The following is a 115,343-nucleotide window of genomic DNA, read 5'->3' as shown; positions in this document are numbered from 1 at the left end:
ATCTAGCAATACGATGACGGCATCTCTGCCGATGTCAGAATCATCCTCCAAGAACGCTGTCGCCTTGCCATCCAAGGTGGTCTCGGGAGCTTGCCGATCCGCAAGTAAAGAACTTCCAGCATCAGATTGTCTGGTGCGCACGTCTACTCGGCATTTCTCGCAGTCGCCAGTAATCTGCACCCTGCATCTCGCCCCCGTCCATTTGGCTTCAACTATCTTCGCTGCTTCCGCGTTGTCGGACGATGCAACAACCCGAATCACTGGCGTCACCATTTCCTGAAGCGAGACGCCGCCGTGCGAGTACTCCGTGGAAGCGCGGAAGCATCCGGCACCTGGTGGCGTTGCGATTGCGACGTTTGGATTCCAATGCCACTGGTACGTAGGCAGCTCCGTCTGGGCGTCGGACTTCATCGATGCGCATCGACCCCAACGATTCTCCGCCAGGAAGGACTTCAACTCCACCTTGGGCAGCCCAAATGGGAGCAAGAGCCAGCCGTGGTCGGTTACAACGATAATTTCCTTCCAACCAATCTTGATGAGTGACCGAATCCGACTCGCGAGATCGCGGACTTCGGTTTCGATGCTCCGCGAAAGCTTCCATCCTTCAGTGTGCCCGCGTTTATCGATCGTACCGGCCTCGGTCCAGGCCGAGCCGGTTGGATCGCCGCTCTCGCCTGGCTTCAGGCATTGCCAACCTCGTCCCGCGAGCGCAGTTATGAATCGGTCCTGTGTGAGCATCTGTCCAGTCGAGGTCAAGCGCGCAGTGAACTGATCCCCCCCTTCCCCACCCTGCACGTCACCCGTTATAGGGGATGCTGCCGGTTTCGCCGTCGCAGTGACAGATGGAATGGTCGACCACTCCCAGTCGATCGCGCATTCAACTCCGCCAGAAGTCAGCATGGCCGCAACCTGCTGAGCGACGTCCATCCGCAAGCCATCTGCAAACAGGACGAGCTTGCCAGGTGTCGGTGATATTGGCTTCGCGCGCTTGGACACCGAACTTCCATTTGAACTGAAAAGTATCTGCAGGTGGCGAGAAGTCGCTTCCAGCCATGGCAGGTAGACAGCGCGCAACGTTCCTAAGAGCGCTGCATGCTGTTCCGGAGTCTCAGATAGTGCCATCGTAGCGAGCGCAGCGGCATCCACACGCCAGCCATCTTTGGCATAGTAAGCCGCGAAAGCGTCCGGCGTGGGAGCGCCAGGTGTGGTTGCACACAACTCGGCCACTTTCGCCAGAGGTTTGAGGGCGGTCGCCAAGGGGCTCAGCCCAAGCTTCTGCCATGCGTAGGCGAGCCGCTCTGAATGATGTGCTTCCAGTTCCATGACCGTACGGATGGCCTCGTCCTGGGATCGATCCTTCAGCGCTTCCAGGGTCTGTCGCAACGACTGTTCTTCGCGTTCGTTCAGAGTCGGCCACACCTCTGGGGAATCGAACATCGTTGGCTTCTTAGGGGTGGCACGCTTCAGCCATTCAACAACTCCCGGGTGATTTGCCGGTGCCTCCGCGAAGCGCTTCCATGCCACATTCCATGTCGTGTCGCGCCCAGCAAGTTGCTTGGCGGCCTCTAGCGGACCTTCGGTTTGAGGATCGAAACGATACTCAGCCTTACAGTTTTCCCGGAAGGCCTTCCATTCAGCCTCAGAGTGTCGCTGCCGAAACGCGTCGGAGTTCCCAAGCCATTGCAGCAACGAACCAGTCGCGTCTGGTGCCACGAGCCCGTTGAAGAACTCTGAATCAAGTCGACGATTGCGAAGATGGCTAACCTGTTCGCTCATCAACGACGGGAGCGCACCGATTAGCGCATCGCGTGTTGCCTGTCCTGTAGCCAATTCGAGGGCTAAGCCGTGCTGTCCGGAGACCAGAAGCGAGTACGGTGTCCACTCACGGGTGGCTGACTGCGCATAGGTGACTCCGCGATATTGCGTCTCAACCAAAGGGTTCAGACTTTGGGGGCAGTCTTCCGCAGCTCGCAGCCTTTCTTGGCTCACCCCCGGCAGGTAGAAGATCGGCGTCGTCCCCTTTTGCGGCGCACCATCAACCACCCCCGCTTCAATACACCGCAGCCACAAAGCTGGGCCGGTGAGCTTTTCAGGGGCGTACTCGCCGAGAATATATATCTCTGGTGCCATCACCTGTAATTCAGGTATCACCGACTCCCATAATCTGTCAGGGTCCGGCCAGAGCACCGCGCAAGGTGCGACCTCATCGCCGGCAGCGAACGCATGGGCCGTATTGCGAAGCAAAGCGACGATGTATTCTGCGAGTGTTGTCATTTCGTCTCACGCGCCTTGCGCTTCGCTTCGTTGGTGTAGTGGCAGTCGTTCCAACGATTGCCATCCGATTCTGTCCCTACACCGGCGAAATCCTGCTCCTTGCCGTCCCAGCCCCAGAACCAGGGATATTCCTTCTGCTCGCGGACGGGTTCCTTGCCGCGATCTTTGTCCCACTTGATCTTCACGCGCTTGCGAAAGATGTCTGCGGTGGCGAAGGGCCGGATATTTATCCGGACGCCGTCATTCAGGTCGGGGTGCCAGCCGATAGCTTGTTTTGAGAGCGGCTTCCAGCGGACGAAGAGGTCGTAGGGTGGCTCGCCTTCGAGAATCAGCTTGAGCTTGGTCTGGAGTTGCTTCGCTGCTTCCAGCCGAGCGTCGCTACCAGGCTCGCCAACATCTACGGCTGCTTGCTGGCGGCGAATCCAGTCGCCGAGATAGGCGTAGGTGAGGGATTCGAGGGTGGCGTAGTTGAGTCGGTGATAGTTAACCAGCGCGCTGAAGCCATTCCTGTTGCCGTCCCAGATGTGCCAGATGAAGGGGCGATGCTGGAAGAGCGCGCAGTGCTGCTCGAAAAAATTGTCGCGCAGCCAGTCGTCAAGCGTCTTGCCGGCATACCCCACCTGTGCGAGCAGATCCTGTTGGAGAGATGCGCTCCAGCCCTCGCCATAGACTTGCGCCAGCAGCCCGCGAAGGCGCTCGGCGGCGGCCGGTTCACCCTTCGTGGCCGAGAGACAGACGACCCCGTCCAAGTCGGACAGCATCTCCAGACCGTCATGTTCGAGCGCTGGGCAATCGGGAAAACTCGAACCTGTCTGACGCGGCCACTGGTAACCGAGCAACCGTGCCACGGCCACATGTAACGTCTGGTCGGAACCTTTGGGATGCCCGTTGAACAACCACTGCGTCGGATCGCTGGAAAACGGCTTCGGCAATCCGTGAGGATATTTCTCCGCCGCCACCTTCTCCCAGTGCGCCATGTCGAAGGGGATTTTGCCCAAGGTGGCGTTGGTGACTTTTAATGCCTGATCAACCTCGCGAACAGCTTCATGAAAATCAGTGGAGGAGCAGAAGCACCAAAGTGCAGGGAGGTGTGCGGGGTCGCGAGGAATAAGGACGGCTGTGTTGTTGTCGAAATGACAGCCATCATAGATTGCTGAGGCGAGCAATCCCATACTGCTGACAGCCACACCCTTCATGCCCCAGACATCTTGTCCTCTACGCCAATTCTGGACCGCATGGTTGGTTCCCTTCATCTCTTCCGCAAAGTGAAACAACTCACCAGAAGCTTTTTGCCAAAAAATCACTGAGCTTATTCCACCATACAATATGGTTTCATTCACCGTGGATTGGAGAAATTCCCAGTCCTCCGAAAGTTCTTGCTGCCAAAAAGTTCGATAAAACCGTTCACCATCGCCTGTCAAGCAGCCGGAAGAATCCAAAGCGAACTCACTCAAAAGACTTGTGCCCTCGCGTTTTCCAAACGCCACTCGCGCGTCCGGATTCTTCAACTGCTCCGCTTGTCGGATGGCTCTTATGTCGTTGGCCCGCAAGGTTTCGGCTTTCTGGAGGGGGATCGTGTCTGCCGAAGCGTCGATTGCGATGAATGAACTCTCCTTCATTGGGATATCACCGCTCAAGATCAGTAGGGATGTGTTCACAACTTCGCCTGTGATGGTTTCGAACGCTCCCGATCCGAGACGTGCGACTAACTCCCATGTAACATTCGTGAGCAAGCGTTGTCGGTGTTTCTTGTAGCTACCCAGAAAAAGCCAGTTTTGAGGAGTAACCAATGACGTGGATCCTGAATCTTTTTCGCAAAAGTCCAAGCACCGTTCCAAAAGACAATTGGCTAGATCCGCTTTTGCCTCAGAGTGAAAGCGTTCACAGTAATCCTTGAGCACGTCATCTTGCTTCCGTAGACCCAGGTAAGGCACGTTTGTCGCGACGAGCGTGAACTCGAGGGCGAGAATCTCCGCCGCCTTGGCCAGGCCGCGCGCGGTCACGACCATTTCATGCGCGGTGTCGTCCTTCGTTTCCTGCTCCAGCGCCTTGTCCAGTAGGGGCTGAAGTTCATGGAATGCGGCGATGAGTAGATCACCCTCGGCTGCGCGCGGGTTGATGAGGCTGCCCAGCACGGGGGCGTCTTTGAACAATCGGTAGAGCCGTGCCATCCCGTTCTTGAGCTTCTCGCTGTCCCCGGCTAGCGCCACCCAGTCGGCTTCGCGGGCGTTTGGCGCCAGTCCCGAGCACGCAAGATTCATCGCGGGCAACGAGCAGTGCCCGACCGATCGCCATGCCGTCAGTGCCAAATTGAAGGCCGCAATCTGGGTGCAGCGCGGGTCGATCTCAAGCCCGAACACGTTTTCGCGAATGACTGCTGTCACAGCTTCCGGTGCATCCAGCGTCTCTTCCGCCATCCGCAGGGCGACTATGCGCTCGAAGATCGCGACGACAAAGTGCCCGCTACCCATGCAAGGATCGAGGCACGTCACTTCCTTCGCGGTCTTCGGCCAACCCGCGAATGTTCCGGCTGCGGGCGCCCACTTGCCGTCGTCACCCTTGATGAATCGCAGATAGCTCCACGGGCATCCGGGTAACGCCACGGCGGCGCGAAGCTCACTTTCACTCTGTGCCGTCTCCGCAAGTGCTGGATTCGCAGCCAGCGATTTACCGGCGTGCCATGCGCCCAGAGTGTTATCGAGAAGAAAGTCCACCATGTAATCTTCGGTGAACAACTGCGTGACCGCCGGCAGCTCATCCGCGCCAATCTTGTTGCCCGCAGCGTTGACCTCGTCCTTACGCTCAGCCTGCCAGAACTGATAGCACCAGCCGATGGAGTCACCAACGGTGAAGACCTCCGCCGGCAACCCGGTGACGAGTTGAATGAGCGGTTTGCGATTCTCAGCGGGCAACTCAACGGCACCGGCGGGGTCATCGGCTCGAAAGATCTCCGGCAGTTCATTCGCGGCAAAGCGAGCCGCCACAGCCCACGAATCCTTCAGCCCCAGCGCAGGCGCAAGCTCCTCACAGTCGTCCAGCGAGACGGAAACGCCGTGTTGGGGGGAGATGAGGAGATTGTTCTCCACCAGATAGCGAGCGAAGAGCAGCCGATGCCACTGGTCATAGGCCAGCTTCTCAACCAGATGCTTGATCTCACAGGAACCGGGCTCACCCAGTACCTCTTTGTCGCCAAGCTGAGCCGCCTGCGCACGGAGTCTACGCCGCAGCTCAATCTGCGAGGCATTCATGTAGGCGTATGGTTCGGACTCGTGTACCGCAAGGGCTTCAAGGGCTTTGCGAGCACCCGCCGCCGCAACTTTACGAGCTTGCTTTACGGCAGATTCCAGTTGACGACGTAGCGGGGTAGGCAGACTGCTCATAGGATGACCGTGCCCTCTTTCAGCTTCTCTTCAATCTTCTGCCGTGCATCGTTGAGCCACCGGTCGAGATCTCCCTCGTTGCGAATCGTCGCGCCGGCGAGAACGACCTTTTGCGCTTTCGGCTCAAGTAGTCGACTCGCCTCTTCCAGCGCTCGGGAAAATCTCTGCGGAACGGCATCCAGCATATTGCGCCGATCAGAAAGTGTCCGCGAAAAAAGCGCAGACAGAACCTCATCGTCGCTCCCAACAGCCTCCTTGGGAGGAGCCTTAAGCTGGAAGGTTGAATGGAGCTGGTTACGCTGCTCCTCAGAAATCCCGGTCCATGCCGATGACGCTGCGAGCATGGCTTCACCGGTGCTGAATGCCGTCACAAGATCGTCTTGCAGCTTTCCGACCGCTGTCCGTAGTGCACTGACAAGCTGCTTGGAAAGTTCAGGACCCGGATCAGGATCGGCCAGCAGTGACCGGTCAGAGATAATCCCGTTCATTGATGCAGTGCAGGCGTCGGCTCCTGGGAGGCCCTTAGCAAACTCACGGAGCTGGACCAGCCGCTCCCACACGGGCCAACGCTTCGTAATGGCTTCCGAATGTTTCTTCCAAGTGACGAGGGCGGCAGCAAGAGCATCCTTCTGTTCATGAATCTTTAGGAGTTGCGCATTGCCACTCAGGGTCTGGAGAGACTTCACGTCTTTCGTATCGGGTGATTCTGGACGCGGTGCGGTGCCACCGGCCGCCGCTGCCAGCTCAGTCAGCTTCTGCAGGAATTGACCGGCAGCCTCTGACTCTTTGCCGTTTTGTGTGGTGATGCCGGCCTTCTGGAAAAGCGCCTTCAAATTAAGCCGCTGTTGAACATCCAGCGGCGGGACGTCCACATAGAAGTGGGCGACGCCGATCTGGTTCTGCGGAAGCGACACATTCGCAGGCAGGCCATTGTAGGTAGCTCGTAGATTGCCCGCTACCATCAAGGCAAAGAGTGCACCATTGATCGCCTGGTCGGGCCAACCAAAGGGTGCGGAGCCAAAGTACTCTCGGATGTCTTTCCCTTTCTTGCCAGAACCAATGAAGTCTTGTACCCGCCGACAGACGGGATTCTTGGTAGTCTCTCCAACGTATCCGACCTGAGAGAGTGCGCCTGGATCACCCGCACGGGCGCGACTAACCACTTGACCCCAGTTCGCGTGGTCGGCTTCGGAGAACTGCGGAAAGAGCCTGTCTAACGCGTTGTTCGCAGCCAACTGAGCTCTGTCAGCTAACTCGATGCCGTCGGCCTCTTGACCACCTCCGAGATACACCTTCGCGCTTCCCGCGATGCGACCCAGCATGTCCTTAATTCGATGGGTCGCAACAGCTAAGTGTGTCTCGACTGCCTTGCGGGCCTCCGTCGCTTCGGGAGTGCTGGCCGGTCCATGGGCGTCCAGAGTCTCCTGGGCGGCAAGCTGAGCGGCAATAGCCTGGCGAAGTTCCTCATGATGCAGACGCGGCAGAAAGCCAAAGAGCAGCGCACTGTCTACGCCAGCAGCACGGGCATCGTTCAATACCGACGCGGGCTCGTCGCTCCATCCGTCACGCAGCCATAGCGTAACGTCGTCGTTATTTGAAGCCGGGCGACTGGATGAAAGCTCGCTTGTGAGTTTGCGAGGCTGGCGGGATGTCCCTTGCTGGAGCGACACAGGCTTGAGAGCCTGTTTGACGCCCTCCCGGAGTAACTCAACCCGCCTGGAGTTGATGCGTTGCTCATCGCCCAGGACAGCTGTACGGCGACGGTTGAAATCCTGAGTCCAGAGCACGCCTTCACGGGTTTGTAGGCGGTATTCGGATTCGACGTCCATCAGATTGCCAGAATCCACCAGCTGCTCGAGCAAGACAGGAATTTGCTGCTCCAGCTTTGGGCGATCAGTCTTCAGATCACTCACAAGCAGATCAACCAGCGTCTCCGCACTGGCCCGAACTCCATCATCGGCACCTGGGGTACGCGGAAGCTTGCCGATCAGGAAAATCAATGCGCAGAGGCTGGAGCGAAGCTCTCCTTCAGCGGTTCCATTCCGCTGCTTGCGAATGATCTCATCGTATTCACGCTCCAATTCACCCGAATTGAGCAAGTCAGTGGAGATTTGATCATAGATAAAGTCTGCTGGGACCACGGTTCCAACCTTAGCCGCTGCCGTCTGCTTGGTTGCCTCGAAAACGATTTGCAGTTGGGAACGAAGCTGGGCCTTCGTGCCCGAATGATCCGTGTTGCGAAGCACCTTTTCCCAGAACCGGCGCCGTGTCGGCAACAGTGGATAATCAGCGACTAGAAATTGGTCGTCATCTCGATTCGCAGCAAACCGAGTGTTCTGAAGATGCCGAGCGAGTTCGCCCGCACTAGCCTCAAAGGTCTCCCTGATTAATGGATCGAGCTCCGGCTTCTTGCGCAATACTGTTTTGCGTATGACGCTCTCAACGTCAGTATCTGACAATTGAACACGCACAGCGAATCGAGCTTGAAGTCGCTGTAGGCTGGGCGTCGTATTCAGAGCAGACTGTCCCGTGCCAATCAGAAGAAGCCGCTGATTCAATTCAGTGCAGCAATGCTCAGCGATCTCCTGCACATCCATCGCTCGTTGAATATTTTCACCAATAAATTGCTGAATTTCATCGACGACCAAGAGCGTACAAGGAAGACCGTTCTTATCGCTGAATACCTGCTTGATGAAGTCAAGTGCTTGGGCAATCGTAGGTGATGAAATCTCTGGAAATCCGTTTGGTAACCATTGCTGAACATTGGCGACCGTTTCATATTTCGGTTCAGCAGACAGGATTGCTTGCGCGAGAGGCAAGGAGTAATTAAGGTTTACAACCTCTTCCATCAAATCAAGTCCGTGCTCTTTGAGCGCCTGCGCCACCCGCAACTCTAGGCCCGACGATCGCAACCAGAGTACAAACTTCGCCTGGGCAAGATCTTCGGGAAGTCCAACCGATCTAAGTATTAGCTGAACGAATGCGAGTCGCACATTGTTCATGGAGCCAGCTCCAAGAGTGCCGGCAGCCGCTCGCAAACCTCCAAAAGGTTTGCTACGAGTAGAGAGCTCCTTGAGTAGATCACTGATCTCGGGGGGAACCCTAACTAGCGAACGGGCAGTAGCGCCGTCCGGAAACGAATAGTCTGTCCACAGGTAACGGAGCATCTTAACTAGGTGTGATTTGCCACTGCCGAAGAAGCCGCTGACCCACACAGCTTTTTGCTCTGAGCGCCCAAGTCCGTCGAGATAGGCTCTGAGAATTCTCTCCATCCCCTTGGCGTATTCCCCGTCACAGACGAACGACTCCAATTCAAAACGCAAGGTCCTGAGCTGTCGCTGGTCATCGCCGAACTCGGAAACTTTCGAGACGCCGTTGTTAAGAAGCTCAATTGTTGTCGGGTCACGGAAGTAAAGTTCACGATTGATCATGGATTGATGAAACTCTCCGTCGAGGTAATGGGTACAGCCATGTAGTTGAAGCCGTCACGTGCATCCATGAATCGGTAAACGTTGCCAGCGTACTCTCCCGGGAAGAAGACGAGGAGCCGCCCCGGAACAATGTCTTCTACGGCTTCGATCAAGCTAGATACGCGCATCAAGTCAAACAAAGAGGCTAGACCTGTGAGGGCGATAACGCTGCTAGCCGGGGCTTCAGCAATCGAACATGCGTCCTTTATCAGAGCGCAGGCGCGCTTTTCAATGACATTCCCAATCCGCAGATGCTGGGGTTGCTTAAAGATCTCATCTCGGTATCGGTGCGAAGCGAGAAACTTTGGCATCAGCTGTGTGAAGTCAACTGGATTCCATGTGTGGTCTGCTTCAAGCGTAGTCGTTTCGAATTGTGGCAAGCGTGCTCGCAGACGGCGCTCTTCGGCAGGCGGGTACACGGCAAACCAAACACGTTGCGCTCCTGCCATGTTCGCCGACCAAGGCAGCCGAACGTGACGCGCGTAGTTTGCGAATAGATAATCTACAGCACTCATGAAAGTTTCCCCACACAGTCAGCTAGTAACGGAAAGCTCAATTCCACGACCTCACCAACTGCTCTTAGGTTAAGAAGACCCGCTCGATGAGCTTCCAAGCCGAATCTCTTGGCCCGTTCGGAGCTAAGATCAAGGAGGCGGCACCATGGATTCGAGAAAACCTCAGCACCGTGGTAGCCAGCTATATCGCCGAGGAATAGGGCCATTGCGGCGGATACTGCCGTGGGTTGAATCAGCTGTCGAATCTTGACTGTCCGCCCTCTCAAGTGACCGGATTGGGTCCATGACGATGAGGCGTTACGGGCAATCTTGTTCCGATTGAGAAGCGAGTATTGATTCGGGTAGCTCATTTCGACCGCATCTGCCAAGAATCTTGTCTCGACTCGTTCTCCGTCCGGAGTTCCAAGCACAGGTGATGTTGTAGCTCTTAGAAGCGGGTCTCTAGCCCAAGCAACCTGAACTGCAAGCAGGGGCAGACTCGTCGCATCAATTCCGTGAAGCTTACGCAATAGCCGAAACAGAGGAGTTGATTCTTCAAGTCCGTAGAGTTCGCGCAAATGTCTTAGCGACTTGTGGCGAGTGCTATCGGTGGCCTTCCCGAGAATATTGCGTTGGAGAACCGCGGCACGATAGATCGAACTTACTGTGCCAAAAGGAATAGCATCTAGAACTGCTACAAGCTCCTTGAGCATCAGAGTTCTACTTATGTGTGCTCCGCCTGCCGTGAACTTGAACCCAAATTTGACCAAAGCCGATGAGTCGATCGGGAAGCCAAAGCGTTCGCTCTCTCGTGATCGCGTCCTACCATTGTTCGCTGAAGCGGCTTCGGGCACTGTGCCGCGGTTCTCTATGCCATCTACTTCCGTCACGTCCCCCTCCCTTCCGCTTTGGTAAACCACTATCCTACCCGCCCTGGCCTCGACCTAAGCAGAAGGTGCTTTGAGTGGAAGACTGACAGCCGTGAACACTGATAAGGCTTACTAATCACCCGATCAGATCGCGACTGAAGAATGGTTAATTTGAACCCATTTTTCGACGACTGAGCGAAACTCGTTTGCCCTTTCCACAATCTCCTCCGCTTCGGTATCGGTTGCTACCGATGAAGTCATATAGTCGATAACATTGCGCTTTCGGCGACATGTCTCGAAGTAATCAGCGAGCGAAGTGGCTTCGCTGCCGACGGCAACTGCGACAGCTTCAAACGTCACTTTGTGATGCCCAGATCTCGCACTGACTCTGTAACCGGAACAGGCGATCACTATTGTTGCTGCCTGCAGGGCTGCGTTATAGGCCGTCGCAAATCGCCGATCTGCCGACAGCGCGACCACAGAGGCGTCAGCAAGATCACGTGCGATCAAAGCACGAAGATTGTCGATTTCCTGTTTGCTGGTCTGGTGCGTCTTGACGTCACCCTTAGCCAGCCACTGCTGCCAACTCGTCATCATTGCCTTTCACAAACTCTTTTGCGCCGCGCAGCACTGCTGTTAAGAAGTGATCGTGGTTCCGTGCTTTCGTCTTGAACTCCTTGGACGAATACACGGTAGGGTTGACTGGCCTTCCTAATCGTCGTTCCGCTCGTCTCAGCGACGGGACCAAATCCGACAAGCCCACATCCCCTACAATCATGAGGTCCACGTCGCTCTCTGACGATTCTTCGGACCGCGCCGTCGAGCCATAAAGGAAGGCCAGTTGGATACGCTCGCCGAAGGCTTCCACCTCTTCACGAAGAATGGGGACTAGCCCTGCGGTCTTTTCAAGGAGACCTTTGAGGTCAGAGAAGACGGGTGAATTTGTATCCGCCTGGAAGTACACCCGACGCCCGTCTTTGGTCTGTTCTAAGAGTCCTGCTCTGCTCAAGGCCTCAACCTCCCTCTGAAGACTTGAGGGCTGCGTCCCCAAATGCTGAGCCAACTCCGTGAGGAACCAGCGCTTCTCAGGCTGGAGCAGCAAGGCCGCGAGGATCTTCGCCCGGATCTCCGGGAAGAGAGCGTCGAGAATGGGAGAGGTACGCATACTGCGTAAATAATTACGCGATTAGCGTATTATGTCAAGGAGCGGGAGAGCTGCACTCTACTAAAGGGTCTGAGTCGTCGGTCTCTCAAAGTCACCAAACTCGTCCGATAGTTTGAAACATCTGTCATGTAAAAAAATATTGACCACCAACTTGTCCACGTAATCCGTACTTCCTCTAATTCCCCCAAAGTGTCCTTGATAATCTCACTTCTCTACCTTCTGCATCGGCAAGTGATTCCATTTCAGTCAGACCAGGCGACTTACAGATACGAAGCATCCTCATGGGACAGAAACGCATCCGTTCACGAGAAGAGTTGTGCACCCGAGGAGAACAGCATGCCGATTCCTGAGACTGGTCAGGTCGTCCGCCTTGAAAACATCGAAGGCCAACTTATTGTAAAAGCGGTCAATGAGAAGGCGCAGACGGTTGAGCTTGTCTCAGCGTACGGTAATTCGCATTCGCTCGAAAGCGTTCCGGTAGCTGATCTGTTGCCCGGAGAAGATCTCTCAGCCGGTTGACGTTAGTTCGATCTCGTAAAAATCAGGAAACTGGACGTCCGTGCGCAGATCGTAGGCGCTCAGCTTCGTCTAGGATTCGTGCTGCCATCTTTGTCTTCGAACTGAGGACGAGTTCGGTCGTGCTCTCTGGAGTGAGGAACCATCCTGCATTGCGATCCGAGTCAAAGCCCGTCTGTGTCCCTGAGACGTCGTTCAGAACCAGTGCGTCTACGCCCTTTCGTGCAAGTTTGGCACGCCCGTTGGCAAGCACGTCCTCGGTTTCTGCCGCAAAGCCGATCACGAGGGTCTGTGGATTTCGCCTCTTGACGATCTCCTGGAGAATGTCTGTTGTTGGTTCCAGCTGCAGGGTGCGTGGGCCATTCCGCTTAAGCTTCTCAGTCGCAGTTTCCGCCATACGATAGTCGCTGACCGCAGCCGCCATGATGACAATGCTGGCCTCGGCGAGGTGATCCATTACAGCGGAAAGCATCTCTTCGGAGGTGGTAACCGGAATGAGCTCGCATCCTTCCGGCAGAGGCAACGATGCAGGTGCACTAATCAGCACAACGCGCGCGCCGCGACATCGAGCCTTTGCCGCGAGAGCGTAACCCATCTTGCCGCTGGAACGATTTCCAATGTAGCGGACGGGATCGATCGGCTCGCGGGTTCCGCCCGCTGTCACAAGAACAGTTTCACCGGCGAGCTCATCGGTCTTCTCCGATGCTGTTGTATTCGAGAGAGCGTCTGCAACCGCAGCCACGATGGTGTTCTCTTCCGCGAGTCTTCCTCCTCCTACCATCCCGCAGGCAAGATAACCGCTGGCGGGTTCAACGATGCGCACGCCGCGCTTCTGCAGCGCAAGCAGATTTGCCTGAGTAGCAGGGTGCTGCCACATGTTCACGTTCATTGCCGGGGCGACGATCACAGGGGCCGTGGTGGCTAGGTACATCGTCGTAAGAAAATCATCCGCGATGCCATGTGCAAATTTTGCAAGGACATCGGCGGTTGCCGGAACGACAATGAGGGCTGCTGTCGTCTGAGCCTCATCGATATGCTCGATTCCGGAGACCTCTCCTCCTGAAGCACCGGCATCTTCGCTCCAGAGACTGGAGATCACCTTATGGCCGGTGATGGCGGCGAAGGTCAGGGGTTGCACGAATCGCTCCGCAGCCTGTGTCATCACGACGTGGGGATCGAAACCTGCATCCTGCAGTTGGCGAACGACTTCGACGGCCTTGTAGGCAGCGATTCCGCCCGCAACTCCCACTGTCACCTTTATTCGTTCGACAGCCATTCGGACGCCTCCCCTCTATATATACGCCTCTGTCAGGGCCAGGTGGTACCTCCGGCAGCCTAGCGAATAGCAGCCATCGCGGCGCGGAAGAGGGTTTCGAAGTCTTCGGCTGCTGCCGGGTTCTTCTCGATGGAGGTCTCGATCGCCTTCTGCGCGACAGGCCGGGGATAGCCCAGATTGACCAGGGCGGAGAGAGCGTCGTCTCCGACCGGCCCATGGTGCGGTCCGGTCGAAGCAGTCATAGGAACAGCCATGTCATCGAGCTTGTCTTTCAGCTCCAGCACGACGCGCTCGGCGGTCTTTTTCCCGATGCCGGGAATCTTGGTCAATGTGGCATGATCGCCCCCGCGGATTGCGGCAACGAGTCTTTCGGAGGAGATCCCACTGAGAACAGTAATTGCGAGCTTTGGACCGATGCCACTTATGGTCAACAGCCTCTCGAAGAGGCGCTTCTCCTGGATCTCGGCGAAGCCGAAGAGAGCAATCTGGTCCTCACGGACATGAGTGTGGATGAAAAGTTTGGCTTCAGCGCCTTCCGCCGGAAGATCGGAGAAGGTCGCGACTGAGATGCTGACGTCGTAGCCCACGCCGTTGCAATCGACAACAGCTTGGTTGGGAGTCTTCGAGAGCAGGCGTCCACGCAGATGAGCGATCATGCTTGAGAGATTGTAACTGTTAAGCAGCTACCCTCTGCCGCTTCAACTTTCGTTCTTCGATCTCCGGCAGCAGACCCGTGAGCAGGCCGAGAGCGGGAAGATACGCGCAGAGGTGATAGACGAAGAAGATTCCTTTCGCATCTGCGAGTTTGCCCAGGACCGCCGCCCCGATTCCGCCCATACCGAAGGCTACTCCAAAGAAGAGGCCGGAGATCATACCGACGCGGCCGGGCAGGAGCTCCTGCGCGTAGACCAGAATGGCCGAGAAGGCCGAGGCGATGACGAAGCCGATGACGAAGCTCAGAACGCCGGTCCAGAAGAGATTGGCATAAGGAAGGATGAGCGTGAACGGAAGCACGCCGAGGATGGAGATCCAGATGACGAGCTTGCGTCCGTAACGGTCGCCTGCGGAGCCTCCGATTAGGGTTCCTGCAGCCACTGCGGCGAGGAAGAGGAAGAGGAGGATCTGCGAGGTCTGTACAGAGACGTGGAAGCGCTGGATGAGGTAGAAGGTGTAGTAGCTTGTGAGGCTGGCGAGATAGAAGTACTTCGAAAAGATGAGCGCGATCAGGACGGCGATGGAAAGGGTGATTCGGCCGCGTGAGAGATGAAGCGTGGAATAGTGTTCTTCCGTCTTTTTACCGGCGGATTCAGCCTGCCTCGCCTTGTACCAGCGGCCAACACGCAGAAGCACCGCGATTCCGACGATGGCCGGAAGTGCGAACCATACCATTCCCTTTTGCCCTTGCGGAAGAACAATGAAGGCGGCGAGCAAAGGCCCGATGGCGGAACCGGTGTTCCCGCCGACCTGGAAGAAGGACTGGGCGAAGCCGTGCTTCCCTCCCGACGCCATGCGGGCGATGCGCGAGGATTCGGGATGGAAGATCGCCGAACCGACGCCGACCAGCGACGAAGCAATCAACAGCCAGGTGAAGGTGGGAGCCACGGCCAGAAGGATGAGGCCGATGAGGGTAAAGGTCATGCCGATGGAAAGGGCGTAAGGCTTGGGGCGAGCATCGGTGAACTGACCGATCATGGGCTGGAGCAGCGAGGCGACCACCTGATAGGTGAGGGTGAGCAGGCCCAGATGAGTGAAATCCAGATGGAACGAGCTCTTGAGGATGGGATAGATCGCGGGCAACAGCGACTGCACCATGTCATTGAGCAGGTGGCAGAAACTAATGGCGGCAAGCACTCGAAAGAGCGTCCGCGAAGGTCCGTTCAGCGGTGGAGCCTCGCTTTGGGGCACAGGCTCGGTCACATCGGCTGCGGGAAAAGTAGCTGAGATGGAGGTCTCGCTCATAGAAGTCGTCTTTCAGTGTAACTTTCAGATGCAAAGAAGGGTTTAGAAGACGCGAAATCAACTTGATTCAAGAGGTTGATTCCATGTGGCATATCCATTTGCAAAAATAATATTGCATGTGTAAAACTTCGCAATCGACTAGTCAGGCTAATAAGTATGCCTCAACCAAGGCCGCAAAGCCGAATCAACCACTCGCCGGAGACAGAATGAAGACTGAAGTTAATCGCCGCAGCTTCTGCGCCGGGCTCGGTGCCGCCTCGCTGATGGCGTTTACAGGATCTGTATCCGGCGCAGTTCGCAACGGAAAGAAGCCGAATATCGTTTACATCCTGGCAGACGATATGGGGTGGGGTGATATCGATGTTTACAACAGCCATTCCGCGATCCCCACTCCGGTGTCGAATCAGTTTGCGCACGAGGGAATGCGATTTACCGACATGCATTCCTCCTCGGCGGTATGCACGCCTAGCCGTTACAGCATTCTGACGGGGCGCTATTGCTGGCGTTCCCGGCTGAAGAATGGCGTTCTTAACGGCGACTCTCCAAACCTGATCGAAGAGGGCCGAATGACGGTTCCTACCATGCTCAAGCAGGCCGGATACTATACGGCGGGTGTCGGCAAGTGGCACCTCGGGTTGGGCAACGAGGAGAAGACCGATTTCTCCAAGCCGCTGGTTCCCGGCCCTGTCTCACATGGCTTCGATTATTACTTTGGGATTCCGGCTTCGCTGGATATGGCCCCTTATGTCTACTTTGAGAACGATCATGTTGTGGAAGCCCCAACCATCAAAGATCCGGGCAGCAAGGAGCCGCGCGGAGTCTTCTGGCGGGCAGGTCTGCGGTCGAGTCACTTCGAGATCCCGCAGGTGCTTCCTACCCTGACCAGGAAGGCGGTTGAAGTGATTCACGAACGCGCCGCCAAGCCTGACCAGCCTTTCTTTCTCTACTTCGCCCTTCCTTCTCCGCACACGCCTTGGGTTCCACTCCCCGAATATCACGGCAAGTCAAAGGCGGGAGACTATGGTGACTATGTCGTCGAGGTCGATACCATGATCGGCCGCGTGCTCGATGCTTTGAAATCGGCGGGCTTGTATGAAAATACGCTGGTCGTCATAACCAGCGATAACGGTGCTGACTGGAAGCCTGAAGACATCGAACAATATCCCCATCGCGCCAATGCTGCCTGGCGCGGCGAGAAGGCCGACATCTGGGAGGCGGGACATCGCATCCCGTTCATCGCCCGTTGGCCCGGACATATCCCAGCGAATACGGTCAGCAACGAGACCGGGTCGCTGACCGACTTGATGGCGACTCTGGCAGCGATGTTAGCCGTCACCCTGCCTCCCGATGCCGGAGAGGACAGTTACAACCTTATGCCTGCTCTGCTGAGACAGAAGCATGCTCCCATTCGGAAGACCATCATCGACCACTCCATCGACGGCATGTTCACGATCCGCGAGGGCGACTGGAAGCTGGAGCTTGGAATCGGCAGCGGGGGCTTCTCCGCCCCGCGCAAGATCACACCGGTGGAAGGCGGAGTGAAGGGACAGCTTTATAACCTGGCCGATGATCCGCACGAGCTGTACAACCTCTACGACCAGCATCCTGAGATCGTGGAGCGACTGACGAAGTATCTCGATGGATACAAAGAGTCAGGACACACACGCTATTGAGCTCAGTGGCATGGCGTAGCCGATTTTCGTTAAAATTGGGGACGTAATGGCATTCCCAATCAAAATCTGCGTGATCTGCAAAGAGGAGTTCGAACTGAAGCCGGACAAGCCCGGCTTCGCCAACCGCTGTCCGGAGTGCAGCGTCGAGGAAGAAGCTTCCGACTCGACTGCAAAACCGTCGATGAATGCCGATGAGCGCAAGGCTGAGCGTGAGGCAAACGCGGAGCGGCGGAAGGCGATCCGGGACCTGCTTTACCGTAAGGATCGCTGACAGACGCTTGTGAGTCTCCGCGCATAATGCGTGGGAGGGTGAAAGCCTTGTGTCAGAGCGTATCCATGTACTTGATGAGCAGAACCTCGTTGCCGATCTCACTGTAGATCAGCTCGTCTACGGTGCCGCCTGCGAGGAGAAGGCCGTACCCACCAGGACGCATCCCTTCCTCTTCACGTCTCGCAATGTGGAGCAGGGGATCCTGATCAGGACTCACCATAGCCACCTCGCTTAATGATTCGCGACGAAATCCTGATCCAGGATCGCGGACGTAAAACACGAAGGCTCTTCCGGTGCGAACCGCTGTGACCTCGATGACCTGTTCGGGGTTGAAGGCGGCGCCATGCTCCATGGCATTCAGCAGAATCTCATGCAATGCCTGCATCATCTCTTGTCGAGTATTTGGGGGGACCTGTGCGCTGAGCTCTTTGGCAAAGGTCATAAGACGCTCGGCCGTGAGGAGCTGGCAGTTTGCACGGACGGAGACCCAGCCGGGCCGGGCGCTTATGACCTCTATGCCGTCTCTCCACTGAGAGTCTGAGGCTGCGTCGCGAGCAAGGTTTGCGATCTCCCAGAGATCGAATGGAGGGGTAAAGCAGGCGAAGACGCGGGCCCGCAGGGCCGCGATGACTTCATCAGGGGTGCTATGCCGGGCGAGGACGATGCACTTTACCGCAGGCCGAATGAGGCGCATCTCCTCGAGCAGAGCGAGATCCTCCTCGACAGCCGTATTGGGACTTGTGATCACAACACCGAATGAGCGCAGGCGTAACAGCTGCAGAGCGCCGACCGGGCCGGCGGCATATTCGATAGGGACGGCAGCGGCGGAAAGGGCATCCCCGATCTCGTGGGTTACGGCGTTATCCGTTCCAACAACAAGAACCCGGCTCATGATCTCCTCCGAGGAGAGATGGAATCACTCTTTTGAAATGTGGCAGGCCCTGTACCCAGAATGATATCGAAATCGCATCTCGCCGTGATCCTGTGTCCGAAGATGCATTGCGATATTGTTGGAAGATCAACTTCCCTTTGAGGTTTCGATCGCATGTTGCGTCCCCTGGCTGCAGTATTTTTTGCGCTTCTCTCATTAATCGCCGCAGCGCAAAGTCAGGACGCGCAGGACAGAGTAGTTCACCTGAACCAGATTCAAGTGATCGGCACGCATAACAGCTACAACATGGGCTTCGCGCCGAGTGAGGCGAAATACTTCCAGGAGCATTACGCAAAGGCTTATCACGGCCTGGAATATCACCATCAGAACCTCACCCGGCAACTCGATGCCGGAGTGCGGCAGCTGGAACTGGACATCGTTCAGGACCCGCAGGGTGGGCGGTTTGCGCATCCGAAGATCGTCGAGCTGACGAAACAGGAGGGCTTGCCTGCCGATCCTGACTTTGATCCGAATCATGACATGCGAAAGCCCGGATTCAAGACATTGCACCTGGGCGATCTGAACGAGCGCAGCAGTTGCCCTTTATTTGTCGATTGCCTGCGGGCGATACGCGCATGGTCGAAGGCACACAGGCGCCACGTGCCCATATTCATCCTGGTCGAAGACAAGCAGGGCAAGGTGAGTCAGCTCCCCGATGCGGTGACGGCAGAGCCGTGGACCGCTGCTACCTGGGATGCGATGGATGCAGAGATTCGGTCGGTGTTCAAAGAGCGCGAGATCATCACGCCGGATAGGGTCCAAGGGAGCTATGCGAGTCTCGAGGCAGCGGTGTTGGCGGGTAAGTGGCCGAATCTGCTGGAGGCGCGGGGCAAGGTGGTCTTTCTGCTCTATAACCGCACGTCTGCGCCGGCTTATCTTGCAGGACACGCGATGATGAAGGGCCGGGTGCTGTTTGTGAATGGACGTCCGGGTGAGCCCGAGGCTGGGTTCGTCGAACAGGATAGCGGTAAAGCGGCCGAGATCGATGCGCTGGTGAAGAAAGGGTATCTGGTGCGCTCGCGCTCCGACTACAACACGGATCAGGGCAGGACGAACGACACGACTCGCCGGGACGAGCTGCTCGGCAGTGGGGCACAGATGATCAGCACGGATTTTCCGGTGAGCGAACCTGCTCCGTGGACAGGTTACACAGTGGGGCTACCGAATGGGCTGCCGGCGAGATGCAATCCGATAAACGCTCCGAGCGGATGCAAAGACGCGCTAATCGAACAGAACGTGAAGGCAAACAGGCCTTAGCCGCATTTAGTATTAAGGATAGAAGGTGGGAGAGGAGGAATTTAGAGATGAGCTCATCGCATGAACCTGCATGGATTGATCGGTGGTGGCCGCTGCTGGTGATCACTTTCGGGTTGATCTTCGTGGCGTTCCTTGTTTCGTTCAAACCGACTATTTAAGAGAACTCACGAAAAAGGTGCGAGTGGCGCGGCTGAAGCCGTGCCTTTCTCTTTAAGAGAGAAGCATTCGAGTCCCGCCAACTTATTTTCTTCGTTTCTCTTTGGTAAAGATCTCCAGTGGTCTTAATACGTGTCAGCCGCAGTCCTCGGCTTACCCCAGGTGCTGTCCAAGAAGAGGTATCGGGCGCGATTTGCATCTGGCTTAGCAGCGGAGACCTTATCCAGGTGCATGGTCTGCCACTCGGCTGGGCCATAGATTGGCCATTTGGGGACGCCGGGCCCGTTGGGATCGCCGGTCCGCGCGAAGTTAGTCCAGTACGTCTGGAACTCATTGGAGAGTTTGCGATCCTCAGGACGCCAAAGGGCTTCGGGGCGAAAGTCGAGAGTGCCGAAGACGTATTCGATGTCATCGGAGTGAAAAGCTCCGGCTGCGGGAGTATGGTACCGGTCTCCGGGATTGCCAAGGGCAAACAGGTATCGGTAGACAGGCGCCTTGCCGGTAGCTACCTGCGCTTCAAGCCAGCGCCAGGTGGAGTAGGCGATAAATTTGTCGCCTGCATAGTCAGCGGCTGAGTTGAGAGCTTCCGTTGCGGTGGTGTTGGGGTAGAGTTTCAGAAATTCAGCGGTGCTGGTGGGGAAGTCTTTAGCGGCTTGCTCGGCGAAGCCCGCAGCGGTGAATTTATTGAGACTGCCGGCGATGCCTCCGCGGCCTTCGTCTGCGTTCCATCCGGCAAGAAGAGGAATGTGCGCCTGCTCTCCGGCTGCATAGATCTCGGAGACGGACTTGGGGAAGAAATAGCCGTCGACATCAGGTCCGAACCTGGGAGCCGGACGGGCGGCGAGGACGGGACGAATGATGTCTTCCGTAGAGATGCGTCGAAGCTCGGCAAGTTTGCTGGTGCCATAGGTGGCGAGGGCAAAGTCAGAGTCAGTCTTCTCCCGCTGCTCGCGGGTTGCGTCGGGTGGACGGGAAGAGGCGAGCGCACCTCCGCTTTCACCGATGGCTTTCTGAAAGAGATCGCGGGAAAGGGGCGATGCCATCTGTGAGCTGACGGAGAAGGAGCCAGCGGACTCGCCAAAGATCGTGATGTTGGAAGGATCGCCACCAAACGCTGCAATGTTGTCCTTGACCCAGCGAATGGCTGCGGCCTGGTCCAGGAGTCCGTAGTTGCCGGAGGCGTGGTGTGGCGATTCAGCCGTGAGTTCGGGATGAACAAAAAAGCCAAAGACGCCGAGGCGATAGTTCATGGAGACGACCACCACATTGCGATGCGCAAGGAACTGGCCGTCCTGACGACGCTCGGAGGTACCGCCGCCACTGTAGCCGCCACCGTAGATCCAGACCATAACCGGCAGTTTGCCAGGCGCGGCGTCGGCAGGCGTCCAGACATTCAGGGTGAGGCAGTCTTCCGACGGGCCCGGATCATGGAAGGCCATGTCGTTGTAGATGGCGGACTGAACGCAGTGATAGCCGAAGTCGTGTGCGGAGCGAACGCCATTCCAGGGTTCCGGCGGTGCAGGCGGGGCCCAGCGGAGATTGCCGATGGGGGGCGCGGCATAGGGGATGCCTTTGAAAGCCATTACCTTGCCATCAGACGTGGTTTCGCCCTCAACGGCTCCCTTATCGGTTTTAACCTGCTGGGGAATGGCGCCGAAGGCGACGGATGAGGCGAAAAGGAGCGCGAGGGGGAGAGCTAGGCGGAAGTGAAAGGGCATGTTTAGGTCTCGGAAAGAACGGTAGCACAGTCGGTTGCGGCTTGCTGCGTCGCCTTTCCCTTGTCGGCGAATCTGCCCCATTCCAGGATGGCTTTCGAATGCTAGAGTGATCTGCCATGAAAATTGCCTTCGCTTTGATGACGGCACTATTCTCGCCTATCTCGCTTCCGGTTGCCGCGCAGCTAAATCCCTCGACGATGCCCAGGACAGGCAGCGTCGATCCTCGTTTTCAGTCCTACAACGTGGAAATGGTTGAGATCATTGGCGGACGCTTCTGGAAGCCCTACGGCAGCAAGAGCACAGCGGCTGAGACCAGGACAGCCACTCCCGATGGCATCGATCCCTCTCTCTTTGAGCAGAGAACGCCAATTGATCTCTCGAACCCGCGATTGCGCAAACTGGCAGCGGCGCTTGGTCCCGCCTATATCCGGGTCTCCGGAACTTGGGCCAATACGGTTTACTTTCAAGATACCGATGCTCCTGCACCAGCCACGCCGCCGGAGGGCTTCACGGGTGTCTTGACGCGGGCGGAGTGGAAGGGAGTCGTCGACTTCGCGAAGGCTGTCGATGCGAAGATCGTGACCTCTTTTGCGACCAGTGGAGGCACCCGCGATGCTTCAGGCACGTGGACACCCGTCGAAGGTGAGAAGTTTGTCCGATATACCCACTCCATCGGGGGATCGATCGCTGCCGCTGAATTTATGAACGAACCCACCTTCGTGAGCGTTGCAGGGGTTCCAAAAGACTATGACGGCGCTGCCTACGGACGCGACTTCGCGGTTTTTCAACCTTTCTTGCGAAAGGCGGCGCCAGAGGCACTCGTGCTCGGTCCGGGCTCGGTGGGAGAAGGGATCGACTTCGTTCCGGTAAAGTTACTGCCGTCGAAAGAGCTTCTGGAGGGGATGGGACCTCAGGCTGTAGATGCTTTCTCGTATCACTTTTACGGCGCTATTTCGGAACGATGCGGCACCGGCATGGGAGCCAAGAGCACTACAAGCCCGGATGCTGCGCTTACGGAAGACTGGCTGACACGCACCGGCAGAGTCGAGGAGTTCTATGCCGGCCTGCGTGACGCCTACGTGCCGGGAAAACCGATGTGGCTTACCGAGACGGGCCAGACTGCGTGCGGAGGCGACCGCTGGGCTTCAACCTATCTTGACAGCTTCCGCTACCTTGATCAGTTGGGCCGTCTCGCACGGAACAATGTGAAGGTCGTGATGCACAACACTCTCGCAGCCAGCGACTATGCCTTGATCGATGAAAAGACTCTCGATCCACGTCCCAACTATTGGGCCGCGTTGCTGTGGCACAACATGATGGGTACCACGGTCCTGGACGCAGGTCCCGCGCCCTCGACGTCTATTCATGTTTATGCTCAATGCCTGAAAGATCAGCCCGGAGGCATCGCGCTGCTGGCGCTGAGTCTGAGCCGCACGGAAGCACAGACCCTGCATGTTCCGGGGAAAGGGACGCGCTTTACTCTTACGGCTCCAGATCTGATGAGCCACTCTGTAAAGCTCAATGGAAAAGACCTGAAGCTCTCGGCCAGTGGAGAGATCCCAAAACTTACAGGGATTCCTCTTGCAAAGGGAATACTCGATCTTCCTGCTGCCAGCATCACGTTTGTTGCCTTTCCTGAAGCGAAGAATCCATCCTGTCAGTAAGAATCCGGAACAGCGGATCTGAAGATCAAAAATTCCGCGGGCATTTGCCGGGAGCCGAGGCATTCGGTGTATCGTCGCTAGTAATTATGCGTATCGAAAAATTTTCATTCTTCGCCTTCGCCGCCACGATGACACTTGCTGCTCCCCTGCTGGCACAACAGGCAGCTTCGCCTGGAGCAGCCGCACCTCGACACCAGGACACGGAAGTCTATGAGCCGGTTCCTCCGGTCGTGACACCGGGTGCCACAGACTCGGCACCGCCTTCCGATGCGATCGTATTGTTTGACGGTAAGAACCTGGATGAATGGGTATCGGCCAAGGACCAATCGCCAGCCAAATGGGATGTCGCCAATGGCATCGTGACCGTGAGCAAAGCTCCCGGCGTTGGCAACATCGAGACGAAGAAGAAGTTCAAGGACTACCAGCTTCACGTCGAATGGAGAATCCCGGAGAACATTACCGGGAGCGACCAGGCGCGCGGCAACAGCGGCGTGTTTCTGGCTTCAACCGGGCCGGGGGATGCAGGGTATGAGCTGCAGGTTCTCGACAATTACAACAACAAGACCTATGTGAACGGTCAGGCAGGAAGCATCTACAAGCAGGCCATTCCGCTGGCGAACCCGAATCGTAAGCCTGGAGAATGGCAGACCTACAACGTTGTATGGACCGCGCCAAGATTCAACGAAGATGGCTCGGTGAAGACTCCCGCCTACGTGACGGTCTTCTTCAACGGCGTGCTGGTCGAGAATCACTTCGAGCTGAAGGGCGAGACGTTATATGTCGGCAAGCCCTTCTACAAGAAGTACGATACTGCGCCGATCAAGTTGCAGGCGCATGGCGACAAGAGCGAGCCGATCAGCTTCAGAAACATCTGGGTGCGAGAGCTCAAGTAGCAGCGCCTACCTGAAAGGCAGGCATCGTTACTTTACGGGCCAGGCGGTCTTGCCTCCGTGGTGGTAGGCAAGATTGCCGATATGCCCGGCCCTCGCGCAGGCGATGCCTGCCTCTACGGGAGCGTTCGGCTCGTTGCGGGTCTTGATGCATTCGAAGAAGTTCCGCATGTGTTGAATCGTGCCGTCCTCGAAACTCGCTTCCTTGAGGATGGGATTGCGGTCGCCCTTCGCATTCTCGTGAAAGATGCTCATGCCGGAACGGTTGATCTTGAGCGTGGCGTCGGTGCCGCGGAACTCCAATCCTCCATCGTCGATGGAGGATGCCATCATGCCTTCGTAGACGACATCGAAGCCGGGATAACGGAAGGCTGCCTGGATGGTGTCCGGGCAGTCCCAATCCTTGTAGACGTACTTGTCGCCGAGCATGAACGCCATGGAAGGTTCGTCGGCCTTCATGGCCCACTGCGCGACGTCGATCCAGTGAGCGAAGAGATCGGTCATCGCGCCGCCGCCAAAGTTCCAATACCAGCGCCAGCGGAAGAACTTGTCGAGAGTGAAGGGCTGTTCGGGCGCTCCGCCGAGCCACTGTTTCCAGTCGAGCTGAGCTAAGTCGATGGGTTTGGGAACCCAGCTGGAGCCGTAGTTCTGCCACCAGTAGGTGCGTATCTGCCTTACCTCTCCGAGCGAGCCTCCCTGGATGAGGTCGACCGCGTTGCGAAAGTGATTCCAGCTCCTCTGCTGCATCCCGCACTGCAGGACCTGCTTGCTTGAACGGACGGCCTTCCGGAGCGTGGCGCCTTCTTCCAGCGTGTGAGTTACGGGCTTTTCGAGATAGACGTCCTTGCCTGCGGCAAGGGCCGCTGTGGCGATGCGCACGTGCCAGTGATCGGGGGTCGCGATCAAGACCGCATCGAGGGTCTTGTCGTCGAGGACCTCGTGAAAGTCCATGTGCGTCGTCGCATCCACCGCATTGGCGCGCGCCTTCACCTCATCGCGCCGCGGGGTGTAGACGTCGCTGATCGAAGCGATCTCGAAGGGCATTCCCGTGCCGTCTGCAGCGCCAAGCAGCTGGCGCATGCGGCCGCCGGCGCCTATGACGCCGACGCGAAGTCTGTCGTTTGCTCCGAAGGCTCTTGTGGAACCCAGCGCTGTAAGTCCGCTGGCGATAAGGAAATGGCGACGGTCTGGCGTAAACGTCATGGCTCTCCTGGATCTGATAGTCCCGAGGATGGTATCAAAGCCGTCTACCCTGCGAAGGGAGGAGAGAGTACACCCCCCCTGTTTTTGTGCAAAGTCTTCATGGTATGAGACTTAGCCTCGGACCTCTATTGCAAGTTCTTCAAAACACAGGCCATCTTTTGTAAAGTCTTGAAAAGATTGAACAAAAAAGAAAACCCCAGCAAAGAGGCTGGGGTTTCTTTTCGATTCTGTGATCTATTTTACCAGAATGAGTGAGGCAAATCGGCAACGACTAAATGACTTATATTCAACCACTTTACCTCGGCAAATCCATTGACTAACCCAAGTTCTAGATTTCCGGGCTAAAGATTGCCTTGAGGATGTAAATCCAACCCTCATGAGCAATGCCATACACGAAAGCAGCTAGCCCTAGGACCATCAGAATCATTTGCGCCCATGTGGGCGCTTTTTCTATGGCTCTAGAGAGTACTCCCATACTTAGCCATGCTCTCAGGGGATCCGGCGAGGTGCAAGAAAAACCAGAGCGCCTTAACTCAAACCAAGGCTTGACAGTCCAAAGCTGCGACTGCCATGCGACCGAAAGACAGCAAAATGTGTGATGGCCCCGGGACCGTTTTGCGGTCTCCGGGGCCATTTGATGTTTCTTGCAGACGGCCCGTAAGCCGAATTCTGTTCTAGATGATCATTCCTCTACGCGACGCATTACTACGGCGCTTTAGCAACCTACCCGCAGGTTTCGGCTCCCTTTCGGGTCTCTCCGCCTGGGCGCACCGGGCCGATACGCCATCGCCGCCTGGAGAGGAGCGGCGAAGTCCCTGCCTATTTGGTCTTGCTCCGTGTGGGGTTTACCATGCCGCGTCTGTTACCAGCCGCGCGGTGCGCTCTTACCGCACCTTTTCACCCTTACCTTCGCTCGCTTTCGCTCGCGGAGGCGGTATGTTCTCTGTTGCACTGGCCGTCCGGAGGTCTTGAAACCTCCGTCCCGGACGTTATCCGGCACACTGCCCTGCGGAGTTCGGACTTTCCTCCCCCGAGCCCTGCTTGCGCATGGTCCGGCAGCGATCATCCGGCCGCCTGCAGGCTTTAGTTTAGCGCATGGGAAAGTGTTCTTCTTCCCCGTTGTTTCCTGCGAACTTACATCTCAAAAATCGAGATGTGGGGCACCCCTGCCGACATGTTTGAAAGCAGATTCCTCCGCTTCGCTACGGAATGACAAATTTGCTAACGGAACGACAAGCTTCGCTAACGGATGACAAATTTGCTTTGAAGTTCAGAGGCAGGAGGCTAGTCATGGAAGATGAACGGCTTGAGAGGTGAAAAATGCTCGCCGCAACTCATGAGCGTATTGCGGCGAGCGTGGAGAAGCCTGCTATTCGGTCCTCAGCGCGTCGATGGGGTTGATGGAAGCGGCGCGACGCGCGGGAATGATTCCGGCGATGAGGGCCGCTACCGCGAGGGTGCCGATGGCGAGAGCCAGCACGCCTGCTCCTGCTGTGGCGATCTCGTAGAGCTGCGACTTGACGAAGCGCACCGAGAGGTAGGCGACGGGGATACCGATAGCCAGCCCGATGGAGGTTTCGACGACGGCTCCGCGCAGGATCATGGCGACAACGTTTGTGCGCTCGGCACCGAGCGCCATGCGGATGCCGATCTCGTTGGTGCGCCGCACGACGCCGTAGGACGTCACGCCATAGAGTCCGATGGCGGCGAGGAGAAGGGCGAGTGCGCCGAAGAGCGAGGTGAGCCGGGCGACCAGGCGCTCCTCGGTGAAGCGGTCGGCGATCTGGTTCGAGAAGGTCTGGAACCTGACGACGGCGAGGTTGGGATTGATGGCGGCCAGCGTGCGGCGGGAGAGCGATTCGATGTCGTTCATCGGCCGGTCGGTCTGGAGCACGAGGGTGCCGGCGTAGAGGCTGATGTCTTTCTCGACTGGCTCCTTGTCGCTGGGTTCGCGTTGCACCATGGGAAAGAAGAACATGTTGTGGTCCTTCCAGCGCACGTTATTGTAGGCGGTGTCTTCGACGACGCCAATGATCTCGAAGTCGCCAGAGGAGACGGGGCCGGCCTCGCCAAGGCGGCGGCCGAGGGGGTTGGCACCTTGGAAGAAGGTCTTGACGAAGCTCTGGTTGACGACGGCGACGGCGGGTGAGGTAGAGGTGTCCTGCGGACCGAAGCCTCGGCCCATGGCGACATGGGTTCCGACGGAGTCGAAGTACTCGGAATTGACTTTCACGACGGAGGAGCTCTTGTGCGAATCGGGCTGGCCCTGCACCTGGACGCCGGTGCTCCAGTTGTCGTTCTCCATGGGAGTGTAGGTAGAGATTCCGACCTTCACGATGCCGGGTATGGTATGGAAGTTCTCTTCGATGGTGCGGTAGAGCGCTTCGACCTGTGTGGGGGCGTAGCCGGCGGCCTGAGGGTTGATGTGGACGATGTAGCGGTTGGTGGAGTCGAGCTTCATATCGGTGTTTTCAAGCTTGCCGAGGCTCTGCGCGAAAAGCCCGGCGCCTACCAGCAGCACCACCGAGAGTGCGGCCTGCAGGATGACGAGCGAGCGCTGAAGCATCGAGGCGCCACCGGAGGTGGTTCGCGAGCCAGAGCGCAGAGCGTCGGCGGGTTCGGCCCGTGCGGCGATCCATGCAGGGGCAACACCGAAGAGGATGCCGGTCACAAGCGACAGAGCGAAGGCGAAGCCGATGACGGGCAGAGAGGGCGAGGCGTCGAGGGTAACGCTCGTAGCGCCGGGGAAGGCGAGCGCGATCAACATGCGCGTTCCGAGGTAGGCGAGGGCGAGCCCCGCTACTCCGCCCAAGACCGCCAGAACGATACTTTCGGTCAGCAACTGGCGGATGATCCTCAACCGCTGCGCTCCAAGCGCGGTGCGCACAGACATCTCCATGCGGCGGTTCATGCCTCGGACCAGCAGAAGATTGGCGATGTTGGCGCAGGCGATCAGAAGCACCAGCCCGGCGACCCACATCAGCAGGCGCAGGTGCGAGGCGTAGTTCTCCTGCATGGCCTGAATGCCCGCTCCGCCGGGGGTGAGCGTGGCGTGCACCTTCGGCAGCAGCTTTTCGCCATCAGGGCCTTTGTAGTCCCGGAGCGTCGAGAATTCCTGTTTCAGCAGGGAGTTCACCTTCTGCTGTAGAGGGGTTATGCCGGTGCCGGGCCTGATGCGGCCGATGAAATAAAGCCATCTTTTCCTGGGGTCGTGGACGAAGGGTGCGTTTGCCAGCGCGTCCATCGTCTGGATGGGCAGATAGAACTCCGGTGACGCGCTGGTGACACGGTCGCCGAAGAAGCCCTTGGGAGCGACGCCGACGACGACGACCGGTTTGGTGTTGACCCAGAAGGTGCTGCCGACGACGGAGGGGTCGCCGTGCCAAGCGTTCTGCCAGGTGCTGTAGCTCATGACAGCGGCTATGGGCGCTCCCTGGGCGTCGTCCGTGTCAGTAAAGAGACGTCCTGCGGCGGGGCGGAGACCGAAGGTGCGAAAGTAGTTGCCGGAGACGAACTCGCCCACGACGGACTGGGCCAGGTTGCCTGTCCCCTCGCGTCGCACGGTGACGGGACGGTAGCCGAAGCCGGCCTGCATGGCGCCCAGCTCTTCGAATTCGGGATGTTCTTCTTCAAATACTGGTAGGTTTCGGTGGAGAAGAGAGAGTAGTTGCCATCCTCCATGGCTCCCCCGTTGATGCAGCAGTCGGTACCTTCGCCTATATGGAGGAGCGTGGCCGGATCGGCGACGGGAAGGTTCTGGAGCAGGATGGAGTTGACCAGAGTGAAGATGGCGGCGTTGGCCCCGATGCCGAGCGCGATGGTGAGCAGGATGGTAGCGGTGAAGGCAGGGGTCTTCCGCAGCTGCCGAAGCGCATAGCGCACATCCTGAAGAAGAGAGGTCATCGCGATTCTCCGGATCGATAGAAAGAACTCGTGGCATGAAAGTGGGAGCACGCGATCCTCCAAAGCAAAGGGTGAAGAAGCGCCGTGTTTGCAGGTAGTTATGAAGAAGGCCTACGAGCGGGCGTGTCCGGTATCGATTTTTACTGTTCGTGCACGGACAGTGGAACCGGAGAGGGCTAGAACACGTAATCTTGTGGGACGAACAACCTCGCTTTGCCAACGACGGGCTGATAATCTCGGCTTGTCGCGACAGAACAGCTATGGAATTCAAGGAAGCCGTTAAGATTGCCCTGCAGTCTCTCTGGGCGAATAAGCTGCGATCGATTCTCACGCTGCTCGGCGTCGTCATTGGCGTCGCCAGCGTGATCGCTGTTGTGACGCTCGTCAACGGCGCGAATGTTTATGTGGCCAGCAAGGTGAACAAGTATGGCGCCGATACCTTCACCATGAGCAAACAGCCGCAGATCATTACCAGCTACGAACAGTACCGCGCATTCCAGAAGCGTAAAAACATTCTGTTGGAGGACTATCTCTACATCGCCGAGAACTGCAGGCACTGCGATCAGGTTGGAGCTCAGCAGACCTCGACTGGCAAGATCGTCTTCGGCACACAATCGTCAACGGACACGGTCATTCGCGGCCAGACCTATGCCATGCCCGAGATGCAGAACATGAACATCGTGCAGGGCCGGGGATTTACTCCTACAGATGACGAGCATGCCGCACATGTGGCGCTGGTCGGGTCGGACATCCAGGAGAATTTGCTGAAAGGCGACGACCCCATCGGCAAGGAGATTCGTGTCGATGGTGTTCCTTATACGATCATCGGTCTCGGGGAGAAGCAGGGCAAGACTCTGGGCCAGAGCCAGGATAACTGGGTTTCGGTTCCGCTCTCTGCGTTTCAGAAGACCTACGGAACGGCGAAGACGCTGACGATCTATGCCAAGGCAGGAGCGGGCTCAGATGCTCTCGAAGTCGCTACCGACGAGGCCCGGCAGCTGATGCGTTCGCATCGGCATGACAGGCCGGGAGTCGACGACAGCTTCACGCTGGAGACCAGCGATACCTTTGTTGGTCTGTGGAAGAGTATCAGCCAGGGATTTGAGGCGGTGGCCGTTGCCATTGCGGGAATATCGCTGGTGGTGGGCGGAATCGTGATCATGAACATCATGCTGGTCTCGGTGACGGAACGCACGCGCGAGATTGGGGTCCGCAAGGCTCTGGGAGCGAGGCGAGGCGACATTCTGATCCAGTTCCTGATTGAATCGGCGACGATGGCGCTGGCGGGAGGAGCCATCGGCGTGATGGGAGGTATGGGCGTGGCGCAGGTGGTTACGGTGCTGCTCGGCTTTCCGTCTTCGATTGCGGTCTGGAGCATCTTTGCCGGGCTGATCGTCGCGGCGAGTGTAGGAATTTTCTTTGGCGTGTATCCGGCTCGAAAGGCAGCGGATCTGGACCCGATTGTGGCGCTTCGGTCGGAGATTTAGTGAGGCTTAGAGGATATCTATGAACGTTGGAGACCAGAAAGAAGCAGTCAAAATGGCGTTCGACCAGCTGCGCGCCAACAAGCTGCGGTCGGGCCTGACGATCCTCGGCATCGTGATCGGCGTGGTGACGGTGATTGCCATCTCTTCGGTCATCAATGGCCTGAACTCCCGCGTCTCCGGCATGGTGGAGGCGATGGGAACCAATGTGATCTGGGTCTTCCGCTTTCCCGTTATCGGTGTGCGCCCAACCACAGAGATGCTGACGCGCAAACAGCTCACCATGGAAGACGCAGAGGCCATTGCGGAGTTGCCACACGTGGTGGCGGTCTCGCCCTCCCTGCGCTACCAGAACTTCCAGTTCAACGCGGGATCAGTAACGGCGAAGTACGGTACGCATAAGGTTGAGAGCGTTTCGCTGGAAGGCGACACGACCTCGTCGAAAGATGTGTACGACTGGGACATCCACGAAGGCCGGTACTTCAATGAAACCGACCAGGAGCGCGCGACCAACGTCACCGTGCTGGGCCACGATACCGCTGAGGATCTCTTCGGAGAGGAGAGCCCTCTCGGCAAAGAGGTTCAGATTGAAGGCATAACCTTCACCGTTGTCGGCACGCTGGAGAAGCAGAAAGCGGCCTTCGGGGGAGGGAAAAACCCCGAGGACAACTTCGCCTACTTTCCGATTACGACCTTCCACAAGCTGCACCCCGAGGTCCTGGATTACTGGGTCAGCGTGAAGTTCGACGACCAGAAGAACAAGCCCGCGGTCATCGACTCCATCACCGACCTGCTGCGCCGGCGTCGCAAGGTTCACAATGAGGCGGAGGACAACTTCGCCATCTTCGGGTCGGATTCGATCACGCGCCTGTGGACGCAGATTACGGGTTCCCTGTTCCTGCTGATGTTCGGACTTTCGGCCGTTGGATTGATGGTCGGGGGCGTCGGTGTCATGAACATCATGCTGGTCTCTGTGACCGAGCGAACACGGGAGATCGGCGTGAGGAAAGCCATCGGTGCGACCAAGAAGATCATCCTGATGCAATTCACGCTGGAAGCCATTACGCTGTGTGCGCTGGGAGGAATCATCGGCATCCTCGTGGGCAGTGGACTGGCCATGGGACTGCGCTTCATCCTCTCATCGCAGGTCTCTCTCTTGTGGGTGACGGCAGCGTTCCTGTCCTCGTGTGCGATCGGGCTGGTGTTTGGGATCTATCCGGCGTGGAAGGCGGCCAATCTGAATCCCATCGACGCGCTGCGATACGAATAATGAACGAGATAACTCTACAGCCGAGCTGCCACGGCTATTAAGAATAGCAGCGGGGCTGAACTTCGCTATCCCCCGAAGGGGGCCATTCCTCGTCTTTGCCGTACCCGGTAGACTAGAGGCATGCTGGCAATTTGCATCGAGGGCCTCACTGCACTGCTGGCTTTAGCTGGCATCGTTTACATGGTGCTGGTGCTGTGGGGCGCGCGTGATTTTCATCTTGCCTGCCGCAGGCGCGGTTTGACGTCTGGCTTTACCCCTGATGTGTCGATCCTGAAGCCAGTTAAGGGGATCGACCAGCGGATGTACGCTGGATTCGTAAGCCACTGCAGCCAGCAGTATGCGGGACGGTTCGAGCTTCTCTTTGGCGTCAGCAGCCTCTCCGATCCTGCGGTTGCCGAGATCGAGCGCCTGAAGGCGGAGTTTCCAGCGATCGCCATCCGGTTGATCGAGTGCACGCAACGGCTCGGGACCAGCGGCAAAGTAAGCAATCTGGTTCAGATGCTTCAGGAAGCCCGGTACGAGCATGTCGTCATCAACGACAGCGACATCCTCGTCTCCCCTCATTACCTCACTCATATCATGAGCTGCTTTGAAGACCCTTCACGGCCCGCCGGCCCGCGCGTGGGTCTCGTAACTGCACCCTATGTCGGTCATACGCCAGCCAGGAACGCGGGTCTATGGTCTCGGCTGGAGGCGTTGGGAATCTCGACCGATTTTTTCGCCGGCGTCCTTACCGCCCGCAAACTCGAAGGAGGCATCCGCTTCGGCCTGGGATCAACGCTCGCAACGACCAGGGCCGTGCTGGCGGAGACCGGAGGCCTCGAGTCGCTGGTCGAATATCTCGCGGACGATTATGAGATGGGAGTGCGGATTGCCGACGCTGGTTATCGCGTCGAGCTCTCGGAAGAGGTTGTGGAGACATCGGTTCCCGATTACACCCTGCAAGGCTTTGTCGATCATCAGTTGCGGTGGGCGCGTTCGACGCGTGATTCCCGCAAGCTGGGCTACGTCGGCCTTGGAATCACCTTCTGCCTTCCCTGGGCGATCTTCGCGTGTATTGCCAGTGGCTTCGCTCTCTGGAGCTTCACTTTGCTGAGCCTTGCGCTGCTTGCTCGGGTGGCGGTTGCGCTCTCGGTCGGAGTGGGCGTACTGCGTGACCAGCAAGTGCTGCGCGATCTATGGCTTCTGCCGCTGCGCGATTTCCTGGCTTTTGGTTTCTGGTTGTGGAGCTTCGCAGGGGACACCGTGGTGTGGCGTGGCGAGCAGTTCCACCTTCATGAGGGACGCATCAGCAAGTCGACGACGCTGGCCCATGTCAAAGTCGTTCGTTGAGACAGTTTTCGCATTTCATCAAGTCTTTCTGCGGGTTCGTCACATTCGCTGAACTTCCCGCTATGCCTTGCGTAAATTAAGATCATAGGCGTCCCTCTGTTCTTCGACGAGGTGATCTATGGCCCTTCCCAGCGGTCTTCGACTTTCTGGATGGAAGCGGCCCCGGGCCTGGGCGTGGCTTCTCGTATTTCCCCTTCTTCTCAACCTGGATACAGGCGCGCTCTGTCAACAGGAGGATGCCGCGACAGTAGAAAAGCGAATTGAACGCGATCGCAAGACCATCTCCGAAGCTGAACGCCTTCAGCTCAATAGCGGTGAAGTCGGGCGTCTGTGGGCGGAGATTGCCTCCGGCGAAGAGGACCTCGGTCACTTTAACCAGGCAGAGAATGCGTATGCACGCGCACTGGAAATCTTCGGTCGTGATCCATCCACGCAGATAGCCTATGCGGTTACGCTGGATAATCTAGGCACTTTGTACGCGCTGACACAGCGTGGGGATGCGTCCCTGAACTGCCGGAAGCGGGTACTCGAAATCTTTCAAAGATCGGGTAATTTACTTCGGGCCGCTCGCGCCGAATCTCATCTGGCCGATGCCTACCTTGCTCTTGGCAAGAATAAGGATGCGGAGCAACACGCATTGCTTGCAGCTCGCGAGCTGTCGGCGCTGCCCGATGCAACCAGGGAAGATCGGGCATCGGCGCTGGTAGGGTATGCCTTTGCCAGCTGCCTATCAGGCCATTGCGGAGAGGGAATCATTGCCGCGCGGAAGGCCATGTCGCTGACTCGTGAGGCGCTTCCTCCAGAGTCCTTTGCGATTGGACAGGTGCACGTAGCGCTTGGATACACCGAGTGGAGAACGGGCGACATCGCAAGGGCTGAGGGAGATCTGCGCGAGGGCATCCGCATCCTCCGGCTCCGGCTTCCTCCATCGCATCCGCTCGTGGTGCAGGGGCTCGAGATCTATCGGTGGTATCTTTCTGACCTCGACAGGAGATGCGAAAACAAGAAAAGTTGCTGAAGAAGAGCAAGAGGCTCAATCCCGGCAACCCGCCTGCAACAACTTGTGTCGTAAGCGTGTATGGTCTGCGCCGGAGGTGACATGGATGTTCGATATCCGCTCTTCAGGTAGCTTGAAGCCTGCAAGGGAGATTCGGCGATGGTTCCAGCGAAACGTAATCATGCAGAAAAACATGGCGAAAAAAATCAGCCAGCCGAGCTGGGCGAGCTTGCCGAAGACTCGCGTATTACGGTGCGGCGACCGGGTGCGCCTGCTCGCGACGGAAGATGTGTCGTTTACTGGATGCAACGCGCACAACGGGGTGTCGACAATCATGCTGTCGACATCGCGGTGAAGCTGGCGAATGCGCTTGCGTTGCCGCTGGTGGTGTACTTCGCGGCTATCTCCAACTTTCCTCACGCCAATCTGCGGCATTATGCGTTCCTGAACCAGGGCCTGCGAGATGTCGAAGAGGATTTGGCCGAGCGGGGCATTGCATTTGTAATGCGCCGCGCCCCGAACGAATCGCATCCACAGTTTTTTGCGGACGTGGGTGCCGCGATGGTGATCGGCGATGAGAACCCGATGCGGGAGCCGGAGCGATGGCGGCAGAAGCTGGCAGCGCAGTTGAAGATTCCCTTCTGGACGGTGGACACTGACGTTGTTGTGCCGTCGAAACTGATCGAGCGCGCCCAATACGGTGCTTACACGATCCGGCCGCGCCTTTATCGGCTGTTGGCGGATTACATGCATCCGTACGAAAACCTGAAGGTCGATCGGGAGTGGAAGAGGCCGAAGGGTTTTTATGCAGACTCCGTTCGGGACGACATTACGCGCGGATGGAAAGATCTCGACCGCAGCGTGTTGCCTGTCGAGGCCTGGACCGGAGGCACTCACGCGGCGCAGAAGCGCCTTCAGCATTTCGTGAAGTCGATGCTTGCAGACTACGAGACGAAGCGTAGCCGACCCGAGGTCGATGGCAGCTCATGCCTGTCGCCCTATCTGCACTTCGGTCACATAGGCCCGCTGACGATCGCACTCGCGGTCGAAGCAGCTGTGAGGAAAAATGCGCGACTGCGCCCGGCACGGGACGCCTTCTTCAACGAGCTGATCGTGTGGCGGGAGCTTGCCGTGAACTTCGTCCGCTACACGAAGAACTACGATTCGCACGAGTGTGCCGAGCCGTGGGCGAAGCAGACCGTCTCCGAACATGAGCGCGATGAGCGTGAATACCTGTACAAGCTAAGCGAGCTTGAGGGCGCCAGAACGCACGATGACCTATGGAACGCCGCGCAGCTTCAGATGCTGCATCACGGCTGGATGCATAATGTCATGCGAATGTACTGGGCCAAGAAGATTCTGGAGTGGACTCCGGACATCGCTACCGCGATGCGGTATGCCATCCATCTCAACGATAAGTACTTCCTGGATGGACGCGACCCCAACGGATACGCCGGTGTCGCATGGGCCATCCTGGGAAAATTCGACCGGGCATGGAACGAGCGACCCATCTTCGGCAAGATTCGCTATATGTCGGGCGCTTCGACGGGACGAAAGTTCGATTCGAAGCGCTACATGCAACAGATGCAGGTTTTGCCCACCCAGGGCGGTTTCGACTTCCTAAGCTGATATCCTTAAAACTTGGCAAACTATCTCATTACCGGCGGCGCTGGCTTCATCGGTTCGCACCTGGCGTTTGCGCTGATCGAACGTGGCAACCAGGTCAGAGTGCTCGATAACTTCGAGACGGGCCTCGAGAAGAATTTAGCTCCCATCCGCGATCGAATTGATCTGCGCGAGGTGGACCTGGCGGATGCCGAGGCGGTTCGCAGCGCCTGCGAGGGCATCGATACCATCTTCCATGAGGGGGCGCTTCCGAGCGTTCCGCGCAGCGTGAAGGAGCCGCGTCCAAGCCACGAGACGAATATCGGCGGTACCTTCAACGTGCTGGAAGGTGCGCGACTGGCCAAGGTTAAGCGTGTTGTCTACGCGGCCTCCTCTTCGGCGTATGGCAACCAGCCGGGATTCCCGCGCGTGGAGACCATGGCTCCGCAGCCGCTATCGCCCTATGCCGTGCAGAAGCTGACGGGCGAGCTCTACATGCAGGCTTATTGGAGAGTCTACGGACTTGAGACGGTGTGCCTTCGCTACTTCAACATCTTCGGTGCGCGGCAGGTTCCGGACTCGCCCTATTCGGGCGTGATGGCCCGCTTCATCCTGATGATGATGCGCGGAGAGACGCCAACCATCTTTGGCGACGGCGAGCAGGGCAGGGACTTCACCCATGTTGAGAATGTGGTCAGCGCAAACCTGCTGGCGGCCGAGGCTCCGGCAGATCAGGCCGCCGGGCGCGTGTTCAACATCGCATGCGGCGAGCGTCATACGCTTAACGAAACGTATGCGGTTCTAGCAACCTTACTCGGCTTCAAGCATCCACCTATATACGGGCCGGAGCGCGAAGGGGATGTCCGTGATTCACTGGCCGATATCTCCGCTGCTTCCGCAGCGCTGGGCTATGTCCCGCGGATTGGTTTTGAAGAGGGCTTGCGCCGCACCGTCGCATGGTATCGCGACGAATTTGCTGGTTAGGACGATAAAGAAAGTGACACCGACAAACATTGCTGTATCTGCGGGAACGGGACTAGAAGAGTGGTTGGCAGGAATCGACCGGCGGACAACGCGGGTTGGAATCATCGGGCTGGGTTATGTTGGTCTTCCCCTGACGCTACTTTTTAGCGAAGAGCGTTTTCAAGTCACCGGCTTCGACATCGACGCGACTAAGGTCGCAAGTCTCAACTCGGGCCAGTCCTATATTCATCGCATCGAGCCGGATCACATCCAGGCCGCACAGCGAAGCGGCTTTCGCGCTACCTCAGAGTTCTCGGAGATTACCGCGATGGATGCGGTGCTCATCTGCGTTCCCACGCCGCTCAATGAAGACCACACGCCCGACATGAGCTATGTCGTCTCCACCATTGAGGCGATCGCACCGCATCTGCGCGCCGGGCAGCTGGTGGTGCTTGAAAGCACCACCTATCCTGGGACCACCGAAGAGATCATCGTCGAAACCATCAACCGGCATGGCGCCGGTAAAGGCCTGAAGGTGCTGCGCAACGATGCTTCCGGCACGGAGCTCGATGGCGTGATGGTCGCATTCTCGCCGGAACGCGAAGATCCGGGCAACATCATCACTCCTCGCCGCGATATCCCCAAGGTGATCGGAGGAGTCGATGCTCGGGCGACTGCAGCTGCATCGGCTCTCTACGGGAGCGTCTTCCGCAAGACTGTGCCTATGTCCACTCCGGCAGCGGCGGAGATGACCAAGCTGCTCGAAAATATCTACCGCTGCGTCAACATCGCTCTGGTCAACGAGCTTAAGCAGCTCTGCGGTCCCATGGGGATCGACATCTGGGAGGTGATCGAGGCGGCCGCCACAAAGCCTTTCGGTTTTCATGCCTTCTATCCCGGCCCCGGTGTGGGAGGCCATTGCATCCCTGTCGATCCGTTTTATCTGAACTGGAAGGCGCAGCAATTTGGAATCCAGGCCAAGTTCATCGAGCTCGCAGGCGAGGTGAACGAAGCCATGCCCGAGTATGTCGTCCAGTCGACGGCACGCGCTCTCGAACGCGACGGCGCCACCCTGCGTGGGGCGAAGGTGCTGGTGCTGGGTGTCGCCTACAAGCGCGACGTCGACGACCTTCGGGAGTCACCCTCGCTGATCGTCATCGAGAAGCTTCGCCATGCCGGAGCGCAGGTGGAGTATAACGACCCCTTCTTCCCTGAGGTGGGACGCGGCCGCCACTACGACCTGCATATGCGCTCGACTCCGCTTGAGAACCTGGAACGGTTCGACTGCGTGCTCATCCTCACCGATCACTCGCTCTACAACTATGGTGAAATTGTCAGCCAGGCACGGCTGGTCGTAGATTCCAGGAATGCCACGCGATCGATCCAGTCACCCAAGATCGTGCGCTGCTAGAAATGCGGCCACGCGAAGCCGCGCCCGCGTTCAGCAACAGTTGAGATCAAAGGGAATCATTAGAGTTTTTTTATCCCTTTCTGAAACGCCTCTTCACTTTTCTTTACCCTTCTGCGTTGACTCCACGAGTGCAGCCTTGCAGCATCAGGAACAGGTGTCTGCACTGAGCAGCTAGCAGCCATGGGGTCCAAAAAGTCGACAAAACTCGAAGTGTGCCTGCAGCGGCCAGGGCGATTTGCACGTGCGGCTGTACGGGCGACTTTGTTCTTTACTCTGGGTATAGCTCAGGCAAATTCACAGGTCTCCCCACAGACGAATGGCCTGGACGCAACATGGCAACCGCTCGGACCGGAGCAGGTGATGACTGCTGCGTACGGCAAAGTGACCGGTCGAGTGACTGCCATCGCAATGGATTCCACGGATTTGACGGGCAATACCGTGTATGTCGGTACGACAGGAGGCGGCGTATGGAAGTCGGGCAACGCGGCAGGTCCAGCCTCGGCCGTTACCTTTGCTCCCCTTACCGATACCCTGCCGGTCTTCAGCGGCAACGCGGGGAGCGCCGCGATTCCATCCTTGAGCATCGGAGCTCTCAGTGTTCAAGGCTCGCTGGTGCTAGCAGGCACTGGTGACCCGAATAACGATCTTACCGATTCGTTCTACGGCGGGGGTCTACTGCGCTCAGCAGACGGCGGTCTGACGTGGACTCTCATCAATACCTCAAAGGACTCCCCGAATCAGAATTATCTGTTCACCGGTCTGAGCTTCGCTGGTTTTGCGTGGAGTACAGCCACCCCGGGCACGATAGTGGCAGCGCTCTCTCAGGCGGCAGAGGGGACTCTTACAGGCGCTGCCGATCCAGCTGAAAGCGTAATGGGCCTTTACTACTCGACCGACGAGGGCGTCACCTGGCACATGAGCACCGTGATGGACGGAGCCCAGATCGTGCAGCGGCCTCTGGCCACAGGTGCAAATTCCAGCGGAGGCAATGCGGCAACCGCGGTGGTCTGGAACCCCGTGCGCAGGCGCTTCTATGCCGCTCTGCGCTTCCACGGCTACTACGAGTCTGTCGATGGCATCACGTGGACGCGCCTGGCGCAACAGCCCGGCGCTGGCCTGACGACCGCAGCATGTCCCACCAATCCCAACCAGGTCGGTAATGCCAGCTGCCCTCTCTTTCGCGGCGCACTTACAGTAGAGCCATCCAGCGGCGATATGTATGCCCTCACCGTAGGCTCCGACAAACACGATCAGGGCCTGTGGCGCGATGTATGTGCACGCACGGGCACAGTCTGCGCGAACCCTGTTTCCTTTTCGCAGCAGGTTGGCGGGAGCTCACTTGAATTGAGTGACGGAAGCACCGTGGTTCTGCAGGGTGACTACAATCTTTCGCTCGCTGCTGTTGCCTCCGGCGCAGACACGTTGCTCTTTGCCGGTACGGTAGACCTCTACCGTTGTTCGCTCTCATCCGGTTGCGCGACCATGCGCAACACTACCAACGCGCTGAACGCATGCGGTGCTCCCGCGAAGGTCGCACCCGCGCAGCATGCGCTGTCGGTCCGTGCCACCACTGGCTCCCCCGTCCTGTTCCTTGGCAACGATGGAGGCTTGTGGCGATCGACCGACGGTGTAAACCAGCAGGGCGCCCCGTGTTCGCCTGATGACGCGGTGCACTTTGAAAATCTCAACGGCGGTCTCGGCTCGCTGGCCCAGGTAGTGAGCGTGGCCCAGCACCCCACCGATCCGGCAACGCTGATCGCCGGGATGGGGGCAAGCGGCACTGCAGCCACAACAGCGGCTACGTCGACCGGAACAGGTGCGTGGAACCAGCTTGCTGCAGGCGAAGGCGGCACTGTTGCGATCGATCCGGCTAATCCCGATCTCTGGTACATCTCGACTGCAGCGGGAGTCAGTATTCGCAGTTGTGCCAAAGGCGGAAGTTGTGCCTCGTCGGATTTCAGCGGACCGCCGACGATCGGTCCCTTGCAGACCGCAAACGACCCTTCGCTCATCCATACTCCATGGCTTCTTGATCCCGCTCTTTCGTCAAATATCATCCTCGGCACGTGCCGGGCGTGGCGCGGCACAGCAGCGGACGGATCGCTGTGGTCGGGGAACAACGTGATCAGCAGGATGCTGGCCGGTCCACAAAGCAGCACCTGTGCTACCACCAACGCGATGGTGCGTTCGCTTGCAGCGGGAGGCCCGGTGTTAAGTACTCCCGACGCGCAACACTCGGGCTCGCAGGTTATCTACGCCGGAATTGCCGGAACTCTCGGCGGCGCTAACGCAAAGGGACATCTCTTCGTCACCCAGGCGTCGCAGACCGGAACCAACGTCAGCGCGTGGAGCGATGTAAGCGCTTCGCCGGTCACGAATGCGAATACAACTCCGTTCAACCCCAATGGCTATGACATCTCTTCGATCGCAGTGGATCCCCATGATCCTACCGGGAGCACTGTCTATGCGACGATCATGGGTTTTCACGTAGCGCATGTATATCGCTCGACCGATGCCGGAGCCCACTGGACCAATATCACGCGCAACCTTCCTGACATGCCGGCCAACAGCGTCGTCGTCGATCCGAACGATGCCAACACCGTCTACGTTGCGATGGATGGCGGTGTCTATGCGACCACCCAGGTGACCACATGCCCAACGGCCAACTGCTGGAGCCTCTACGGAGAGGGCCTGCCGAACGCTCCAATCACACAGCTTGCCGTGGCCCAGGGGATGACTATGGGAGATGGTCGTACGGGAGAGCTGCGTGCAGCGACCTACGGGCGCGGGATATGGCAGATTCCGCTGTTGACTGCATCCCTTCCGGCGCAGCCGGCGATTTCGTTGAATCCCACGGTATTGGCCTTCACCGATCAGGCCGTGGGAACGCCAAGCGTCTCCAAACCTATCGCGGTGACGAACACCGGTAATGCTCCCCTGACCATCAGCAGAGTGGATATCAGCCTGGCGCAGCTTCCTCTGGGACCACAAGCAGAGTTCTTCGAGACGGATGATTGCGTCGGCGTCCCCATCGCCGCGGGCCAAAGTTGTGCGCTCCAAGTCAGCTTCGCTCCTGCGGCAATCGGAAGTCGCAGCGCAACGATGACCCTCTTTGGCAATGTTGCGGGAGGGCAGGCGACAGTTTCGTTGACCGGCTCGGCCACGCCTGGAGGCGCGGTTGTTCTCACACCACTGTTTGCCAACTTTGGCGCAATCGATGTAAACACGACCAGCGCTGCGCAGAACATCACCGTCTCGAATACTGGCGGCGCGCAGGTCGCACTTGAGGCTCCCGCCATCAACGGCGACTTCCATATCTCCGCGAACACCTGCGGAGCGGCCTTGAAGGCTAACACCGGATGCACCCTTGGTATTGCCTTTACTCCCACAGCATCCGGCGCGCGAACCGGTAGCCTCACCATCTCCCACGATGGAGATCCGTTGACAGCTTCGCTAAGCGGACGAGGAGTTCTTCCCGCTACCGACTCGATGGCGCCCGCGAGCCTGTCGTTCGCAACGCAGCCGCTTGGCACGTCAAGCCCACTTCAGCGCGTGCTGCTGACCAATGCAGGCGATGCCGCGCTTACGCTGATTTCGGCGCAGACAAGTGGGGATTTCATCGCGGTGAACTCCTGTGGCAATTCGCTCGCAGGCCACTCCACCTGCACGATCGGGGTGATCTTTCAGCCAACCATCCTTGGCTCGGCCACAGGTTCCCTGACCATCTCAGATCAGTATCGATCGCAGAGTGTGCCCCTGACCGGCATGGGGGTAGCTCCGCCTGGAGTTTCTCTGTCGCCGCTGTTCGGGATGAGCTTTCCCGCGACCGGCGTCGGGCTTAGCTCCGTGCCGCAGGCGGTGACTCTCACGAACAATGGCGGCCTTCCGCTTTCTATCGCGACCATCGCTCTGAACGGCGACTTCGCCATCGTGCCCGGCAGCAACACCTGCACGGATACGCTGGCTGTAGGCGCAGCGTGCACGATGCAGGTGGTCTTCAAGCCTTTAGCCGGAGGAACGCGGCGGGGTAGTCTGACCATTGCCGACAGCGCAATCAATTCGCCGCAGACCTTGCCTTTGACCGGTCCAGGCGTCGAGTTTGCATTGACGCCGAACGGTCCCGCGTCGGTCACGACTTCCAGCGGCCAGAATGCCGTCTTTCCACTGCTCTTTACCTCAGGGCCCGCGGTGTCGGGCGCAAAGGTGAGTCTCACCTGCTCGGGCGCCCCGGTCAATTCGACCTGCAACATCACCCCATCCAACCTTTCGCTGGACGGCAATGCGGCTACGGTGTCGGTCACCGTATTGACCGGTGTTCCCAATCTCTCCACCCTCGCTCGGCCGAATCGATATCTCTGGGCTGTTCTATTACTTCCTGCAGGGTTGTTCACGATTCGTCGTCGACGTCTTGCCGCTGTGGCCCTTCTGTGCGTTTTGATTGTCGCGGGTGGGTGCGGTTCGGGCAGGCTGATTCCGTCGAATGGAGGGCCGGGTTCAGGTGGCGGTACCCCGGGTGCCGTGACTCCCACAGGAAGCTACAACATTGTGGTCACGGCTGCCAGCGCAGGGCTTGTACGAAGCGTGAACCTTACGCTGGTCGTTCAGTAACTGCTCCCGCTCTTGAAATTACGCCGCTCTTCCCGCGCTCGCACCGGATGCCCAGGCCCATTGGAAGTTATAGCCTCCAAGCCAGCCCGTAACATCCACTACCTCTCCGATAAAGTAGAGACCCGGAACCTTGCGGCTCTCCATCGTCTTCGCATCGAGCTCGCCCGTATCGACACCGCCCGCGGTGACCTCGGCCTTTGCATAGCCCTCTGTTCCCGCGGGAATGACGCGCCAGGCGTGCAGATCGCGTTCGTACTGTTCCAGCGCCACGTTGCTCCAGCCCGTTGGCGGATGAACCGCGAGCCACCGCTCCGCGAGACGTGCCGGGAAGACGGATCGTAAAGCTGCGATTGCTGTGGAAGGATCGCGGCGGCCGTTGTGAGCGTGCAGAGATGCAAAGACGCTGACTTCCGGCGCGAGGTCCAGCTCGACCGGTTGACCCGGCTGCCAGTACGAAGATGCCTGAAGGATAGCCGGGCCGCTGAGCCCGCGATGGGTGATCAGCATCTTCGCGCGAAATCGGACTGGCCGCTTTGTGCCTGAAGCAGCCGCAATCACTTCGGTGGAAAGACCCGAGAGATCGCACCAGGATTCTCGATCTTCGGGGCTGAAGACGAAAGGCACCAATGCTGGACGGCACGGAACGATGGCAACGCCGAACTGTTCGGCGATCTCATAGCCGAGGCTTGTAGCTCCCATCTTCGGGATGGAGAGGCCACCTGTAGCGACGACGACCGAAATAGCGCGGAAGGCTCCCGTCGAAGTATCGACGGTAAAGCGCTGGTTGATTGCCTCGCCGGAATTACCCGGTGGAGTGACGTTCGTGATCTTTATGCCGGTGAGAATGCGCACACGGGCATCGACGCACTCGCGCTCCAGCATGGAGACGATCTCCTGCGCAGAGCGATCGCAGAAAAGCTGACCGAGTGTCTTCTCGTGATAGCGGATTCCGTGCTTTTCCACCAACGCAAGAATGTCTGCCGGAGTGAAGCGGGCCAACGCAGATTTTGCGAAGTGTGGATTGGATGAGAGGAAGCTTTCCGGGCGGCAATGAAGGTTGGTGAAGTTACAGCGTCCTCCGCCGGAGATCAGAATCTTCTTGCCGATGCGTTCCGCGTGATCGAGAACGACGACCCGGCGACCGCGTCGACCCGCTTCAATGGCGCACATCAGCCCGGCTGCGCCTGCTCCCAGAACGACGACATCGACGTTATCCACAATTTCCTCAGCTTCGATGCTATCAATCCACACGGTCTTGCCGTGCGAAACAATTCTGGCAAGTTACAGCGGGTCTCGATTAAGTTCGGAGATAACCGAGTGGGGTCATAAGCGTGGCAAAAAGCTTTTCCACATTTTCCACCGCAAGCCTCTATTTCCACAGCAAAAAAAGCCTTCGAAAGTCCTTGATCCGCGCGGCTTCCGGAGTACTATTCATTTCACCGGAAGAGTGATCTTCCAGAAGGAGAGAGCAAACAAGGGTTATCGAAGAGGACCGGCAACGGAACTCAAAAGGGCGGAAGGGAAACCGGATGTCCTGCGATAGGCCAAGGAAGTTCTTACGGCGAGTGTTGTAACGGAGGCGGACGGAAAATGCAGGCTTAGGCTCGCAACTTCTGGACAAGTTCGAGATAACATCACGTTGTGATCTGGTCCCGAATCAGATCTTCGAAAATCGGAAAGAAAGGGCGGTTTCTCGCAAGAGAGATCGCCCTTCGCTTTTTATCCCACCTAACGGGCTTTTGGATCGGGCTCGCCGAAGAATCGCGCACGCACGCCTTCGTCGATCGGTAGATCGGGTCCGCTGATGATGTGATCTGGAACCCTGCTGGGGTCCTCCTGGATCAGTGGCATAGCGGTGGCGCGTCGCCGGTCAGCCTCCGGGCCCTGCTCCTGAAAGATCTGTCTCAGCCATTCGCAGGAGGTGTGGATCACGGAAAAGTAACGTTGGTGTTCGGCGGCATAGTCATGGCCGGCGCTGTCCCAGTCATTATTGCCGAGGAGAGCTTCAATGAGCGTCCGCACGTCACGCAGTGTCAGGGACATTCCCTGTCCGTAGGTCGGATCGGTGGTGGCGGCGGCATCCCCAATGAGGGCGACGCCGGTGGAGTAAGGATGCTCGACCCAGTCTTCATCGCAGGGAAAAGATGCAAGTGGGCCGATGCAGCGAAGAGAGCCATCATAGAAACCGGGAAAGGGTGTGGTTCGTCGCGAGTAGTCGATAAATCGTGGCAGAGCCTGTTGGCCCTGCAGACGTTCCGGTTCCTGAGCTGGATAGGCCAGGTAGGCTCGAAAGCGATCCTCGCCTTCGTAGAGGACACCGACTACGGTAGCCGTCGCGGGGTTGAAAAGAAAATGGGCCAGATCGCGGGGCATCGCCAAACCAGTGAGCAACACGCCTGCAAACAGAAAAGGATGGGGTTGGCGTGTCACGGTGAATCCCGTCCACTTGCGAGCGGCTGAATTACGCCCATCCGATGCGACAACGATTCTCGCCGAGAGCGTCTCAGTGCCTCTCGAGTCTCGAAACTCTACGCGCGGGTGCTTGCCGGGGTGGATGGCGAGGACAGTACCTCCCCGGCGGACGTGAGCGCCTGCCGCAGTTGCGGCCTGGAGCAAGGCTTCCTGCATCTCGGGATGGCTGAAGCCGAGGGCAGGCACGGCCTGCGGGGTCGTGGCTGCGAGGTCGCGAGGTTGGCCTAAACCCATCTCCAGGAGGGGGCACCAACAACCGCAAGTTCCGAGCGTGTCCTCAAGGGCAAGCCGCTTCGCTTCAGAGACTCCCCAGGGTTGCAGGAATTCGCCGCGGACGCGATCTTTGAAGTGCGTCTCCTGCTCGAGAACCAGGACTCGGGCGCCAGCATCGGCCATCACTTTGGCCAGCGCGGAGCCTCCCAGTCCACCACCCGCTACGATCATGTCGTAATCGTGGGTCGGCATAGACTGACCTGCCTTTGCCGAGGGATGATACTCCCCGTAATAGGGAGGGTCAATCGGCTCACCTAAGCGAATCGAGAGCGGTAGCGCGCCACATGATCCGGAAACAATTCTTCGTACAGTGGGTATCCAATACCCAGAACCTCAACTTCGAGCGATTCAGCGCCGAGCTCCGCAGAGTAGTCGCGGATTAAAACACCACCCTGTGCACGAAGCTCAGTTCCATCGGAAAGACGAACAGCAAGGTTCAGGTGTGCCTGTGAACTATCTCGTCTGACGACCACCAATGGTTGAATAGCATCGTATGCTTCGTTTGGCAAAAACCTTCCGACAGCAACCCCCATCGGCGGATCTCCAGACTCAAGCTCGGAATACCCTACGAGAACACCATTAGCAAGAACTTCGAATCGTGTCATATTGAGTAACTATCGTGATTCAGCGTAATTCGGTTAGGGGCCTTCTGTTACCAGTGCAAGACTTCGGCCAGTATTTGCAAACGAATCTCCAGTTCTTTTCGGTTGAAGATTGCTCTGACAGTCGCGGGCCATATTATTCCTTTGTTTGAGCCAAGACTTCCGCGAGGTGCCTAGGGCGGGCGTTGGTGTTCTGGGTGATCTGTTCGCAGCAGCTGAAGCCGTCGGAGACGATGATGGCCTGCGGGTTGTTACGGACGGCGGGTAGAAGGACGCGCTCACCTAGTTTCTGCGAGATCTCGTACTTGTCGTCTTCGAAGCCGAAGGGTCCGGCCATACCGCAGCAGCCCGAATCGAGCGCCTGGACCTCGGCACCCGTGGCGCGGAGAAGCTGGAGCTCGTCGGACATTCCGCGCTCGCCGATGCCGGTCATGGCCTTGTGGTGGCAGTGGCCGTGCACAACAATCTTGCCGTCGATCTTCGGCGGCTGGTAGTGCGGGGCGTGCTTTACGAGGAACTCGCTGAGGAGGTGGACGAGGGAGCGGAGTTTCGCAGCACGTGGATCGTTGGGGAAGAGGTTCACAAGCTCGTCGCGAAAGACTGAGGCGCAGCTGGGCTCGAGCACGACGATGGGGGTTCCGGCTTCGATCTCTGCAGTAAGAGCATCGAGGATCTTCTCAAGGTACTTCTTGGCGGTGTCGAGCATGCCGAAGTCGTAGAGCGGACGGCCGCAGCAGAGATGGCGGTTGGGCAGCGAGACCCGGAAGCCTGCCTCGGTGAGAACTTGATGGGCGGCACGCATGGTGGCGGGATGGAAATAGTTGTTGAAGGTATCGGCCCAGAGGAAGACCTGGGGAGCATCGGCCGGTAAGGGATTGCGGCGATCCTTGCGGCGTCGAGGGTCGCGGGCGAGGCGGCGGTCGGGAGTGAAGGGCCGCGAGAAGCGGGGGAAGTTTCGGCTGGGATGAATGTGCAGCACCGACTTGATAAGCGAAGAGATTCCGGGTGCGTTGTTGATCGCGTTGACCAGGCCCGGAGCGATGGAGGCAAGGCGGGCCCAGCGGTCGATACGGCCGAAGGCGTAGTGCGCGAGCGGGCGCGAATGATGCTCATAGTGGTGGGAGAGGAACTCGGCCTTGTAGGTGGCCATGTCGACGGAGACGGGACACTCGCTCTTGCAGGCCTTGCAGGAGAGGCAGAGATCGAGCGATTCGCGGACCTGCTCATTCGCCCAGTCGTCGGGAAGGACCTCGCGCTGCATCAGCTCCCACAAGAGATGGGCGCGGCCACGAGTGGAGTGTTGCTCTTCTCCGGTTGCCATGTAGCTGGGGCACATGGTTCCAGCGTCGGTTTTGCGACAGGCGCCCACGCCAACACAGCGCAGGGTTGCGCCAGTGAAGGAGCCCTGGTCGGCGGCGAAGGAGAAGTGGGTTTTGGGCTCCCAGGGCTTGTAGTCGGCGCCAAGGCGGAGGTCTTCGTGAATCTCGTGCGCGTCGATGAGCTTGTGGGGATTGAGTTTGTTGTCCGGGTCCCAGATGCTCTTGAAGGTGCGGAAGGCGCTCATCAGCTCGGGGCCAAACATCTTGGGAAGCAGGACGCCGCGAGCCTGGCCGTCGCCGTGTTCGCCGGAGAGCGAGCCGCCGTGGGCTAGAGCGATGTCGGCGGCCTTCTCCATGAACTCGCGGAAGTCGAGGATACCCTTTTCGGTCTGGAGATCGAAGCTGAGGCGCATGTGGACGCAGCCTTGGCCGAAGTGGCCGTACATGGGGCTGAAGTAACCGTACTGCTGCATGAGCGCGTAGATAGCGCGGAGGTAGGAGCCGAGCTGGGTGGGATCGACGGCGGCGTCTTCCCAGCCTTCCCAGCCGGTGCGTTGACCGGGAACGAAGGCGGTGGCTCCGAGGCCGGATTCACGGATGGCCCAGACTCGGTGCGCCTGCTCGTTGGTGTAGATGCGGGCCTGGGTGATCGCCTCGAGCGAGAGGGCGAGTGCTCGGGCGCGGTCGTCGGCTTCTTGTTGCGTATTTCCGCCGAACTCAACGAGGAGGAAGCCTCGGCCCTCGGGGAGCAGTGGAATATCGTTGAGGGCTTTCTGCTTGTTGCGAAGCGAGTCGAGCAGAAGACCGTCCATGCCCTCGAGGCCGATGGGTTTATGAGTGAGGACGAGCGGTACGTGGTCCGCGGCGATAAAGACGTCTTCAAAGCCGATACCGACGAGGGTGCGAAATTGTGGCGATTCGACGAGATTGAGCGTTGCGCCCAGGATGACGGCGCAGGTGCCTTCGCTGCCGACGAGCGAGCGGGCGATATTGAAGTTGTTTTCGGGAAGCAGCTCGTCGAGGTTGTAGCCGGAGACGCGGCGGGGAATGTTGGGGAACTTCTGCCGGACGAGGTTGCCGTAGGTGTCGCGGAGGATCTTGAGCGAGGAGTAGATGCCGCCGATGCGGCCGCCGGCCTGGATGTGGCCGGCGATCTCGCGTTCGGGCGTGGCTCCGACGGTAAGGCGGGTCCCGTCGTAGAGCAGAATGTCGAGGGAGTGGATGTTGTCCACTGTCTTGCCGCCCATCAGCGCATGGATCCCGCAGGAGTTGTTGCCGATCATTCCGCCGATGGTGCAGCGGCTGTGGGTAGCGGGATCGGGAGCGTAGGTGAGAGCGAACTTTTCGGCGGCCTCGCGAACACGATCCAGCACGATGCCGGGCTGAACGCGCACGGTGCGGGTGACGGGATCGACCGGGCCCATCTTGTTCATGTACTTCGAAAAGTCGAGGACGACAGCAGCGTTGGTTCCCTGGCCTGCGAGCGAGGTTCCGCCGCCGCGCGAAAGGACAGGCGCGTTGAATTGGCGGCAGACGGCTACTGTCGCGATGACATCGTCCTCATCGAGAGGTATGACAAGACCGATGGGGATGTGCCGGTAGTTCGAGGCGTCCGTGGCGTAGAGAGCGCGAGAAGCCTGGTCGAAGCGGACCTCGCCGCGAACCTTCTGCCTGAGGGCTTGTTCCAGCTCGGAGGCGGCAGCAAAGGTTTCGTGAGCGCGAGCATGCGAACTGGGCAACAGAACAAAGGGAGAGGAGGTTGCTGGGGTCGTAGTGGACAACGGATCTGTACTCTTTCGTTTTTTCGTATCGTTACTGGCGTTGGCAGGTGCGATTCGCCTTGAATTTCACGGCTTTTCCTACTTGTTTTCGCAGTTTCTTTTTACTTTGAATTCGCGGTCATCTTAAAGATAGCCTGTGCGTTCGAGCTGTCGAAGCTGAGATCGAGCGGGCTCTTGCCGTTCTCTTCTGGCATGCGAAGACGCGTGATGAATTCGTAGAAGGAGCCTGGAACCTCTTTGGCGACGATGCTTCCGTCCGCCGCGCGAAAGTTACGCTGAACCCGGGTAGCAAGGAAGGCGGTCTGACGCACGCGGCCAGACTGCGATTTTTCGACGACATCTTTGATGGGTTGGTGGAGCGCCTTCAACTCGACGGTGAGTTGATCGACATCGGGGACGCGGTCGGTGGCGTGGTTGAAGGCGTTGCCCTCAGTAGAGATCCAGGCCATCTCGGGCGATTCGGCGAGGAGCGCCTCATAGTCAGCGAGTGCGGGCTCGGCGTGCTGGCGCTGGAAGACAGAGACAAGAACGGGAAGGAGTTTCTGCGAGTCCTCGAGGGAGAGAGAACCGTCGGTTTCGAGTTGCTTCAGAAGTTGTAGGGCCTCGGGAGTGAGAGGATCGATCGAGGTTGACGTCACACGCGCGACGGCAGACTGGAAGTCGGGCGAGAAACGCTCGGGATGGAGCTCGCTGATGAAGAACTGCGCGATGTCTTCAGGGTAATCGGCCTGCGCGTGGGAACGGCCAGTCATACGGAGCCGCTCGAGCGGATAGACACCATGGAGCGCATATCCCAGCGGACGCAGGATGCGGGTGATGGCCTCCTGTCCTGCGGGAAGCGCTCCCATGCCTTCTAGCCCTACGGTGCGGACGGCACCGTGATCGTGCATCACAGTGCGATTCTGACCGAGGTTGCGTTGAACGTACTCCCCGGCGGCAGGAACACGCTCGAGGAGATCTTCAAACAGAAGCATATTGAGCGCCTGAGCAAGGACGGCGCGGGAGACACGAGGTCCGGCGTCGGCGACTAAATCTGGATGAATGACCAGGGCGCCGAAGAGTCGGCTGGTACGGACGGGTCCGATGCTGAGTTCAAGAAGCTGATGTAAAACGCCGGTCTCAGATTTCATGGGTCTGGCTCCTGTGTTCAGGGCTACCTCGCGTACACGAACGATCCATCCCTCGCGAAGCAGGACACTGTAGATGGTAATCCTCCGTGGCGATTCAGTGTCAGGTTGTCTTGCTTACGAACAGGATGGGCGCGTCCCGGGAATCTGCCATCTCGATGCGAGCGATAGGACGAAGCCCTCGGACGGAGTTTCCGAGAAACACGGCCTCGGCATGACGGAGGTCGTCGAGGCCAAGAGGGCGTTCGCCGGCACCGGGGTCGGTCGCGAGAATATGGCGGCGGAAGACGCCGGGCAGCACTCCCGATGCGAGAGGCGGAGTAACGAGCCTCCCCTCAAGCTTTACGAAGAGTGTGCTGATTGCTCCTTCGGCGAGTTCTTCCTTCTCATTGAGGAAGAGGGCTTCGTCGAAGCCGTCCTGACGGGCCCTGGCGTATTCACGGTCGTAGAGTTCTCGTTGGGTGGTCTTGTGGCGCAACAAGATATCGTCTGTCTTCACACGATGGGGCGATATCCGGACAGTCCATGGAGAAGAGTCCTGTGTGATGGCCGTGTGAGTGAGGGTGACCTCGCCGTTTGTGGAGAGGAGAAGGCGGAGTCGGAACTGCTGACCGACGAGACGTAAGGCTATCAGCTCCTCGATACGGGATTCAATGGCGCTCCGGTCGAAGGCAAAGTCGAAGTAGGCTGCCGAAGAGGCGAGGCGATCGAGATGCAGCGGCAGAAACGGCATGCCGCTGCCGTCGAAGAGCATGGTCTCAATGAGCTGGAACTGTGGTGCTGCGCGAGTGAGGAATGAGGCCTTGAGCTGGCACTCGCGATACTCCGACGCGGCTTCGGAGTCGGCGACGATTCCCCCGCCAACTCCCATCCTCGCGACTCCATCGCGCAGGACGAGCGTTCGAATGGCAACGTTGAACGTTGCATCGCCGGAGGGCGCGATGTGACCGATCGCTCCTGTGTAAACGCCGCGAGGCTGGCGCTCAAGCTCCTGAATGATCTGCATGGTGCGGATCTTCGGCGCACCGGTGATGGAGCCGGAGGGAAAGAGCGCATGGAAGATCTCTTCGAAGGTGAGGTTCGGTCGAAGCTTGCCCGAGATCGTCGAGGTCATCTGCAACAGAGTTCTGTAGCGTTCGACGGCGAATAAAGGATCGGTGTGCACGGAGCCATCGCGGCAGATTCTTCCGAGATCGTTTCGCAGCAGGTCGACAATCATGACATGTTCGCTGCGGTTCTTTTCGTCAGCCTGCAGGAGCGCCATCTGTCGCTCGTCTTCTGCGAGGTCCAGACCGCGAGACATGGTGCCTTTCATGGGACGGGTGACGATGCTGCCGTTGCGAATCCTGAAGAAGAGCTCTGGCGACAGGGAGAGGATGTGGTGGCCGAAGACGCTCAGCAAGGCGCTGTAAGCGACCGGCTGCGTTCTTGAGAGCACCGCAAAGGAAGCTGCGGCACCGTGAGATGTAGACACGGTGACCGAGTCGGTGAAGTTGACCTGATAGGTATCCCCAGCCTCGATGTATCGCTGGATGGCATGGATCTTCTGCGAGTAATCGTCCTGCGGGATATCGAGGGAAACCTCAGTGACGAAGCTATCCGGGGTCAGGACAGATGGAGCGCCGGGAGGTGTGGGACCGCGGAAGACGCCCTCTGCATGGTCGAAGACGAAGGGCTCCGCATAGGCGCCAAGCCATGCCAGCGGCAGTAAGTCGCCAGTGGAGGGAGCAGCGTAAGAGTTGTGGCGGGACCTGGATTCGAGGAGATATCCGCACTCATACGCGAAGTAGCCTGCAAGGTGAAGACCGCGTCGGCGACAGGATTCGATCCACTGAAAGAGCGCGTGAAGCTCGTCGGCGGCATTTGCCGAGATGACCTCCACAGGATTCAGGAAGAGATAGCTGAGGCGGTTCTGTTCATCGAAGCGAGACGTCTCGAGCAGCACAGCATCGGGCGAGCCAGCCGCGAGCGTTCGAAGGTATTCCGGAAGCTGAGTCCACGCAGACATGAATTGCCTTTGATTGTTTCATGTCTGCGCCGCGCGAATACGCGAGCTTAAACCGTCTCTGGAGTCGAGGACGTCAGCGTGATGGAGACGTCCTCTGAACCGAGGCGCGGATGCTTGGCCACCAGGCGCACCGTGCCGGGATGTTCGCCGGCACGGATCCATACGGCTCCTGTGCCTCCGATAAGCGAGAAAGGATTGTCACCGATCAACTCTGCGGGGCCTTCGAGTTTGAAGGTGATGGGATCGTTGGCGTAGGTGCGAATGTTTCCGAACTCATCGGTGACGCGTAGGACGATGCGCGTGGTGTCGGCTCCGTCGGCGACGAGCGTGGTGTCGTCAGGTACTAGCGTGAACTTTCGATCGGCCCCACTGCCGGACATCGTCTTCGAGATGACCTGCTTGCCCTGGATGTAGCCGTCGATGCGCAGATCGCCCCAGTCGTGGCGCTTGAGGCTATCTCGATCTAGGATGAAAGGGCCGTAGGTGAGGTACTGAAACTCGGTGCGGTCAGGGTCGAGTTCGGCGATGAGGTCCCACGGGGCTTTGTCGTCGCCGACGGCACGCAGATAGAACTTCAGGTGGTCGCAGTTGGAGCAGACGACGGCCTTGGTGAAGTTGGTGGACTCGTCGCTGTTGGCCCAGTGGAAGGCAGGCTCGAGGACGATCTCTTCCGAGGGGTCGCACTGCGATTTGTAGAACCCCGCGGCTGCTTTGGGTTCCCGGAAGATGTCCGTAACGCCGTGATAGCAGATACGGTCACCAGCACCGAAGTTTGCATGTGTGTTGTAGTCGAAGGCGCACCAGCCAATGCCGCCTGCATACTGCGGGTCCGAGGCAATCTGGTTGTGGATGCGTGCGTGACGCAGTGTATGCTCGCGCTGGCGCTCGTCATCGTCAGTGGTCTTGGTGGGGAAGGTGTGACCGACGAATTCGGTGTTGAGATAACGCGGGTGATTCGGCTTCCTGAGCGGGAAGCCGAAGTCGTTGATGGTAAAGACATCCTCCAGCAGCTCTGATTTTTCGAAGTTGCGGATGCCCCCGGTCTGCCGCGTGGGATCGAGCAGGTGCGCGAGTTTGTTGGTACGAGCGTAGAAGTCGTGGTCATCCGGAGATTCATTAATGCGCACGCCCCAGAGGATGATGGACGGGTGATTCCAGTCGCGCCGGATCATGCGGCCCACATTGTCGATGGAGATCAACTTCCAGGGTTCGTCACCGATGTGCTGCCAGCCGGGAATCTCTTCGAGTACGAGCAGGCCGATCTCGTCGCAGCGATCAAGGAAATGGCGCGACTGCGGATAGTGCGAGGTACGGACGATGTTGCAGTGCAGGTTGTGGCGAAGAATATCGGCATCGCGACGCTGTGCACGGGCAGGCATCGCCTGGCCGACGAAGGGAAACGTCTGATGGCGGTCGAGGCCACGAAGTTTGACGATCTTGCCGTTGAGCGAGAAGCCGCCGGGAGTGTAGGTGGCTTCGCGAAAACCGATGCGGCGCGTATCGGAATCCATAAGGCGACCCGCAGACAGAAGTCGAACATGGACGGTATAAAGCTTCGGACTCGTAAGGTCCCAAAGTGTGATTCCTTCAAGCCGGTCGAGTGTAACGGTGTGGCGGGCGGGATCATCGGCTGTCTGAGTACTGGCATGGACTGGTGCGGAAGTAATTGGGTTCGCTGTTGCGTTCGGATCCGACCCGGTGGAATGCGAGACCGGGCTGGAGTTTTTGGAGACGACGCGATCGCCGTCGCGAAGCTCAACCTCGAGTGAGAGACCGGAAGCGCTTGAACCGCCCAGAAAGCAATCGACCTCGAGGCTCGGTGCGCCGGTGAGAACATTCTTTGCTCGCGCAAAGATGTTATCGACATATGTCTGAGGGACGATGCGCAGCGAGACCTCACGATAGATTCCGCCGAAGGTAAGATAGTCGATCTCGTTGCCAAACGGTGGAATGTCGGCGCGCTCGGAGGAGTCGACATAGACGGTGAGGACGTTTTCTCCAGCGGCTTTCAGGTGCGGCGTCAGATCGAATGAGAACGGTGTGTAGCCACCCTTGTATTCACCAAGCGAGGTTCCGTTGATCCAAACCGTCGAGGCGGTCATCGCTCCCTCGAAGTCGAGGAAGACTCGTTTCCCTTTGGCTGAAACAGGCGTGCGGAAGCGACGCCGGTACGTGGAGACGAACTCGTACTCCTTGTCGTCAAAGCTATGCCAGGGAAGACGAATGTTCGTGTGCGGAATTACGATGCGTTCGAAGGACGCATCGTTGAAGTCAGGATCGTGCGCATCGGCTATGCGGCCAGCGTGATATTTCCAGCCGCGATTGAGCGAGAGGACCGCACGGTCACCATCCCCTTCTTCAGCAAGGGTCTTGGCTCCAGGAAGAGCCGTGGCGGCAAGAAGGGTTCCAGTGGTTTTGAGGAAGTCGCGACGGTCCATAAATGTTTGGGTGCTCCAAAATCCTAGAAGCATCCTAAGTACATTCAAACAATTTGTCACAAGTCTGGCGGTAGCGGCTATCTGGGCTGCGGATGTGGGAGAAGGTCTGATTTCTTCAGGGTCGCTCCCGTCGCGAGAAGCGGCGACGTATCAGTGATTCCGTAGAAGTCGAAGATCGCCGCGACGCTGCTGATATAAATCCAGCTGCAGGTCCGCACCGCTGGCATGGAGATACGTAATGTTTTTGTGCTCGATGATTGCGCTGTCCGCCTGCGCATTCGGCAGAGCAATGAACTCGGGATTCACCGGCGGGTGCTTGAGATCGGGCTGCGGAGTCTGTGCCAGGCCCCGCAGCGTTGCGATCAAACCTAGAAGAAGGATTCGCTTCATTGCAGCTCGCGACTAAATCTTTCAGCTGAAGAGGGTTCCACCGTTGATATCGACGTTGGTTCCGTTCACGAAACCTGCGTCCTCGCCGGCAAGAAACGCAACCAGCGTCGCAACCTCTTCCGCGTTGCCTTCGCGCCCGAGCGGAGTCATTCCGGCGACGCGCTGGCGCACTTCGGGTTTGGTGAAGTCGTCATGAAATTTGGTGGCAATCATTCCCGGGCAAACTGCGTTGACACGAATGCGGCGTGGGCCAAGCTCTTTGGCAAGGCCACGGGTCATCGACATCAACGCGCCCTTCGAGCCGCCGTATGCAATCCCTCCCGGGCCTCCGCCATCGCGGCCAGCCTGCGAAGAGACGTTCACGATAGCGGCGCCGTCTTTCATCAACGGGAGCGCAGCCTGCGTGGCCGCAAAGATCGAACGCACATTCAACTGGAAGACGTGATCCCAGAAGGCGTCGTCCATCTCTTCCATCTTCTTTCGCGCCACAAGGCCCCCCACTACATTTACGAGTACGGATACAGGCTTGCCTGCATTCTGAGCGGCGTCGCTCACGAAGCTGCGAATTGCAGCGGTGTCCAGCGCGTCAACCTTGCGAGAGAACGCTTCGCGGCCAGTTGCCTTGATGTCATCAAGAATCCTGGTTGGGTTGGAGCTGTTGTAGCTGAGGGCCACATGCGCTCCGCGTAGCGCAAGCTCGACCGCGATTGCCCCTCCAATATCGCGTCCGCCTCCAAAGACGATTGCCAGTTGATTCTCGAAACCTGCTGCCATGATGCTCTCCTTATTGAGTAGTGGATGTGGTTGGGATGTCGATGCGGCGCAGATCGCCGACGAGCGCAAAGAGAAGAAAGGCTCCGATGGGGGCGAGCAGACCGGCGACGATAAGAACGGCGCTGTAGCCCAGATGGGTTACGATCCACCCGGTGCAGAGATTGAAGAACAGGCTGCTGATACCTGCTGCTGTTCCTCCCAGCCCGGCCACGGTTCCCACCGCCGATTTGGGGAAGAGATCGCTCGGCAGCGTCTGCACATTCGAGATCCACATCTGGAAACCGAAGAGGACGATCGCTATGCAGACAAGCGCCGGATAGGGCCGATGGAATCGCGCCGCGAGAATTCCAAATGGCATCAGGCATGCGGCCACGCCAACGACGATCTTGCGGGCACGATTCACCGACTGTCCACGGGCGATCAACCGCCCTGCGGCCCATCCACCAAAGAGCGCTCCGAGTGCCGCGCACAGGTACGGAGCCCACTGGAAGATTCCGATGTCCTTGAGCGAGAGATGATGGACATCCTTCAGGTAGGTGGGCAGCCAGAGCATATACAGCCACCAGATGGGATCGACGATAAACCGCGCCAGCAAGATGGCCCAGGTCTGCCGATAGGACAGAAGGACCCGCAGGGATGGCGACGGCTCACGCGCAGGCTCGTGTTGGCCGTCGAGGATGTAGGTGCGCTCCTCTTCCGTGATCCAGGGATGACGGTTGACCGGACGATAGAAGATAAGCCACGCGATCAACCAGAAGAAGCCAAACGATCCAACGACGAGAAAGGTCCTGCGCCATCCGATTAATGGATCCAGAAGCGCAGCGACCAGCAGCGGTCCGAGCACGCCACCCATCGATGCGCCGCCGTTGAAGATGGCCATGCCGATGGCGCGCTCGCGCTGCGGAAACCATTCGGCTACAACTTTGGCGGCTCCGGGCCAGTTACCTGCTTCGCCAAGGCCAAGGAAGAACGAGGCTGCGGCAAAACTGCCGAATCCGACGATCGCAGCGTGCGCCATGGCTGCCACGCACCAGACGACGATGGAAACGGTAAATCCCAACCGCGCACCGAAGCGATCGTACAATCTGCCCGAGACGCTTTGGCTGACCGTATAGGCGAAGAGGAGAATCGCTCCGATCCAACCATACTGCTCGCGCGAGATGCTGAGCTCGGGACCGAAGCGGGTAAACAGGAGACCGATGCTGCTACGGTCAATGTAATTAATGCAGGTCGCGACAAAGATGAGGGCAATGATGTACCAGCGCAGACCAGAGATCCGTCTTGCCCGTATAGGCCCGGCAGCTCCCGTTCCCGGAGCGCCAGCATGCGATTTGTTGCTGACTGGAAGCATCCATTCTTTGCGAAAACAGACTTGTCTACCGATCCTCCGGTGGTGTACCGTTTTTCGTGTGATAACGATAACACATTCAGCCAGCGCAAACAGAAATCGATCTCGCCGGATCGTCTCCCCACGAAATATAGTCCTCGCACTTTTGATGGGAGTCTGTTTGCCTGCGTTTGCTCAAAGCGCAGACGAGGCCCTGGGCCCGAAGGACACGGGAGGTAAGCGAACCTATCTGCTTCAGGAGATGAAGACCCTTCGATCTTCCCCGAAGGCGGAGTTGGAGGGCATTCATCCGCGGGTGTATTTCACACAGGCTGAACTGGACGTTCTTCGCGAGAAAGCGCACGGGCCACGCCATGTCTGGTGGCAGCAACGGATCGCCCATCTGCGTGTCTTGCAGGGTGCCCCACCTCCACCGCCCGCAGAGAAGCGGCGCGCCCAGAATGATGTTGCACTCGCGATTGCGGAGGGAGCGTTCGCTTACAAGATGGATCGCGACCCCAAGGTGCTGGCAGCCACAAAGCAATATATGGATGCGGCACTGAGCTATGAGGTGTGGGGGTATAGCTGGAGCAAGCCGAACGTGGATCTTGCTGCGGGTCATCTGCTGTATGCGATGGGGCTGGCCTACGACCTGCTGTATCACGATCTTTCGTCTGCGGACCAGATCCGATATCGCGACGCCATCGCGCATCATGCGGAGCTGATGTACAAGTACTTCGCGCCGCGCCCTGGACGGACCTGGGCGTTCAGCCAGAACCATACCTTTATTCCGGTCACGGGTCTTGCCGTTGCAGCCTATGCTCTTTACGGTGAAGTTCCTGAGGCTGCGAAGTGGGCCGCTCTGTCGCGTGCTATCTATGACCGTGTTCTTGCGACGTACTCGAAGGATGGATACTACTTCGAAGGTTTTGAATATTGGATCTTTGCTACACCATGGATCGTTCACTATCTCGATGCACAGCAACATGTCACAGGCGAAGATCTCTTTGATCAGCCTGGTCTGCGCCAAGCGCACTTGTATGTGGCGAACAGCGTGACTCCGGGCGGGGAGATGATGTTCGACTTCGGGGACGTCTTCGAAGGCCCGATTACACGGTCGAAGCAAGGCGATGATTATGAACGCAGTCATCCCGGCGGACATTTCGAGAGCAACTACAACCTGCTCTACGATCTCGCCGCGCGTTTCCATGATCCAAAGATCCAGGGCGTTGCCGATTGGCTGCGTGACATGGGCCAGACCGGTCAGGAGGAGTGGTGGACTCTGGCTTGGCGTGACGATTCGCTGAAACCCGCACCGATGTCGAGCGTTCCGACCTATCACTGGTTCCGCGATCATGACGTGGCCTACTGGCGCAGCGACTGGTCCGCCACCGCCACCGCGGTCGCGTTTAAATGCGGCCCCGCTGAAGGGCACGACGCAGCATCTCTCAAGGTCAAGTACCCGGATTGGCACTTTGAGCAGGGGCACGCGCACCCTGACGTCAACAGCTTTATCGTGTGGGCAAATGGTGCCTATCTCACAGGGGATTCCGGATACTCCGGTGTACCAAAAACAATCGACCACAGTACGCTGCTCATCGATGACAAAGGTCAGGGCAACGATGGCGTGGGCCACGATGCGTGGGCGAAGTACGACTATGCCCGCCTCAACGCAGTTCATCTCTCGAAGGCAGAATTTACGGCGAAGGGTTTTGTGGTCGAGGGAGAAGGAGCCGCGGCCTACGATTCCTCGTTGGGGCTAACGCGATTCAACCGGCGCATCGAGCTTCGCCCCAGAGCCGGCATCATGATCCATGACACGATTGCGGCGAAGGGCGATCATATCTATACCGAAGCCTTACACGCAGATTCCTCTATCAAGCAGATCGACGCGAAAACCTTCCTGTTGAAGCCAGTCGGCAACGCGCCTGCGTCGCTCACGGCGAGAATACTCGAGCCAAAGGACGGGAAGACCGAGATCGAGCCAAACATGGTGATGGGGCCGGGGATCCCGGGATCGGTAGATAAGGGAAAGTTAGAACAACGTGGAGAGCGTCTCCTGGTGAAGACGGCAAAGCCATCTTCGCAGGCTTCGTTCGACTGGAACCTTAAGTTCTAAAGGACGGAAGAGGCCTGCGAAGCTTGCGCGCCTCAGTCACTCTCTTAAGCCAGCTCATTCCGGAGTAAGGCCGTACTTCTCCATGCGATAGATCAGCGTTCTGCGGCTGATGTCGAGATACTTGGCGGCCTTGGTCTGGTTGCCTTTTGCCTGCTCCAACGCCCGTAGAATCAGCTCGCGCTCAACCGCTTCCAGGCTGACTCCCTCCTCCGGCAGTTCGATCCAGAACGTCGAATTGTCCGGTGGCAGACGGCGGATCTCTTCGGGAAGATCGGCTTCGGTTACCAGGTTGGAGGAGCTGAGAACCAGCATCCGCTCCAGCACATTTTCCAGCTCGCGAACATTTCCCGGCCATCGATGTCGCGTGAGGTACTGTACGACGGTAGACGATAGTTCCACATCGACGATTCCATGCCGCTCCTTTGCCTTGTTGAGCAGATGCTTTACGAGTTCAGGAATGTCTTCCCTGCGCTCACGCAGAGGCGGCAGCAAGAGTGGGACAACGGCCAGCCGATAGTACAGGTCTTCGCGAAAGATTCCGTCTTCGATCATCGCCTGCAAATTGCGGTGTGTCGCCGCCACGACACGCACATCAACTTTTTGCGCCTCGGTCGCGCCGATCTTGGAGATCTCTCCTTGTTGCAGAACACGAAGCAACTTCACCTGCGCATCCAGAGGAAGCTCGCCGACCTCGTCCAGGAAGAGTGTTCCGCCATCGGCGAGCTCGATCTTTCCTGGCTTTGTGGCGTGGGCGCCCGTGAAAGCTCCGCGCATGTACCCGAACAACTCCGCCTCGACCAGGTCCTTCGGAATAGATCCGCAGTTGATGGTTATGAACGGGCCGCCCTTTCTGAGGCTGTTCTGGTGGATCGCGCGAGCCATCAACTCTTTTCCGGTTCCAGTCTCTCCCTGGATCAGCACTGTCGTGTCGCGCTGTGCGACCCGTGATGCCTGATCGAGCACGCGAAGAAGACTCTTCGCGCGGCCCACGATCGCTTCAAAGCCATAACGCTGATCGAGCACTGAGCGAAGATTGCGTACTTCCTCCAGCAGATTTTGTCGCTCCATCGCACGATGCACGACCAGCACAAGCTCTTCGAAGTCCAGCGGCTTGGTGACGTAGTCGTATGCGCCCAGTTTCATCGCTTCGACTGCAGTCTCTACAGTGCCAAATGCGGTGACGATAATCAGGGTTGGCTGAATGTCGTCGTCGGCGATGCGACGCATGAGCTCAAGGCCGCTGGTTGGCATCTTAAGATCGCTGATGACGAGCTGCGGACGCGCCTCGCGGATGAGGTCATACGCTTCGGCGCCGTCGGCTGCGAGCGTAACTTCATAGCCCGCTTCTTCCAGCTGCATCTTCATCACGCTCCGCAGGCTGCTGTCGTCGTCGACGACGAGAATCTGTTTCGAGCTCATAGGACGCTGACCGCCTTCTGCGCGCGTTCGAGCGGCAACTCGAGCCGAAACGTCATCCCTCCGTTACGGTTATTGATGGCGCGAAGCAATCCACCATGCTGCTCGACGATATTTGCCGCCACTGCCAGACCCAGGCCGGTCCCGCTTTCTTTCGTCGTGAAGAAAGGCTCAAACATTCTGTCGAGCTCCTGCGGCGCCATGCCGCAGCCTTCGTCCCGTACTTCCACACAAAGGGTCGCATTCTCTGTGAAAGCCTTCACAATGACGCGGCCTCCCCCTTGGGTTGCCTGGATCGCATTGAGGACAATGTTCAGTAGAACTTGCTTCATCTGTTCAGCATCGCAGTCGACCATAGGCAGTCGCTGCGGTAACTCATCAAGGATCTCTACCTGCTGACGCAGCGCGGCATGGCGTGCAAGCACGGTTACGGACTGCACCAACGCGGAGGGATCGGCGCGTTGATATCGCGGCAGCCGTGGCCGTGCGAAATCGAGGAAGTTTGTCAGCAGCTTATTGAGCCGTTGCGATTCCTTCTCAAGAATCCCAAGGCATTCTTGCTTATTGTCCGCAGATGCATTGCCGCGCTTCAAAATTCCTGCTGCGCCTGAGATGCTGGCAAGCGGATTGCGAATCTCGTGAGCCAGGCTGGCAGCCAGCTGTCCGGCAGCGGAGAGCCGCTCCGTCTTCTTCATCTTTTCGACATTTTCGCGCAACTCGGTGTAGACGTCCTCGAGCTCCTTCTTTGTGGACTCCACCCTCAAGCGTTGCACTCGCTCCCGATCTGCAAGCAGGCCGGCTATGATTCCAGCGCTTCCGAAGATAGCCAGTTCCAACAACTGATCCTGAGCGTCCATGGGCCAGCGCGCCCAGTGCCGCATGATGATCGGCGACTGCATCACGATTCCGAAGAGCAGAGCCTTCACGGCTCCCCGCGCGCCAAATAACATCCCCGCCATCATGAAGGGCAGAAAATTCAAATGATGCAGTACGTTATGCAGAGCGATGGCTCGTGGGGAGGTGAACCATGTTGTCAAGGCCAGCAGTACGATCATCGCCGCGATCGCCGCGGCCTTCAGACGCGGTGCCCGCAGGATCTCCAAGGACCTTGACGCGTGCCCCATCTCTCTATTGTCCCATGCACCCGCCTCGGACTGTCGAAGGAGAGATGGAAGGCGCGTCACCGTCACAGTTGACGAGAACCAGGTATGCATCGGAAAGAACAAAAGCAATTTGGTGTCCATCCTCTCGGCGGTACAGATCTTGAGTAAGCCTTTGAAAATCGAGGCAGACTGACCCATAGGGGACAATCAGCGCCTGCAGACTGTACCAAATGGGACGCTCGTCTCGTGAATCCCGGCAATTTGCCGGTGTTCGCTTTGGCCTTAGGATTGCTTTTCCTCTCCATGTGTCTTTGCGACGGTTTTTGATCGTTCTACTGCTGCTATCCCTTCCCCCTGCAGTCGCGCAACAGCCGGCTCAGCCGAGCGACTCTCTGCCACAGACTCCTGCGCCTTCTCAGGCTCCACCGCCCACGCCCGCCGAACAAGCCTCCGCCGTTCCTCTTACGCTGGATCAAGCTCTGAAGATGGCGAACCAGAGCAGCCCCAGACTGCAAGCAGCCAATGCGCTGCTGGACAGGGCTTCCGCCGCAACTCTGACCGCTCGCGCCTATACGAATCCCCAGGCTGAATTCTTCGCAGGCAAGCAAAGCGCAAGACCGATTGCAACGCCCGGCGTACCCGGTCTGCTGCAGCATTATGCGGGTTCCCAGATATTCGAGATTCCTCGTGAACGTGGCCTGCGACGCCGGGTCGCTGATCTTGGACAGGTGGGTCAGGGCTATCAACGTGATAGCGAACAGCTCTCCGTTACAGCCAATGTAAAGCACGCTTTTTATGAAGCTCTTCGCTGGAAGCACGAGGTTGAACAGGCCCGAGCGAATCTTGCCCTGGTGCAGGATCTCAGGAACCGCGTCGAAGTTGAGGTCAGAGTTGGCGAAAAGGGACGCCTTGAGTTGACCCGCGCCGAAGCCGAACTGGCACGGGCGAACTTTGCTGTACGAAGCGCACAGATCAATCTTGTAAATGCGATCGCATTGCTTCGAGCCTCGATCGCCGCTCCGCCTGACGTGCCTTTCGACCCAAGGGGAGAGCTCGAAACGCCTGTGCGTCTCGGACCCCTGAACGAACTTCGTGCTCTGGTGCTTAGAAACCATCCTGTTATCGCTGAGGCAAATACAGCGATGGAACAGGCCACGGTTGAACTCGACCATCAGCGCGCTCTGCGAGTTCCATCGCCCACCTTTTATGGGGAATGGGAAAAGCAGCCCGATTTGACGTTCTGGCGTATGGGAGTGAACGTGCCTCTCCCTCTTTGGGACCGGCGTCGCGGCCAGATTGCCGACTCGCAGGCTGCGATCCGTCAATCTTCCGCGATTCGCAATCAGCGGCAGCTCGAATTGACTGCAGCACTCGAGAGAGCGTATGAGAGCTACCAACTCGCCGACCAGCAGGTCAATTCACTGCAGGCCGGCTCGCTGCATGAGGCTGAGAGCGCCGTGGATGCAGCCATGGCTGCCTATCGTTTCGGCGAGCGCGGCATCGTCGAAGTGCTCGATGCACAGCGTGTTTTGCAGAGCGTTCGAGGTGACTTTATCGATGCGCAGTTTGCGCGTCAGGCCGCTCTCGTCGATCTTGAAGAACTTGGCGTCGTCGCCTCTGGAGAAAAGCATTGAAGACCGTAACGCGTACGAGCTCCGTCGCCAGCTGCGCGCTGGCATCCATTGTTCTCCTTCTGCTCCTTGCCGGCGGCTGCAAGAAGAAAGCGCCTGCTGCCGAGGTGAAAGCCGAACAGGATCCGAGCGTTATCTCGGTAACCCCGGAACTTGCAAAGCAGCTGAAGATCGGCGAGCCAATGATGCAGGATGTAGCTGGCTCTTTGCAGGTCGCCGCGCGCATCGACACCGACGCCAGCCGAATCGCTCGCATTGGATCGCCGGTGTCCGGCCGCATCATCAAGCTGCTTGTTCTTGAAGGACAGTATGTCCGCCAGGGCTCAGCTCTTGCCACTTTGCACAGCACGGATCTCTCTGACACGCAGTTTTCTTTCGTCAAGGCCTACTCACAGGAAAATCTGGCCGAACAGGCCACTCGCCGCGCGGAGCAGCTCGTGAAAGCCGACGTGATGGGCCGCGCCGAGCTTGAGCGCCGTCGTGCGGAACTGCTTCAAGCGTCCACTGAGAAAGCCGCCTTTCGCACTCAGCTGGGGGGGCTCGGCATGTCCGACGCGGCCATTCGCAAACTCGAGACTACGAGACAGCTCAACGCTGACTATCCCATTCTCTCCACCATCAACGGGACCGTGCTCGAGCGCAAAGTCACCATAGGCCAGATCGTACAGCCAGCCGAGATGGCGTTTATGGTCGCTGACCTTTCCAATGTCTGGGTGATCGCCGATGTCCCCGAAGAAAGTTCCGGCCGCCTGCATAAAGGGATGGAGGTCATCGTAAAGATTCCTGCTCTGCCAGATCAGAATCTTCGGGGAAAACTGTCCTATGTCTCCCCCATCGTTGATCCCGTAACGCGCACGGTGCAGGTGCGCATGGACCTTCCAAACCCCAATGGCATCTATAAGCCCGCCATGCTTGCCGGGCTGACCTTTCTCGATGCCACGGAGCGCAAAGTCACGATTCCTTCAACTGCTATTGTTCGCGAAGAAAACAAGGATTATGTCTTTATCCAGATCGAACCCGCGAAGTTCATGCTTCGTGAGGTATCCATCGGTATGGAGAGCGACGACAACCGCGTGCTCGAAAGCGGAGTGAGCGCAGGGGAAAAGATCGTGCTCGATGGTGCCTTCCATCTCAATAATCAACGCAAGCAGAACGCCATCAAGGGAGGCCAGTAGCAATGCTGCAGTCCATCGTTCACGGTGCGCTGAAGCATCGCCTCATTCTCGTCGTCATCGCGCTCGCCCTGGTGGGCTTCGGGGTCAACGCTGCGCAGCAGCTCTCCGTCGACGCCTTTCCCGACGTCACGAATATCCAGGTCCAGATCGCCACCGAGGCTCCAGGGAAGTCCCCCGAAGAGGTTGAGCGTTTCATCACCATTCCGGTCGAGATCGCGATGACCGGCCTCCCCGGCATGACCGACATGCGTTCGTTGAACAAGCCTGGGCTTTCGCTCATTACGCTGGTCTTTGAAGACGGGCGCAGTCTCTATCTTGAGCGCCAGATGGTCTCCGAGCGGCTCAGCGAACTCCGCGATCGCATGCCCGAGGGCGTTACACCCGTGTTGGGTCCCATCACAAACGCGCTCGGCGAAGTGTATCAGTACACTCTCGAGCGCCCGGACGACAGAAAGCGGCCGCTGACCAAAGACGAGCTGATCGAGCGCCGTACGGTACAGGACTGGGTCGTTCGGCCGCTGCTTCGTTCCATTCCCGGCGTCGCCGAGATCAATTCCACCGGCGGCTATGTCAAGCAGTACGAGACCCTTGTCGATCCGCAAAAGCTTCGCTACTACAACCTCACCATTCAGGACGTCCGCAACGCGCTCGCACACAATAACGCGAACGCCGGCGGAGGAATTCTTCCTCAACATGCCGAACAATATCTAATCCGTGCCCTGGGCCTTATCCGTGATCTCGATGATATCCGCGGCATCGTGCTCAAAGAGTCCGGCGCGACTCCCATCTACATTCGCGATGTGGCAGAGGTCCGTTTTGGCACAGCAGTGCGCTATGGCGCGATGATTAAAAACGGCTACACCGAGTCCGTCGGCGGAGTCGTCCTCATGATGTCCGGGGGCAACGCCAAGGAGATTGTCAGCCGTGTGAAGGCGCGTGTCGCAGAGATCAATTCAAAACATATGATCCCTGGCGGGCTTCAAATCAAGCCTTATTACGATCGTTCGCAGCTTGTAGATGCCGCTATTCGTACCGTTACCGAGGTACTTGGCGAGGGCATTGTCTTTGTCGTCATCGTGCTCGTACTCTTTCTGGGTGACATTCGATCCAGCCTGATCGTCAGCTCAACCCTTCTCGTCACGCCTCTGCTGACCTTCCTGGTGATGAACAAGATTGGCCTTTCTGCAAATCTCATGTCGCTGGGTGGACTTGCTATCGCAATCGGTTTGATGGTCGACGGGTCCGTTGTCGTCGTTGAAAACGTCTTTGCCAAGCTCAGCCACGCTCGTCATCACGGACACGAGATCAAATCCGTCCAGGGCAAGATGCACATCGTGCTCGATGCGGTCGGGGAGGTCGCAACCCCAGTCCTGTTTGGAGTGACGATCATCATCCTGGTCTTTCTTCCATTGATGACGCTCGAAGGCATGGAAGGCAAGATGTTCGCTCCCCTCGCCTACACCATAGCAATCGCCCTCGCCATCTCTCTTCTTCTCTCGCTCACGCTGTCTCCCGTTCTCTGCTCCTACATGCTTCGGGGAGGTTCAGAGGATGACACATGGCTGGTGCGGATCCTGCGGCGACCCTACAATGCTATGCTTCAATGGGCGCTGGCGCACCGCAAAGTCTCGGTCCTCTCTGTCATCGCGTTGTTCATCTTCGCGCTGTGCCTCTTCCCGTTTCTCGGGACCGCATTTATTCCGGAGATGGCGGAAGGCACGCTTTCACCCAACGCAGATCGAGTCCCTAATATCTCGCTCGAAGAATCGCTTCGCATGGAGATGGCCATGCAGAAGACGATGAGCACGGTTCCCGGAGTGGACAATGTCGTCTCCCGTGTCGGCCGCGGCGAATCGCCCGCCGATCCCGCCGGGCCGAACGAAGCCGATGTTCTCGCATCGCTAACCCCCATCGAAGATCGCCCACGAGGGATGACTCAGGAGAAAATCGCCAATCAGATGCGAGAGAAACTGGCATCGATTCCGGGAATCAATCTCGTGATGTCGCAGCCTATCTCCGACCGCGTCGACGAAATGGTCTCCGGCGTTCGCGCCGACGTCGCTGTCATGCTCTACGGAGACGATCTCGATGTGCTGGTTGCAAAGGCACGGGAGATCGCCCGTGTCGCGAATGGCATCCAGGGTACGCAGGACACCCGCGTCGACCGTGTAGGAGGTCAGCAATATCTCAACATCGATATCGACCGGCGTGCGATCGCGCGCTTCGGACTGAACGCAGCCGATGTCAACGACGTTATCGAAACCGCAATCGCCGGAAAGGCAGCCACCGAGATCTACGAGGGCGAGCGCCGCTTTGAAGCTGTAGTTCGTTTGCCGCAGACTCTCCGTGACAGCGTTCCCGATATCCGTGAGTTGCAGATCAGCTCACCCGATGGTCCGCTGATTCCGCTCGACAATCTGGCCAAGGTAAGCGTGAAGGAAGGCCCCGCGCTGATCAATCGCAGCATGGGCAAGCGGCGCATCGTCGTCGGCGTCAATGTGCAGGACCGCGATCTAGGTGGCTTTGTGGCTGAGCTCCAGCAGAAGGTCGATAAGCAGGTTAAGCTTCCGCCCGGTTACTACATCGAATGGGGTGGTCAGTTCCACAACATGGAACGTGCCATGCATCATCTCGAGATCATCATCCCCATCACCATTGCGGCAATCTTCTTCCTGCTCTTCGTGCTCTTTCAATCCGTCCGGTTCGCCGCTCTCATCATTACCGTGCTTCCGCTCGCCTCCATCGGAGGCGTGTTGGGACTCTTCATCTCCGGTGAATATCTCTCCGTTCCTGCATCGGTGGGCTTTATTGCGCTCTGGGGAATTGCGGTCCTCAACGGAGTCGTGCTCGTCTCGTACATCCGCAAGCTCCGCAGTGAAGGCATGTCGCAGGAAAACGCCGTCCTTGAGGGGGCTCGTCTTCGGTTCCGCCCCGTGATGATGACCGCAACCGTCGCAGCTCTCGGCCTGGTTCCATTTCTCTTTGCTGGAGGAGCCGGATCCGAAATTCAACGGCCACTGGCCATCGTCGTCATCGGAGGACTGCTCAGCTCCACGCTGCTCACACTCATCCTCGTTCCCGTCGTCTACGCCACCTTCGAAGGCAAACAGCGGGACGCATAATCGTCCCGTTGCTTTTCAGCCGATGAACCAGGCTGCGGTCGAGGAGGGTAACCCAGGTTTCCGTTGGAGAACTAAAACCTGCCTGCGTAATCGCGATAAGCGGGGAAACCCAGATCCGGAAGACTCGTAGCCTGCATGGCGGCCCGCACAATCGCGCGCGACATTACAGTCGCGGCGATCGCTCCAATCGCGGAGACGTCGGCCTTCAAGTCCGCAGTCCCGGTGGACAGCGCGAAGATCGTGTCACCATCGCCCATCGTGTGGACCGGATTAATGGCGCGCGCATAGCCATCGTGCGCCATCTGCGCAATCTTGGTCATCTGCGTCTTCGTAAAGGGCGCATTGGTCGCGACCACACCAATCGTAGTATTCGCTCCATTTGATATCACTACACGATAGCCCTTCATGACCGCTTCCATGGAGTCGCGATAGCCCTTGCCGTCTTCTGCCCGAGCTCCTGCAACGATCTTCCCTGAGTGCGGATTGATGACATCTCCCACGGCGTTCACCGCAACCAGCGCACCCACCACGATGCCTGTGTCGCCAACCTTCACGCTTGCCGTCCCGAGGCCGGACTTCATAGCGAACTTCGGGCCGAACATCTTTCCGATCGTCGCGCCCGCTCCCGCACCCACATTGCCTTCTGCAACCGGCCCGGTCGTCGCAGCGACGCAGGCCTTGTAGCCTTCCTCGTCGCCGGGCCGGATCTTGAAATCGCCGACTCCCAGGTCCATCAGAATCGCCGCCGGCACGATGGGCACGACGCCTTTGCCGATCTTGTATCCGAGGTTATGCTCTTCAAGCCATCGCACAACGCCGGTCGCCGCGGCGAGGCCGTAGGCGCTTCCACCCGAAAGCAGGATCGCCTGCACCTCCTGCACCGAGTTGGTGGGAGAAAGCAGATCGGTCTCCCTTGTTCCTGGCGCCGACCCACGCACATCCACTCCGGCGGTCGCGCCATTCTCGCAAATTAATACGGTGCATCCCGTTGGCCGTGTTTTCAGAGTGTGATGCCCAACTTTAAGACCTGGAACATCGGTGATCGATCCCCCTTTCGGAAGAGAAAGCGGTTCCTTTGGATTGTCGAATGGAGCGGCGAGTGCGGCTTCCACCGGTAGCGCGGCAGCCAAAGGAAGTCCAAGCAGGTTCCGGGTAAATTCACGACGCTTCATTATCCAACCTCAGAGAGAGATAGCCATCCAGGCCATAGCAAAACTTCTACAACACCGCTCCTTGCATCGAGCCCTTCGAAGTCGGGGCCGAAGGAGCAAAGATGCGAAACCCGATCATCACAAGCGCCGCCGTCGCAATCCCGATGGCTTGTGGAGAAAACACGCCTATGCCCGCTCCGTGCGTCATGCGTATCGTGGTCAGTGTTGCCGCCAGCGCAGCGAAGATACTGCTCAAAGCTGCGGCGGATAGAACACGTTTTGAATACAGTCCCGCGAGCACCGGAACGAACAGTACAACAGCGATCAATGCATAGAAGATTTGGACCGCAACAATGATCGAAGGAAGAACGACTGCAAGCAAAACTCCCAGAATCCCCGCCCCAATCGAAGCCATACGGCTTACCCACAACATCTTCTGTTGCGAGACTCCCGGATTGAGGAACGTCTTGTAGAGATCGACCGCGAGCGAAGTCGACAGCATGAAGAGAATGGCATCCGTCGCACTCAACTCGGCGGAAAAGATCGACGCCAGGGTCCATACCCCAAGCCATTTGGGTAGCAAGGTCTTCATCGCAGCCGGCAGAGCGAGTTCCGGATTCAACAGATGCGGCATCGCTGCAAAGGCACACAGTCCCAGTACTCCCGGAACGAACGCGAAGACCGCCTGCCCCAGTGAGTTCAGACCCACTCCCCATCGCACCGTCTTTACATCGCGTGCGCCGTAAACCTTTTGCACCAGTCCCGGCGAGATCATAAAGGACGGTACGAGAATCGCGATCCACGCCAGCAACTGCTTCGGTCCCGCCCCCGTCATGCTGAATAATGCCGCTGTCTTCGTCGCACTGCCTGTATTCGCAAGCACCATGTCGTGCAGATGCGACCAGCCGCCCAGCGCATGCAGCGCAAACGGTACTGCCAGCAGCAGGCCCGACATCGTCACCGCCAGCTCGAACATGTTCACAAACGACGACGACATCAAGCCGCCCGCTGTGCAATAAACAATCGCGACCACGCCGCCGATCAGGCATCCTTCCCACTTGGGAATCCCTGCGACTGTATTTAATATCCACGAGATCGCAATTAACTGTCCGGCCAGAATCGCCAGTGCGCCAAACCAGAAGAGCACGGCGATGATTGCTTTCACGGCCTTGCTGTAACGAAACTCCAGGTAATCCTGCAGCGTCGCCAGTCCATGCTCCTTCGCAATCCTCCACAGCTTCGGACCCAGAAACTGCGAGAGCAGGAACGTGCCGATACAGGCAGACCCGACCCACCACCACGCCGACATACCCATCCTGTACCCAAGGCCCGTCGCTCCTACAGTCGAGCCTGCGCCGATGTTCGCAGCCAGAAACGTGGCGAACAAACGCGTTGTCCCAAGGCTGCGACCTGCGACCAGATAGTCGGCGGAGTTCTTCACCCTGCGGCTCATCACCACGCCGAGCACCATCAGAAAGATGGAGTAGAGCAGCAATGCGATGAGATAGATGTTCATTTTGCCCGGCCCTTCATTCAACTCCCAACAACTGTATCGCGGTAAGCGCCATCACTTTCGCGGAGGCCACAATATCGTCGATTCGGCAATACTCATCCGGAAGATGCGCTTGAGCAAGCAAACCCGGACCATACGCGACGCACTGGGCAACGTTGGCAATCCTCACCACATGCTTCTGATCATAGGTGCCCGGGCTCGCTGAGAACACCGCTTCCTTTCCAGCCACGTGCTGAATGCATCCTGCCAGAGTCTGCACCAGGTCGCAGTTCTTGTCCGTCTGTACCGGATGCACCACCATCAGATCTTCCAACGTGTACTTGAACTCTGGATTGGCTGACTTGTAGCTCTCCAGCATCTCCGCAATCTCTTCGCGCACCTGCTCAAAGGACTCTTCCGACAAAAATCTCCGGTCGAAGATGGCCCCGGACCGATCCGCCACGCATGGCGTCTGCGTTCCTTCCTCTGTTTGCCCGCCAAAGACCGCGTTTACATTGATGCTCGCATAGCGCGACTTTGGCGGCTCTACAGGAACCGCCGTCTTCCGCGTCGCCAGCTTCGGTTTCAGCTCATGTTTTACGCCATGCAGAAACTCGGTCAGGTGATCGATAGCGCTCACCCCAAGGTGCGGCATGCTTCCATGTGCGATCCGGCCGTGTGTTGTCACCTTGAACCAGTACACTCCGCGATGGCCGAGATAGATATGATTCGTATCCGTCGGCTCAGTGATGATGACGTAGTCGTTCTTGTCTTTGCCCAGCCAACCCTGCCGCGCCAGGTAGGCAACGCCAGCAAATCCGCCACTCTCCTCGTCGACGCTTCCGCTCTGCTCGACGGTGCCGCGTAGCTTCAACCCTGCTCGCCTCACTGCTTCAATCGCAAAGATGGACGCCGCAATTCCAGCTTTCTGATCCGAAACGCCCCGGCCATACATCTTCCCGTCTTCGATTGTTGCGGCAAATGGATCACGCGTCCATCCACTTCCCACCGGAACCACATCGAAGTGCCCGTTGAAGTGCAGAGAAGGCCGAGGCGTCGAGCCCTTCATCCGGCCAAACACATTCACACGCGGATAAGCCGCTGTATGCTCCTTCATCCCTTCGGCCTCGATGTAACTGATCTCATAGCCGAATCGCTTCAGCTGATCTCCGATCAGCTCCGCTCCTTCTCTATACACTTCGCCCGGAGGATTCACGGTGGGGATGCGAACCAGGTCCTGAAGAAACGAGATCATCTCTTCCTGAATCCGGTCCACGTTGGTACAGATTGCATCGTGAATCTTTGTCGATAATTCCGTTGCAGCCATTCCATACCTCGGCGAGAAGTGCTCCGGGCTAAAGCCCGAGGTTGTCGTGTTGAAGGCGGTCCGGGACAGGAAATGCAGGTCCCGGACAACCAGGACTAGAAGCCATACTTGAACGCCAGTTGCACCACACGGGAGTCGTTACCGACCGTTGAAGTAATGCGCCCGAAGGTGGCGCTGCCAAACGTCGATCCCGGCTGAGCAAAGTGTGCCTCGTTGAAGACGTTGAACACCTCAAACCGGAAGTCCGCGTGCTGATTCTCCGTGACCTGGAAGATCTTGAACAACGACATATCTGTCGTGTTAAACCCTGGTCCCACAATCGCGCCGCGCGTCTCGTTGCCCGACCGGCTGTTATCAACCTTCGATCCAATCATCGGCAGCGAGAAGCAGGACACATTGAAGAACAAAGAGCTCGTCCCCACGTTACGATTCGCCAGATTGTTCGGATTGCAGGTCATGTTCGGGCGGAAGGTAAGTGACTGCGCCGTCGTCGAGGAGTTGAGGGCTGTAAGCGGATTGCCCGACTGCACCTGGAAGATTCCATTCACCTGCCATCCGCCGATCAGCAGCCGCGCGGCCGCGGGCTTATCCAGCAGCCGTGGCAGCTCATAGCCGAAGCTCAGCACAAAGCGGTTGCGCGTATCAAATAAAGCGTTACCTCGTTCCGCTGCCACCGCCCTGTCGATCGAAGCATCGTCCCCAATCGTTGCAGCCAGAATCGGACGCGGTTCGCCAAGATTTAGCCCTGAAAGACTGTCGATGGCGCGGCTCCACGTATACGCCGCGGTTGCTGTCGTGCGATGCCAGCTTCGCAGCGTCATCCGCGCCTGCAGGGAGTCATACCAGCTCTTCCCCGCCGAAAACGTCGGGCGCGTCAAAGCGAACGAAGAAAATACAGCGCGGCTCCCCGAGGCATAAGCATTCGGAGAGCTGGTCGGCGCCGCAACCACGTTCGTCGGATTTACTTCGATAAAGATGGGCAGCTGCTTACCCTGTGTTCCCACATAGCCCAACTCAAAACCCATGTTCGCGGTGAACTGATGTTCGATCCCGAGGTTGTAATGCTGAACGTTCGCCGCCTTGTATGAATGTGGAAGACTCCATCCGATGAAGGTCAGGCCGGGAGGAAAACCCGCGCCGCCCACTGGCACGCCTGCATATGGATTGGAAAACCACGCCGCCGTAGCCGCATTGTTGGGCCGCTGATAGAAATCGATCTCCTGCAGCGGCTGAAATGGCGGTGCCAGGGTTCCGTTCTGAAAGAAGTCGCCCTGCCCGGGCACCGTATCGAAGTAAATCCCATAAGCTGCACGAAACACCGTCTTGCCATCTCCCGCGGGATCGAAGATCGCCGCAAGCCGCGGAGAGACGTTATTGGTATCGGTGAAGTACGTTGCACCCGGCGTATCTTTGTCCCCTGGATAGACAAGGCCTACAGGCGCATTCGGCTGTATCGTCGATTGTTGACCGGGATGCAGCGCCGCAAGATGTCCCTTCGCTTCGGTGTAGGGCTGGTTCACTTCATACCGGCCGCCAACCACGATCGTCAGCTTCGAATTGATGCGGAACTGGTCCTGCGCATAGCCGGAGTAGGTCCAGGACTTTCCATTCATCGCGGGGTCGCCTGACCCCTGTTGGAAGATCTGAGGCAGGCCCAAGAAGAAGTCCGCCAGCGCCGATCCGGTCTTCGAATTCGTACCGTCCGCGAAGGTAAATGCGCCGTTCGGGCGATTGATATACAGAAGGCCAATCCCATCGCGTCGTACTTCGCCGCCGAACTGCAGCGTGTGCTTCCCCTTCGTCCAGGTAAAGTCGTCGGAGATCGTGTCCACACTGTTGCTGCGGGAAGCAAACGGCTGTTGCGCGTCGCCCTGCGTAAAGTATCCGGTCAGTGTTACGTTGGGAAGGCCCGCAGCCTGCGAGTTCGTCGAAGTGAACTGATAGCCGGCCGAAGACAGATCGAGTCCGCTGGTTGCGTTCGGTGCGCCGTCGATCCACTGTCGCGCATAGCGTGCAACGTTGATCATCTGCGAGTTGATTACCCATGTGTCCGAACCCATTGCATCCTGCAGCGTCATAATCTGGCGATTGCCCGCGGGAGCAAAGTTCGACGGTGTAATCGGGCCGAAAAGATTCTGATGCGATCGCATGTACCTGCCGAGAATCGAGTGGGCGCCCAGCTTGAGATCGCCTCGAATCCCCCACATATCGCGGTTGTCAATATTTGGAGGCGAGGCTGTATAAAACCCACCCGGCGCGTTCGGCAGGGGAATATAGGTATTCAGCAGATATTGGCTTACCGCACTGATACGTGCAGGGTCAATTCTGTTCAGAGTTCCGCCGTAATTGAAGGGCTGGTTGTTATTCAATGGATCTCGGATCGTGATTCCCGATGCCGAAAAATCACCATTGCGCTCCGCCGCAGTTAGAACTCTCTGGTTCAGCACATTGCTGGTCGCATCCTTCAGGCGGAAGCCTTCATAGAAGCCGAAGACGAACAAGCGGTCGGGAATGATCTTCCCACCCGCCGCGCCGCCGAACTGGTTCTGCTGGTAGTTCGGCTTCGTCTTGGCGAAGTAATTCTTCGCCGCCAGCGCCGCCTCGCGGTTGAACTCCCACACGCTCCCGTGCCATGTGTTCGTTCCCGACCGCGTCACGACGTTGACTACCGATCCCGCACTCCTTCCATACTGCGCGTCGTAGGAGTGCGTCATGATCTTGAACTCCTCAATCGCGTCCGGCGGAGGCCGCATTACGAATCCGCTATTGAATGAGTCATTGTTCGGTGCGCCGTCCAGCAAAAAGTTGTTCGACTGGTTGCGCATGCCATTTACGTTGAAGCTGCCCGTCGTATTGCCGAATCCTCCCGGCGTCGCATTGCCGCTTGCCCCGCCCAGCGTGGCGGGAGCCGCGATCACTCCTGGAATGAGTGTGCCCAGCTGCGCAAAATTCCGTCCGTTAAGAGGAAGATCCACGACAGCCTGGTGATCCACGACAGTTCCCAGCGTCGCATTTCCCGTCTCCACCAGCGGTGATGAGCTGGTTACCGTAACCTCTTCCACGACACCGCCGATTGCAAGGTGAACGTCGACGCGGGTGGTGCCATTCACCATCACCTCAACCTTCTCCACAACCATCGTCTTGAAGCCTGTGGCGGTCACCTTCACCCGGTACACTCCCGGATTGACCAGCGGAAACGCGTACACTCCATCCTGTCCGGTTTTGGCAGTACGTACCCCAGCCGTCGCGACATTCGTCAGCTCAATCTTCACGCCCGCAACAACCTGATTGGAAGGATCGGAGACCACTCCGTTTACCTGCCCGGTCGCCTGTGCCCAAAGGCAAGGGGATCCACACAGCATCGCCGCAAAGAAAACAGCCGGAAGGAGACGACCCAGCGCCGTGAAAGAAAGTTTTGGGAAACGAACCGCAAATGCCTCACGCATAACCAACCTCCCGGTAAATCCTAGATACAAAGAGGTGTAGCTCGAGCACCCCGATTGGGGTACGTGAACAGCATGGTGCTCATACGACGGGATTGGGGAGACCTTATACGTCGGCAGACGGTCTGTCAACAGACTGTATACTGATCGTGAAAAATCAAAAGTTCGTTGGGATCGGCCCCATTTATCCTTACTGAGCTGATCGGCGCACGCAATCAGCTTTCTTCGTGGAGTCTCAATGGAAAGCATAGTTGAACCTCTCTATCGTAAGCTCCGTCAGGACATCGTAGAGTGTGAGCTCACCCCCGGACGCGCTTTTTCCGAAGCAGAATTTGGCCGCCTCTACAGCGCTAGTCGCACCCCGGTACGCGAAGCCTGCCGGCGTCTCGAGCATGAAGGTCTCATCCGCATCATCCCCTTTCGCGGCTATATGATCGCGCCGCTTTCAGTGGCCGAATTTCACGACCTTGAAGAGATGCAGCTTATCTTTGAACCCGAAGCCGCGGCGCTTGCCGCCGACCGGGCGAATGAAGAAGAGCTGGAGGAGATGAAAAGCCTCGCGACCTATGAATACCGTCCCGGCGATCGTTCCAGCTATCGCGAATTTATCCAGAAGAACTATCAACTCCACACAGTCATCGCACAGTCCACACGCAACAAGCGGCTCTTTGAGCTCGTCAGCAACATTCACATCCGGCTGATGCGCTTCTTCTATCTCGGCCTCCCCTTCGATTCGTATGGTCCCGCGCTGGTCGCCGAGCACATTCGCATTGTCGATGCCATTCGAGACCGCAACTCTAACGATGCGCGCTGTCGGGCCAGCGAGCACATCCGCATGGCCATGGACCGTAGCGCCAGCCTTCTGATGAGCGCCATCCGTTTCGGCGAAGCTGTCTTTGACGCCAACAGCTCGCTCGACGGTACCATTCCCAACACCCGATCCCGCGCCCGCCGTATATAAATTCAACGGCCGAGCCAGCGAAGAAGGCCGGCATCTACACTGCACCATCTCGGAGTCTCCATGTCAGAACAGCTCACCTCGCAGGAAGTCATTCAGCTTACCCGGGACCACAACTACGGCACCTGGCGCAAGCAGAAGTTCTGGAACCCGAACCACCTCGTCTCCGCCGACGGTTGCTATTTCACCGACGGCAACGGCAAGCGCTTCCTCGACTTCTCCTCGCAGCTCATGTGCTCGAACCTCGGCCACAACAACAGGGCCGTGATCGAATCCATCAAGCAGCAGGCCGAAACCCTCGCCTACGCCGCACCCTTCTACGCCACCACTGCGCGCGCCGAGTTGTCGAAGCTCCTCCTCGAGGTTCTGCCCGAGGGCCTTACCAAGTTCTTCTTCACCACCTCCGGAACCGACGCGAATGAAGCAGCCTTCAAGATCGCGCGCATGTACACCGGCAAGACCAAGATCATCTCGCGCTATCGCAGCTATCACGGATCGACCTCCATGTCGGTTGCAGCCACCGGCGATCCGCGTCGCTGGCCCGTAGAGCCCCGCGGCAAAGGCCAGGGCATCCTCTTCTCGCCCGAAGTCAACTGCTATAAATGCCCGCTCAAGCACTCCTATCCTGAGTGCGGTATCGCCTGCGCCGACTACCTCGACTACATGATCGAGAACGAAAGCGATGTCGCCGCGGTCATCGTCGAGCCCGTTGTTGGAACCAACGGTGTCCTTATTCCGCCCAAAGGCTACTTCAAGAAGCTCCGCGAGGTCTGCGATAAGCACAACGTCCTTCTCATCGCCGACGAGGTCATGAGCGGATGGGGCCGCACGGGCAAGTGGTTCGCCATCGACAACTGGGACATCAAGCCCGACATCCTCACCACCGCCAAGGGCATCACCGCCGCTTATGTTCCGCTCGGCCTCTGCGCCACCACGCAGAAGATCGCCGATTTCTTCGACGACAACTACTTCGCCCACGGCCACACCTACGAGGCTCACCCCATGACCCTCGGTCCTGCCGTCGCTACGATCGGGGAGATGCGACGTCTCAACCTCGTCGATCGCGCCAACGAGATCGGTGCTTATCTCGGCGAAAAACTCAATGCCCTCAAGCCGAAGCACCCGTCCATCGGTGACGTGCGCGGCATAGGCCTCTTCTGGGCGGTAGAACTGGTCAAGGATCAGAAGTTGAAGACGCCATTCAACACCTGGCAGGAAAAACTCGACGGCAAGCCCATCGTCGTCGAGCAGATTGCCGCAAAGATGCTCGGTGAAGGCGTCGTGATGCAGGCATGGATGAGCCACTTCGTCCTTGCACCACCGCTGATCGTTGAAAAGGAAGACATTGATAAAGCGGTCACCGCGCTAGACAACGCACTCTCCATGGCGGACGGCCTCCTCGACCAGCAAACCGTTGCATAAATGGTTCTGCGCCGAATGCCTGCTCCATTCGGCGCAGATTATCCTGTTTTAGCGGAATAAAGTGGGGACCTGCGTGTTATTGAAAAGAGAACATCATGAAAGCCCTGATTGCAGCACTTCTCCTCTCCTCCTCTTTGTTGGCGCAGACCACAATGCAAATGTCGAACGAGGACGATCATCGCCCCGTTTCGCTTGTATCCGGCATCGGCAACTCCAACCATCCCATTCGGATCTCCACTCCTGAGGCCCAGAAGTACTTCAATCAGGGGTTCGACTACATCTGGGCCTTCAATCACGACGAGGCCCGCCGCTCCTTCCAGAAGGCTGCCGAACTCGACCCCACCGCGGCCATGCCGCTCTGGGGAGTCGCCCTCGCCGTCGGCCCCAACTATAACGACATCGACATCGGCCACGTGCGCTCCCAACAAGCCATTACCGCTCTGGCCAAAGCACGCGCTCTCGCCCAGACTCAACCCGAGCGGGATTACATCCAGGCCCTCTCCACGCGTTACAGCGGCACCGGCGACAACATCGTCGTACATGGCACCGAATACGCCGACGCCATGAAGGCTCTGGCTGCAAGCTATCCCAACGACGTCGACGCCTCCGTTCTCTATGCCGAAGCCCTGATGGATCTCAACCCCTGGAAGCTTTGGAACCCCGACGGCAGCCCCGCGCCTCACACCGAGGAGATCGTCTCAATCCTTCAGGCTGCCGTTAAAAAGGACCCCCTCCACATAGGCGCCAATCATCTCCTGATCCACGCCACCGAGTCCTCGCCGCATCCTGAGATCGCAATCGCCTCCGCGAAATACCTCGAAGATGCCACTCCCGCAGCCGGCCATCTCGTTCACATGCCCGCACACACCTATCAGCGTACCGGCAACTTTGCCGGCTCCCAACTTGCGAATGAGCGCGCCGTCGCTGCCGACCGCGCCTACTTCGAGTCGCAGCATCTCGAATCCGTGACGAACATGTACTACAGCATGTATTACGTCCATAACATCCACTTCCTCGCCGCCGCCTGCGCGATGGAAGGCAATAACGCCTGCACCCAGAAAGCCGCCGCAGACCTTGTCTCGCAGGTCATTCCCGCTACCAAGGACCACCCCGAAACCGAGTGGTTCCTTCCCACACAACCATGGATGCTCACACGCTTCCAGCAGTGGAAGACCATCCTCGCGGCTACCATGCCCGAACCGCGTCTCAAAGACTTCACCGCGTTCTGGCACTACGCCCGCGGCAGCGCATTCGTCGCGCAGCATAAGTTTCCCGAGGCACTCAAAGAGCGCGCCGCTCTCGCCGAGCGAATCGACACTCTGCCTGCCAATGCGATCCCCGACTTCATGAACCCCGCCAAGTCCGCCCTGCAACTCGCCCTCGACGTCCTCGATGCGCGCCTTCAGGAGGCACAAGGCAACCTCACTCAGGCCATCGAGACCTGGCGCAAAGCCGTCGTCCTCAACGACACCTTCCTCTACAACGAGCCCGCCGACTGGTACTACCCCGTCCGCGAATCTCTCGGCGGAGCCCTCCTCCGCGCACACAAGCCCGCCGAAGCCGAAGCCGTCTTCCGCCGCGATCTCGAGATCAATCCCGGTAGCGGACGCTCTCTCTATGGTCTGTGGCAAAGCCAACTGGCGCAGAAGCAAACTGCGGAAGCCGCGAAGACCGAAGCCGAGTTCAAGAAAGCCTGGCAAAAAGCCGACACAACCTTGACCATCGCTACGCTGTAGCGCTTACAACAGTTCTCTCGAGTCTAGATACCGTTATTCCGAGCCGCAGGCGAAGAATGACGGTATTTTCACATAACAGCAAAATCATTTGCCAAGATAGGGACGTATCTACCGGACGTTGCTCTGGCCGGAGTCTGTTCAAGCCCACAAAAAAATGCAGCATCTGGCACAGAGATTTCCTCTTAGCGATAATAGAAGCCTATGTCGAAGCGTGAATTTCAAACAGAAGTCTCTCAGCTCCTCCAGCTCATCGTTCACTCGCTCTATTCCCATCCGGAGATCTTTCTCCGCGAACTGATCTCCAACTCCTCCGATGCCCTCGACAAGCTCCGTCATCTCACCCTAGTCGACGAAGCCTACAAATCGCTCCCGTTCGACCCCCGGATCGACCTCGAGCTCAACGAAGAAGCCAAGGCACTCACCATCTCCGACACCGGCATCGGCATGAACGAGGAAGACCTCGTCTCCCACCTCGGAACCATCGCCCGCTCCGGAACCAAAAACTTCCTCTCCCATCTCTCCGGCGACGCCAAAAAAGACTCCAACCTCATCGGGCAGTTCGGCGTCGGCTTCTACTCCGTCTTCATGGTCGCCGACAAGGTCGAGGTCATCTCCCGTAAGGCCGGCGAAGACAAGGCATGGAAGTGGACCTCCGACGGCAAGACCGGCTTCGAGCTTGAGCCGGCCGAGCGCGCCACCGCAGGTACCACCATCCTCATCCAATTCAACGAAGAAGGTTCGCAGTACGCCAACAGCTACCGCCTCACAGAGATCGTTAAGAAGTACTCCAACCACATCGCCTTCCCCATCTTCCTCACCTACGACAAGAGCGAGTGGAACGCCGAGAAGAAGGAGTCCATCAAGACTCGCACCACCGAACAGGTCAACTCCGCCTCCGCCATGTGGCGTCGCTCAAAGAGTGAGTTAGTCGACGACGACTACAAGGAGCTCTACAAATCCATCTCCGGCGACTGGGAAGACCCGCTCTTCTGGTTCCACACCCGTGCCGAGGGCACGCTCGAATACACCACGCTCTTCTACATCCCTGCCAAAGCGCCCCTCGACCTCTACCAGGCCGACTACAAGGGCGGCGTCAAGCTCTACGTCAAGCGCGTCTTCATCATGGACGACTCCCGCGAGCTGCTGCCGCAGTACCTCCGCTTCGTCCGTGGCATCATCGACTCCGAAGATCTCCCCCTCAACGTCTCGCGCGAGATCCTCCAGCAGAACAAGGTGCTCAACAGCATCAAGACCGCCAGCGTCAAAAAGATCCTCTCCGAGCTGAAGACGATAGCCACCAACGATCCCGACAAGTACAAGCAGTTCATCGCCGAGTACAACCGTCCGCTCAAGGAAGGCCTCTACGGCGACTTCGCTAACCGCGAGACACTGCTCGACCTCATCCGCTTCAAGTCCACGAACGTCGAAGGCCTCACCTCACTCGCCGACTACAAGTCGCGCATGAAGCCCGAGCAGAAGGCCATTTACTACATCACCGGAGGCACCGAGAGCATCCTGCGCAACTCGCCCCTGCTCGAGATCTACAAGAAGAAGGACATCGAAGTCCTCCTCCTCGACGACGACATCGACGAGATCGTCTTCTCCTCCATCGACAAGTACGGCGATACCGACCTGAAGGCTGTCAACAAAGGCGCAGCCAGCGAAGACCTCAAAGACGAGTCCACACCCGAAAAGGCCGCGGAGAAAGCCGAAGCCCTCAAGCCGCTGCTCGAAAAGATCAAGGGCACACTCGGCGAAGTAGTCAAAGAGGTTCGCGTCTCCACGCGTCTGGCCGACAGCCCCTCCGTCATCGTCTCCGACGAAGACGAGCCCTCCGCCCGCATGCGCCACATGATGCGAGCCATGGGACAAAAAGAGATGCCCGAGCCCACCCCAACGCTCGAGATCAACCCCGATCACGAGATCATCAAAAAGCTCCTGGCGGATCCCGGCAACGGCAAAGCCGAAGACGCCGCGTGGCTCCTCTTCGACCAAGCACTCCTACTGGAAGGTGTCCCCCTGAAAGACCCAGCCACCTTCGTCCAACGCCTCAACCGCGTGCTCAACCAATCCATCTAACCAACACAAGCCGCAAAACAAAACGCCTCCCGCAAGGGAGGCGTTCTTTCGTGGCAGGTTATGAAACGGATCTGTATCTGCTGACAAAGGAATTTGCACTAAGGACGCAGCGTGTCATTCTGCGCAAAGCCCTTCTCAAGCTCGCCCCGTATTTCGGGAGTGTCTTCCCGCGCACCGCATGGTTCAAACCTGACGGGCGAGTCCTTGGTCACGAATTGATCCCTTCGGTCATTTCCGAGTGCAAACACAATGTATCGTCTTCCGGGAACGAAGTGTTCGGCTTCGCTGGATGACGAAGCATCGTTGAACCACTCGTTACGAGTATCTACGATCGCGCCAGGCAGCCAGGGAGCGGGCTCCTTGAGCGAACTGACAACCCGTACCTTTGCCACCTCGCGATGGAACTCGGCATAGTCTTCGTGAACCTTAACGACGTTCGTCGAGAGAGCCTCGACGGCCAGAACATAGCGGGCGTCCCGCGCCAGCGCCCAGGCAGGAATGTCGCAGGGCTTTTGCGGCAAAGAGAACTGTTTCTGTTCGTCTTTTTTGTCGAGATGCCACTCCTTCGCCGCAGGCAGTAGATCTTCAAACTCTTTACATGGGTTGAACCGGGTAAAGCAGGAAAAGTCATACGAGGTCAGGCGCTCGATCTCGGCCGGTGGAGTATGGGTGGAGTAGTAGACAATCCGGATCTGGCAGTTGGGCTTGCAGCCATCCGGTCCCCCCACTTTGTAGTAAGGATGACCTGCAAGCCCCTCAGCGCCGCCCATATACAAGAAGGGGTTCTCTAGTGTCCGATGAAGTCTCTGGTAACTCACGGCACCGATAGAAAGTTCTTTGTCGAAATCATCGAAGACGAGAACCTTGTGGACAGCGAATTTCCCGTGCATTTTCCTTCTGGGAACGGTGACGCCCATCGCGGTGCTTTCCCTCCAGATGGTTCCGTCATGAACCGTGAAGGAGGCTCTAACTCCTGAGGCACGTCCGCCGAACCACTGATAGAGATTCAACCGGTCGTGCTGGAGAAGCCAATCCAGCCAGGCGTGACGTGGAACACGAGGGTTATAACGGTCGATGCTGTCCATTGCGATCTCGTACTTACAACTGGCAGCCGTGCAGCTTCCGTTGTAATGGCCCCACGCTCCCCAGCGGTGCATCAGCCGCCGTGCATCGGCCCATGAGCTCTGATACAGGCGAATCTGGTGCATATCCGCCAACAGCCGCTCAGCGCGCCAGCGCAGCATCCGCTGCTGTATCTGGACCGCCAGAAAAGCGATCAGCACAAGGGACACAGCCACCACACCGGAAAAGCGGACAATCCGTACAGCCCACTTTCTAAAGGTCATATTTGCGTTAGACACCAGGGACCGCGAATTTGCTCCGAACCGTACAGTCAAACCCATTTCGACCGCAGCTAAGAGTAGTCCCAGTTCAAATAAATTAAATTGAGACGTCTCAATTTCCGGTGCTATACTTCGGCTCGCACATTGGAAAGGAATCGAAAACCCATGCCAAAGTACATGATTGAGAGGTCCATGCCCGGCGCCGGAGATTTAACGCCGCCTCAGCTTCAGGCGGCTTCGCAAACCTCCTGTGCCGTGCTCCGCGAACTCGGCCCGCAGATCCAGTGGCTCGAAACCTTCGTGACGCCGAACAAGGTCTACTGCGTCTTTATCGCTCCCAACGAAGAGATCATCCGGGAGCATGCGCGGTTAGGAGGTTTCGCCGCCGACTCCATCGCCGTAATCACAGAGGTCGTTGATCCCTCGACCGCGGAGTCATGCAAAGCGGTGATGGCCGTAGCACGCTCATAAGGACATCTTCAAGAGAGCTGTCTCATCGCACGAGTCGCATGAGACCTCAATCTTCATCCATGCGAGCACCCACACCCGCCCGCATCCCCGTCCGTCTCGTACCGGTCATGCACCTTCGCCCAGTCCGGTAGCGAGTGGGTAGGCCCATACTCCTCGCGTCCCTTCGGCAACACATCGAAGTAGCCGTAGACTCCCATGAACTGTTCGCTGCCGCGCCCGAACGTACCGTACGTATGAAAGATCTCGCCCTTCGCATTCTTGTAAAACACGCTGTGGCCTGAGAGCGTAAACGTCTCCGGCCCGATCGTATGTTCGCGGAAGTTGTAAATCGTCTTTCCTACCTTGACCTCTTCTGGCCGGAACGACACATGAAAGTCATAATTGAACTCCGACTTGTATGACGACACCCAGCAGAACTCCCACCCCATCCTTTTCCGCACCGCTTCAATCTCCTCAATCGGCGCGCGCGATACAGAGACATACGACATATCGTGATGCTCGAAGTGCGGCAACAGTCCATCCACATGATCCGACTCCAGCGAGCACCCCTGGCACTGCCACTCCTGCCCCGGCTCCATCATGAAGTGCTTCACGAACAACTGACTGTGTTTGCCGAATAAATCCGCCAGAGTCCTATCGCCCTCCGGTGACGTAAACGTGTAGCTCTTCTCCACCTTCACCCACGGCAGCGCCCGCACCTTCGCGCTCAGCTTATCGCCCACGCGCACGTACTCCTTCTCTTTTTCCATCAGGTCCAGCCGAAGCCTCAGCCATTCCTCCTGCGAAACCACGCGGTGCCGTGCCAGCGACTCCTCGTTCCGATGCCGCGCCTCCGCAATCGCCGCAGCCATCTTCGGATCATGCACTTCGCTCATGGATAGCCCTCCTCAAGCAATGAGAGGATTGGACGTCATCCCTGAGCCTGCCGTTTTCCGCAGTCCGCGTTTTTCGTCACAAAATTCGCTCATCAAACAAAAAAAAATACGGCACAGACTAATCTGTGCCGTACCCATACAACGCCTCATCGCGCGCCTCAATTGGCTCCGGCATCGCTTCTGTCCCGACCAACAGACCCAGCGCTTGCCGATCGAACAGCCGCTTGTAGGTTCCGTCCCGCTCCGTCACCAGTGACTCATGCGTTCCTTCCTCGACCACCTCTCCGTGATCGAAGACCAGAATGCGGTCGAGCATCCGCACCGTCGACAACCGATGCGCGATGACGATCGCGGTGCGACCTACCATCAGCCGCTCCGTCGCCTCCTGGATCAGCGCCTCGGACTCGGAATCAAGACTCGACGTTGCTTCATCGAGAATCAGCACCGGAGTATCCGCAAGAAAGGCGCGGGCGAGAGCAATCCGCTGACGCTCACCTCCCGACAGCTTTACTCCGCGCTCACCGACCAGAGTGGCGTACCCCTTCGGCTGCCGAAGAATGAACTCCTCCGCATGCGCCAGCCGCGCAGCCTCTTCGATCTGCCGTCGCGTCGCCGAAGGACGACCATACGCGATGTTCTCTGCCAGCGAGCGGTGAAAGAGGATCGGCTCCTGCGGAACCAATGCCATCTGCGACCGCACCGAGTCCTGCGTCACGTTGGCGATGTTCTGCCCGTCGATCAGAATCTCGCCCTCCGTGATGTCGTACAGCCGATGCAGCAGCTTCACGAACGTCGTCTTGCCGGAGCCCGAATGTCCAACCAGGCCCACACGCTGTCCTCCCGGAATGTGCAGCGAGAAGTTCTCGAACAGCGGCGTTGTATGAGCGCCGTACCGGAACGTCACCCGGTCCAGACGAATATCTCCCAGCTCAATGCGAATGGGCTTCGCGTCCTTCTTGTCCACGATGCCAAGCGGAAGCGATTCCAGCGCAACCATCTCTTCCATGTCGTTCACGCTGCGCTGCAGGTTAGCCACGTGCTGGCCGATGTCGCGCAGGTAGCCATGAATGATGAAGTAGCTGGTCAGCACGAATGCGATGTCGCCCGGCGTAGCCGTGTGTTGCCACCAAAGCAGCAGCGCATACAGAATCACCGCGATCCGCAGGCAAAGCAGCACAAGCAACTGCACGGTGCCGCTCCACGTGCCTCGCGTCCACGTCCTGAATGTGCGAAGTCTCCATTTGCCCACAACCTGGCGCAGGCGCTGGTCCTCCCGCGCCTCGGCTCCGAAGGCCTTCACCACCGGGTTGCAGGTGATGGCATCGGCCATCGCTCCGCCGATGCGCGTGTCCTGCGCATTCGACAGACGCGCCGCCGGCGCCACATACCGCAGCGAGAGCGTGATCGACAGGGAGATATAAAGCACCGCGCCAATCGCGACGATCGAGCCCATCATGGGCCAGTGCATGCCCAGCAGCACCGACGAGCCGATCAGCACCAGCACCGCCGGCAGCAGGGCCAGCAGCAGCGTGTCATTCATCAGGTCTGTGGCCCACATTCCGCGGGTCACCCGGCGAACGATCGATCCGGCAAAGTTGTTCGCATGCCAGTCGGTCGAGAATCGCTGTACCCGCCAGAACGCATCGTCGGCAAAGCGCGACATCAGCCGTAGCGTCAACCGCACGATCCCAAGGAATCCGCCATGTCGTCCCATCACGAGCAGCACGCCGAGGCAGGCCATCAACACCACGGCATGCAGTGCGGAGTGAATCGCAGCAGAACGCGCGACTGTGACCGACGCAATCGCGTCGATCAGTTGGCCGGAGTACACCGGCATCAGAAGGTCGGCACCCGTGGCCGCAGCCATGCTTGCAGCCGTAAGGGCGACCATGGTCTTCTCGCGTCGCCAGTGGCGAAACAGAAAAGAAAGAACATCACGGATAGCGGAGTTGCGAGTGGCAGTCATTTTCATCCCATAGGCGGACAAGACAAGTCCGCGGACAGGCCTGCCTTAGCAGAGACAGGCTTAATTGATGGAAAAGCGGAGCAACCCGGCAACAGAACGCGAAAATCCCATGGCTCTCGCCACGGATTCCACAGATTTAAGGGATGCTCGGAGGAAGCGACCTACGCGGTAGCTGCGCCGGGAAGGACAAAGCGCGCAGGGCCTGCGAGGGAGCTCGACATAAAGCGCTTGATTGACATCGAAGGGTCCTTCCTTTCGGCTAAAGTGTCCTCTAGTTTAGCATGGCGAGCGCCGGAAACCCGGCGTGCAGTATAAAGATCTTCATCCCATATGCGAGCCCTTTTCCTCGGTTTTCTCTCTTTCTTTGCTCTCACGGCGCCCGCTCTCGTTCATGCGCAGAACGCGTCCGAGATCGATCCCATGCTCGGTGCAGACAAGGGGGGCAACGTCTTCGTTGGACCAACGCTACCCTTCGGCATGGCGAAGCCCGGCCCCGACTATGGAGACAACCAGGGCAATGCGGGATGGCAGGCAACAGGCAACCTCAATGGCTTCTCCCAGTTACACGTATCGGGCACGGGCGGCGGACCCAAGTACGGAAACATCGCCGTGCAACCCATGATGGGCAAGGCCGATCCCGCCCACAGCTCCGCGCCGCGCGAAGACGAGCATGCACAGGTTGGCTACTACTCCGTGAAGCTTGGCCGATCCGGCATTCGCGCCGAGATCACCACCGCGCGCCGAACCCCGGTCTACCGCTTCACCTATCCCGCAAAGGGAGAACGCACGCTTCTCGTCGACGTCGGGCATCTGCTCATGAAGCTTCACGACTCCCCTCATCGTTACCCTGAGGGCCAGGTCGTCTACTCCACCGACGTCGAAGTCCTCTCGCCAACAGAGATCGCAGGCATGCAGGCCTCCGTCATGGGCTGGAACATCCAGACCACGCCCATGAAGGTCTACTTCTATCTCGTCACCGATACTCCGGCAGCCGCAAGCGGTACGTGGGCTGACGGCAAGGCTGTACAGCCGGGAGCGAAGACCGCAAGCTACAAAATGCCTTTCACGATGAAGACGCTCCCCCAGCCGCCTGCTCCCATCGTCAGCACCGGGGCCTATCTCACCTTCCCTGCAGGAAACAAACCTGTGATGGTAAAGGTAGGTCTCTCCTTCGTCTCCATCGAGCAGGCAAAGAAGAACGCGCAGAGCGAGGTCTCAGGCTTCGACTTCGAGGGCACGCGCAAAGCTGCCGTCGCTGCATGGAACCAGCAGCTTGCTACCGTGAAGATCGAAGGCGGCTCGCCGAGTGAGCGGCAGCAGTTCACCACCGGCCTTTATCACTCCATGCTGATGCCCGTGGACCGGACCGGCGAGAATCCGCTCTGGCAGAGCACGACCCCGTACTATGACGACTTCTACTGCATCTGGGACACCTTCCGCTCCTCGACTCCTCTTCTAACGCTGCTCGATCCCAAACGAGTCACTGCCATCCTGCAGTCGCTGCTCGAAATCCAGGACCACGACCACTTCTTTCTCGACGGCCGCTCCGGCAACTTCGCTGGAAGAACTCAGGGTGGCTCCGACGCCGAGATGATGTTCACCGACGCGTTCGTAAAACATCTTCCCGGTCTGGACTGGGAGCGTGTCTATCGCGCCATGGTGCACGACGCCGATACCGAATCCACGGCTCCCATCCGATTCGGGCGTGGCGATATGGACGAATGGAAACGCCTCGGCTATCTCTCCATCGAACACTCCGATCCTGCCGGCGGCCCCGATCGCCCCGGCTCCCGCTCCATGGAGTACGCCGCCAACGACTACGCCGTCGCCCTGATGGCGAAGGGACTTCACAAGGACGACGACGCGAAGAAGTTTGCTCTGCGCGCCGCAAACTGGAAGAAGCTCTGGGACGCCGATGCCGTCGACCACACCGAACGAGGCGATGTAAAAGGATTCATCTGGATGCGTCACGCCGACGGAAGATGGAAAGAAAACTTCAACCCTCATCTCGTCGGCACCTGGTATCAGGACAACTTCTACGAAGCCACTACCTGGACCTACTCGCTCTACGTCCCGCAGGACGTTCGCGAGCTTATCAACACGGCTGGAGGAAGCGCAGCCTTCAAAAAACGTCTCGATCTCTTCTTCGCTCTCGGCCCATCCGGCCGCTACCGCTACGACGTAGGCAACGAGCCCGGCTTCCTCGCGCCGTACCTCTACAACTGGATCGGCGAACAGAGCAGCACCGCAAAAACCATCCGCGCCATGCTCCCCGCCAGCTATCACACCGGCCTCGGCGGCCTTCCCGGCAACGACGACTCCGGAGCGATGGGCTCCTTCCTCGTCTTCAACCAGATGGGCTTCTTCCCCGTCGCCGCACAGAACGTCTACCTTATCGGCTCACCGACCTTCCCCCGATCTTCCATCACACTGGGAAACGGAAAGACCTTCTCCATCGTCGCGGAGAACTCTTCCCGCACGAACGTCTACATCGCCAGTGCCACATGGAATGGCAAACCCTATCAACGCTCGTGGTTCACCCACGACCAGCTGATGGCAGGCGGCGAGCTCCACCTCACCATGACCAACAAACCCACGCACTGGGACACCGGAGCCCCGCCTCCATCGATGTCAGACAAGTAAGGTTCGGCAAACGAAACGGGGTGCCCCATTCATGCGGCCTCACCGCATGAGTGGGCTCGCATCCCCGAACACCTGAATGAAAAATCGCTTACGCGTCGAATGGATGACAGCCCTTTTGTTAGTTCTTCGGCTTCATTGATGGTTGCGTCAGAACACGGCGCTTTCCCTGTTCCGGTGAGCGCGAAGGATCGGAGGGAACCGTCGTTGGATCTTTCAGGACGGAGTCATCCGGAAGGGGAACGGTGACGCCGGTCGGCCTTACGTAGTATTTGTCTCCGCCCGCAATCCTTACTTCTACGTTGTGCACCCCCTGGGTCGAATTCGAAGGTCGTGGAAACTCCAGGATGTAACGTTCGCGCAGCATGGCCATGGCCCGTAGCAGCGTCGCCTCTATCAGCTCGGGCGTTGTCGGCATCAGTATGCCTCCACTCAACTCACAGATCGACAAGAGCGGATACACATCGTTGCTAGTCGATATAGGAGCCTTTACGGAAGAGCTGCGAAACGGCACCGTAATACCAAACACGGCGATACTGGCGGTCTGGACAAAGGCCCGTACTTCATTCCATTTGCGCACGCTTCCCTTGTCGCGCCCATCGGTCAGGACCAGAATGACTCTTCGTCCGGGAAGCTTTTCCATCCGTGCAGAGATAAATCCCAGGGCGTCCCATAGATAAGCGGGCTTCTGTGTGCAATGCGGTTCGTTTTTCCCGGAAGCCCTCCACGGCGCCAGGAGTACATCCACACGATCGAGAAGTCTTGCATTGTCGGCCGGTTTATCGTCAAGGGATCGAGTGAGACCACAGCCCAGGCTGTAGAGCGAGACGTGATCTCGAGGAGTCAGGAAGATCGGGGCGAGGTTCGCAATCTCTCGACTGAGATTCTGCATGAGATCCATCGCGCTGGGATCGAGCAGAATCGAAAGCGAGATCGGATCGTCTCCCTCCGGACGGACATGGGTAACTCGGAACCAAGGCCCCGCATCGACACGGATCGAAAATCTTCGTTCGCCAATCCGCGGGTCGATCCTCGTTCGATTCTGGCTGAGAACCAGCGTCGGCATCTGAACAAGGTCCGTGTAGACGTGCAAGGTTCGAACTGGCTCGTCATGACCGGATGGGGTGTCCTGCGCCATCAGTCCCAACGCACTCGACAAAGCCAATCCCGCTAACAAGAGCAGTTTCATCGTTTACCACGCAACGGATACACGCCGGAGACAGTATGCCTGAAGCCGGCAGCGCGTGATTTTCTTCGGAAGCCGGGGCGCATTTCGTGCCCCTCGTCGTGCCAGGCGAATCCGCATCTCATTCACCTGAAGTCCGGAGGGCACTCATGGTCGAAGCAGTTCTATGCGACATCGACGGCACACTCGTTCAGAGCAACTGGCTCCATGCCTCGGCCTGGAAAGATGCCTTCTCCGTCGCCGGAGTCGACCTCGACGTCGAGACCATCCGTCGCCAGATCGGCAAGGGCGGCGACGAGCTCATTCCCGTCTTCATCCCCTTCTGGCGCCGTCGCATTCTCGAAGAGCCCCTGAAGACCTTCCGCAAATTCGTCTTCCAGCAGGACTACCTCAGCAAGGTCGAAGCCTTCCCCGGCACTCGCGAGCTCTTCCAGCGCATGAAGACCTCAGGCATCAAAACCGCGCTCGCCTCCTCGGCCAACAAAGACGAGCTCGAAACCTACAAGGCCATCGCCCGCATCTCGGACCTGGTCAACGTCTCCACCACCGCCGACGACGTCAGCCGCTCGAAGCCACATCCCGACATCTTCGAGACGGCGCTTCGCAGGCTGGGCGCAAAGCCCGACCGCGTTCTTGCCCTGGGCGACACTCCCTGGGATGCCGAGTCCGCCAACAAGGCGGGAGTACAGACCGTTGGCGTGACCACCGGCGGCTGGACCGAAAAGGAGCTGTACGACGCCGGATGCATCGAGGTCTATAGAGACATCTCCGACCTGCTCGAGAACTTCGACCGTAGCGCCCTCATCACCCTCTAGCACTTTTCCGCAAACCATCTACTCCACGTCATTCCGAGCGAGCGTAGCGAGTCGAGGAATCACTGTATTTCGCCGATGCGTCGCATGATGCCAGGAGGACAAAACATAACTAACCCGACCCTGCGGTTCGCGTTGCACCCCACAGAGAAAGAACTCTACGGATTTGTCATCCTGAGCGAAGCGCAGCGGAGTCGAAGGACCTGCGGTTCGTATCAATCCGCCCTACCAGCCCACGGAAGATCGACTGTCAAGTCAAAGAATGGCCCATCCCACTGATTCCAGAAGACATAAAGACTGCCGATTCATTCCTCTCCAACTGCTATCCTTAAAACAAGTAAAGACAAAACGCCCCGGCCAAGCCGGGGCGTTTTTAGGATCAACAAGAACACGAAGTCCGGACCTAAGTTGCATCGTTCCAAGACTTTGCACAAAAAAGTACGGGGGCCTACCCCAGGGTCGGCATGGTCGTATCCACTCCCGCCCGAATGCCTTTCGGCCACCGCGCAGTAATCGTCTTGATCCGCGTGTAGAACCGGACGCCCTCCGGCCCGTAGATAGAGTGATCGCCGAAGAGCGAGCGCTTCCATCCGCCAAAGCTGTGGAAGGCCATCGGCACCGGAATCGGAACGTTGATGCCAACCATCCCCACCTGGACCGAATGCGCGAACTCCCGCGCCGTATCGCCGTCCCGGGTGAAGATCGAGGTGCCGTTGCCGAACTCATGCTCATTGATCAGATCCATCGCCGTCTTGAAGTTGTTCGTCCTCACCAACCCAAGCACCGGCCCGAAGATCTCATCCTTGTAGATAACCATCTCCGGCTTCACATGATCGAACAGCGTCGCCCCGAGGAAGAAGCCTTCGCCCTTTGGAAAAGCTCCCTTGCGTCCGTCGACGACCAGCTCCGCGCCCTCCTTGGCGCCCGTCTCCAGGTATCCGCTTACCCTGTTCAGGTGGACCTTCGTGACCAGAGGCCCCATATCCGCGCCGTCCTCCATCCCTGGAAGGACCTTCAACTTCTCGATGCGCTCGATCACCTTTGCTCGCAGCGCGTCCGCGGTCTCGTTCCCGACGGTCACAGCAACCGAGATCGCCATGCAGCGCTCGCCCGCAGAGCCATAGGCCGCGCCAACCAGTGCATCTGCTGCCTGGTCCATGTCCGCGTCCGGCATCACGATCATATGGTTCTTCGCTCCGCCCAGCGCCTGCACGCGTTTGCCGTGCGAGGTTCCCTTCGCATAGACGTATTCTGCGATGGGCGTCGAGCCGACGAAGCTCACAGCCTTGATATCCGGATGCTCCAGCAGCCCATCCACGGATTCCTTGTCTCCGTGGAGCACGTTGAAGACACCGTCCGGAAGCCCGGCTTCCTTCAAAAGCTCGGCGATCAGGATCGAGGCGCTCGGATCGCGCTCGCTCGGCTTCAGAATGAACGTGTTTCCACACGCCAGCGCGATCGGAAACATCCACATTGGAACCATCGCCGGGAAGTTGAAAGGTGTGATTCCCGCGACGACGCCCAGCGGCTGGCGCAGCGACCAGCTGTCGATATCCGTGCCCACCTGCTCGGAGAACTCGCCCTTCAGCAGGTGCGGAATTCCCGTCGCGAACTCGACGACTTCGAGCCCACGCGTGGCCTCGCCCTTTGCATCGGAGAAGACCTTGCCGTGCTCCGAGGTGATGATCTCGGCAAACCTGTCGGTGTTCTGTTCGAACAGCTCACGGAAGCGAAACATCACGCGTGCGCGTCGCAGCGGCGGCTGAGCCGACCAGGAAGGGAACGCAGCCTTCGCGGCGGCAACGACTTTGTTCAACTCCGCGCTGTTTGCCAGCGGAACCTTTGCCTGGACCTGTCCAGTAGCCGGATTGTAGACATCGCCAAAGCGGCCCGATTCGCCGGCGACTTTCTGACCGCCAATCCAATGCGTGATCTCACGCGGCCTGGAGCTGTCAGTCTTATTGACCTCGGGTGCCACGATGGTCGATGACATGGGGAAACCTCATTTCTTTAGATTGCAAACCAGCGGTTACCAAAATAGATTGTCGGTTGCTTCATGGTCAAATCGCGTTGCATAATAAGCAACAGATTTTCAGAATTGTTAACTATAGCCTCGGCGCATCCGCGGATTCTGAAATCCCGGCGATCTCGCCATTGGCCAACATCCTACACGGAGATACCCCTCCAGTGAATGCTGGCGCTGGAGAAATGAACTACGAAGTCCCCTGCGGAACTAAGGTCCGTATGCACCCCCTTCTCGACCGTATCTGGAGCTGCAGCACCTTTTCCATGGATTTTGCATAAAGCACGATCTACAGGTTTAGAGTAGGGACCGTTGCGCTTCCGAAGCGTGTGGGCGAGACTGTGACGGCAGGCGGCAAGTGCACTTACTTCTGCGGCAACTCTCTTTGGAAAGGAAGCAGCGCTTTGTACGACTACAGAAAGCTCTTCGATCTCACCGGCAAGAAGGCACTTATTGTTGGAGCAGGAAGTGGTATCGGTGAAGCTGCCGCGCACGGATTGGCAGCCCATGGTGCGCATGTCCTATGCGGCGACCTCAACCTCGACGGTGCGCAGAAGGTTGTCAACGACATCAAGGGTGCAGGTGGAAGTGCCGAGGCGATGTACTTCGACATGCGCGACGGCGATGCGGTCAGGAAGGCGCTCGACGGGCTTGCCGACCTGGACGTTCTGGTAAGCACGCCCGCGATCAATGTTCGCAAGCAGTTGCTGGATATGAGCGAGGAAGAGTTTGATCGGGTTCTGACGCTCAACCTGAAAGGAACATTCCGCCTGATTACTGCGGCGGGACGCAACATGAAGAAGCGAGGAAAGGGAAGCATCATCGCCTTTGCCAGCATCCGCGCGCTGACGGTCGAGCCGGGACAGGGCGTCTATGCCGCGACCAAGGCCGGTGTGCTGCAGATGTGTCGTACGCTGGCCGCTGAACTTGGGCCACACGGAGTTCGCGTAAATGCGATTGGACCCGGTGTTGTCGACACTCCCTTGACCGCACCGATTGTGGCCAATAAAGACTGGTACAGCGCATACGCGAACAAGAGTGCCCTCGGCCGATGGGCCAAGCCGCATGAGATGGCGGGAGCGGTCGTTTATCTCGCCTCGGATGCCGGATCGTTCGCAACCGGAACCCTGACCATCGTCGATGGAGGCTGGACGGCCGTGGATGGACGGTTCACTCCGCCGCTCTAAGCCGTGTCGGCAAATATCCGCTGATGAGTTTTCGTTTGGAAGGAAGGTTGTCCCTCTGGTCCCCGCTCTAGGGCTGAGGACCGAACGGATCGAGATGGGGAGGACAGCCCGGGCTGACGAGCTCTCCCTCGCTCCCTGCCTTTTGTAAAGCTCCATCCAAGAGATCGATCTGAACCAGGTCGGCGAGACGATAGAGCTTCGCATGAATCCTGCGCGCAACCGGCTCGTCGCACTCCACGGAGATGCGGATGGTGGTGGCTGCATCTTTTCGAATCAGTTCGAAACGCTCAACCTCCAGCAGCTGCTGATCGAAGACCTGTGCTACTCGCATTGCCAGCCGTGGCCGCGCTGCTGCGGTGATTCGATAGGTCCATGCCATCTTGCTCTCCTCTTTTCGCTTGTCGTTTCTTGTGGCCAAATAAAAATCCCGCCAGAGCATCTGCTGTGGCGGGATTCGTGAACTTCCGGATTGATTCGGAGGATTTACGTTATGCCGCCACCTGGAATGGGCGAAATAATGGACCGAATCGAAATGCTGGACGCGGCAAGGCCGGTTCGCAGGAGTGTCTGCAAAACAGTCTGATCTGCGCAGGTTGCGGCGTCGTTCATACGAGAAGCTTATACCGAGCTCTTCGAGCAGGGCAATTCAACCCGGTGGACATCTGGTCCACGAACATCTGCTGCCGGATTCAGTTGATCTATATATGGTTGCAGGGTGCCGCCTACATACAAGGGATGCTTGACGCAGTAAATGAAGCGGAATGGTTATGGACGGAGCCTTCCTTGAGTCATGGTTTTAGGCGTCCTAAATGGCAGAAAGCGTGCACCGCTGCGATACTAGAGAGCGTCTAATCTTTCGGAATCACGTTGATGGCGACCGCAAATCTCCCCAAACCCGTCGCTCCACCGAGGTCGAAGACGAGTTCCTTCGAGCGGACCCTGGCGAGCGCTCGCTCGACCATGATGTTCAGCGAGGTGGTCAAACTTGCGATCGACAGCTTCAAAGCCAGCAAGGTGCGCTTTCTGCTGACCATGCTGGGCATGATCATTGGTTCGGCCTCGATCATTCTCGTTTATACCCTCGGACTTACCGGCAAGGAGTATGCGCTCAACCTGATCTCGTCCATCGGGCCCAACATGATCGAGATGCAATACAACGGCGGCAGCATCGTTGGGCCGGACAACACCAGCACTCCCGACTTCATGACCCGCGAGGATGAGGCGGCGGTGAACGATCAGGTTCCGGGAGTCGCCGCCTCTTCGCCGATGCTGGAGGACCACGACAATGTCAGTATGGGTGGAGGGATCACGCGCAATACTATGATCCTCGGCGTGTCGCCGCAGTACCGTATCGTTCGCAATCTCGCCGTGGTGGGAGGACGCTTCTTCGATGATCAGGATGCCGTCACCCACGCCAAAGTGGCCGTGATCGTTGAGCCCTTTGCGCGAGCTTTGTACGGCTCTTCGAGCGCTGCTGTCGGACGCGCCATCAGAATTCATGGCATTCCCTTCACCATCATCGGCGTCTTCAAGATGCGTATCGATACTTTTGGCCAGTCCGAGGTCTCAGACCAGACGATCCTGATCCCCTATCCCGTCGCGCGTTATTTCACTGGGAGCGACACGGTAAAGGAGATCTTCTTCAGCATGAAGAACACCTCCGACGTGACCCCGGCGGCCACGGAGATTCTGCGGATTATCAAGGGACGTCATCGCGCCAGCTCGGTCTATACCGCCTTTACCATGCAGCAGGTCCTCAGCGTTATGGCGCAAATCGCGAATATGCTGACGATCGTGCTCACACTTGCGGCGGCCATTACCCTGATCGTGTCTGGTGTCGGCATCATGAACAGCATGCTTGCCAATGTGCAGGCTCGCCTTCGCGAGATCGGTATCCGCAAAGCGCTTGGAGCTACAAGCCACGAAATCCGACTGCAGTTCCTTACGGAGGCAGTCTTCCTCTCTCTCAGCGGCGGCCTTCTCGGTACTCTGGTTGGCCTCGCCCTTCCCCTGGCTGTCCGGCTTCTAACGCCCTTTCAGATTCCAATCTCGCCATGGTCTGCAGTGATCGCGTTGGGAACCTCGATGCTGGTTGGGGTACTTTTCGGAACCCTCCCAGCTAACCGAGCCGCACGCCTGGATCCGGTCCAGACCCTCAAGTACGAGTAGACCTTCAAAATGTTGAAGCAGGCTCATCTCTTCAAGAGCTGAACCCATTCGCGACACATCCCACATGCGCCTGAAGAGGAATCGGAGCGGGGAGCTACTTCTTATCCGAGACGGCTGCGGGCGCTGCGCTGGCAGCAGCCGGTGCCGCGGCAGGCTTGCTTGCGCCGTCCGAAGCTGAGCTGGAGGAGTCGCTGCTCTTTGACTCACTCTTTGATTCGCTTTTGGATTCCTGTGACTTCGGCTTGGCGTTACCGTAGCCATCCGCGTACCATCCGCCGCCTTTGAAGGCGATAGCCGGGGCCGAGAGCACACGCTCGAGATGCCCGCTGCAGTGTGGGCAGACGGTGATCTCCGGGTCGGAGAACTTCTGGATCTTCTCGGTGCGTTCGTGGCATTCGATGCATTCGTATTCGTAAAGTGGCATAGGGTAGGGTCGTTCCTGATTGTGGGACTCGGGCAATGGCAAAGCCAGCATTGCTCACTCTTTTGATTCTAACTGCTGCAGTACGTAAAAAGCCCCGCGGACCTGGAGATCCACGGGGCTCAAGACTGACTGGCTACAGTTTGCCGAGTTCGATCAGCCGTACGCTGGCAATGGCTTCTACCTTGCGCAGGGCTTCGACGGCGGCGTTTGCCGTCGCGGCGCTGGGTACATCGATCTGGACAACGGCGAGCGCCTGTCCCTGGGGAACGCGTTGGGCGCGCGCTCCTCGAGCAGGATCATGGGCACGGCCCAGGGCGAAGTTCGCGATGTTGACGGAATTGTCCCCCAGGATGGTTCCGATACGGCCAATGACGCCGGGCACATCATGGTTGCGGATCGCGACCAGGGTTCCGGTAAGCGGAGCCTCGATGTCGATGCCATCGTAGGTGAGCAGGCGGGGGGAAGAGCCGTGCAGCACGGTCGCCGAGGCCGAGGCATCGCCGTCGGAGGAGTGCAAGACGAGCTTGAGAACGGAACCCGCTCCTCCCGTGGTGAACTCCTTCTTGTCTTCCTGCACACGAACGCCACGCTCTTCGGCGATCGCCGCGGCGTTGATGCGGTTTGCGGTGCTGCGCGATTCACCGTTGCCTTCAGAGCCCGCGAAGATTCCAGCCAGCGCTGCGTTACGGACCAGGTCGGTCTTGCCGGTAGCAAGGCGTCCGGTGTAGCTGATCTGGATATTCTCCAGATTGCCCGGCGTCGCGTGCGAGAGGAATTGACCAAGGCGCTCGGCCATCTCGATGTAGGGGGAGATCTCGGTGTACTCCTCGTGGGTCAGCGAGGGCACGTTGACGGCGTTCTGCACCACGCCGAGCTTCAGGTAGTCGCGTACCTGCCGCGCGAGCTGGATGCCGATGGCCTCCTGGGCCTCATCGGTGGAACCGGCGATATGCGGAGACAGGATGACGTTCTCGAGCTCGAAGAAGGGGGACTCCTTGAGTGGTTCCTTGTGGAAGACGTCAAGGGCGGCTCCCGCGACATGCCCGGACTTCAGGGCATCCGCAAGCGCCTGCTCCACGATCAGCTCGCCGCGGGCGCAGTTGATAATGCGAACGCCTTTTTTCATGATGGCGAGCGACGTGGCGTTGATGAGGCCTTCAGTTTGTGGGGTGAGGCCGACGTGGAGGGTGAGGTAATCGGAGCGGCGGAAGATCTCGTCGATGGGGACGAGGGTTACGTCGTTTTCACGCGCGATCACCGGCGCAATAAAAGGATCGTAGCCGATCAGATCCATGCCGAAGGCGCGGGCGCGGCGAGCGACCTCCAGGCCGATGCGGCCCAGGCCGACGATGCCGAGCGTCTTGCCGCGAAGTTCGCGGCCCTGCAAAGTCTTCTTCTCCCACTTGCCCTCGTGCATGGTCGCATTGGCGCGTGAGATAGAGCGGGCCATGGAAACCATAAAGCCGATGGTCAGCTCGGCAACGGCGATGGCATTGGCGCCGGGGGTATTCATCACGACGATGCCACGGCGGGTTGCGGCGTCGGCATCGATGTTGTCCACGCCCACGCCGGCACGTCCGATGATGCGAAGCTTCGGTGCGGACTCCAGCAGCTTGGCGTCGGCCTGGACGGCGGAGCGGACGACGAGTGCGTCTGCGTCTGCGAGCTCGGCCGGAAGGCCGTCTTTGATCTGATCGGCGGTGACGACCTGCCAGCCAGATTCTTGTTGGAAGATGGCAAGGGTTGCAGGGGAGACTTTTTCAGCGATGACGATCTTCATGTAGCTCCTATTCTAAAACGGGGAAGCGGGACGTTCCGTGACGAGTCGATATTCGACGCACGGCCAGGGGGGAGGCCCTGACCTCGGCTATGAATGTCCAGATGACCGGCATCTCCCGGTCGATTCGGAAGTTAGCCCCGGGCACGATTCATTTGTTTTTTGGGTTCGCGATGCCAAGATCCTCCACCACGTTGGGATCCGTGTCCTTCAGCTCAGCCAGCAGGCCCTCGTCTGACAGGTCGAGCGGCTTCGAGTTCTCCCAATCGTCGTGCAATGTCTTGTGAATTCGCTTTGTGATGGGCTCGTCGTTCACCTCGATCGCCAGCTCGCGCCGGCTATCGAAGCTGCCGGGGGCGAAGTTGATCGATCCGATGATGGCGCGAGAGTCATCTGCAAACAGGAGCTTCGCATGCAGCTTGATGTGCTTCAGCTTGCGAATGGCAATTCCCAGGTCTTGCAGGATACGCAGGCCGCTGACGCCTTCCACCAGCTTGTCCTTCTTCAGCTTGTGGGGTGGGCGAGCCATCACGTGAATCTTCACGCCTCGGCGAAACGCCCGCACCACGTGCTCGATGATCACTGGATCCTGATAGCGCTCGTTCTGCAGCCACAGGGTATGCTTCGCGCTGTCGATCAGCTGGCAGAGCCTCTGGCGGCCGTTCCCGGTGCACCAGATCAGGTGAGAGTGATCGCCGGAAGTGAACTCAGTGCGATCCCAGTCCGCGTCGAAGCACTGGATCACCTCATCCACTTCGTGCTTGTGGGTAGTCACAATGGCGTAGTCGCGTGTCTCGGTAAGGTTGCGCGTCTCCCAGTTGAGGGATTGGATGAATGCGGCCGAGTCGTCCACGACCATGGACTTCTCATGCGTCAGGTCGAAATGCGGATTGCTGTCCTTAACCTCGACGCCGAACTCTCCAAGCAGCTTGCGCGTCTCGTCATTCTCTTTTTCGCCATCCCGCCGTTCAGGGTTGAGCATTACGCGAACCTTCACGCCACGCTTGTGCGCCGAACCTACCGCATCCAGCAGAGAAGGGTCCGAGAAGACGAACATTTTGATGCGCAGGGAAGATCGCGCGCCGGAGATAGCGTCGAGAAGAGGCTTGGCCGAGTCGTCAGGCAGAATAATGATTGAGCGGGACATAACGCTTCCTTGAAAATTCAGCAGCAGATGTTTGGCCTTGAGACTATCTCATTTTACGAGACGACTGTTTTCGTGCCTGTATCGAACTGAGTGCGATACAGGTCCGCGTAGATTCCATTGCGCTTCAGCAGTTCGTCATGGGAGCCGTTCTCCGCAACCACCCCATTGGAGATAACGATGATCTGGGTAGCATCCCGGATGGTGGTCAGCCGATGTGCGATCGCAAGAACGGTCCGGCCCTTCATCAAATTCTCCAGGGCATCGATGACCAGCTTTTCTGACTCGCTGTCCAAAGCGGCTGTGGGTTCGTCGAGCAGCAGGATGGGGCTGTTTCGAACCATCACCCGGGCGATTCCGATACGCTGGCGCTGGCCGCCGGAGAGGGTAGAGCCGCGCTCCCCCACCGGCGTCTCGTAACCCTGCGGCATGCGCGCGATAAACTCGTCGGCATTGGCGAGCTTCGCAGCGGCGATGATCTCCTCGCGGGTCGCGTGAGGATTACCGAAGGCGATGTTCTCGAAGATGGTTCCGTGGAACAGAACCGTATCCTGGAGCACATAGCCGATGTGGTCGCGAAGATTCTTGAGGCCGTAGTCCCGCACGTCGACCCCGTCGATCAGCAGCGAGCCCGCCTGCACATCGTAGAAGCGAGGGATTAGGCTGACCACTGTGGACTTTCCACTGCCGGTCGGCCCGACGATGCCTACAAACTCGCCCGGCCGGATGTGGAAAGAGACATCGGTCAGGATGGGTGTGGCGGGATCATATCCGAAGGCAACATTGCGAAACTCGATCTCTCCTTGGATCGTCTCGGGCTCAACCGCATTCTCCTTCTGCGGAAGGATCGTGTCGGTGTCGAGGATGTCGCGGACCCGCTCCACGCCGACCGTCACCTGCGCAATGGCGTTGGTAGTCGTGGCGAGATCCTTGACCGGCTTGAAGAACCGGCTGAGATAGGCCAGATAGACCGTCAGCGATCCCACGGTCATGGTCCCGGTGAGAATCAACGCAGCGCCTCGCCATAGCACGATCGCTGTGCAGAGAGAGACGACGATCGTCACCACGGGCGAGAGCAGAGCCTTTACGCTGCGCGCCTTGAGAGCGGCGCTTACCGTGGCCTGGCTGACGACCTTGAGCATCTCCTCTTCGGTGCTCTCCTGGCCAAAGGCTTTGACCACCTGCATGGATTCGAGCCCCTGCTGCACCACCGCCATAATGGCGCTTTGTTCCTTGCGGACTTCGTGGGTCGCGCTCTTGACGGCTTTCTTGAAGCGCGATACGAAGAGCAGGAGAAACGGCGTAACCGCGACTGCGATCAGGGTGAAATCCCAATTGAGCCAGAACATCAGCACCAGCATGCTCAGGATGGTGAGCATGTCGACCAGGATGTCGAGTGTGGACGAAGAGGCGAAACCTTGGATGGTCTGGATGTCCGTGGTGAGCGTGCTGATGATCGGCCCGGTCTGATGGGTGTTGTAGTAGCCGAGCGAGAGCCGCTGCAGATGGTTGTACATGCGCATGCGCAGGTCATGCGCCACCCACTGGCCTGCGCTCTCGGTATAGTAGTTGTCGATGTAGGAGGCGAGGGCGCCGAGCGAGGAGATCAGCACATACAGGCCCGCCGCGACCAGCGCTATGTGGAGGCGATGGCCGTGTTCGAGGAAAGGGCTCAGGAGATGATGCATCCACGGAGCCATTTTGTGGTCGCCGACGACGTTATCGAGGATGATCTTCAGCGGCCACGGCGCGGCAAGGCTCATCAAAGTCTCCACCAGCATCGCCATCAGGATGACGATCAAGGTGCCACGATAAGGTCGGATCAAATCACCGATGAAACGCAACATGCAGCGAATCCTAGCGGAACAACTCGGCTATGAGAAGTCGTTTGTGAAGCGAAGCTCGTTTTTAAACGAAGTAGTGCGGAACGAACGAGCTGAGGTTGTCAGTGATCAGGCCTGCGGATTCGCGGATGCCGAGGCCGCAGCACTGCTGGTCGACCATCCACAGGCCGAGCACCGGGTAGCGGCTGGCTCCGGGCTTGAGGTTATCCGGAAAGCCGGCGATAGGAGCCTGCGCCTGCAGTACAGCGAGGCCCTGGTAAGAGCCATCGGTTGAGGCGATCGTGGCTCCATTGCGCACGATGGTGACGTTGGCGCCCTCGCGCGAGTGCAGCGGCTTGCGGACATAATCGCGCGGTTTCGGGGCGGAGCCTTCGAAATGAGATTCCAGCAGAAGTTCATGGTTGGGGAAGAGCTCCCAGAGGACCGGAAGGAGGCCCTTGTTCGACAGCAGCATCTTCCAGATGGGCTCGATCCAGCGCATCGCGGTGTAGGTATCGAGCGCGGCAGGGCCGAATTCCTCGGCGACGATCATCTCCCAGGGATAGAGCTTGAAGATCGAGAACATCTGCTGCTCTTCGAGATCGACGAAGGCCTGACGCTCGTCATTCCATCCGATGTCACCCATCAGAATCGACCGGGTGGGCAGGCCTGCCTGCTGGGCGGTGTCGCACAGGTACGCGAGGGTGAGCTGGTCTTCCGGGTTATCGAGGCCGGCGAAGTAGACCGGCTTGGAGAGGCACTGCGCGATGTCCTGCCACTTCCCGATCACTCGTTCGTGAATGGAGTTGAACTGATCGCAGTTGGGAAACTGCTCTTCGAGCCAGGACCACTGGATGACGGCTGCTTCGAGTAGCGAGGTCGGGGTGTCGGCGTTGTATTCCAGCAGCTTCGGAGGTCCGGAGCCGTCGAAGGCGATATCGAAGCGGCCGTAGATTGCGGGCGGCTCATTTTCCCACGCCCACTCGATGGCGGGGACGGCTGTGGCGGGAATCTCGAGTTCGGCGTAGCGCTTCTTATCGATGATGTGCTGGGCGGCCTCGAGGCACATCTGCTGCAAGGTGGTGCCGGCCGTTTCGAGGGTATCGATCTCCGGGGCGGTGAACTCGTAGCAGGCGCTTTCGTCCCAGTAGGGGCGATCCATCTCCTGGTCTTCCGGTGTGTGGAAGACGAGGCCGGCGGAAGCAACCTTCTGTTGCCAGTCGTCACGTGGGGCTATGGGGATGCGTCGCATGATTATTCGCCGGCTCCGTGACCCGCTGACATCGATCGGCCGAAGCCACCGCGCGTCGTGACTCCGGAGCGGGTGGCATAGCTGCGTCCTGCGGAGGGAGTATAGCTCCCTCCGCCCACAATGGTACCGAGGGCATAGCCGCCCCAGCCGCCATAGTAGTAGTGGTACAGCGGGTGGTAGGGAATGTAGCCGGGCCCCCCGGGATTCTGCTGAACGTTTGCGGCGGGAAGGTTCGCGCACATCTTGTCGTCCACGACCCGGTTGTTCTCGTCCACGCAGCGCTGCATCTCCGGCTTGCGGCAGCCGGTGGCCATGGAGAGCGCGACCGAAGCGAGCAGGGGTGCGGTGACTTTGACGGAGCGTCTCATACGCGTTTGCGCCGGCCCTCCCAGGCGAAGAAGAGCAGGGCTCCGAGGGCTACGATTCCCACGATATGCCAGGCGTCCTCCAGCGGGCCACGCTTTTTTCCGGCGATCGCGTAAGTGTGGTCGCGCCTTCGCATGAAGCTTCCGCCGGTCGCCTGGGTTCCGGCTGCCGTGCTTCCCGTGCCGCCGTAGTAGTAGCGGAAGGAGGAGCTGGCGGTCGGCTGCCTTCCCAGGACCCTCTGCTCCCCGTTGCTGTGGCAGAGGTCATCATCGACCACGGTGTTCTGCTGGTCCACGCAGCGCTGCATCTCCGGCTTGTGGCAGCCGGTCGCGAAGGAGAGTACGGCGACGGCGAGGAGAGGCGCTGCGAGTTGCGCCAGAGCGTTCCTTCCGGGCTTCGGCGAGGACCTACCACTACCCCGTACTTTTTTGCGCAAAGTCTTCGAATAAAACAATTTAGATCCGGACCCCGTATTTCTATACCAGCAGGTTACGGTTCGTATGTTTCCCTGTTTTTTTCTAATCCTCTTCTATTGTAGGAGACGAAAGGGAACTAATCGGCAATTTTGTGACGGATCTGAAATTTAGGGGAAGATGCCTGATTTCAATGGTTTGCCGGGAAAAGACAATACTTCTGGATTGGAGAGGTCTTGACAGCGGATTCAAACGGATTTTAGCGGGCCTGATACCCGTGACAGCAATGTCCTCAGGCCTTCGAGCACATCGTCTCACAGCAAGCCAGCGATCATGAATGATCTGGAGGGGTTGCTAAAAGCTCATTCGCACTCCGCCGTTGAAGACGCGGCCATCCAGCGGTGCCCACGCGTCTGTTGTCCACCGTCCATCGACGCCACGCGTTGGCCTGAGCAATGGATCGTATTTTGTCTGGCGCACATTCCCCAGGTTCTCAGCATTGAGATAGGCCTTGAATCGCCCAAAGTGCTTCTCGACGAGAAAGCCGAACAGCACATAGGGCTCCGAGCTGGTGCGATACGGATTGTCATCGAGCCGCTGAACGCCTGTGTAATACGCTTCGACGCCGATACGGGCGTTGTGCTCGCGCTCCCAGGTCCCGACAAATCCTGCGCTATGGCGTGGGGTCAGTTCCACGTCTTGTCGAACAGCGCCTGGCTTTTCTCTCGCCTGCGTCCATGTATAAGAACCGGTTGCAGAGAACTCACCTCTGCGCCAGGTCCCGATGGATTCCACGCCTATATTTTCTGTCGGAGCCTGGAGATTTCTTAACGTATAGGCCGTTGCCTGTTCCACGTAGACAGGATGATGCACGTTCGAGGTAAAGAACGTAGAGGTAGCGGTGAAGGTCTTCCAGACATGTGTCAAATCGAAGGTAAGGCCTCGACCACGCTCGACCAAAAGCGGACCAAGGACCACGAGCCTCTTAAGCCCGGCTGCTTCGGTCTCTTCGGTAAGAGCGCTGGGAGCGGAGAAGCCCTGTCCGAGGGAGAGTCGGCTCGTCCAGCCATGTCCGCGCATGAGAGCAGCGAATCTTGGGCTGAATAAAATGCCGTATTGGCTATGGAAGTCTGCGCGGGCACTTACAGAGACTGACAGCCAGGATGCGACCTGAATATCGTCCTGGGCGAAGACGCCGGGATTCCAATAGGTGTAGCGATATATGGGAACATCCTGAGGACGATATGCATCCCGCTCGAACGCTGCCCCCGTCACCCACGAATGATGCCCCGCTGCACCTCGGATGGAGGCTTCGCCAAAGAGCAGATCGTGCCGATCCCTTTCAAGATCGTCGCCAAAGAGATGACGATGATGCTGTGTGGAGTAGGAGCCGCGCAGGCTTGAGACGAAGCGGCCTGCGATCAGGAATTGTGATGTTGTCCCAATGTCTGCTCGTCGGCTCTCCAACGACTCGATGTAAGGTGCGCCCGTTGCGGGCAGACCGTGTCCCGGAAGCGTTCCGCCGGTGCGGTTTTCGAAGGTAAAGCCGCCGGTCAGGAGCCCACTGCGGCCCTTCCCGTTGTCCCAGAAGAGCCGCGGACGTGCGACGGCACGTCCATAACCCGCGAGATCCGCCCAGCCATCCTGGTTGAGGTCGCGCGCGATTTGCCAATCTCCCATACCGAGAAAGGCACCACTCACCTTAGGAGTGAACTTTCCCGCAAGGTAGCCGGAAATGTCGGTGCCTCCGAGCGTCGTCTGGTTCACAATGAAGTCGCGAATGGGTTTGTCGCCGGGACGGCGCGCGATGAGATTCACCACACCGCCCATGGCACCAGCTCCGTAGAGGGCTGAAGCGACTCCCTTGATGATCTCCACCTGTCCGAGGTCGACCGGTGGAATCTGCAGGAGACCGAGACCGGCACCCTGTTGTCCAAAGAGTGGCAATCCGTCCGCGAGGAAGCGAGTGTATCGTCCTTTCATTCCCTGAATACGTATGCTCGATGACCCAAGCGAAGACGATGTCGTTTGTACCCGCAGACCGCTGGTTTCGTTCAGCATCATGACGATGTTCCCGGGGGTCATCATCGTCTTCTCATCGACTTCTTCCTGGCCGAGAAGTTCGACACGAGTGGTCTGATCCTCAAGACGGCCCTCGGTGCGAGTCGCGTACACCGTCACCTGCTCCTGAAGAGGTTCCGGTTTTGGCTGGGCTGGTTGCGGAGTCTCCTGGGCGAACAGCGGCAGGGACATCGCAACGAAAGTCGCAGTGAAGAAGGCAAATGACCTCATGCTTTGTTCTCTGAAGTGCGCTCTGTGAGCGCGCGGCGGATTGCGCGAAGATCGATCCGAAACGCCTGCAGGGAATTTTAGGCGAGATGACTCGGCCTTCGCTTGAATGAGTCACCGTAGCCACGAAACTGTTGCGGCGACGATGCGGCATCCGGCAAGTAAAGTTCGCGTTAAAAATTCAACCCCTCGAAGAAACTCTTCGAGGGGTCGAGAGCGGAGAGTTACTTGGTCGCAGTGAGCTCGGCGAAGGTCTTCTGGGCGGCGATGAGGCCGTTGCCGAAGGCGAAGCCGGGCAGTGGAAGTTTGGCTGCGATGGCGACCTGCTCGAGAGCGCCGATGATCGCGATGGTGTCCATGTAGTCGAAGTAGCCGAGGTGAGCGATGCGGAAGAGGTGACCCTTCATCTCGCCCTGGCCGTCGGTGACGATGGCGGCGAACTTCGACTTGAGCCCCTTGACGATGACGCCGGAGTCCGTTCCCTCGGGCGGCAGGATCGCGGTGGCGGCGGCGGCCTCGTATCCCTTCGGGGCGAAGAGCTTGAGGCCCATCGCGGTGGCAGCGGCACGGGTCATGGCGGCGCAGGCCTCGGCGTTGTCGACGAGCTTCTTGCGGCCCTCGGCGAGATTTCCCTCGGCCTGGTTGGCGATGTAGTCCAGCGAAGCTCCCAGAGCGGCGATCAGGGCGACGGACGGCGTGTAGGCCGACTCACCCTTGGCGGCGTTCTTGCGCTCCTTGCGCAGGTCGAAGTAGTAGCGCGGGTTGTAGGTCGACTCCATGCGGTCCCAGGCACGGGCGCTGACGGCGAGGTAGCTGAGGCCGGGAGGAATCATGACGGCCTTCTGCGAGCCGCCGATAAGGACATCGACTCCCCAGCCATCCATATCCAGATGCGTGGTGCCGAGGCCGGTGATGGCATCGACGATGAGCAGGGCTTCGGACTTCTCCGCCTTGAGCAGCTCGGCGATGCCCTTGATGTCGTGACGGACGCCGGTGGAGGACTCGGTGCCCTGCACGAAGACGGCACGGGTCTCGAGCTTGAGCGCGGCCTTGACCTCGTCGATGGTGAAGGTCTGTCCGTAGGGTTTCTCCACCACGTCGACGTGGCAGCCGAAGGCCTTGGTCAGCGAGCTCCAGCGCTCGCCGAATTTGCCGGCGGTGAGGACGAGGACACGGTCGCCGGGCGAGGTGAGGTTGGAGACCGAGGCCTCCATGGCTCCGGTGCCGCCGCTGGAGAGGATGATGACGTCGTTGGTGGTTCCGACGAACTCCTTCAGCTGGGCGAGAACGCGGGTGTAGAGGGCGCGAAACTCAGGGGTGCGATGGTGAATATCGGCGGCCGCCATAGCGAACTGTGCCGCGGGAAGCAGGGGCGTTGGCCCAGGAGTGAAGAGGCGCGTTTTCCGAATCATAAGGATATTGTATCGAGTCGCTGAGAACAGCCTGTCAACGACCCATCTCTTTTCTCGGACACGGCTTCCAGTCGAGCAGTGGGCCGAAGAGCGCGCCAGTTGCGTAACTCTTTGGCAGGCGATGGGATTTTTACCGGCATTTCTCTGAATGGCCGATCCCTTTCGGGAAATTGTTGACGATAGAACCGGTCGCACTATGGAGCCGGAAGATTCAAGAACTGTACATACACGGCCAAATAAATGACCATGGTTGCTGTTTAGCGGTGGAGTTGGAGAAGGTGTTTCTTTGAATCTTTGCCGGGCCAGAAATTCGACACGCGCCTGTCTCTCTGTCTTGGTATGCACGGCCTCGGTTTTCGTGGCTCATGCGCAACGGCTCTCGTCTTCCGATCAACGTATGGAAGCGGTCCAAAACCACCTCTCACGATATGTAAGCCTCAAAAACGCCAAGAATGATGAGATGAATCTGACTTCGCAGATGGCGGTGCTCCGTGTTCCAGGTGTGAGTATCGCTGCAATACAAAATGGCCGGATCGATTGGGCGCGTGCGTATGGCGTTTCTTCCCTTCACGGCCCGCCTACATCGACGAAGACACTCTTCGGAGCAGCTTCCATCTCTAAGCCTGTTACAGCAGTGGGTGTGCTGAAGCTTGTAGAACAGGGAAGAATTGATCTGGACGCCGATGTAAATCAGTATCTGAAGCGATGGAAGATTCCAGATAGTCCGTTCACCGCGCAGAAAAAAGTCACGATTCGGGAACTCCTGAACCATACTTCAGGAATCGGCACCCATAACGGGCAGATTTACGATCCGAGCTTGCCCCTGCCGAGTTTGCTGGAGATGCTCAACGGGGAAAAACCCGCGAGGACGGCTGCAGTGCAGGTTGAGGCCATTCCCGGCACAAAATTTGCGTACGCCAATGGCGGCTATCTCGTTCTGTATCTGCTCATCGAGGACGTGACGGGGGAAATCCTTCGCCAAATACATGAAGCATGCCGTCCTCGAACCGATGGGAATGAAGGACAGTACCTTCCATGCTCCACTACCGCCGCAACAGGTCAAAGATGCAGCCACGTCGTACACCGGAAAAGGAACGCCAACACTTCCCGAAAAGTTTGTAGAACCGAATCTGGCTGCCGGCGGATTATGGACAACCCCCACGGATCTTGCGAAGTTTCTTCTTGAGATTCAAAGGGAGTATGCAGGCACATCGCATAAGGTTCTTCACCAGCGAACATTCAAACGATGATCGAGCCCGGAACGGATCAGGAAAAGACGAGTTATTGGGGACTTGGCTTTGAGGTTGGTGGCAGCCCCGATCATCGGTATGTCCGACATGAAGGCTCGGCTTATTTCCAGGACGATATGGTTGCGTACCTCCAAGGCTCAGGCATTGTTGTCATGACCAGCGGAGGGGGAGGAGGAGCGCTTGCAGAAGAACTCATCCGCAGTGCTGGGACTGTATATGACTTTCCGGACTTCAAGCCGATCGAACATTCAGTTGTCGCCATTGATCCGTCGGCTCTTTCTCGTTTTGTTGGTACCTATGGTTATGTCAAGGTGGCGATGAATGAAGATGGGCTTACTGCTGAAATTCCTACCGGTTCGACACCAGCCCGACTTTATCCGGAATCGCCGACGCACTTCTTCGTGCTTGATGAACCGCAGGAACTCACATTTAGTGTGGACGCCCAGCACAACGTCACTGGTGTCGATTTCAGCACGCCACTAGGCCATCACCCGCTGGAGAAGAGCGAGGCGCACTAACTCTTCGAGGAAGAACATCGTATCCGACGAAGTGACTTTCAACCGCTGGACCCCGCCCTCAATGCTCGCCTCTGAAGCCTCGCGGCCTGCAGGAATCTATAATCGAGTGTTGACGAATGGAGATGGGTGAACGATGACGATTGGGCAGAAGATCGACGCCGACATAATTACGGCGATGAAAGCGAAGGAAGAGCACAAGCTGACGACGCTGCGGATGGTGAAGTCGGCGTTGAAGAACAAGGCCATCGATAAGCGCGCGGAGTTGACGGATGCCGAGGAGTCCCAGATTCTTACGACCCTGATCAAGCAGCGCCGCGAGTCGGTGGAGAGCTTCACCAAGGGCAACCGCCCTGAGCTTGCCGAGAAGGAACGAGTCGAGATTGCGATGATCGAAGGCTATCTTCCGAAAGAGGCGGGCGAAGACGAGATCCGCTCCGTGGTGCAGGGAGCCATCGCTCAGCTTGCCGAGGCTGGAACCAAGCCCGGTCCGAAGGATATGGGCGCTGCGATGAAGATCATCCAGCAGCGAATTCTGGCCAATGGGCTGCGCGCCGACGGCAAGCTGGTGAGCGAGCTGGTGAAGGCAGAGCTGGCGAAGTAGCTTTGCTCCGTAAAAGCTGTCAAGGGGCGAGAGCCGGGACTTGTTCGCAAATTGCTCAATTGGCTTGAGTTGTCGGTAGCCGCATTTTGCCGATTAGATTGCCTGGGATTGCTATCCTGAACGGGTAGAGAAAATTGATGGAAGACGAGGGGGGATGCCTGCGCAGGCATCCCCCTTTTTTTGTCTTCAGGGGAGCTGGGCATGGAGGAGTTTCGATACAGCGAGGCGGGGTACAGGCTGACGAAGGAGTTCGAGGGGTGCGTCCTGAAGGCCTATGCCGACCAGGGCGGGGTATGGACGATCGGTTATGGCCACACGGGCCCGGAGGTGAAGGCAGGGCTTGCGATCACGCAGAGCCAGGCGGACGAGCTGCTGGAAGGCGACATCGCAGAAGCTGCAGGATGCGTGCGACGGCTGGTGCAGCGACCCATTCAGCAGAACCAGTTCGATGCGCTGGTGGACTTTGTCTTTAACCTGGGCTGCTCCAGCTTGGCGGGATCGACGTTGCTGGGCTGCGTCAATGCAGGCCGATTCGAGGAAGCCGCCCTTGAGTTTCTGCGCTGGAATCATGTTCACGGCACGGTGGTGAAGGGTCTGACGAGGCGCCGGGAGGCTGAGGCGGATCTCTTCCGGAAGGCCGTCTAGCCGTTCGCGGCAGCACCGGATTAGGATGACCTGTCGTTTCTGGAGGTGCTATGGCTGAGCCGATCAACGGAAAGATCTGTTATCTGGAGATTCCTGCAACGGACGTCGCTCGCTCGGCGGAGTTCTATAGCCGCTCCTTCGGCTGGACCCTCCGGCAACGTGGGGACGGTGCAACGTCCTTCGACGACACTACGGGCCAGGTAAGCGGATCGTGGGTGACGGGCAGGCCGCCGCAGTCTCCGGGGCTGATGGTCTACATCATGGTGGAGGACGCTGAGGCGGCGATCAAAAAGATCGAGGCGAACGGCGGCGAGATCGTGCAGCCAATCGGCGGCGATCCTGGGGAGATTACGGCACGGTTTCGCGATCCGGGTGGAAATATTCTGGGCATCTATCAGGAGCCTGTGCGCTCATAAAGTCAGCGGCGACGGGACCAGTTCAGCTGTGCCCCGGCCATGATGGTACGGCCTTGTACGGGCACGCCGGGGACCTCCTGATAGGACGTGTCGGTGAGATTGAGGACGCGCACGTAGGGGCGGATGCGTCCGGTATTTCGGGCGAGGGCTACGTCCCAGAGCGGGTAGGGCGACTGCGCGGTCTTCTGGATGACGGCAAGTTGCGAGCGCGCGACGAGCTGGCCGGGGAACTCGCCGGTCCATGCGATGAGGGCGGATTGCGCGGCGTAGTTGAAGGCGTATTCGGAGATGAGGCCCGGCGGGGGCGAGGTTGCCTGCACGGCGGTGTAGCCCACTTGAAGCTGCTGCGAGCGAGGCAGGCGCAGACGCATGTTGGTCTCGGCCCCGTTGTAGGAGAAGTTGGCTACGTTGGTGGCCTGCCAGGGCTGCGAGAGATCGTACTTCGAATAGTCGATGCCGTTCTTCTGGTGAAGGCTGAAGCCGGTGGCGGTGAGGGTGAAGGGAGCGGAGGACGGGGTCCAGTCGATGCCGCCCTCGTAGCTCCAGGAGGATTCGGGCTTGAGGTTGGGATTGCCGATGGTGGTGGGGTCGGAGTAGTAGAGATCGAGGTAGGTGGGAAGCCGATAGCCGTGGCCCACGGAGCCGCGGAGACGCAGCGTGCCGGTGAGCGAGTATGCTGCGGCGAGGTTGGGTGAGAAGACTGAGTCGCCTCCGGAGAAGACCTGTTCGCGCGCTCCGAGCGAGAGGGAGAGGCGCTTCAGCGAGCGCAGCGACAGGTTCGCATATCCCGCGCCCTGGTTGCGGGCGTGGATTCCGAGATTGGTGCTGTGAATGGAATCGCCGTTGGCCTCAAGACCGTAGGAAAGCGTGGTGTTGGTTCCGAGAGCATCGGCTCGCCGCAGCGCGCCCTGCCAGGCCGTGGTGATGTGGTTGTTGCGGTAGTAGTTGGGGCGGTCGAGCAGAAGGACGAAGAGATCGGTGTGGCGGCGATAGGCAAAGCTGGCCGAAGTACGTTGGCCCAGCTGCTGCTGCAGGGCCGCGAACCAGCCTTTGGTGCGCTCCCAGGAGTCGTAGGCTCCGTAGAACTGGTTGGCTCCGTAGGGGCGGTCGCTGGTCGCGAGGAGGATGTCGGTGGTGCCGGGCTTGAAGACGCTGAGCCAGGTCTCCGAGGAGAGCGCATTGCTTGAGTAGTTGCGGTCGGGCATGAAGCCGTTGGAGGTGTCACGGCTGCCGGTGAGCTGCTCGCTGACGCTCCGGGTGCTCAGGTCGGCGCGGAGGTGGTTTTCGAGCGAGCCGTAGTTGCCTGCGCCGGATTTGGCGATGAGGGTGAAGCGCGTATCGGGCAGGGGACGCTCGGTGATGAGGTTGACGGCTCCTCCGACGGCGTCGGAGCCGTAGAAGGTGGAGCCGGAGCCGTGGAGCACCTCGACGCGGGAGAGGGCATTGAGGGGAACGGAGATGTCGAGATTGAGATGGCCGGTCTCGGGATCGTTGACGCGAAGGCCGTTGACCAGGATCAGCGACTGCTCGAAGGTGGTGCCGCGGATGGAGAGATCGGCCTGCACGCCATTGCCGGCGCGCGACTGCAGGTTGACGCTGGTGTCCTGCCGCAGGTAATCGGTGACGTTGTTGTAGAGCAGCGGCTGCTCGCGGGTGTCGAGCGTCATCACGGAGCGGTTGGACTCCGAGAGCGGGATGGGTGGGATCGCCGTGGTCACGGTGACGCTCTGCGGGTCTGCCGTTGTATGGGCTGGTGGCTGGGAAGCAGGCTGGGGCTGCTGGGCCGCGAACGGTACCGAGGCAAGGACGAGAAACAGGATGGGCCTAAGAGGGTGCACAGGAAGATGATCTCCGAGACGGGGCTGGTTGCGGGGGTAATTTGGTTCGCATGTAAGTAGTTGATCGATTCAACTAAAATCGATTTCGAGGGAGAAAGGCAGCCATGCGAATTGAATCGTTCCTCGAGCAGAGTCCGGTCTTTCAGGCCGGGCGGATGGCGCGGCGGATGGAGAGCTCGTTGAATGCTCTGCTCGAGCAGGAGGGGGTGACCTTCTCGGAGTCGCTGATGCTGGCGGCGATCTTTCTTGAAAAGAAGCGTGTGAGCCCGTCGGAGCTGGCGCGGACGTTCGAGACGACGCGTGGCAATGTGAGCCACGCGATCTCGTCGCTGGAGGCGAAGCGCCTGGTGAAGCGGCGGATCAATCCGGAGGATGCGCGCGGATTTCTACTGGAGCTGGAACCGGCCGGGAGAAGACGGGCGGCGCGAGTCGCGGCGATTCTCGACCGGATGCAGACGCGGATGGAAGAAGAGGTGGGAACGGCAAAGCTGGGGACGATGCTGCGGCAAATGGCCGATGTGGAAGAGTTATGCTCCCGGCTGGCCGATACGGTCAGAGAGGCAGGGCGCAAGCGTGCGGCGGGCGCATAGCACGGCCTGTTGGGAGAGGAGTATATTCCCCGGCCATCGAGGTAACCGCTATGCGAAAGATCATGTATGGGTTGGTGTTGTTCGCGCTTGCAACTCCACTTTTTGCCAAGGATCCTTTTGCAGGAACGTGGAAGCTTAACTACGAGAAGACCAGATACACGGTCGGCGCTCCTGCAACGGATGTGACCGTCGTGATTGAAGAGCAGGGCGAAAATCTTGTGGTGACGGCCACGGGCACGCGCGACGACGGTTCGCCGTTGTCGGTGAAGTACACCCTCCCCATCAAGGGAGGGGCAGGCACGGTTGAGTCTGGCGACTTCAACGGCATCAGCTCGAAGATGGTCGGGGACTTCGTTCGCGAGGTTCAGTTCACGAAGGATGGAAAAGAGCTGAGGACGCGTCGAATGGTCCTGTCGAAAGACGGGACCACCATGCAGACAACGGTAAAGGGAACCAACGCCACGGGCCACCAGGTTTCGGGCGTCGACTTTTTCGACAGGCAGTAGCGGCGCGAAAGACGTTGCCGGTCTGGCTTACTCGGGAATGATCTTCACGAAGACGCCGTTCGGCAGCGTCTGGCCGCCTAGAACATGCACAACACCGTCACGGGTGAAGCCGCGCAGCATGACGCCGGAACTCGCCGCCGAAGTGCGGGCGTCCGGATCCGGTGGAGTAGAAGACTTCGTTGGATAAGGCGTTGCCTTGAGAGGCGGAGGAGCGGGCTGGCCGGGAGCCTGCGGCCGCTTCATGCCGCGATCCATCGCCTGGTTGGCTAGCCGATCGGCGTCCTTGTTCTTGTGCCTAAGGGCGTGCGAGATCTCGAAGGCATCCAGCCGGGCGATGCGGTTCTTCGCCTCCTGCCACAACGGCTTCAGGTCCGGAGAGTTGACCCTGTACTTGCCCTGGATCTGTTTGACCATCAGCTCGGAGTCCGAGACGACCCGCAGCCGCCGGTGGCCATGTTCCAGAGCGTACTCCAGCACGGCCAGCAGGCCGGAGTACTCGGCGTAGTTGTTGGTGCGGATGCCCAGGAACTCGCTCAGCTCCGCCAGGGGTTCTCCTGCGGGGCCGGTCAGGACCGCTCCGTAGCCAGCGGGGCCTGGGTTGCCGCGGGCGCCTCCGTCGCAGTGGGCGTTGACCCAGCCGGTCTGGCCGGTCGAGGTAGAAGCAGGCGCATTCGAGAACAGGCTGGGAAAGGCCGAGCGAGAGGACATGACCCAAGTTTATAAGGAACAGATGCGATGGCGTGAGGTGGGTTGCCGGTTGATGTGCATTTCTGGAATCCATACTCTGAGTGCATGAAAATCCTCGATGTAACGCTGATGTTCCTTTCGTTTCTCGGAGCGGGAGTTTCAAGCGCGCAACCGAATGGTTCCGCGAAGGCACCAGGCTCCTTCGTCGAAGTGGATGGATCTCGCTTGTACTACGAGGAGTGCGGTACCGGGCCGAAGGCTGTGGTTCTGCTTCATGACGGAGTCGTAAATTCAGCTGTATGGGATGACGTATGGCCTACGCTTTGCAAACAATTCCATGTGATCCGTTATGACCGACGCGGGTACGGTCGCTCGCCAGCTACGAAGAAACCGTATTACGAAGCGGACGATGTTGCAGCCATCCTTCGCGATCGAAAGGTGTCTCAAGCAGCACTCGTCGGGAGTTCTCACGGCGGCAATATTGCTCTGAGTGTCGCGCTTCGATATCCAGCGCAAATCAGCGATCTGGTGCTGGTGGGTCCAGAGGCAGAGGGCTTCCCTTACTCAGAACACTTCATCCTGGCGCAAATGGAGTTTCAAAAAGCCAAAGACCCGACAGAAGTCAGGGTGAAAAACACCTATTTCATCGCGCCTGGAGACGATGCCGCCCGCGAACATCTTCGCAGATTGCTCAACGCCTCTCCGCAGGATCATAAGCACAGCGATATGCCGCTTCCGGAGAAACCGGTTTTTCCGTACGTGCGCGATCTTCGAATACCCACGCTCATTCTTACGGGTTCGGTGGATATTGCGGATAATCAGGCCGTTTCCGGGGCCCTAGCCATGTCGATCCCGGGAGCGGCTCGCGTGGTTGTGCCGGATACGGGACATCTGTTGTACCTCGAAAAGCCCCAGGTTTTCTCTTCTCTGGTCCTTGATTTCTTACGTCCCATGGATTTTAGAGAGTGCGACTTCTCTTTTTCATATGGAAATTGCACGGGGAACGGTCAGAGCTTCCTGCACTTGGCTCAAAACGGCACATCCGGGCAGGCTCTGCTTACCTTTCCAAGACGAGCGGGGTCTATTGAGACAGAAACATTGTTCCTGACTCCGGAGTCGGACGTATGAAGGCTGAAGCGATTGAAATGAATTTGGGAGGCCAGCTGGCCTCCAGACCTACTTCGATCCCCCGGGGTCGGCAGACCAGTCCTTTTGCGCTGGGTTTGCGGGATGCGGCGGTAGAATCGTTGCCAGGAATGGCAAAGGCAGCGGCTCAACCCGGCGCGAGAAACAGCA

At 58.5% G+C, this 115,343-nt stretch carries 82 protein-coding genes, 1 other RNA gene and 1 pseudogene (2 of these 84 only partly in view); 37 read left to right on the top strand and 47 right to left on the bottom strand.

Annotated elements, in window-relative coordinates:
* The 6 genes from pglZ to AC5S26_RS02630 all read right to left on the bottom strand — a co-directional run.
* Positions 1-2,274, bottom strand: the 5' portion of a protein-coding gene (pglZ, locus tag AC5S26_RS02655) for a BREX-1 system phosphatase PglZ type B (RefSeq protein WP_494183301.1). 48 nt of this gene lie to the left of the window's left edge; 2,274 of the gene's 2,322 nt are visible here — the first part of the coding sequence; it begins with the start codon at positions 2,272-2,274; the stop codon falls past the left edge of the window.
* Positions 2,271-5,654 carry an Eco57I restriction-modification methylase domain-containing protein gene (locus AC5S26_RS02650; protein WP_494183300.1) on the bottom strand — a complete coding sequence of 1,128 codons (3,384 nt, stop codon included), beginning with the start codon at positions 5,652-5,654 and terminating at the stop codon, positions 2,271-2,273. The genes pglZ and AC5S26_RS02650 overlap by 4 nt, the downstream gene beginning before the upstream one ends.
* Entirely contained in the window at positions 5,651-9,085 is a 3,435-nt protein-coding gene (brxC, locus tag AC5S26_RS02645) for a BREX system P-loop protein BrxC (RefSeq protein ID WP_494183299.1), read from the bottom strand. Before brxC ends, AC5S26_RS02650 begins: the two co-directional genes overlap by 4 nt.
* Positions 9,082-9,639, bottom strand: a complete 558-nt coding sequence (locus tag AC5S26_RS02640) for a BREX protein BrxB domain-containing protein (protein WP_494183298.1) — start codon at positions 9,637-9,639, stop codon at positions 9,082-9,084. The genes brxC and AC5S26_RS02640 overlap by 4 nt, the downstream gene beginning before the upstream one ends.
* Before the next feature lie 992 nt (positions 9,640-10,631).
* Entirely contained in the window at positions 10,632-11,084 is a 453-nt protein-coding gene (locus AC5S26_RS02635) for an SAV_6107 family HEPN domain-containing protein (protein WP_494183297.1), read from the bottom strand.
* The gene (locus tag AC5S26_RS02630) at positions 11,053-11,652 is read right to left on the bottom strand and encodes a nucleotidyltransferase domain-containing protein (protein WP_494183296.1); all 600 of its coding nucleotides are present in this window, start codon (positions 11,650-11,652) and stop codon (positions 11,053-11,055) included. Before AC5S26_RS02630 ends, AC5S26_RS02635 begins: the two co-directional genes overlap by 32 nt.
* 336 nt (positions 11,653-11,988) lie before the next feature.
* Between AC5S26_RS02630 and AC5S26_RS02625 the strand changes: the two genes are divergently transcribed.
* Positions 11,989-12,171 carry a hypothetical protein gene (locus AC5S26_RS02625; protein WP_494183295.1) on the top strand — a complete coding sequence of 61 codons (183 nt, stop codon included), beginning with the start codon at positions 11,989-11,991 and terminating at the stop codon, positions 12,169-12,171.
* Between the two features lie 22 nt (positions 12,172-12,193).
* On the opposite strand, the gene coaBC is transcribed toward AC5S26_RS02625, so the two are convergent.
* Genes coaBC through AC5S26_RS02610 form a run of 3 tightly spaced genes read right to left on the bottom strand, consistent with a single transcriptional unit; the run spans position 12,194 to position 15,403 of the window.
* Positions 12,194-13,444 (bottom strand): bifunctional phosphopantothenoylcysteine decarboxylase/phosphopantothenate--cysteine ligase CoaBC, encoded by a 1,251-nt coding sequence (gene coaBC / locus AC5S26_RS02620; protein ID WP_494183294.1) that lies wholly within the window; start codon positions 13,442-13,444, stop codon positions 12,194-12,196.
* A gap of 59 nt (positions 13,445-13,503) precedes the next feature.
* A complete protein-coding gene (ruvA, locus tag AC5S26_RS02615) occupies positions 13,504-14,100 on the bottom strand; it encodes a Holliday junction branch migration protein RuvA (protein WP_494183293.1) in 597 nt (198 codons plus the stop codon).
* Between the two features lie 19 nt (positions 14,101-14,119).
* Positions 14,120-15,403: an MFS transporter gene (locus AC5S26_RS02610; protein ID WP_494183292.1), complete on the bottom strand. Its 1,284-nt coding sequence runs from the start codon at positions 15,401-15,403 to the stop codon at positions 14,120-14,122.
* A 206-nt stretch (positions 15,404-15,609) separates the two neighbouring features.
* On the opposite strand from AC5S26_RS02610, the gene AC5S26_RS02605 reads away from it, so the two are divergent.
* Both AC5S26_RS02605 and AC5S26_RS02600 read left to right on the top strand, forming a co-directional pair.
* The gene (locus AC5S26_RS02605) at positions 15,610-17,076 is read left to right on the top strand and encodes a sulfatase family protein (RefSeq protein ID WP_494183291.1); all 1,467 of its coding nucleotides are present in this window, start codon (positions 15,610-15,612) and stop codon (positions 17,074-17,076) included.
* Positions 17,077-17,122: 46 nt separating this feature from the next.
* The gene (locus AC5S26_RS02600; protein WP_494183290.1) at positions 17,123-17,347 is read left to right on the top strand and encodes a hypothetical protein; all 225 of its coding nucleotides are present in this window, start codon (positions 17,123-17,125) and stop codon (positions 17,345-17,347) included.
* 52 nt (positions 17,348-17,399) lie between these two features.
* Here the strand turns inward: AC5S26_RS02600 and AC5S26_RS02595 are convergent, their stop codons facing one another.
* Complete coding sequence (locus AC5S26_RS02595; protein WP_494183289.1) at positions 17,400-18,239, bottom strand: ATP-binding protein; 840 nt, start codon at positions 18,237-18,239, stop codon at positions 17,400-17,402.
* 153 nt (positions 18,240-18,392) lie between these two features.
* On the opposite strand from AC5S26_RS02595, the gene AC5S26_RS02590 reads away from it, so the two are divergent.
* Positions 18,393-19,535 carry a phosphatidylinositol-specific phospholipase C1-like protein gene (locus AC5S26_RS02590; RefSeq protein WP_494183288.1) on the top strand — a complete coding sequence of 381 codons (1,143 nt, stop codon included), beginning with the start codon at positions 18,393-18,395 and terminating at the stop codon, positions 19,533-19,535.
* 281 nt (positions 19,536-19,816) lie between these two features.
* Here AC5S26_RS02590 and AC5S26_RS02585 read toward each other — a convergent pair whose 3' ends face one another.
* Entirely contained in the window at positions 19,817-21,409 is a 1,593-nt protein-coding gene (locus AC5S26_RS02585; protein ID WP_494183287.1) for a carboxylesterase/lipase family protein, read from the bottom strand.
* 116 nt (positions 21,410-21,525) lie between these two features.
* On the opposite strand from AC5S26_RS02585, the gene AC5S26_RS02580 reads away from it, so the two are divergent.
* Both AC5S26_RS02580 and AC5S26_RS02575 read left to right on the top strand, forming a co-directional pair.
* Entirely contained in the window at positions 21,526-23,073 is a 1,548-nt protein-coding gene (locus AC5S26_RS02580) for a glycosyl hydrolase family 79 N-terminal domain-containing protein (protein ID WP_494183286.1), read from the top strand.
* Positions 23,074-23,159: 86 nt separating this feature from the next.
* Complete coding sequence (locus AC5S26_RS02575) at positions 23,160-23,966, top strand: 3-keto-disaccharide hydrolase (RefSeq protein ID WP_494183285.1); 807 nt, start codon at positions 23,160-23,162, stop codon at positions 23,964-23,966.
* Between the two features lie 27 nt (positions 23,967-23,993).
* Here AC5S26_RS02575 and AC5S26_RS02570 read toward each other — a convergent pair whose 3' ends face one another.
* The 3 genes from AC5S26_RS02570 to AC5S26_RS02560 all read right to left on the bottom strand — a co-directional run bounded on the left by AC5S26_RS02570 (position 23,994) and on the right by AC5S26_RS02560 (position 29,106).
* Positions 23,994-25,166: a Gfo/Idh/MocA family protein gene (locus tag AC5S26_RS02570; RefSeq protein WP_494183284.1), complete on the bottom strand. Its 1,173-nt coding sequence runs from the start codon at positions 25,164-25,166 to the stop codon at positions 23,994-23,996.
* A gap of 642 nt (positions 25,167-25,808) precedes the next feature.
* Positions 25,809-26,244, bottom strand: an RNA gene (gene rnpB, locus AC5S26_RS02565) — RNase P RNA component class A.
* 291 nt (positions 26,245-26,535) lie between these two features.
* Positions 26,536-29,106 (bottom strand): ABC transporter permease, encoded by a 2,571-nt coding sequence (locus tag AC5S26_RS02560; RefSeq protein WP_494183283.1) that lies wholly within the window; start codon positions 29,104-29,106, stop codon positions 26,536-26,538.
* 223 nt (positions 29,107-29,329) lie between these two features.
* On the opposite strand from AC5S26_RS02560, the gene AC5S26_RS02555 reads away from it, so the two are divergent.
* From AC5S26_RS02555 to AC5S26_RS02520, 8 genes are all read left to right on the top strand, one after another.
* Positions 29,330-30,556, top strand: a complete 1,227-nt coding sequence (locus AC5S26_RS02555) for an ABC transporter permease (RefSeq protein ID WP_494183282.1) — start codon at positions 29,330-29,332, stop codon at positions 30,554-30,556.
* Between the two features lie 19 nt (positions 30,557-30,575).
* Positions 30,576-31,823 carry an ABC transporter permease gene (locus AC5S26_RS02550; RefSeq protein ID WP_494183281.1) on the top strand — a complete coding sequence of 416 codons (1,248 nt, stop codon included), beginning with the start codon at positions 30,576-30,578 and terminating at the stop codon, positions 31,821-31,823.
* A gap of 120 nt (positions 31,824-31,943) precedes the next feature.
* Positions 31,944-33,155: a bacteriohopanetetrol glucosamine biosynthesis glycosyltransferase HpnI gene (gene hpnI, locus AC5S26_RS02545; protein ID WP_494183280.1), complete on the top strand. Its 1,212-nt coding sequence runs from the start codon at positions 31,944-31,946 to the stop codon at positions 33,153-33,155.
* 118 nt (positions 33,156-33,273) lie between these two features.
* Positions 33,274-34,173 carry a tetratricopeptide repeat protein gene (locus AC5S26_RS02540; RefSeq protein WP_494183279.1) on the top strand — a complete coding sequence of 300 codons (900 nt, stop codon included), beginning with the start codon at positions 33,274-33,276 and terminating at the stop codon, positions 34,171-34,173.
* A gap of 138 nt (positions 34,174-34,311) precedes the next feature.
* The gene (locus AC5S26_RS02535; RefSeq protein ID WP_494183278.1) at positions 34,312-35,781 is read left to right on the top strand and encodes a deoxyribodipyrimidine photo-lyase; all 1,470 of its coding nucleotides are present in this window, start codon (positions 34,312-34,314) and stop codon (positions 35,779-35,781) included.
* A gap of 12 nt (positions 35,782-35,793) precedes the next feature.
* On the top strand, positions 35,794-36,741 hold the full coding sequence (locus AC5S26_RS02530; RefSeq protein ID WP_494183277.1) for an SDR family oxidoreductase: 948 nt from the start codon (positions 35,794-35,796) through the stop codon (positions 36,739-36,741).
* A gap of 13 nt (positions 36,742-36,754) precedes the next feature.
* Complete coding sequence (locus AC5S26_RS02525; RefSeq protein WP_494183276.1) at positions 36,755-38,131, top strand: nucleotide sugar dehydrogenase; 1,377 nt, start codon at positions 36,755-36,757, stop codon at positions 38,129-38,131.
* Positions 38,132-38,311: 180 nt separating this feature from the next.
* On the top strand, positions 38,312-42,739 hold the full coding sequence (locus AC5S26_RS02520) for a choice-of-anchor D domain-containing protein (protein ID WP_494183275.1): 4,428 nt from the start codon (positions 38,312-38,314) through the stop codon (positions 42,737-42,739).
* A gap of 18 nt (positions 42,740-42,757) precedes the next feature.
* On the opposite strand, the gene AC5S26_RS02515 is transcribed toward AC5S26_RS02520, so the two are convergent.
* The 10 genes from AC5S26_RS02515 to AC5S26_RS02470 all read right to left on the bottom strand — a co-directional run bounded on the left by AC5S26_RS02515 (position 42,758) and on the right by AC5S26_RS02470 (position 57,274).
* A complete protein-coding gene (locus AC5S26_RS02515) occupies positions 42,758-43,957 on the bottom strand; it encodes a BaiN/RdsA family NAD(P)/FAD-dependent oxidoreductase (protein WP_494183274.1) in 1,200 nt (399 codons plus the stop codon).
* A 510-nt stretch (positions 43,958-44,467) separates the two neighbouring features.
* A complete protein-coding gene (locus AC5S26_RS02510; protein WP_494183273.1) occupies positions 44,468-45,676 on the bottom strand; it encodes an FAD-dependent oxidoreductase in 1,209 nt (402 codons plus the stop codon).
* 62 nt (positions 45,677-45,738) lie between these two features.
* Positions 45,739-46,017 (bottom strand): hypothetical protein, encoded by a 279-nt coding sequence (locus AC5S26_RS02505; protein ID WP_494183272.1) that lies wholly within the window; start codon positions 46,015-46,017, stop codon positions 45,739-45,741.
* A 205-nt stretch (positions 46,018-46,222) separates the two neighbouring features.
* Complete coding sequence (locus tag AC5S26_RS02500; protein WP_494183271.1) at positions 46,223-49,186, bottom strand: FAD-binding and (Fe-S)-binding domain-containing protein; 2,964 nt, start codon at positions 49,184-49,186, stop codon at positions 46,223-46,225.
* Positions 49,187-49,287: 101 nt separating this feature from the next.
* Positions 49,288-50,316 carry a DUF1338 domain-containing protein gene (locus AC5S26_RS02495; RefSeq protein ID WP_494183270.1) on the bottom strand — a complete coding sequence of 343 codons (1,029 nt, stop codon included), beginning with the start codon at positions 50,314-50,316 and terminating at the stop codon, positions 49,288-49,290.
* Positions 50,317-50,416: 100 nt separating this feature from the next.
* A complete protein-coding gene (pabB, locus tag AC5S26_RS02490; RefSeq protein WP_494183269.1) occupies positions 50,417-52,321 on the bottom strand; it encodes an aminodeoxychorismate synthase component I in 1,905 nt (634 codons plus the stop codon).
* Between the two features lie 47 nt (positions 52,322-52,368).
* Entirely contained in the window at positions 52,369-54,759 is a 2,391-nt protein-coding gene (locus tag AC5S26_RS02485) for a glycoside hydrolase family 2 TIM barrel-domain containing protein (RefSeq protein WP_494183268.1), read from the bottom strand.
* 150 nt (positions 54,760-54,909) lie between these two features.
* Positions 54,910-55,149: a hypothetical protein gene (locus AC5S26_RS02480; RefSeq protein ID WP_494183267.1), complete on the bottom strand. Its 240-nt coding sequence runs from the start codon at positions 55,147-55,149 to the stop codon at positions 54,910-54,912.
* 21 nt (positions 55,150-55,170) lie between these two features.
* The gene (locus tag AC5S26_RS02475; RefSeq protein ID WP_494183266.1) at positions 55,171-55,923 is read right to left on the bottom strand and encodes an SDR family NAD(P)-dependent oxidoreductase; all 753 of its coding nucleotides are present in this window, start codon (positions 55,921-55,923) and stop codon (positions 55,171-55,173) included.
* A gap of 10 nt (positions 55,924-55,933) precedes the next feature.
* On the bottom strand, positions 55,934-57,274 hold the full coding sequence (locus tag AC5S26_RS02470) for an MFS transporter (RefSeq protein WP_494183265.1): 1,341 nt from the start codon (positions 57,272-57,274) through the stop codon (positions 55,934-55,936).
* Between the two features lie 157 nt (positions 57,275-57,431).
* Here AC5S26_RS02470 and AC5S26_RS02465 point away from each other — a divergent pair, with 157 nt between their 5' ends.
* A complete protein-coding gene (locus AC5S26_RS02465; RefSeq protein WP_494183264.1) occupies positions 57,432-59,369 on the top strand; it encodes a DUF4962 domain-containing protein in 1,938 nt (645 codons plus the stop codon).
* Between the two features lie 54 nt (positions 59,370-59,423).
* Here AC5S26_RS02465 and AC5S26_RS02460 read toward each other — a convergent pair whose 3' ends face one another.
* Positions 59,424-60,788: a sigma-54-dependent transcriptional regulator gene (locus AC5S26_RS02460; RefSeq protein WP_494183263.1), complete on the bottom strand. Its 1,365-nt coding sequence runs from the start codon at positions 60,786-60,788 to the stop codon at positions 59,424-59,426.
* Entirely contained in the window at positions 60,785-62,029 is a 1,245-nt protein-coding gene (locus AC5S26_RS02455; protein ID WP_494183262.1) for a sensor histidine kinase, read from the bottom strand. Before AC5S26_RS02455 ends, AC5S26_RS02460 begins: the two co-directional genes overlap by 4 nt.
* An 89-nt stretch (positions 62,030-62,118) precedes the next feature.
* Here AC5S26_RS02455 and AC5S26_RS02450 point away from each other — a divergent pair, with 89 nt between their 5' ends.
* From AC5S26_RS02450 to AC5S26_RS02440, 3 genes are read left to right on the top strand one after another with little or no spacing between them, the layout of a single operon-like run.
* Positions 62,119-63,522 carry a TolC family protein gene (locus AC5S26_RS02450; protein WP_494183261.1) on the top strand — a complete coding sequence of 468 codons (1,404 nt, stop codon included), beginning with the start codon at positions 62,119-62,121 and terminating at the stop codon, positions 63,520-63,522.
* Positions 63,519-64,694, top strand: a complete 1,176-nt coding sequence (locus AC5S26_RS02445; protein WP_494183260.1) for an efflux RND transporter periplasmic adaptor subunit — start codon at positions 63,519-63,521, stop codon at positions 64,692-64,694. The genes AC5S26_RS02450 and AC5S26_RS02445 overlap by 4 nt, the downstream gene beginning before the upstream one ends.
* Before the next feature lie 2 nt (positions 64,695-64,696).
* Entirely contained in the window at positions 64,697-67,816 is a 3,120-nt protein-coding gene (locus AC5S26_RS02440) for an efflux RND transporter permease subunit (protein ID WP_494183259.1), read from the top strand.
* A 71-nt stretch (positions 67,817-67,887) separates the two neighbouring features.
* Here the strand turns inward: AC5S26_RS02440 and AC5S26_RS02435 are convergent, their stop codons facing one another.
* The 4 genes from AC5S26_RS02435 to AC5S26_RS02420 all read right to left on the bottom strand — a co-directional run bounded on the left by AC5S26_RS02435 (position 67,888) and on the right by AC5S26_RS02420 (position 75,232).
* Positions 67,888-68,988, bottom strand: a complete 1,101-nt coding sequence (locus tag AC5S26_RS02435) for a P1 family peptidase (protein WP_494183258.1) — start codon at positions 68,986-68,988, stop codon at positions 67,888-67,890.
* Positions 68,989-69,034: 46 nt separating this feature from the next.
* Complete coding sequence (locus AC5S26_RS02430; RefSeq protein ID WP_494183257.1) at positions 69,035-70,483, bottom strand: sodium:solute symporter family protein; 1,449 nt, start codon at positions 70,481-70,483, stop codon at positions 69,035-69,037.
* 13 nt (positions 70,484-70,496) lie between these two features.
* Positions 70,497-71,786, bottom strand: coding sequence for an acetylornithine deacetylase/succinyl-diaminopimelate desuccinylase family protein (locus AC5S26_RS02425; protein WP_494183256.1), 1,290 nt, complete (start codon positions 71,784-71,786; stop codon positions 70,497-70,499).
* Positions 71,787-71,881: 95 nt separating this feature from the next.
* The gene (locus tag AC5S26_RS02420) at positions 71,882-75,232 is read right to left on the bottom strand and encodes a TonB-dependent receptor (protein ID WP_494183255.1); all 3,351 of its coding nucleotides are present in this window, start codon (positions 75,230-75,232) and stop codon (positions 71,882-71,884) included.
* 235 nt (positions 75,233-75,467) lie between these two features.
* Between AC5S26_RS02420 and AC5S26_RS02415 the strand changes: the two genes are divergently transcribed.
* From AC5S26_RS02415 to htpG, 4 genes are all read left to right on the top strand, one after another.
* The gene (locus AC5S26_RS02415) at positions 75,468-76,190 is read left to right on the top strand and encodes a GntR family transcriptional regulator (RefSeq protein ID WP_494183254.1); all 723 of its coding nucleotides are present in this window, start codon (positions 75,468-75,470) and stop codon (positions 76,188-76,190) included.
* A 60-nt stretch (positions 76,191-76,250) separates the two neighbouring features.
* Positions 76,251-77,609: an aminotransferase family protein gene (locus tag AC5S26_RS02410; RefSeq protein WP_494183253.1), complete on the top strand. Its 1,359-nt coding sequence runs from the start codon at positions 76,251-76,253 to the stop codon at positions 77,607-77,609.
* Positions 77,610-77,704: 95 nt separating this feature from the next.
* Positions 77,705-79,345 carry a tetratricopeptide repeat protein gene (locus AC5S26_RS02405; RefSeq protein WP_494183252.1) on the top strand — a complete coding sequence of 547 codons (1,641 nt, stop codon included), beginning with the start codon at positions 77,705-77,707 and terminating at the stop codon, positions 79,343-79,345.
* Positions 79,346-79,546: 201 nt separating this feature from the next.
* Positions 79,547-81,424 (top strand): molecular chaperone HtpG, encoded by a 1,878-nt coding sequence (gene htpG / locus AC5S26_RS02400; RefSeq protein ID WP_494183251.1) that lies wholly within the window; start codon positions 79,547-79,549, stop codon positions 81,422-81,424.
* A gap of 98 nt (positions 81,425-81,522) precedes the next feature.
* Here the strand turns inward: htpG and AC5S26_RS02395 are convergent, their stop codons facing one another.
* The gene (locus AC5S26_RS02395) at positions 81,523-82,770 is read right to left on the bottom strand and encodes a hypothetical protein (protein ID WP_494183250.1); all 1,248 of its coding nucleotides are present in this window, start codon (positions 82,768-82,770) and stop codon (positions 81,523-81,525) included.
* A gap of 162 nt (positions 82,771-82,932) precedes the next feature.
* Between AC5S26_RS02395 and AC5S26_RS02390 the strand changes: the two genes are divergently transcribed.
* Positions 82,933-83,238, top strand: a complete 306-nt coding sequence (locus tag AC5S26_RS02390; RefSeq protein WP_494183249.1) for a DUF4242 domain-containing protein — start codon at positions 82,933-82,935, stop codon at positions 83,236-83,238.
* A gap of 53 nt (positions 83,239-83,291) precedes the next feature.
* Here AC5S26_RS02390 and AC5S26_RS02385 read toward each other — a convergent pair whose 3' ends face one another.
* Complete coding sequence (locus tag AC5S26_RS02385; protein ID WP_494183248.1) at positions 83,292-84,113, bottom strand: DUF899 domain-containing protein; 822 nt, start codon at positions 84,111-84,113, stop codon at positions 83,292-83,294.
* A gap of 118 nt (positions 84,114-84,231) precedes the next feature.
* A complete protein-coding gene (locus AC5S26_RS02380; protein WP_494183247.1) occupies positions 84,232-86,079 on the bottom strand; it encodes an ABC transporter ATP-binding protein in 1,848 nt (615 codons plus the stop codon).
* Positions 86,080-86,409: 330 nt separating this feature from the next.
* Between AC5S26_RS02380 and AC5S26_RS02375 the strand changes: the two genes are divergently transcribed.
* Positions 86,410-88,722 carry a GH92 family glycosyl hydrolase gene (locus AC5S26_RS02375; RefSeq protein ID WP_494183246.1) on the top strand — a complete coding sequence of 771 codons (2,313 nt, stop codon included), beginning with the start codon at positions 86,410-86,412 and terminating at the stop codon, positions 88,720-88,722.
* 118 nt (positions 88,723-88,840) lie between these two features.
* Here the strand turns inward: AC5S26_RS02375 and AC5S26_RS02370 are convergent, their stop codons facing one another.
* On the bottom strand, positions 88,841-89,908 hold the full coding sequence (locus AC5S26_RS02370) for a vWA domain-containing protein (RefSeq protein WP_494183245.1): 1,068 nt from the start codon (positions 89,906-89,908) through the stop codon (positions 88,841-88,843).
* Positions 89,909-90,054: 146 nt separating this feature from the next.
* On the opposite strand from AC5S26_RS02370, the gene AC5S26_RS02365 reads away from it, so the two are divergent.
* The gene (locus AC5S26_RS02365) at positions 90,055-90,720 is read left to right on the top strand and encodes an HAD family hydrolase (RefSeq protein WP_494183244.1); all 666 of its coding nucleotides are present in this window, start codon (positions 90,055-90,057) and stop codon (positions 90,718-90,720) included.
* Positions 90,721-91,165: 445 nt separating this feature from the next.
* Here the strand turns inward: AC5S26_RS02365 and AC5S26_RS02360 are convergent, their stop codons facing one another.
* On the bottom strand, positions 91,166-92,710 hold the full coding sequence (locus AC5S26_RS02360; protein ID WP_494183243.1) for a CoA-acylating methylmalonate-semialdehyde dehydrogenase: 1,545 nt from the start codon (positions 92,708-92,710) through the stop codon (positions 91,166-91,168).
* A 434-nt stretch (positions 92,711-93,144) separates the two neighbouring features.
* On the opposite strand from AC5S26_RS02360, the gene AC5S26_RS02355 reads away from it, so the two are divergent.
* Positions 93,145-93,927 (top strand): SDR family NAD(P)-dependent oxidoreductase, encoded by a 783-nt coding sequence (locus tag AC5S26_RS02355; RefSeq protein WP_494183242.1) that lies wholly within the window; start codon positions 93,145-93,147, stop codon positions 93,925-93,927.
* Between the two features lie 67 nt (positions 93,928-93,994).
* Here the strand turns inward: AC5S26_RS02355 and AC5S26_RS02350 are convergent, their stop codons facing one another.
* The gene (locus tag AC5S26_RS02350) at positions 93,995-94,306 is read right to left on the bottom strand and encodes a hypothetical protein (protein ID WP_494183241.1); all 312 of its coding nucleotides are present in this window, start codon (positions 94,304-94,306) and stop codon (positions 93,995-93,997) included.
* 491 nt (positions 94,307-94,797) lie between these two features.
* On the opposite strand from AC5S26_RS02350, the gene AC5S26_RS02345 reads away from it, so the two are divergent.
* Positions 94,798-96,096, top strand: a complete 1,299-nt coding sequence (locus AC5S26_RS02345) for an ABC transporter permease (RefSeq protein ID WP_494183240.1) — start codon at positions 94,798-94,800, stop codon at positions 96,094-96,096.
* A gap of 94 nt (positions 96,097-96,190) precedes the next feature.
* Here the strand turns inward: AC5S26_RS02345 and AC5S26_RS02340 are convergent, their stop codons facing one another.
* The 9 genes from AC5S26_RS02340 to AC5S26_RS02300 all read right to left on the bottom strand — a co-directional run bounded on the left by AC5S26_RS02340 (position 96,191) and on the right by AC5S26_RS02300 (position 106,996).
* Complete coding sequence (locus AC5S26_RS02340; RefSeq protein WP_494183239.1) at positions 96,191-96,520, bottom strand: FmdB family zinc ribbon protein; 330 nt, start codon at positions 96,518-96,520, stop codon at positions 96,191-96,193.
* A 133-nt stretch (positions 96,521-96,653) separates the two neighbouring features.
* Complete coding sequence (gene serA, locus AC5S26_RS02335; protein ID WP_494183238.1) at positions 96,654-98,300, bottom strand: phosphoglycerate dehydrogenase; 1,647 nt, start codon at positions 98,298-98,300, stop codon at positions 96,654-96,656.
* A gap of 148 nt (positions 98,301-98,448) precedes the next feature.
* The gene (locus tag AC5S26_RS02330; protein WP_494183237.1) at positions 98,449-99,444 is read right to left on the bottom strand and encodes a phospholipase D-like domain-containing protein; all 996 of its coding nucleotides are present in this window, start codon (positions 99,442-99,444) and stop codon (positions 98,449-98,451) included.
* Positions 99,445-99,497: 53 nt separating this feature from the next.
* Positions 99,498-101,288, bottom strand: coding sequence for an ABC transporter ATP-binding protein (locus AC5S26_RS02325; protein WP_494183236.1), 1,791 nt, complete (start codon positions 101,286-101,288; stop codon positions 99,498-99,500).
* A 61-nt stretch (positions 101,289-101,349) separates the two neighbouring features.
* A complete protein-coding gene (locus AC5S26_RS02320; RefSeq protein WP_494183235.1) occupies positions 101,350-102,516 on the bottom strand; it encodes a glutathionylspermidine synthase family protein in 1,167 nt (388 codons plus the stop codon).
* A gap of 2 nt (positions 102,517-102,518) precedes the next feature.
* The gene (locus AC5S26_RS02315; protein ID WP_494183234.1) at positions 102,519-102,884 is read right to left on the bottom strand and encodes a hypothetical protein; all 366 of its coding nucleotides are present in this window, start codon (positions 102,882-102,884) and stop codon (positions 102,519-102,521) included.
* Positions 102,881-103,318, bottom strand: a complete 438-nt coding sequence (locus tag AC5S26_RS02310; RefSeq protein WP_494183233.1) for a hypothetical protein — start codon at positions 103,316-103,318, stop codon at positions 102,881-102,883. The genes AC5S26_RS02315 and AC5S26_RS02310 overlap by 4 nt, the downstream gene beginning before the upstream one ends.
* Before the next feature lie 331 nt (positions 103,319-103,649).
* The gene (locus tag AC5S26_RS02305; RefSeq protein ID WP_494183232.1) at positions 103,650-105,587 is read right to left on the bottom strand and encodes a TonB-dependent receptor plug domain-containing protein; all 1,938 of its coding nucleotides are present in this window, start codon (positions 105,585-105,587) and stop codon (positions 103,650-103,652) included.
* Between the two features lie 221 nt (positions 105,588-105,808).
* Complete coding sequence (locus AC5S26_RS02300) at positions 105,809-106,996, bottom strand: pyridoxal-phosphate-dependent aminotransferase family protein (RefSeq protein ID WP_494184593.1); 1,188 nt, start codon at positions 106,994-106,996, stop codon at positions 105,809-105,811.
* A 397-nt stretch (positions 106,997-107,393) separates the two neighbouring features.
* Between AC5S26_RS02300 and AC5S26_RS02295 the strand changes: the two are divergent.
* The 6 genes and pseudogenes from AC5S26_RS02295 to AC5S26_RS02270 all read left to right on the top strand — a co-directional run.
* Positions 107,394-107,963 (top strand): annotated as a pseudogene (locus AC5S26_RS02295) (serine hydrolase domain-containing protein); the annotation flags it as partial.
* Between the two features lie 19 nt (positions 107,964-107,982).
* Positions 107,983-108,246, top strand: a complete 264-nt coding sequence (locus AC5S26_RS02290) for a serine hydrolase (protein ID WP_494183231.1) — start codon at positions 107,983-107,985, stop codon at positions 108,244-108,246.
* Positions 108,243-108,764 (top strand): hypothetical protein, encoded by a 522-nt coding sequence (locus AC5S26_RS02285; protein ID WP_494183230.1) that lies wholly within the window; start codon positions 108,243-108,245, stop codon positions 108,762-108,764. Before AC5S26_RS02290 ends, AC5S26_RS02285 begins: the two co-directional genes overlap by 4 nt.
* Positions 108,765-108,897: 133 nt before the next feature.
* On the top strand, positions 108,898-109,365 hold the full coding sequence (locus tag AC5S26_RS02280) for a GatB/YqeY domain-containing protein (protein WP_494183229.1): 468 nt from the start codon (positions 108,898-108,900) through the stop codon (positions 109,363-109,365).
* 201 nt (positions 109,366-109,566) lie between these two features.
* Positions 109,567-110,010: a lysozyme gene (locus AC5S26_RS02275; protein WP_494183228.1), complete on the top strand. Its 444-nt coding sequence runs from the start codon at positions 109,567-109,569 to the stop codon at positions 110,008-110,010.
* Positions 110,011-110,060: 50 nt separating this feature from the next.
* Entirely contained in the window at positions 110,061-110,426 is a 366-nt protein-coding gene (locus AC5S26_RS02270; RefSeq protein ID WP_494183227.1) for a VOC family protein, read from the top strand.
* Positions 110,427-110,428: 2 nt separating this feature from the next.
* On the opposite strand, the gene AC5S26_RS02265 is transcribed toward AC5S26_RS02270, so the two are convergent.
* On the bottom strand, positions 110,429-112,264 hold the full coding sequence (locus tag AC5S26_RS02265; protein WP_494183226.1) for a TonB-dependent receptor plug domain-containing protein: 1,836 nt from the start codon (positions 112,262-112,264) through the stop codon (positions 110,429-110,431).
* Between the two features lie 104 nt (positions 112,265-112,368).
* Here AC5S26_RS02265 and AC5S26_RS02260 point away from each other — a divergent pair, with 104 nt between their 5' ends.
* Positions 112,369-112,854, top strand: coding sequence for a MarR family winged helix-turn-helix transcriptional regulator (locus tag AC5S26_RS02260; RefSeq protein ID WP_494183225.1), 486 nt, complete (start codon positions 112,369-112,371; stop codon positions 112,852-112,854).
* Between the two features lie 50 nt (positions 112,855-112,904).
* A complete protein-coding gene (locus tag AC5S26_RS02255; protein ID WP_494183224.1) occupies positions 112,905-113,360 on the top strand; it encodes a hypothetical protein in 456 nt (151 codons plus the stop codon).
* Positions 113,361-113,387: 27 nt separating this feature from the next.
* Here AC5S26_RS02255 and AC5S26_RS02250 read toward each other — a convergent pair whose 3' ends face one another.
* Positions 113,388-114,068 carry a ribonuclease HI family protein gene (locus tag AC5S26_RS02250; protein WP_494183223.1) on the bottom strand — a complete coding sequence of 227 codons (681 nt, stop codon included), beginning with the start codon at positions 114,066-114,068 and terminating at the stop codon, positions 113,388-113,390.
* An 84-nt stretch (positions 114,069-114,152) separates the two neighbouring features.
* On the opposite strand from AC5S26_RS02250, the gene AC5S26_RS02245 reads away from it, so the two are divergent.
* Both AC5S26_RS02245 and AC5S26_RS02240 read left to right on the top strand, forming a co-directional pair.
* Positions 114,153-115,175 (top strand): alpha/beta fold hydrolase, encoded by a 1,023-nt coding sequence (locus AC5S26_RS02245; RefSeq protein WP_494183222.1) that lies wholly within the window; start codon positions 114,153-114,155, stop codon positions 115,173-115,175.
* Positions 115,172-115,343: the start of an RNA polymerase sigma factor gene (locus AC5S26_RS02240; RefSeq protein WP_494183221.1), read on the top strand. The gene runs 620 nt beyond the window's last position; only the first 172 of its 792 coding nucleotides appear in the window; the start codon lies at positions 115,172-115,174; its stop codon lies beyond the right edge, outside the window. The genes AC5S26_RS02245 and AC5S26_RS02240 overlap by 4 nt, the downstream gene beginning before the upstream one ends.

The sequence above is a fragment of the Edaphobacter sp. FHG110511_03 genome (assembly GCF_059115365.1).
Note: the sequence above shows the minus strand (reverse complement) of the source record. Positions and strands in the feature narration are given on the sequence as shown.

Coding starts and splice junctions, on each gene's coding strand:
- AC5S26_RS02650 (WP_494183300.1), bottom strand. CDS start 5,654: ATGAGCAGTCTGCCTACCCCGCTACGTCGTCAACTGGAATCTGCCGTA.
- brxC (WP_494183299.1), bottom strand. CDS start 9,085: ATGATCAATCGTGAACTTTACTTCCGTGACCCGACAACAATTGAGCTT.
- AC5S26_RS02640 (WP_494183298.1), bottom strand. CDS start 9,639: ATGAGTGCTGTAGATTATCTATTCGCAAACTACGCGCGTCACGTTCGG.
- AC5S26_RS02635 (WP_494183297.1), bottom strand. CDS start 11,084: ATGATGACGAGTTGGCAGCAGTGGCTGGCTAAGGGTGACGTCAAGACG.
- AC5S26_RS02630 (WP_494183296.1), bottom strand. CDS start 11,652: ATGCGTACCTCTCCCATTCTCGACGCTCTCTTCCCGGAGATCCGGGCG.
- AC5S26_RS02625 (WP_494183295.1), top strand. CDS start 11,989: ATGCCGATTCCTGAGACTGGTCAGGTCGTCCGCCTTGAAAACATCGAA.
- coaBC (WP_494183294.1), bottom strand. CDS start 13,444: ATGGCTGTCGAACGAATAAAGGTGACAGTGGGAGTTGCGGGCGGAATC.
- ruvA (WP_494183293.1), bottom strand. CDS start 14,100: ATGATCGCTCATCTGCGTGGACGCCTGCTCTCGAAGACTCCCAACCAA.
- AC5S26_RS02610 (WP_494183292.1), bottom strand. CDS start 15,403: ATGAGCGAGACCTCCATCTCAGCTACTTTTCCCGCAGCCGATGTGACC.
- AC5S26_RS02605 (WP_494183291.1), top strand. CDS start 15,610: ATGAAGACTGAAGTTAATCGCCGCAGCTTCTGCGCCGGGCTCGGTGCC.
- AC5S26_RS02600 (WP_494183290.1), top strand. CDS start 17,123: ATGGCATTCCCAATCAAAATCTGCGTGATCTGCAAAGAGGAGTTCGAA.
- AC5S26_RS02595 (WP_494183289.1), bottom strand. CDS start 18,239: ATGAGCCGGGTTCTTGTTGTTGGAACGGATAACGCCGTAACCCACGAG.
- AC5S26_RS02590 (WP_494183288.1), top strand. CDS start 18,393: ATGTTGCGTCCCCTGGCTGCAGTATTTTTTGCGCTTCTCTCATTAATC.
- AC5S26_RS02585 (WP_494183287.1), bottom strand. CDS start 21,409: ATGCCCTTTCACTTCCGCCTAGCTCTCCCCCTCGCGCTCCTTTTCGCC.
- AC5S26_RS02580 (WP_494183286.1), top strand. CDS start 21,526: ATGAAAATTGCCTTCGCTTTGATGACGGCACTATTCTCGCCTATCTCG.
- AC5S26_RS02575 (WP_494183285.1), top strand. CDS start 23,160: ATGCGTATCGAAAAATTTTCATTCTTCGCCTTCGCCGCCACGATGACA.
- AC5S26_RS02570 (WP_494183284.1), bottom strand. CDS start 25,166: ATGACGTTTACGCCAGACCGTCGCCATTTCCTTATCGCCAGCGGACTT.
- AC5S26_RS02560 (WP_494183283.1), bottom strand. CDS start 29,106: ATGCCACGAGTTCTTTCTATCGATCCGGAGAATCGCGATGACCTCTCT.
- AC5S26_RS02555 (WP_494183282.1), top strand. CDS start 29,330: ATGGAATTCAAGGAAGCCGTTAAGATTGCCCTGCAGTCTCTCTGGGCG.
- AC5S26_RS02550 (WP_494183281.1), top strand. CDS start 30,576: ATGAACGTTGGAGACCAGAAAGAAGCAGTCAAAATGGCGTTCGACCAG.
- hpnI (WP_494183280.1), top strand. CDS start 31,944: ATGCTGGCAATTTGCATCGAGGGCCTCACTGCACTGCTGGCTTTAGCT.
- AC5S26_RS02540 (WP_494183279.1), top strand. CDS start 33,274: ATGGCCCTTCCCAGCGGTCTTCGACTTTCTGGATGGAAGCGGCCCCGG.
- AC5S26_RS02535 (WP_494183278.1), top strand. CDS start 34,312: ATGGTTCCAGCGAAACGTAATCATGCAGAAAAACATGGCGAAAAAAAT.
- AC5S26_RS02520 (WP_494183275.1), top strand. CDS start 38,312: ATGGGGTCCAAAAAGTCGACAAAACTCGAAGTGTGCCTGCAGCGGCCA.
- AC5S26_RS02510 (WP_494183273.1), bottom strand. CDS start 45,676: ATGCCGACCCACGATTACGACATGATCGTAGCGGGTGGTGGACTGGGA.
- AC5S26_RS02505 (WP_494183272.1), bottom strand. CDS start 46,017: ATGGGGGTTGCTGTCGGAAGGTTTTTGCCAAACGAAGCATACGATGCT.
- AC5S26_RS02495 (WP_494183270.1), bottom strand. CDS start 50,316: ATGAAATCTGAGACCGGCGTTTTACATCAGCTTCTTGAACTCAGCATC.
- pabB (WP_494183269.1), bottom strand. CDS start 52,321: ATGTCTGCGTGGACTCAGCTTCCGGAATACCTTCGAACGCTCGCGGCT.
- AC5S26_RS02485 (WP_494183268.1), bottom strand. CDS start 54,759: ATGGACCGTCGCGACTTCCTCAAAACCACTGGAACCCTTCTTGCCGCC.
- AC5S26_RS02480 (WP_494183267.1), bottom strand. CDS start 55,149: ATGAAGCGAATCCTTCTTCTAGGTTTGATCGCAACGCTGCGGGGCCTG.
- AC5S26_RS02475 (WP_494183266.1), bottom strand. CDS start 55,923: ATGGCAGCAGGTTTCGAGAATCAACTGGCAATCGTCTTTGGAGGCGGA.
- AC5S26_RS02470 (WP_494183265.1), bottom strand. CDS start 57,274: ATGCTTCCAGTCAGCAACAAATCGCATGCTGGCGCTCCGGGAACGGGA.
- AC5S26_RS02460 (WP_494183263.1), bottom strand. CDS start 60,788: ATGAGCTCGAAACAGATTCTCGTCGTCGACGACGACAGCAGCCTGCGG.
- AC5S26_RS02455 (WP_494183262.1), bottom strand. CDS start 62,029: ATGGACACCAAATTGCTTTTGTTCTTTCCGATGCATACCTGGTTCTCG.
- AC5S26_RS02450 (WP_494183261.1), top strand. CDS start 62,119: ATGGGACGCTCGTCTCGTGAATCCCGGCAATTTGCCGGTGTTCGCTTT.
- AC5S26_RS02440 (WP_494183259.1), top strand. CDS start 64,697: ATGCTGCAGTCCATCGTTCACGGTGCGCTGAAGCATCGCCTCATTCTC.
- AC5S26_RS02435 (WP_494183258.1), bottom strand. CDS start 68,988: ATGAAGCGTCGTGAATTTACCCGGAACCTGCTTGGACTTCCTTTGGCT.
- AC5S26_RS02430 (WP_494183257.1), bottom strand. CDS start 70,483: ATGAACATCTATCTCATCGCATTGCTGCTCTACTCCATCTTTCTGATG.
- AC5S26_RS02425 (WP_494183256.1), bottom strand. CDS start 71,786: ATGGCTGCAACGGAATTATCGACAAAGATTCACGATGCAATCTGTACC.
- AC5S26_RS02420 (WP_494183255.1), bottom strand. CDS start 75,232: ATGCGTGAGGCATTTGCGGTTCGTTTCCCAAAACTTTCTTTCACGGCG.
- AC5S26_RS02415 (WP_494183254.1), top strand. CDS start 75,468: ATGGAAAGCATAGTTGAACCTCTCTATCGTAAGCTCCGTCAGGACATC.
- AC5S26_RS02410 (WP_494183253.1), top strand. CDS start 76,251: ATGTCAGAACAGCTCACCTCGCAGGAAGTCATTCAGCTTACCCGGGAC.
- AC5S26_RS02405 (WP_494183252.1), top strand. CDS start 77,705: ATGAAAGCCCTGATTGCAGCACTTCTCCTCTCCTCCTCTTTGTTGGCG.
- htpG (WP_494183251.1), top strand. CDS start 79,547: ATGTCGAAGCGTGAATTTCAAACAGAAGTCTCTCAGCTCCTCCAGCTC.
- AC5S26_RS02395 (WP_494183250.1), bottom strand. CDS start 82,770: ATGACCTTTAGAAAGTGGGCTGTACGGATTGTCCGCTTTTCCGGTGTG.
- AC5S26_RS02390 (WP_494183249.1), top strand. CDS start 82,933: ATGCCAAAGTACATGATTGAGAGGTCCATGCCCGGCGCCGGAGATTTA.
- AC5S26_RS02385 (WP_494183248.1), bottom strand. CDS start 84,113: ATGAGCGAAGTGCATGATCCGAAGATGGCTGCGGCGATTGCGGAGGCG.
- AC5S26_RS02380 (WP_494183247.1), bottom strand. CDS start 86,079: ATGACTGCCACTCGCAACTCCGCTATCCGTGATGTTCTTTCTTTTCTG.
- AC5S26_RS02375 (WP_494183246.1), top strand. CDS start 86,410: ATGCGAGCCCTTTTCCTCGGTTTTCTCTCTTTCTTTGCTCTCACGGCG.
- AC5S26_RS02370 (WP_494183245.1), bottom strand. CDS start 89,908: ATGAAACTGCTCTTGTTAGCGGGATTGGCTTTGTCGAGTGCGTTGGGA.
- AC5S26_RS02365 (WP_494183244.1), top strand. CDS start 90,055: ATGGTCGAAGCAGTTCTATGCGACATCGACGGCACACTCGTTCAGAGC.
- AC5S26_RS02360 (WP_494183243.1), bottom strand. CDS start 92,710: ATGTCATCGACCATCGTGGCACCCGAGGTCAATAAGACTGACAGCTCC.
- AC5S26_RS02350 (WP_494183241.1), bottom strand. CDS start 94,306: ATGGCATGGACCTATCGAATCACCGCAGCAGCGCGGCCACGGCTGGCA.
- AC5S26_RS02345 (WP_494183240.1), top strand. CDS start 94,798: ATGGCGACCGCAAATCTCCCCAAACCCGTCGCTCCACCGAGGTCGAAG.
- AC5S26_RS02340 (WP_494183239.1), bottom strand. CDS start 96,520: ATGCCACTTTACGAATACGAATGCATCGAATGCCACGAACGCACCGAG.
- serA (WP_494183238.1), bottom strand. CDS start 98,300: ATGAAGATCGTCATCGCTGAAAAAGTCTCCCCTGCAACCCTTGCCATC.
- AC5S26_RS02330 (WP_494183237.1), bottom strand. CDS start 99,444: ATGTCCCGCTCAATCATTATTCTGCCTGACGACTCGGCCAAGCCTCTT.
- AC5S26_RS02325 (WP_494183236.1), bottom strand. CDS start 101,288: ATGTTGCGTTTCATCGGTGATTTGATCCGACCTTATCGTGGCACCTTG.
- AC5S26_RS02320 (WP_494183235.1), bottom strand. CDS start 102,516: ATGCGACGCATCCCCATAGCCCCACGTGACGACTGGCAACAGAAGGTT.
- AC5S26_RS02315 (WP_494183234.1), bottom strand. CDS start 102,884: ATGAGACGCTCCGTCAAAGTCACCGCACCCCTGCTCGCTTCGGTCGCG.
- AC5S26_RS02305 (WP_494183232.1), bottom strand. CDS start 105,587: ATGAGGTCATTTGCCTTCTTCACTGCGACTTTCGTTGCGATGTCCCTG.
- AC5S26_RS02300 (WP_494184593.1), bottom strand. CDS start 106,996: ATGATTCGGAAAACGCGCCTCTTCACTCCTGGGCCAACGCCCCTGCTT.
- AC5S26_RS02290 (WP_494183231.1), top strand. CDS start 107,983: ATGAAGCATGCCGTCCTCGAACCGATGGGAATGAAGGACAGTACCTTC.
- AC5S26_RS02285 (WP_494183230.1), top strand. CDS start 108,243: ATGATCGAGCCCGGAACGGATCAGGAAAAGACGAGTTATTGGGGACTT.
- AC5S26_RS02280 (WP_494183229.1), top strand. CDS start 108,898: ATGACGATTGGGCAGAAGATCGACGCCGACATAATTACGGCGATGAAA.
- AC5S26_RS02275 (WP_494183228.1), top strand. CDS start 109,567: ATGGAGGAGTTTCGATACAGCGAGGCGGGGTACAGGCTGACGAAGGAG.
- AC5S26_RS02270 (WP_494183227.1), top strand. CDS start 110,061: ATGGCTGAGCCGATCAACGGAAAGATCTGTTATCTGGAGATTCCTGCA.
- AC5S26_RS02260 (WP_494183225.1), top strand. CDS start 112,369: ATGCGAATTGAATCGTTCCTCGAGCAGAGTCCGGTCTTTCAGGCCGGG.
- AC5S26_RS02255 (WP_494183224.1), top strand. CDS start 112,905: ATGCGAAAGATCATGTATGGGTTGGTGTTGTTCGCGCTTGCAACTCCA.
- AC5S26_RS02250 (WP_494183223.1), bottom strand. CDS start 114,068: ATGTCCTCTCGCTCGGCCTTTCCCAGCCTGTTCTCGAATGCGCCTGCT.
- AC5S26_RS02245 (WP_494183222.1), top strand. CDS start 114,153: ATGAAAATCCTCGATGTAACGCTGATGTTCCTTTCGTTTCTCGGAGCG.